This window comes from Variovorax sp. P4_B11, from assembly GCF_056402355.1.
This window is the reverse complement of record NZ_JBFUHO010000028.1, coordinates 1-92,204: the sequence shown is the minus strand read 5'-3', so window position 1 is coordinate 92,204 and position 92,204 is coordinate 1. Positions and strand designations below refer to the sequence as shown.

The following is a 92,204-nucleotide window of genomic DNA, read 5'->3' as shown; positions in this document are numbered from 1 at the left end:
AATAACGTCGTGGAGCAGGACCATCGCGCGATCAAACGTGTCGTGCGTCCCATGCTGGGGTTCAAGTCCTTTCGCTGCGCACGTATCCTGATTGCCGGCATTGAGTTGATGCACATGATCAAGAAGGGCCAACTCCACCGCGCCCAAAGCCAAGCCTCGCCCGCGGCATCGCAGTTTTATTTGCTGGCTTTCTGAGCGACACCGAGAAACCACGCTCGCTCAGGCCGGCGCTGCTATTGCGACAGAGCCACATTGAGCAGATGTGCGACTCCGTCGGTGCGATCGACGGCTCAACCCCTCGCGGCAGGAGCTGGCCGAGATCGAGCCGCTGGCGGTCGATGACGGCGTCAACCTGTGGGGGTCGTCGAGTCTCCGAACCCTGACGCGCATCGTATGGCCGCATGATGGTCTTCCACTAACATTGCCGCATGAACCAGGACCTGAACCGCGTTTCGTGGGCCCGCCGCCTGAAGTTGCGGCATTTGGAGATGTTCCTGTTGCTCGAGAGTACCGGCAGCATCACCGTTACGGCAACGCGGATGCACACGACGCAACCGGCGGTGTCCCATTGGCTGGCCGACATCGAAGACGTCGTCGGCAATCCGTTGTTCGTGCGGGGCCGCAAGCTCGAACTGACGCCGGCCGGGGAAATTCTGCGCCGACACGCCGAACGGATTCTGGGCGACGTGCAGCGAGTGGACCACGAACTGGCGGCCTTGCGCGCCGGCCTGGTGGGCCGCCTGCAGGTAGGCTGCGTGCACTCGGCAGCGCTCGATCTGCTGCCGCGCGCGATTTCGGCGCTGCAGATGCAGCACCCCGGCATCACGGTCGACGTCGAGGAGAACACCATGGCGCCCCTCCTCGAAGAACTAAACAAGCGCAGGTTCGATCTGGTCATCGGGATCGTCGATGTGCGGGCCCATCGCTACGGCTTTGCCACCGAGCCCCTGCTCGAAGACGTGGTGCGCATCGTCTGCAACCCCGATCATCCGCTGGCGATCAAGCGCAAGCCAACGTGGGAGCAAGCCGCCGCGTTCCCATGGGTACTGCCCGCGTCGCCCAGTCTGACGCGCATTCGATTCGACGAGGCGTGCGCCGAGCATGGCATGGTGCTGCCAATGCCCCGCATGCAAACTTCGTCCGTCGCCGCCATCCAGGCGCACGTTCGCGCGACCAATTGCTTGGCAGCCCTGTCAGGCCTGGTGGCGGACTTCTACAGATCGCTCAAGCTGCTTTCCGTCGTGCCGCTCGAGCCCGTCATTAAGCTGGGACAACTGGGCCTGATCTGGGCGGACGAGGATCCCAACCCCCTGCTTTCCGAACTGGTCACGGCCTTGCGGGCCCGCATCACGCACCCGACGCCGATGTCGCCTCACCGAAAGGTCCGACGCACACCGCGCTGACAGAGCGAACGACGGCCGGCCCATGACGCTTTTATCATGGCGCCATCGCGATTATTCATTTTCCTTTCATGACAGCGTCTTACACAATCCGGCACGTTCCAAGAACTGCAGGAATGCACAGGCCGCCGCTTCATGAATTCATCATCCGAATTGCCAGAGTCCGACGCCGTCGAGTTTCTACGCGGTGCCACGTCGATCGCAAGCGCATTGGGCGATCCGCAGCAGCCTGACGCGGCATTCATCGCGATCGACCACCTCCTGGCCCGCACCATCGGCCACAAGCTCTTCACCATCCTCGCGATCGACTACGAGGCGAATCTCTACCGGCGCGTGTACAGCAGCGCACCGGGCAGCTATCCCGTCGGTGGCACCAAGCCAATGATTCGGGAAACCCAGTTCTACCGGGACTTGGTCGACGAAGGCCTCCCCCGCGTGTGCCGCGACGAGGCGGACTGCCTCAAAGCCTTCGGTGACCACCCATTGATCCAGGACTTGGGTTGCGGGAGCGCGATCAATTTTCCGGTGCGATGGGACGCCAGGACGCTTGGCGAACTGAATGTGCTGCACGAAGCCCACTGGTACGACACCCGGTCGACGGATGTGTTGCGCTTGTGCGCGTCGCTGGCTATCGCGCCGCTGCTCACCACGGTCTTCTGCTGAACGAATCCAAAGAACCCTGTCCAACCGAACGCCACATAGAACTGCGAAGCGAAGTGTCCCGACGTATCCCTCCCAACAATATCCAAGTCCCGAAGTCGATGGTCGTGGCCCCGCAGCCCGAAGCCGTGGCAGCAGGCGCGAACGTTCTTCGCGCCGGCGGCAACGCACTCGATGCCACCATCGCGTGCGCCCTGACGCAGGGAGTGGTGGACCCCTTGATGTGCGGCATCGGCGGATTCGGCGTGCTCCAGATCTTCGATCCCGCTACGCAGCAACATAGGGTGTACGAAGGCTTCGGCGCCTGCCCGGCGGAAAGCAGGGAAGACCAGTGGGTCGATGCCTGCCTGGGCGAGACCACCGACGGCTTTGGCTTCATCCTCAAGAACTTCGTGAACGAGGCCGGCGCCACGTCGGTCACCGCGCCACCGGTGCTGAGACTGCTGTCCGAAGCGCACGGCCGTTTCGGACAGTCCGCCTGGTCGGACCTGTTCACCGACGCCATCGCCAGCGCCGAAGAGGGCTGGCTGGTCCGACCGCACGTCTACACCGTCTTCACGCAGAACGAGCGCAAATACGGACGGATGAACTACGGTGAAAAGCTCGGTCTGACGAGCGACGGCCGTCGCATCTACCTCGAGGCTGACGGCAGCTACAAGAAGCCCGGCGCCCTGATCAGAAACCCCGATCTCGCCAACACCCTGCGCGCGATTGCAAGGGATGGCGCGGAGAGTTTCTACACCGGCGAGATTGCGCAGCGCATCATTGCGGACGTGCGCGCGAATGGCGGCCTCCTGTCAATGCAAGATCTGGTGTCAGCGCGCGTCGTCGAATCTGCGCCCCTCGAGATCGACTATCGCGGATGGCGCGTCGCGCTGCCCATGCCCCCCGCAGGCGGCCTGCTGGTGGCCCAGATCCTCCGCACGCTGGCGCAGTTCGATCTGGTGTCTCTCGGCCACAACTCTCCCGAGTACATCCGCGTCCTGGGCGAAGCGATGAAGATCGCGTTGCGTGATCGCGAGGCCCTGGTCGGTGACCCCAACTTCAACGACAACCCGGTCGATCGCCTCATCTCTGACGAGTACGTCAAGGCATGTGCCCACGGCATCCGCCGCGGCGAGAAGGCGCGGATCACGCGCCAGGCGCTGCAGGAACCCAGGCACACCACGCACGTGTCGGCCATCGATGCCAACGGCATGGTGGTGTCTCTGACGCATACGCTGGGCAATCCCTCTGGATTCATCGTCAAGGACGCGGGCTTCATGCTCAACGGCGCAATGAGCCAGTTCGATCCCATGCCGGGCCGGCCCAACTCGATCCAACCTGGCAAGCGCCGCGTTTCTTCGATGGCGCCCACGCTGGTGTTCGATGACGAGGGACCCGTTATGACGGTCGGCGCACCGGGCGCGAGTTGGATTGGCCCAGCCGTCGCCCAGGTGCTGGTCAATGTTCTGGAATGGGGGATGGACATGCAGGCCGCGATCAGCGCTCCGCGCGTCGTAGCTACCAGCGACGCAATCGACATCTCCAACAGAATCCCGCGCCAGGTACAGAAGGCATTGGAGGCGCAGGGCTACGAGGTCCGCCGCAGCCACCTGACGTTTGCGTTTGCCGGCGTGCACGGCATCACCAGCTTCGACGGCAAGCTCCAGGGCGGCGCCGATCCGCAGCGCGACGGTTACGCAGCGGGTGTGTGAGCGACCTGTGCGTCCACTTTATTCAACAGAATCCCAGGAGACTCAGAACATGAAATCGAAAGCTCTTTGCATCGGACTTGCGTTCTTCGCAGCCGTTGCCGCGGAAGCCGGCACCACCTTGGACAACGTCAAGAAGAAGGGTTTCGTGCAGTGCGGCGTGTCAACCGGCGTTCCCGGCTTCTCGAACGCCGACAGCAAGGGCGAATGGACCGGCATCGACGTAGACATGTGCCGGGCAGTCGCTGCCATGGTGTTCAACGACGCCAGGAAGTTCAAGGTCACTTCGCTCAATACCCAGCAGCGATTCACGGCCCTGCAGTCCGGCGAAATCGACTTGCTGAGCCGCAACACTACACTGACGCTGACGCGCGAGTTCTCGCTCGGCCTGGTGGCGGCTGGCGTGAACTTCTATAACAGCCAGGGCGTCCTGGTGAAGAAGTCACTGGGCGTGAAGAGCGCCAAGGAACTCAACGGCGCGACGATCTGCGTACAGCCAGGAACGACCACCGAGTTGAACCTGGCGGACTATTTCCGTGCCGAGAAGCTGACGTTCAAACCGGTGGTGATCGACAAGTACGACGAGTCTGTGCGCGCATTCACTGCCGGACGTTGCGACGCCTACACGACCGACAAGTCGGCGCTGGCTGTGACGCGGATCTCACTGGGCGACCCCGAAAACTACGTCATCCTGCCGGAGGAACTGTCCAAGGAGCCGAACGGTCCGATGGTGCGCCAGGGCGACGACCAATGGCTGAACATCGTGCGGTATGCCCTCAATGCCATGCTCGAGGCCGAGGAATACGGCATCACGTCGAAAAACGTGGACGAGCAACTCAAGAGTGCCAATCCGAATGTGCAGCGCATCCTCGGCGTGACGCCGGGCCTGGGGAAGGCCATGGGACTGGATGACCGTTGGGCCTATTCCATCATCAAGCAGGTCGGCAACTACGGCGAGAGTTTCGAGCGCAACCTGGGGGCAGGCAGCGCGGTGAAGTTGCCGCGCGGGCTAAATGCGCAATGGCGTCAAGGTGGCCTGATGTACGGACTGCCGCTGCGCTGACATGGTGTCGCCGAACCGCCGCCCTTGTCCGAAGCGCGGCATGTTATCTCCTGAGAAGATAGCGCCGCAGCCACCCCCTGTGCGCCGCCTGTCCTGGAGCAATGCGCGTGTTCGCGCTGCGGTTTACCAAGCGATCGCGCTGGGACTGGTGGGAGGGGCGGCCTGGTTTCTCGTCGCCAACACGCTGACAAATCTGGCAACCCGCAACATCGCCACAGGGTTCGCGTTCCTGGGCCGAGAGGCTGGCTTCGCCATCGGCGAAACCGTTGTGAAGCAGACGCCGGCGGACAGCTACGCCTGGGTCATCTGGGCCGGAATCCTGAACACCTTGCGCGTAGCGGTGACGGCAATCGTGCTGGCGACCGTCATGGGAACGCTTATTGGCATCGGCCGCCTGTCAACCAACTGGCTGATTGCCAAGCTCACTTCGGCCTATGTCGAGATCATGCGCAACATCCCGCTGCTGCTTCAGTTGTTCTTCTGGTACGCGCTGATTACCGAGAGCATGCCGGGCCCGCGGCAATCCCATCATCCGTTGCCCGGGATCTTTCTCTCCAACCGCGGCCTCATGGTGCCCGGTCTGGAAGGCGCTTCGCTCGACTGGGTGCTGGCCGGTCTGGGGATGGCCATTGTGGCCGCGATGGTCACTGCACATCTGTCGACGCGTCGGCGCGAACGGACCGGTAGGGGTCTTCCCACGGCACCTGCGACGCTGCTCATGCTGGTCGCTTTCCCATGCTTCGGCTGGCTCCTCGGCGGAGCGTCGCTACAATTCGACATGCCCCGCCTCGCAGGCTTCGACTTCGCGGGTGGGTTCGGTCTGTCGCCGGAGTTCACGGCATTGCTGATCGGCCTTGTGAGCTACAACGCGGCGTTCATTGCGGAGGTGGTTCGCTCGGGGATCCAGTCGGTCGGTGCCGGCCAATCGGAAGCGGCCCGCGCGATCGGCTTGCGCGGCGGACTGGTGCTGCGTCTGGTGGTATTGCCGCAGGCACTGCGGGTCATGATCCCATCTCTGACCAACCAGTATCTGAGCCTGATCAAGAACAGTTCGCTGGCGGTCGCGATCGGCTACCCCGACATCGTCGGCGTCCTGAACACGACCATCACCCAAACCGGCCAGGCAATCGAAGGCATCCTGATCGTGATGGCGGTCTACCTCTCGGTGAGCCTGTCCGTCTCCCTGTTCATGAATTGGTACAACAGCCACATGGCGCTGGTGGAGCGTTGACATGAGAGTTCCTCCGTTGCCATCCGCGGCCATTGCCGCAGTGCCGGGCCAAAGTGCGGGCGAGCGAAGCTGGATACGGGCGCATTTGCTGAGCTCGCCGCTGCAGGTACTGTTGACCGCGCTGGTCCTTTGCTTCCTGCTCGCCATCGTGCCGGCGCTACTGCAGTGGGCGCTGCTGCAGGCCAACTTCAGTGCCGACAGCGGACAGGCCTGTCGCCAGACCACAGGCGCATGCTGGGCGTTCATTGCTGAAAAGCATCGCTTGATCCTCTTCGGGACCTATCCCTACGACGAGCAGTGGCGTCCCTTGGCGGCCGCGCTGCTGCTAATCCTGCTGCTCGTCGCCAGCGCAATGCCACGCTTCTGGAGTCTGGCGCTGTTGATCGTCTGGCCGGTAGGGCTGGCGACGGTGATCGTGTTGATGGCCGGCGGCATGCTGGGCCTCGAGCCGGTGGAAACCGGGCGCTGGGGCGGCTTGCCGCTCACGATCATGCTGGCGACGTCCGGCATCGGGGTGGCGTTTCCGATCGGGGTCCTGCTGGCCCTCGGTCGGCGATCCGACATGCCGGCCATCAAGGCCCTATGCGTGATCTACATCGAGCTCATCCGTGGCGTTCCGCTGATCAGCCTGCTTTTTATGTCGTCAGTGATGCTGCCGCTGTTTCTACCGGAGGGCGTGGTCTTCGACAAGCTGCTACGGGCCCAGATCGCGATCATCGTCTTCGTTGCGGCCTACATTGCCGAAGCGGTGCGTGGCGGCCTCCAGGGTCTGCCGAAAGGCCAGAGCGAAGGCGCGGACTCGCTGGGACTCGGCTACTGGCAGAAGAACTTCAAGGTGCTGCTGCCACAGGCGCTCAAGCTCGTCATCGCCTCCCTCACCGGCATCTTCATCGGCCTGCTGAAGGACACCTCTCTGGTGGTCGTGATCGGTATCTTCGACCTCACCTCTGCAGCCAAGGCCGCGCTCTCGGACGGCGCTTGGCGCGGCTTCGGCGTGGAAGCGTATCTTTTCATCGCAGGTGTCTACTTTGTTTTTTGCTACTCGATGTCGAAGTACGGCCAATCGGTCGAGCGGTGCACGCGAACGGACCGCGGGTCCTGAAGGAGAGAGAAAGAATGACATCAGCGATGGTGGAATTGCGCAACGTGAGCAAGTGGTTCGGAGAGTTCCAGGTTTTGCGGAACATCAACCTGAGCGTCGGGGCCGGCGAGCGCATCGTGGTCTGTGGCCCCTCCGGCTCCGGAAAGTCGACCATGATCCGCTGCATCAACAGGCTGGAGCGCTGCGAGCACGGCCAGATCGTGGTCGATGGACTGGTGCTCAGCGAGGACATCCGGCAGATAGAGGCAGTGCGACGCGAGGTTGGCATGGTGTTCCAGCACTTCAACCTCTTCCCGCACATGACCGTGTTGGAGAACCTCGTGCTCGGTCCGATGTGGGTGTTTAAGCAACCGCGCGCGCAGGCCGAAGCGACCGCCATGCGATTCCTGGAGCGTGTGCGCATTCCCGATCAGGCCAAAAAGTTTCCGGGGCAACTGTCCGGGGGCCAGCAGCAGCGGGTCGCCATCGCGCGCTCGCTGTGCATGAACCCGAAGGTCATGCTGTTCGACGAGCCCACCAGCGCGCTGGATCCAGAGATGGTCAAGGAGGTACTAGATGTGATGATCCAACTCGCCGAGGAGTCGGGCGTCACGATGATCTGCGTCACGCACGAAATGAGCTTCGCTCGCCGCGTGGCGAACCGCATCATCTTCATGGACCGCGGCGAGATCATCGAGCAGAACTCACCCGAAGCGTTCTTTGGCGCGCCACAGCACGAACGCACCAGGCAGTTTCTCGACCAGATCCTGCACTGAGGGTTTGGCCGGCGCCGCCAGGCAACCGCCTTGGCGACGCACGCCCTGCGCGAGCAGCAACTCGCGCGAGTAGTTGATGCTGTTGGTCGCGCGGCGCATGTCGTGCGCCACCCGTCGGAGTCCGACGCGCGACCGCCGCCGGCCTCCTTTTTTTCGCCGATCTCGGCGCCCGAGATGCCGATGTTGACGATGCCGCAGTCCGAACTACGCACCTGCAGGAACAGCTCGGTCTCGCTACGTCATTGCTGAAGAACGCCGACGACAGGCCCTGCGGCACGGGGGACGCTCTAGGGATTGGTCGTCTGCTCGCCCGCCAGGTGCACTGACCAAGAGTCCGGCAGTCGCGATTCATGGCATGGCGTCGCTCGGGCCAAATCAGACGTCGAACTTCACGCCCTGCGCCAACGGCAAATCTCGCGAGTAGTTGACCGTGTTCGTAGCGCGCCGCATGTAGTTCCTCCAGGAATCGGAGCCAGATTCGCGCCCTCCCCCAGTCTCCTTTTCGCCGCCGAACGCGCCACCAATTTCGGCACCAGAGGTCCCGATGTTCACATTGGCGATTCCGCAGTCAGAACCACGGGCCGACAGAAAGTGCTCGGTCTCGCGAATGTCGTTGCTGAAGATGGCGGACGACAACCCTTGAGGCACATCGTTCTGAATGCTCAGTGCATTCTCAAAATCGCTATAACACATAACGTACACGATCGGGGCGAACGTTTCCTGCTGAACCGTGACCGTCTGCTTGGGCATTTCGACGATAGCAGGACGGACGTAGTAGGCCGACTGGAATTGCTCTTGGAGCAAGCGGTCACCCCCGGTGACCTGGCCGCCTTCCTCGCGAGCAGATCCGAGCGCCTTCTGCATGCTATCGAAACTCTTGGCATCGATGAGGGGACCCACAAGCGTTCCTTCCTCCAACGGATTGCCAACGGGCAACGCCGAGTAGGCCTTCTTGAGACGAGCCACCAAAGCTTGCTTGACCGTCTCGTGCACGATGATGCGACGCGTTGTCGTGCAGCGTTGGCCGCAGGTTCCCGCTGCGGCGAATACGATGCCCCGCACGGCTAAATCGAGGTCCGCGCTGGGTGTGACGATGACCGCATTGTTGCCACCGAGCTCCAGAAGGGAACGTCCGAAACGCGCTGCAACGCGTGGACCAATCGCCTTCCCCATGCGAGTGCTGCCCGTCGCAGATACCAGGGCGACGCGTTCGTCGTCGACCAGTACTTCGCCCGCCTCAAGTCCACCGATGATCACTTGCGACAAGCTCGCTGGTGCGGGACCAAAACGCTTCATTGCCTTCTCGAATATGGCTTGGCACGCCAGGGCCGTAAGCGGGGTCTTTTCCGACGGTTTCCAGACTACTGCATTGCCGCAGACGATGGCCAGTGCCGTGTTCCATGACCATACGGCTGCCGGAAAATTGAAAGCGCTGATGACACCGACCACACCGAGTGGATGCCACGTTTCCATCATCCGGTGCCCGGGACGTTCCGATGCAATCGTCAAGCCGTACAACTGGCGCGACAGACCGACCGCGAAATCACAGATGTCGATCATCTCCTGCACCTCGCCCCGGCCTTCCGAGAGGATCTTGCCTGTCTCGATCGAGATGAGCTTGCCGAGAGATTCCTTTTCTGCTCGAAGTTCTTCACCTAGGAGGCGCACCAGTTCCCCGCGACGCGGTGCTGGCACGTCTCTCCAGGCCTTGAAGGCCTCCGTGGCCAGCCGAACGGCCTCAGAAACCTCTGCGGGCGTGCGCCCCTTCAGGCGCGCAATTTCTCCGCCGTCGATTGGGGACGAAACCCGAAGTTCGCCGGTGGAATCCTTGCGGTCGATGCCGAAGTGAACAAGAAGTTCTGCAGTGATGGATTGGGTCATTAACAGGCCTTGAGGTTGAGGAGTGAAGATTGAAAAGCGCGAGCGAGTCGTGCAACGCCTTCGCGGATATCTCCGGCGTTTGGCGCAGCGAATGAAAGGCGCATTGCGACGCCGCTCGGTGCAGCAGGGAAAAAAGCCGCGCCTGGCACGAAGAGCACGTTGTTGGCAACGGCAGCACTGAAGAGCCGGTCAGGGTCGACGTGTGCGGCGCACTCCAACCACAGGAACATGCCTCCCGGAGCTCGTTGGAACGACACGTCATCACCCAAAGACGCCTCCAGTTCATCGGCCATCACCGCGGCGCGTGTTTGGTATTCCAGGCGCGCCCTTTCGACGCATGGTGCGTAACGACCGGATCGAAGATAGGCCGCTGCAATCAGCTGAGAAATCGGCGAAGTGCAGAGGTCCACGGTCTGCTTCGCGATAGCGCAGCGCCTGACGATGTCTTGCGAAGCTACCATCCAGCCGATACGAAGCGCCGGCGCGACAGTCTTGGACAGACTCGACAGATAGACGACGGGATTCTCAGCTGACGCTTGGCACTTCGCTGCCAGCTCGTGAATCGTTGGCGGCACTTCGGAAGTAAAGCTAAGCTCGCCGTACGGGTCATCTTCGACGATAAGGAACGCGTGCTGGCGAGCAAGCTCGATCAGCTTGATACGCCGTGCGTGTGAGAGAAGGCTTCCGCGGGGGTTTGAGAACGTGGGCACCGTGTAGAGCATCTTGGGCTTCTCACCCACCGCCAGCCGCTTCAACAACGCCTCGAGGTGATCGGTCTGCAGCCCGTTTTCGTCCATCGGAACTTCAAGGAGGTTTGCACCCGCAAGACGCAGTGCCTGAATCGCAGCCGGATAGGCTGGCGCCTCGAGGAGAACCGTGTCCCCCGGCTGGACAAAGACTCGCACCAAGAGATCAAAGGCTTGCTGCGAGCCGCTGGTCACGAGGAGCTGTTCAAGCGAAGAGTTCACACCGCGCTGCTGCGACATGTGCAGAAGCTCCTTCCTCAATGTCAACATGCCTTCGGTTGGGCCATACTGCAACGCCGCAGCCGGCGCCGAAAAAACTTCTTGCGCAGCCGCCTGGAGCCCTTCGCTATCGAACAGGGAAGGCGACGGATACCCTCCCGCAAACGAAATCATGTTTGGCTTACTCAGGTAGGGAAAAAGCTCTCGGATCGGAGAGCCCGCCGGCGCACGGAACGCGGGCACAAACAGATCGTTGATCACAGCGTAGCCTCCTTCACCTTGTTCGAAGAAGCTGCGACTTCGGCAGGCCCAAACTGGACGGAGCCCGAGATGCGTTCAGGGTCCAGCAATCGCTGGATCTCACCGGAGATCCGTAAAGCGGAGGGAGCCGTGAATCGGTGGTAGTAATGAAGGTTGTGTGGCCCGACGCCGTGCTCGGCACTGAAGCTTCCATCGAAATCGATCACGACGAGCTCGTAGAGCTGGTCCCGCACGTCGGCTACCACAGCCTCGTCGTAGAGCACGCTACTGTCGCGTGGCCAGACAAGGTTGAAGTGAAGGCCGCCATCTCCCACATGTCCGAAGTCGACGACCTTCAGACCCGGAAACTGCCGCTCAACGAGATCGCGGGCGGCGCTTCGGAAGCGCAGGAGGTCCGCGCGTCGAACTGAGACGTCGAAACCGATCACCTTACCGAGCGCTCGCGCTCCGTCGCTTAGGCTGTGGCGCAGTTGCCAGATTTCATGACCCTTGCCGATGACTGCATCCACGACTTCGTGGCCGATTCTTTCTTCCAGGAAGCTCATGAGAAGGCTCTCGAGATCGAGCGCCGATGACACGGGCGCACTGGAAGTGAGTTCGACAAGAATCGAGAAATCAGGCAGCGGGCCCTTGCCGAATGGACTGCGCAGTGAGGGCACGTGGTTCAAGGCAGCCTGGATGGCCGCACCAGACATGCCCTCGAAGGCGCTCAGAAAATCACCGAGGTTTGACTCGAAGGCCTTGAGCAACGTATTCACTGCTCCGTCCGTCGACGGGACCAGGAGCGCAGTCGCGGCCTGCCGTGGCAGCGCTGCAACCTGCAACGTTGCGGCGGTGATCACGCCCACTGCGCCGGATGTACCGACAAAAAGCTGCATGAGGTCAAAGCCGGTGTTGTTCTTCCGCAAGGGCTTGCCGAATCGTGCGATCTCACCTGGCGGATCGAACAGAACCGCTTCAACGCTCAACAGGTTGTGTCGAACATCGCCGTAGCGCAGCAGCCGAGCACCACCCGTGTTGCTCGAAATCATTCCGCCGATGCTCGGGTCCGCTGACAGGTCGATCGGGAAATGCAGGCCGTGGGGCTCCAGCGTCTGGTTCAGCTCATGCAAAAGCACGCCGGCGTCCACTTCGACCGTTCGATCGATGACGTCCACTTCGCACCGATGGCGCAGGCGGCTCAACGACAGAATGATCTGGCCGCCGGAAGTATCGGGTGAGCTTGCGCCGACCAGGCCGGTGTTGGCACCTTGCGCGATCAGCTTGACGCCTTTCGCGGCGCACAGTGCCACCACCTGCGAGACTTGGTCTGTAGACGCCGGTCGCACGACACAAAGAGCCTTCCCTGCCCCATAACGTGCGCCTTGCTCGTATGGCAAGGCATCGTCGTTCAGGAGGAGGCCCTCGGATCCGACGATTGCGCGTAGCAAATCAACAGTGCTGTCGGGGTTCATTTCGTCACTCATGGCGTGTCCGTTGCGTTCCGCGTGCGCTGATCAGATGAACAGCTTGTGCACCGGTCTCGTAACTCAATGAGCGGACACCGCGCCATGGAACGGGAGCGAGCGGCGTCATGGGCAGCGGTAGCTCATCCCGCGCAACCTCGCCCAAGATGACTCTCGCAAGCTCCCGGCCGAATACGGTTCCGGGTGCAATGCCACGGCCATTGAACCCGCTGAATGAGAGGACGTTGTGGTCCAGCTCATGAAACCTCGGCAGAGCGTTGCGCGTCATGCCGATGGTGCCGTACCAGGCATGTTCGAACTGGATGTCCTTGAGCCGAGGGAAGATCTTCGCGACGGCCCGCCTAGCCCAGTCTTGATGGATGCTCTTGCCTGTTCCGCGCAGGGCTCCCACGCTGCCAAAAACCAGACGGCCGGCGGCATCGAAGCGGAACGACGACAGGACCTGGCAGGTGTCCCATGCGCCTTGCCGGTCGGGAAGGATCGCTGCAGCGACGTCGCGAGCCAGCGGAACGGTCGCGACGTTGAAGTATGGCAGTTGAACCTGCTCAGCTTGAATGCCGGACCACAGACCCGCTGCGCCGGTATAGGCATCGGTCGCGACAATGACCCAATTCGCGGACACTGTCTTTCCGCCGCTTGTGGTCAACTGCCAGCGATCGCCCAAGCGCGTTGCAGACACCACGCGAGTCTGCGTATAAATCCGCGCACCGGCCCTGAGGGCAGCAGAGGCGAGGCCGCGCACGTACGCCAGCGGCTGGATCGTGCCGGCCCGGCGGTCGAGCAGCGATGCGGAGTAGGCCTTCGAACCAACGAGTTCAGCGGTTTTCCGGGCATCCAGCACCTCTACCGGTGCACCAAGGGCGGCCCACTGGCGGCCGCGTTCAGCGACCTCCGTTGCGCCTGTCTTCCCGACCGCACAGTGGAGCGTTCCTGCATGCATCGCTTCGCATTCGATGCCGTGGCGAGCCACAAGATCGAAAACGACGGAGGGCCCATGACCCAGCACGTTCAGGAGTCGCGTGCCGTACGGCTCTTCGAGCTGTTCCTTGAGTACGGAAGGCATCACCCACATGCCAGCGTTGACGAGGCCGACGTTCCTCCCCGATGCGCCGAAGCCGATCTCCGCGGCCTCCAGCACAACCGAAGTGGCGCCGCCCTCCGCGAGGTGCAGTGCCGAGGAGCATCCCGTGAAACCACCACCGATGATTGCGACGTCCGCAGTGACGTCCTCTGAAAGCGGCCGTGTCACGGGTCCGGCGGGTGCGGATGCGCCCCACAGGCCATGCGAAAGAGGATCTTGGGTCATTACGCGCCGCCATTCGAATTGATTTGACGGATGAGCAGATCGAGCGAGGCCTTTTGCTCGGCTTCATAGAGTTCAAACTCATCCAGGACGGTGGCGCCCAAGGCGCGCTCGAAGAGCGCCCGAGAGGGTCCTGTGTCGTATGCTTCAGCTTGGTGATCGCCCAAGTTCGACTGGAAGATCCCCGCGGCGCTCACTGGCAGGAAGTCCTCGTAGATGATTGGCAAGGCCGCGACGACACCTGAGGCGATGAGTGAATCCAGATCGAGCTCTGCTCCAACACCCTGTGGAACGGCACCACGGACCTCATAGCGAAAGAACGCCAGGCCCTCGCGACGCAGGGTTTCGTAGTCGTCCGGAAATTCCTTGAAGGCCGCCTCACTGCGACCCGCATCGTTGCGTGCTTTCTCCAGCAAACGGTCGTAGAGCGCCCGCCCCGTTCGGGTGAGCGCGACACCCCGCTGCTCAATTTCGCCGAAACGCGCCGTGTGCGCACCGGCCGAGTTGTCGTCGACAAAGGTCACTGCTTCCTCCAACGCGGTGAAGCTGGTTTGCCGCAGAAGGATGGGCGCCTTGCGGCGCGGAGGACCCTCGATGACCGCCTTCGCCGATATGCCACGCCGGGGCATCTCTCTCTGCGCGGCGTCGATGTCGAGCGTTCGCGGCGTCAGATGGTTGATGTGCGGCCCTTTGAAACACACGACGTCGGCAATCAGACGATGGGATTTGCGCAGGCGATCGTAGGCAGCGCGGGACACAGTGGCTGCGCTGTGCCACCGAAACGTCTCGAGCATCTCCGAGACAAACTCATCAGCATCCTGCTCGGAAAGCCCACCCCCTTGTTCAAACTGTGACGTGAGCGTCAGAGCTCGGGGCGTGAAGATGTTCCGGCGACGAAGCAGTTCGGAGGCCTCTTCACGAAGCTCAGCGTCGGCAATCAATTCGAGCCGCAGCAACGACGTGAACACTCGGAAGGGGTTCGAAGTCAGGGACTCCTCCGTAATGGGGCGAAACGCCGTCGAATGCACGGGAACGCCGGCGGTCGACAGGTCGTAGTAGGAGACCGGAGCCATCGCCATGACGGCAAACATCCGCCGAATTGTGTGCAGTTCCCGGGCGGTGCCCAGGCGGATCGCCCCGTGTCGCTCCACGCTCAGTCGGGCGCATTCGCCCTCCCCTGCAGCTTGCCGGGGATCCCGCTGCTTCGCTGCTGCGTTGATCTCCGCAACCAGGTCCAGCAACACGCCGTACTGCGGAACTTCCTCGCGGTACATCCTCGACATGGCGCTAGAAAAACGCGCGCGAATCTCGTCGGCGCTGACGAATTTCGACGCGGCGGTACCTACGGACAATGCCATTTCTTTTGTTTCAGTCATTCTGTGGATGCATCAACAGGGTTGCGGTGTTTAGATTTTCGGCTTGCCTTCACTAGCAAGCAAACGATAATCTGGTCCAACATCATTCCTTGGCAGAATGCCTGATGGTCACTCTCTCGCGTCGTTTCCTGCCCGCCATGTCGGTACTCGCATCGTTTGAGGCGGCGGCGCGACTTCAGAGCTTCACGGCAGCTGCAACCGAACTGCATCTCACCCAAAGTGCGGTAAGCAGGCAAATTCGAGGGTTGGAGGACCTGCTGGGATCGGAGCTGTTCCTGCGCGAGCGCCAATCTGTGAAGCTCACGCCCGCCGGAGAAACTTACGCGCGGGACATCCGGCGAAACCTTGAACAGATTGCGGCGGCCACCATGGGCATCAAGGCCAATCCGCAGGGTGGAACGCTCAAGCTGGCGATCCTTCCAACCTTCGGAACACGCTGGTTGGCGCCGCGCTTGCCCAGATTCTTGGCAGCTCATCCGGGCATCACCATCAATCTGAGCACGCGATTGGTGCCGTTCGACTTCGAGGTGGATTCGCAAGATGCTGCTATTCACTTCGGTCCACCGGAATGGGCCGGCGCGAGGCTGGATTTGTTGATGAAGGAAAGCGTCGTCCCGGCCTGCAGTCCCGAACTGCAAGAACGCCTGGGGCTGAACAAGCCCGTGGATCTGTTGCAAGCGCCGTTGATTCATCTTGTGAGCCGTCCGGACGCGTGGGAACGGTGGCTGCGCGCCTCGAACGTGGACTTTGATTTCGTTCACGGCATGCTCGTGGATCAGTTCGCGGTCGCGGCGCAGGCAGCGGTTTCAGGACTCGGTGTTGCTCTCCTGCCCACGTTCCTGATCAAGGAAGAACTGGCCCGCAAAGATCTGGTGGTGGCCGCCGGATCGCCGCAGGAGAGTGACGACAGTTACTACTTGGCTTGGTCGGCCAGCCGTGAAACCTATCCACCGTTGCAGGCTTTTCGCGCATGGATCCGGGCAGAGGCGCAGCCAGGCGCCTAGGCCGCTGGGGGGTGGGCTAGACGCCCTGCGCGTACCCATCGCGCTGCGGGTCGGCGCCACCCTGGAGGATGCCGCCAAATCGCGTGATTCCGTGCACGCCCGCGAAAGCATAGGACAGGTGCGTTCTGCGAACTTGGTAGCCCATTTCTTCCAGGTGGCGTTGCGTCTCGAGGGGAATACGGTTGGAAATGTCGATCGCGTTGCTCGTTGACACCATCCGGGGAGCGCTGATAGCTTCCTGGATGCCCATGCCCCAGTCGAGTGTGTTCAGCAGCACCTGGGTGACGGCAGGTCCGATCCAAGAGGCTCCAGGCGCTCCCACCGAGATGACCGGCTTGCCCGCGTCGAACACGATCGTCGGCGACATCGTCGAGTAGCGTCGCTTGCCCGGCTTCATGGAGTTGCGGCGCCCGGGAATCGGGTCATAGGTGCTCATGCCGCCGTTCAGCATGAAACCCGTGTCCTTGACGATGAAGCCCGATGGATTGCCCAGCGTATGGGTAAAGGAAACCACCATGCCCTCTTCATCGATAACCGAGATGTGGGTGGTGTGTTTCGATTCACCGATGGTCCGACGAACGATGTCAGCCTTCCTCCCTTGCCGAATGTCTTCAGCGCACTGTCGTGCGTAGGCTTCCGTCAGTAGCTCCTCAACTGGCTTTTCCATGAAGTCAGGATCGCCGACAAACTCCTCGCGATCACGCAAGGCGATCTTCATCGTCTCGCTGAGGACGCGGATGTATTCGGGCGAGTTGTGGCCCATGGAGACCAGATCGAAGTTCTCCAACGTCTTGAGCATCTGCGCCACCAATGCGCCGCCGAATGGTGGTCGAGGTACTGCGACTTCCCAGCCTCGGTAGCTCGTCTTCAGCGGCTCTGCTTGCACGACGCGAACGCCTTCCAAATCGGCCATCGACAGGATCCCGCCCTGCGAGCGCACGTCGTTGATCATGCGGCGCGCGATCTCTCCGGTGTAGAAGCTCTCCGCCCCTTCAGAAGCGATCGTCCGGAGCGTCCGAGCGAGGTCGGGGTTCAGAACCGTCGAGCCAGGCTTCTTGTAGCTGCCGTCTTCATTGAGGTAGATGCGACGGCCGTCGACGGTCAATGCAAGCTTCTCGCCATAGTTCATGCGCCCGTACTTGCGTTCGTCCTGCGTGAACACCGTGTAGACGTGAGGGCGAACGATCCAGCCGTTCTCGGCTCGCGAGATCGCGTCGGAGAACAGTGCCTCCCAGGGTCTCCTCCCGAATGCAGCGTGGACCTCGGACATCAGCTTGAGGACGGGCGGAGCTGATACGGACATGGCACCGGCTTCGTTGACGAACCCCTTGACGACGTACCCGAAGCCGTCCGTAGTGTCGCCGAGATACGCCTCCGCCCACTGATCCTCCCGCGTCTCGATTGGGCAAGAGCTGAGCCCTTCAAACACCATATGTCGCTGCGTGGCCGGCTCGAAGATGTGCAGCACCCCGAAACCTCCGATGCCGCACATCAAAGGGTCGATCACCCCCTGCGTGAAAGCGCAGGCCAGTGCGGCATCAAGCGCGTTCCCCCCGGCGCGAAGCACGCTCGCCCCTGCCTCGACGGCTTCCGGCTGAGGCGCAACGATCATCGACTTGGCTCGAGGGAGCCTGTTCACTGGAATTCGGTCGGTCATCACAATCGGCTTCGCAAGAATCAATCGTTGGAGATGCCGAGCTTGCGGATGAGCGGACCGAAGCTCTCCGACTCATGCGAGGCCTTCTGCATCACGGTCTCAGGCTTAGAAGGCAGGGGCTCCAGCGACATGCTGACCAGCTTGGCGTTGATCTCAGGGTTGAGCAGGAACTTCTGGGTCTCTGCGTTCAACCGGTCGACGATTGGCTTCGGTGTTCCCGCCGGCGCAACCAACGCGTACCAACCCGGGGCCGGAAAGTCCTTCACACCCAGCTCCGCAACCGTGGGCACGTCGGGCAGCGCAGGCTGCCTCTTTTCGCCAATGACCGCGATAGGTACCACCTTGCCGTTCTTGGCTTGCGGCGCACTGGTGGCGAAGACGTCCGACATCAACTGGGTCTGCCCGGCCAGAACGCTCTGCAGCCCGGGCGCAGAGCCGTTGAACGGAACGTGCGTGATTTGAATATTCAAACGCTGGAAAAGCAGTTCGCTCACCAAATGGGTCACATTGCCTTTCCCCGCAGAAGCGAAGTTCAAGGAGTCCGGCTTGGCCTTGGCGACCCGCACCACATCATCCAAGGTCTTGATTCCTGCTTCGGGATGGGCCACCAGCAGGAACGGCGTGTTCACGAGAAGCGCGACGCCGGTGAAGTCCTTTTGGGGGTTGTACGACAGAGATTTGTACGTGATCGGGTTCAGCGCAAGCTGCGACACGCCTGCGAGCAAGAGCGTGTAGCCGTCAGCGGGCTGTCGTGCGACCAATGTCGACGCAAGGATGCCGTTCGCTCCAGGGCGATTCTCGACGATCACCGGTTGCCCGATCGACTTCGAAAGGAAATCCGAATATAGGCGGGCGATGGTGTCCGACGCACCGCCGGGTGCTTGTGGAACGACCAGCTTGATTGGTTTGCTAGGGAAGATAGCCTGAGCGAAGCCTGGCGCCGACAGGCAAGCCAAGGTAGACAGGGCCATGGCACTCACGCAATTCGACAACTTCATGAAATCCCACCTTGAGCTTGAGTGAATGCTTCAAGTTTCAGGCCGATGACACCATCAACGCAAATGAATAAATTCGCTGAAACCATAAGCAAAAATGCATGTTCTCCTGCTTGCGCCTAGAAAAACATGAGCTGGTGGTTATGGATGGCCCTCGATTTATTCATTTGTGGCATGCGCACATGTCAAACAGAATCGTTGGATGCCGCCGATGCACATCAACGCCTTTGAAGATCTCGAGCGAGTCTACGCACATGCTGTCGGCCACAAGCTCCTGACGGTGCTCACCATCGATGTGCCTCGGTCGCTCAACCGGCGTGTTCATTCAAGCAATCCTGTCGCGTATCCCCGAGGTGGAACGAAGCCTCTCCGAACAGACAGCGAGTTCTATCGCACGATCGTGGTTGGAGGAACGCCGAGGCTTTGCGCTACACCGCAAGCCTGCCGAGACGCTTTTCCCGACTACCCGATTTTCGAGGCACTAGGCTGCGGCAGTGCCGTGAACATCCCCGTGATAGCTGGCGGAATCACAATCGGCTCGATCAATGTTCTGCATGAGGCTGGGTGGTACCACCAAGACATGTTCCCGCTTCTCTTGGAACTGGCGGCGCTCGCGGTGCCGCTGTTGAAGCAGCCTTCCGAATTCGAGGAGTAGTCCGATGACCCTTTTCACCCGTCGTCTTGTCCTTTCGATCTGCAGCCTGTTCGCAGCCGGAGCGGCAACGGGAGCAGCGGCCGCCGAGTACCCGTCGCGTCCGATCACCATCGTCTTCCCCTACGCCGTCGGCAGTGCCTCGGACACACTGGCTCGGCAGGTCGGTGAGATTCTCACCAAGGCGCTGGGACAACCCGTGGTGGTCGATCCAAGGCCAGGAGCTGGCGGATCCACTGCTCTCGAGTACGCGTCCAAGGCTGCACCGGACGGATATACCCTCGTTCTGACCGGCACGGGGACGATGGCGGTGAACCCGCACATATACAACCTCCGGCACCGACCCGTTGACTCGCTGAAGTCGATCACCATCCTGACCGAGATCCCCTTCATCGTCGTCACCAATCGTGACTTGCCGGTAAAAGACCTCAAGGACTTCATCAGCTACGCGAAGGCACGTCCTGGCGAGGTATCCTTCGGAAATGCAGGGATCGGAACGCAGGCACATCTCACACAGATGATGTTTCTCAAGGCGGCCGGTATCACCGCAAATGTAGTCGCCTACAAAGGTGGTCCTCCTGCCACGACGGATCTCTTGGGTGGCCACATCAACGCCATGATCGACAACGCGGCGTCGCAGACGGAGAACGTCAGGGCGCAACGGGTCCGGCCGTTGTTCGTGACGACGCAAGTTCGCAGTCCCTCGATGCCGAACGTGCCGACCGCCGATGAAGCGGGTCTCCCGGGTTTCGTGACCTCAGGTTGGTTCGGCCTCGCCGCGCCGAAGGACACGCCCACCGCAATTGTGGACCGGCTCCAAGCGGCCGTTGCCAAGGGATTCGCTCAGCCTGACATTCGGAAGAGGCTGCTCGAGGCGGGCTGGATCCCGGTGGCGAATCTCCCTGCCGAGGCAGACGCCCGTGCCAGGGCCGATCTGATCCGTTTTGAACGCGTCGCGGCGGATTTGCAGCTCAAACCCAACTGATCAGGAAACCTATGAAAACATCGATGAGCCCACGCGGCATGGTGGTCTGCCCCCAACCTGAAGCGGCGGAGACGGGCGTCGAGATCTTGCGTGCGGGCGGCAACGCAGTGGACGCGGCTGTGGCCTGCGCTCTTGCCCAGACAGTGGTTGATCCGCTCATGTGCGGAATCGCAGGCTTCGGGACAGCTGCTGTGTACATGAAACAGCCTGCGGCCCATGAATACATCGACTTTCACGCCCCTGCCGCGATGAGTGCAAGGTCCGACATGTGGGAGCATCTGCTCGAAGGTGAAGCCCGCGATGGTTTTGGCTTCAGCATCGCGGGGCGCTTGAACGACATTGGGTATCAATCAGTCGCTGTGCCCGGAACCCTCGCAGGCCTGCAGCGCATGCACGATCGCCACGGGAAGCTGCCGTGGAAAGAGGTCGTCGGACCGGCCATCGCATGGGCTCGCGACGGCTTCTTCGTCAGACCCGCGATGCATGCGTTTTGGGCGGACGAACCGCTGCAAGGACGTGCTAGCAACCGGGAGCGCCTGGCCTTTAGCGCGGATGGTCGGGCGCTCTACTGCACACCAGAGGGCCAGCCAAAATCGATCGGCGCGCCTCTTCGCAATCCGGATCTCGCGAACACGCTTGAAACGATCGCCCGTGAGGGGATTACTGCCTTCTATCAGGGGGAGATCGCAAGGGCGATGACGCAGGACATGGCTGCCAACGGCGGGCTCATCTCCATGGCGGATCTGGCCGCCTATCAACCCCGGCACAACGTGCCGCTGGTGGGATCGTATCGAGGGCGACGGATCACCACGAACCAGCCGCCTGGCGGTGGCGCCATGCTGCTACAGATGCTCAACATCCTCGAACGATTCGATCTGGCCGAACTGGGGCACAACAGCCCCGAGTTCATACGCGTGGTCTGCGAGACGATGAAGCGTGCCACCATCGAGAAGGACCGGTCGATCGGTGATCCGCTTTTTGTGGACGTTCCACTTGATCGGATACTGTCCAAGGAACTGGCCGCCGAAGCTGCCGCGTCCATCGCCGCGGGAGAGAAGGCAACTGTGCCTCGGCTGAGCAATGCAGTTTCTGTCCCCCGCGAAACCACACACACTTCAGTAGTGGATGCAGACGGCAACTGCGTCGCCCTAACCCATTCGCTGGGAATGCCCTCGGGGGTCATCACGCCTGGACTTGGCTTCATGTACAACGGTTGCATGGGCGTCTTCGACCCACGACCCGGCCGCGCCGGCAGCATCGAGGCTGGAAAGTCAAGGTTTTCTTCGGCCTGCCCATCTATCGTGTTCAAGGACGACGAGCCAGAGATCGTTTTGGGGGCTCCGGGTGGAACCCAGATCGCGATGGGCGTGCTGCAAACGCTGATAAATGCGATCGATTTCGACATGACGATCCAAGCCGCCGTTTCTGCTCCAAGGTTCTCCTCCACGAGCAACGCCATCGATGTGTCGAACCGCATTCCGCGATCGGTCACCCGTGCGCTGGAGGCGCTGGGCTACCAGGTAGTTCGGAATCCGTTCGGGTACACGATTGCCTGGGTGCATGCCATCAAGAACGTAAGCGGTCGCCTCGAAGGCGGCGCTGATCCGGGCCGCGACGGGGTCGCCTACGAGGCGTAGCGTCGATAGCGCTGACATCCAGAACGTCGTGCGGTCAGGGCATGCGCCATCCATTAACATTCGCTCATGAGACCGGATCTGAGCGAAATTTCGTGGGCACGCCGTCTCAAGTTTCGCCACTTGGAGATGTTTTTAGTGCTCGACCGTACTGGCGGAATCACGTCGGCTGCTGAGCAGATGCATATGACGCAACCGGCGGTGTCCCACTGGCTGGCAGAGATGGAGAGCGTCATCGGCTGTCCGCTCTTTGTTCGCGGGCGCAAGCTCAAGCTGACCGCCGCCGGCGAGATCTTGCGCCGCCATGCGGAGCGAATGCTGGGTGACGTGCAGCGGGTCGACAACGAACTGGCAGCGGTTCGCACCGGCCTGGTGGGTCGGCTCCAGATCGGGTGCATTCATTCGGCCGCACTGATGATGCTTCCCCAAGCCATTTCAGAGATGCAACTTCAGCATCCCAACATCATCGTGTACCTCGAAGAAAACACGATGCCGACATTGCTCGAACGCTTAAGCAAGCGAGAACTCGACTTGGTCGTCGGCACAGTGGACGTCCGTGGCCATCGATATGGCTTCGCGACTGATGTGCTGATGGAAGATGTCGTTCGCATCGTCTGCAGAGAAGACCATCCGTTTGCACGAAAACGCAAGCCGACCTGGAGCCAAGCCGCCGCGTTTCCTTGGGTTTTGCCGCCCTCCGGCAGCCTGACGCGGCTGCGATTCGAGGAGGCCTTTGCCGAGCACAAAGTCGGATTGCCGATCCCGCGTGTCGAAACCGCTTCGGTGGCATCTATCCAGGCCCACCTGCAAGCGTCGGAATGCCTCGCACCTCTTTCAGGCCTCGTCGCGGATTTTTATCGGTCCCTGAAGTTGTTGTCCGTGGTCCCCCTCACCCCGGTTGTCAACTTCGGTCATCTCGGATTGATCTGGTCGGACGACAACCCGAACCCCCTGCTGGGCGAGTTGGTGAATTCCTTGAAACGAACTGTCAACAAGCTTGTGCCGTCGCCGACTGCGCGCGCAGGGCCCAAATGAGCTTCGACACCCAAGCTACCGACCTCGCGACAAATCGGCGTGGCAGTTCATCAACTCCCCCTCGATAAGGGATCCGCGCTCCGTCGCCGAACGCATTCGCAGTTTTGCTGTTTCCTCAAGATCTTTCAAAGTCGCCATCACGGCAGCCGGCGTCTCGTGCCAGACATCGGAATAAGCTATGGAGGTGTCCCGGCTATCGGCATGAGCAATCGCCCGGGAGACTCCTGAAAACAAGTGCTAGTACCGCCAAACTACTCTACAGGTCGGTCCTCGGGATCGTGAAGCATCGGACCCGGTGGAGCGACGATGAAGTCATGTCCTTGCAACGTCAGCACTAGCCGCCATCCTTTAGATTAGGGAACATAGTGCTGGTGGCCCAGATTTCGATGTCCAATGGAACTAACTCGCCCGGTGCAAGCTTTGGGATTTCGTCGTGCGTGTGCCACGACAGGGCTTGCCTTGCTCTGGACAGGTCTTGCGATGCGATGCCCGCAGCTACAAGGACACCTACACTGCCCTGAAGCCCAAGTACGTCCACTGGGTCATTTTCGACGACTGCTTAACCGTTCGATATGACCGGATGACATCCGCGCATCTGGACGGCCGGCCGCGACGGTCAGATGTGGAAAGCGCTCGACGGCTGAAGCAGAACGACATCTCTATGAGCGCTACCAAATACGACAAGACCCTCTTCGCTTCCGTGACTAACGGCAGTCGTAACTGGCAGCGGCCTTGACCGATTCAGGTCCTGCATATGTCGCCTTCTGCGGGTACAGGCACAGCGGCATGGCGATGCTGCCGTCCGCCGAGCTCACGTCGATACGGGCAGGTGCAACGCCTTGCTCCACCCATTTGCGCAAGGCCACGAAGAGTTCGTCGCGGCCGTTGACGTACTGCGGCAGCGGCACCTTGGCGCCATCGAGGTTCGCGTTGGTTGACGGGTTTATCGAAGCGCTCGTCGAGAATGTGCTGTCGTGTGCGAGGCCGGGAATCAGGAACAGTCGATCGAAGGTCTGCACAGCCGCCGTTCCGCCCATCGTTGCTGCAACGCGATAGAAGTAGTTGAGCGAGCCCTGAGGCATGATCTTGTCGTCGGCGAGGCCGTGATAGGTCAGGAGCTTTCCGCCTGCATCCCGCCACGCGCCGAGGTCTGGATTGTCCGTGTTGATCTGGCTGAACGCGCTTTGCAAAGCGACACCTCGTGCTGATGCGGCCGCCAACATTGCATAGTCGAGCGACTTCCACTTGCTGGTTCCGTTGCCGGTCGCATTCGTGAACGTGTTGCCGGCGTAGGCCGGATCCTGGAGCTCCAGCGCAACCTGGTCGGTTGCGATCGCGAACGGGGTCGCGCCGGCCAACGACAGGGCTAGGTTGGTCCCCCGCGTCAGTCCCCACCAGAGCTGGTCGGAGCTGCTTTGCGTGGGGCCAGCGCCGTTGTCGACCGCGGGGTCGGGAAAGGTGCCTGTGACGGTCTGTCCGTACCAGATCTGGTTGATTACGCGCGCTTCGGCGAGGCTGACGCATGACGCACTGGCGCTTGCGCCCGTCACACCGTTACCGGCCACGCCCGCGCACAGCACATTCGCGTCCTTCGTAGGGTCGTAACGGCATTGGAGCGGATCAGCCAGGAAGCCCAGCCCCAGCGTGTCGCACGCCGTGACGGCCGCGCCGCTGACGAGGGCGATCTTTGACGCGGCCATCGGCGTGCCGAATTCGCGCTGCATCGCCACCTGCGGGTAGAGCTCGGCCGTGATGAACTTTGTCCAATTGAAGGCCGGCGCGCCGGCCAGGATGCCGTTGAAGTCGTTCGGATATTTCTGGGCCAGCTTGAAGCCCTGGCGTCCGCCCGTCGAGAAGCCGTCCCAGTAGGCATAGGTTTGCGCTTCGCCATAGTAAGCCTTAGCGAGCGCCTTGGTCTTCACTGCCATCTCGTGCAGGCTGCGCTCGGCGAAGTCCTGCCAGAGCACCGTATTAATGGTGCCGTCGGGATTCATCGCAAAAGAGCCGTTGTTGAGCAGCGCATGGCCGTGATCGGACGCCGAGACGACGTAACCCTTACTGACAGCCGGCAAGAACTGGGCGCGCGACCCGATCTGCGTCGGGTCGGCGTGTGCGCCTCCGGCCCAGCCGCCGCTGCCCATCGCGCGAATGACGCGATTCCACGCCGATGGTGCAGGCAGCCACACCTCGATGCCTATGCCCGCCGAAGTCGACGGTGCACCGGCCGGTCCGGGGTTCCCGGGACCGACAAGCAGTTTGACGAAGCACATGTCCACTCCCGCGACCGGTGGCGTCGGAGACGCCGGCGTGCCGGAGAGCGCAATCCGGTCACCGGCCTTGAATGCATGCACCACGAGCACTGACGTGCTGGCGTCTGGCTTGAAATTGGCGGCGATCGAGTCGTCACAGGTGAGCTTCGTTGCGACCGGCGGCGTTGTAGCCACGGGCGCTGGTGTCGTGGGCGAAACGATCGAGGGAAATCCGGCGCCGTTACTGCCGCCGCCGCCACAGGCCGCGAGGGTTCCCGCGACGGTCACCATCGCCAGCATCCTCCATGCCCTGTGCACGAGTAGCACAACGCGGTTCAGGCCCCATCGGGCCGATGCTTCGTATTTCATTTGTCTCCTTTGTTTGGAATTACCGGGGGTCCGCGGAGTGTTCGCGATCCGCGGACAGGTGACAAATCGAAATTTGAAGCGAGCTATTCGAATTGCCTATAGCTAGTGATTCGGGATTGCGGCCAAGAAGCGAAGCATGCACAAGGTGGAGTCGCGCGAATCGCTGTGCCGCGCGAGCACGCCGAGTCCGGGCATAGGTGGCAAACCAGGCAGCGGCAACTCCGCGATCGCACCAGCGTCCAGTAGGTCGCGCACGAAGCTCCGGGGCACGAAACCCAGCAACCCTTCCTCGTCGAGCAGCCGGCGAATGAGCGTGTGGCTGCGCGTGATGACCGGATGGGTGCTCACGTTCGCCGGCGCTTGTTCGCATAGGCCGTCGAACACCTGCCGCGCGATCGAGCCCGCGGGCGACAGCAACCACCGTTCAYGCCATGCGGACCTCCATGTGACGCGGCGCATCGCCGCCAGACGGTGGCTTGCCGCGCAGATCACGGCCAGCCGGTCGTCCTGCACGGGCGTGAAAGACCAGCCATCAGGAAGCACGGCGGGCCGACGACAGACCACAATGTCGACCTCTCGCCGGGTCACGGCCAGCAGGAGATCGTCGCCTTCGGCCTCGCGGATTTGGATCCTGATCGCCGGAGATGCGCGGCAGAACGCCGGCAGCGCCTTCAACAGAATCCCGTTCATCGCAGAGGTCGACGCCACGACCCGGACGACGCTCGCCCCTTTGTCCTGGCGCGCGAAGACGATCTCCGCGCTTTCCGCGGCGACCTGCATCAACTGGCGCGCGACCGGAAGTATGTCAAGGCAGGCCGGGGTCGGGCGCACACCGCGCGCATGCCGTTCGAACAGCCTTGTCTGCAGGAGGCTTTCGAGGCTTGCGAGGGTTTGCGTTACGCTTGGTTGTGCCAGCCCGATCTGTTCAGCGGCGCGCTGGACGCTGCCCAGCTCCGCCACCTTGAGCAGAATTTGGATGTGGCGGAATTTGCCGCGCGCCAGTATTCGATTGAGAAGAACCGAGGCTGTCTCTCGCATGGAATCGATCAGAGATCAGAAGGTGAATGCAACGCCCCCGATAGTAGGCCAACTGCCTGATAGTCGGCACGGCGGGCCGCGGCGCCGCGCGGCGTTCTTCGCATTGCTGGGCCTTGCCGCGGCGGGCGTGGTGCGGGCGTCCAGCGCCTGGGCGGGCGACACGGGCATTGTGCGCCTCGTCGTCGCCGCGCCACCCGGCGGTTCCTCGGATCTGCTCGCGCGCCGGCTGGCCCGGGGCATGCAGCCGGCCCTCGGGCGGCCAGTGATTGTCGAGAACCGGCCGGGCGCAGGCGGCGCCATTGCCGCCGCATTCGTCGCGCGCGCGGCACCCGACGGGAACACTGTGCTTCTGTCGTCGTCCGGCGACGCCGTCCAGCAAGCGCTGCACCCGGAACGTGCTATCGACATCCGCGCTGACTTCGTCCATGTCACGCAAGTCGCGGCCACCACGAACGTGCTTGTCGTGCATCCCTCGCTGCAGGCACGAAGCCTGGCCGCGCTCGTTGACGAAGCGCACGCGCATCCGGGCCGGCTGGCATACGCCAGTGCGGGTAAAGGATCATCGGGGCATCTCGCCATGGAAATGCTCAAGCAGCGTGCGAAAATCGACATGATCCACGTGCCCTACCAAGGAGGGGCGCCCGCCTTCAACGAGTTGTTGAGCGGCCGCTTGCCCCTGATGTTCACCAATCCCGACCAGGCACTGCCTTGGATAAGGCGGCAACGCGTGTGTGCGCTCGCCGTGAGCAGTCTCCAGCGGATTGCGGTGCTCGATACCGTTCCCACCGTCAGCGAGTGCGGGTTCCCCGGCTTCGAGGCTACTGCATGGGCCGGGCTGTCCGTGCCACGGGGGACGCCCCCATCGCGGGTCGGCACATTGCACGATTCGGCGTGCATAGCCATGAACGGTGCCATGCGCGCGGAGGAAGAAAGTATCGGCATTGAGGTCGTGAGCTCATCTCCCGAGCGCTATGACGCATTCATACGAAGCGAAGTTGGCAAGTGGGCCGAACTAATTCAGATGCCCGGCCTCAATCTGGATTGAGGTCAGCGCCCAACTCATTCTGAACGCCAGAGATGGCATCTATGAGCTTGAGCGGGACACGGTTCCTCATGAAAATGAGCGGCCCGCTTTGCCGAGGCCGACTTTTCGAAGGGGGCGAGCTCGCCGTTTATTTTTTTCGCCAAGGTGGGTACCCAAATTCCAGCACGGACCAAACACGAAAGACATCAGGGAGAACGAATCACCGATTGCTCGGGCGATCATGTTGTGAGGGCAAGATAGGTCAGACCGCAATTGGCAAAGCCCGCACCGCGCGTAGCACCTCGGGTGCGTGTAGGCGATGGAGAAGCCACTCAGCATTGACCTCGGCGATCGGCTGCTCGAGCTTCTCGTCGATGCGGTGACCGCGGGCCTGTGTGCCTTGCGCGTGGCAGCAGCGAGATGTCTGCGGACGGGTGCGATACGCGGCAGCCAACGGGAGGCGGTGCGCCGCGATCACCGATCCCGTGGGCCCAGACGGCAAGCCGATGCACTTTCCGAGTCCGGTGCCATCCGGCTGTACCTCGCTTCCAAGACCGACCGTTTCTTGCCCACCTCGGACCGCGGATGCTTCTCGGTCCTGCAATCCCTGATGTTCTAGGTCGGTGGCGTCGGCCCGATGCTCGGCCAGGTACACCACCTTCGCCTACTCGATCGACAAGATTCCCTATGCCATCGAGAGATACTCCAAAGAGGCTCAGCGTCTCTACTGCGTCATTGAACGCCGCCTGTCTTAGAGCCCGCTTCTTCGCCGGCGAGCGCTATTCGATCGCCGACAATGCGACCTTTACCTGGCTGGCCAGTTGGGAGCGCAAATGCATCGTGCTGAGCGGTTCTCCGAACCTGGTTTGAAACGATCTCAGCGCGCCTGGCGGTGGAGCGCGCGATCAGACTGATGAGCGATCTCCGCAAGCCGCAGCGGGACCCTGCGGAGGGGCAAGTGCTGTTCGGAAAGACGCAGTACATGAAGCGCGGACCGGGTGCGTTGCACTCGGTGCTCGGGCCGACAGCCTCACCGGGGTAGGCATTCTCGACGTCAAGATCAAAGGCACGAGACAATGCCCTGTCACTCCTATGCCTGCAGCCCGACCCCCAGGCGCCTCCCGACTCACTCCACGGACTGCGTCTCTGCCGGGGACTGGAGGAACAGGGGCCGGAACCGTTCGCGAAGCAGGTTCTTCTGCACCTTTCCCATCACATTACGCGGCAGCGCGTCCACCTCGAAACAACGCTTCGGTACCTTGAAGTTGGCGAGCCTGGTCTTGAGCCGCGAAAGGATGTCTGCCTCTTGCAGCTGCGCTCCTGCCCTCATGACGACCACCGCCACGCCGACCTCGCCAAAATCCGGATGCGGCAGGCCGACTACTGCGCTCTCGACAACCTCCGGCAGTTCATCGAGGCAGACCTCGATCTCTGCCGGATAGACGTTATAGCCGCCGCTGATGATCAAGTCCTTGCTCCTTCCGACGATGGAAAGATAGCCCGCGCCATCGATCCTGCCAACGTCTCCGGTCTTGAAGAATCCGTCCTCTGTGAACTCCTCACGCGTCTTCTCCGGCATACGCCAATAGCCACTGAAAACGCTCTGCCCCTTGACTTCGATGCCGCCGATCTCATTCACTGCCGAAGGCCGGCCGTCCTGCGCCACACGCAATTGCACGCCGGGCAGTGCGTGGCCGACAGTTCCCGCCCTCCGGCGGCCTGCTGCGTGATGGTAGGGGTTGGAACTCAGCATGAGGGTCTCGCTCATGCCATAGCGCTCAACGATCTCGTGGCCCGTACGAGCCGACCAGGCGTGGAATGTCTCGACCTGCAACGGCGCCGATCCGGCCAGGAACAAGCGCATGTTGCACACGGCATCGCGATCCAGGCCAGGATCGGCCAGCAGGCGAGTGTAGAGCGTGGGCACGCCCATGAAGACACTGGCTTCGGGCATCCTAAGCAGCACGGACTCCGGCTCGAACTTGTCGAACCAGATCATCCGGCTGCCGCTGATGAGCGCACCGTGGAGGGCCACGAAAAGACCGTGCACATGGAAGATGGGCAGCGCATGGATGAGCACGTCGCCAGGCCGCCAGCCCCAGTAGTCCTTGAGGACCAGCGCGTTGGACAACAGGTTGCCATGACTGAGCATGGCACCCTTGCTGCGTCCGGTCGTGCCGCTCGTATAGATGATCGATGCGAGATCGGTGCCGCGTCGCGCCACGGCCTCATGTGCGGCCGGCATTGCCGCCGAGCGCTCCAGCAAGGAGCCCGTCTGGTTGTCGTCGAGGGTAAAGAGATGCGCTACGCCGGCCTCACGCGCGACATCGTTGACCCACCCGGCATTGCGAGACGCGCAGACCACCACGGCCGGCTCCGCGTTCTCGATGAAGTAGGCGATCTCGGCGCTCTGGTAGGCGATGTTGAGCGGCACGAACACGAGGCCTGCACGCAGCGTTGCAAGATAGAGCAGCATCGCCTCCACTGACTTGTCGACCTGCACCGCGACGCGGGAGCCCGCAGGCAGCGCCAGCGCGTCGAGCAGGTTGGCGATCTGCGCCGTCGCAACGTCGATGTCACGCCACGTGTAGCGGGTCCCGTTGGCGGTATCGATGGCCAATGCACTCAGCTCGGAGGGAAAGGCGGCGCGCAAGGCCGAGAAGAGGCTTTCGTTGACAAAGGGTTCCAATGGCATGGTGGATTCCCGAAAAAGGTGAGATAAGGAAGGGGCAGCAAATGAGCAACTGCCGAGTCCTGCGAAGTGTCAAGGGCGTCTTCGCGCGGGACAATCAGTTTCTGTGCATCGCTCGGATGCGCTGCATGCACCTTTCAGCGCACAGGCGCCCAGAAGCGCGGAAGACAACGCGAGGCAGAACGCCAGCGCCGAAGGCCCCCAAAACGACATCGCCAACGCGACGACCACTGGGCCGACCACTGAGCCCGCCGACCAACTGGCAAGCAGCGCGCTCGACAAGCCGACAGCTCCCTGGCCCTTGCCGACGATCGCGAGCTGCGACGCATGCGTGAGCGACAGTGCATACATGGGCAGTACCGTGCCGCCAAGCAGTGCCGCCAAGGCCGATAATCCTGGCGCCATCGAGGGACCCGGCTGCCATGCGAACAGCCCCAAGGAGGCAGACGCGGAAACGGCAGCACAGGCGCCGATCACGCGCAATCCGCCGTGCCTATCCGCCGCGGCGCCCAGGGGCCACTGCGTCAGAAGACAGCCTGCTTGGGCCGCCGCGGGCAGCAATGCGGCGGTCTTCGCATCGAAGCCCTGCGCCTGGGCGTAAACCGGCATCATTGCGATCAGAMCGCCGCCGACCAGCCCGGCGTGGAGCGCCGCCGCGAGGCCGAGCGGCGATGCCCTCCAGATCTGGCGCATCGGCAGCCACGCCACGCCCGGCGGCGTCAGGGCGACCGCACGCGTCAGCCCGACCGGCACGAGCGAGATCGCGAACAGGAGGCCGATCAGGCCGAATGCCGCGAACGACCCTGCCAGCGTGAGCCATGCCGACGCCAGTTGCCCGCCGATCTGGCTCAGCCTGTTCAGCACGTTGTAGAGGCCGAAGACGTGTCCGCGCAACGCGGGCGCGGTGCGCTCGTTGATCCAGCTTTCGTACACCACCGCGACGCATGCGCCCGCGATGCCCATCAGGAACCGGATGCCGCTCCAGGCGGCCGGACTCGGGGCCAGCCACAGCGCCAGCGTGAGCATCGCCTGCGACACCGCGCAGATCGAGAAGGTCCAGATATGGCCGATCTGCCGAACCAGCCGCACGGCCATGAAGCAGCCGAAGAGGAAGCCGGCGGCAAAGGCCGATGAAACCGCCCCGATCCATACGGTGGCGGATCCCGCCGCGAGCATGTGCAGCGGCAGGTAGAGCTGAAGTGCCCCGTGGGCTGCCTGATTGAACAGGGCCGCGCCGATGATCGCAGCCAGCGAGGCGAGCGCGGACATGGTGCCGGAAGCACTGGTCCCTTCCTTGCCTGCGCCGTGCCCGTTCATTCTTCGCCGCGACGCGCAGCGGAATCAGATGACGCGGTCGCGCTCGAGGGCGTCGATTTCTTCCTCGCCTATGTCGAGTTCGGCCAGCACTTGCCGGTTGTGCTCGCCCAGCCCAGGAGCGGGCCTCTGCGGCGGCCGGGCGCCGTCGCGCATGTGGATAGGAATGTCGATGAACTTCCTGCCCGATCCAATCGGTACCTCGACCACCATGCGTCGATGCTGCACCTGCGGATCCACCAAGGCCTCCTCAACGGAGTTGATGGCGCTCGCGGGAACGTCCGCGGCATCGAACAGTTCCAGCCATTGGGCGCGCGTCTTGAGGGCGAAGACAGCCTTCAGCAGCGGTTCCAGCTCGGCGTGATTGGCCGCGCGCCGCGATCCCGTCGGGAAGCGCTCGTCCGCCAGCAGTTCTTCGAGCTCCATGGCCCTGCACATGCGCACCCACTGCTCGTTCGTGTCGACGCAGACCGCGATCGGGCGATCCAGCGTCGCGAATGCCTGGAATGGCGCGATCAGCGGATGCCGGCTGCCGAGTGCCTTCGGGATATCGTCGTTGTTCAGGTAGCGCGCGACCGCGTTCTCCATCAAGGCCAGCTGGCAGTCGAGCATGGCGATATCGATCGCCTCCGCGCGGCCGGTGCTGCTGCGCTGCTGGAGCGCCGCCAAGATGCCGACAGCCGCGAATAGACTCGCGCCGATGTCACCGATGGACGCACCGACGCGGCACGGCCCACCGCCCGGTTCGCCTGTGATGCTCATCATTCCCGACAGCGCCTGCGCTACGACGTCGAAGGCCGGCTTGTGGCGGTATGGGCCGTCCTGGCCGAAGCCCGAGATGGAGGTGTAGATCAGGCGCGGATTGCTCTTCGCCAGGTCTTCCTTGCCGAGTCCGAGTCGGTCCATGACCCCCGCCCGGTTGTTTTCGACCAGCACGTCGCAGGTAGCCGCAAGCCTCTCGAAAAGCGCCTTGCCGCGCGGTTCCTTGAGGTTGATCGTGACGCTTCGCTTGTTTCGGTTGACGCTCAGGAAATAGATGCTCTCGTCGTCGACCATCGGCTCGATGATCCGGGTAAAGTCGCCGCTCTGGGGCCTTTCGATCTTGATCACGTCGGCGCCCAGCGCACCCAGCAGCCAAGTGCAATAGGGCCCCGCCAGCATGTGCGTCACGTCGAGCACGCGCACGCCGGCGAGCGGGCCCCGCGCGTTCTCCTGTGTTTCTGTCATTCCAGATTCCTTGTGTTGTTTCGGGCTTCGTTCAGGCGCCGGTGAAGACCGGCGCACGTTTCTGCATGAAGGCGGAGATGCCTTCCTCGTAGTCGCTGGAGAGGTAGCACGCGAGCAGCAGGTCGTCGTCCGCGTCCTTGGGCAGCGAGGCATCGCGAAGGCGGCGAAGCGCTTCCTTGGTCGCCCACAGCGTCAACGGCGCGAGCGTGGCCAGATGGTCGCCGATCTCCTGGGCGCGTTGCAGCAGGCGGTCTTCGGCCTGCACCACTTCACGCACTGCTCCGGCAGCCAGCGCAGCCGAAGCGTCCAGCAGCGCGGCGTCGAACACCATGTCCTTTGTGCGTGCGTAGCCGATCATCCCGACCAGCCGCGCATAGTTCTTGATGGACAGACAATTGCCGACCGTTCGTGCGATAGGAAAGCCGAAGCGCAACGACGGCGCCGCGATCCGGATGTCACAGGCTGCGGCCATCAGCGCGCCAACGCCGACGCAGGCACCGGCCATGGCCGAGATAGTGGGCACGCGCAGTTGCTCCAGCGACTCCAGCATGTCTTCGGAGCTGACCTCCATCGCCATCGAGCTCACCGCAGAGTTGGCGTCCCCGAGGTCACCCATGTCCTGGCCCGCCACGAAGGCCGGCTTGCTGCCCGGTGCCCCGGTCAGCACCACGGCACGGACGCCCTGGTCCGCGCCGAGCTCCCGGAAGAGGCCGGTCAAGGCGCTCTCCATCTCGAGGGTCAGCGCATTGCGGGCGGCGGGACGGTTGAAGATGATCCATTCGGTAGCGCCTTGGCGCTTGCGCACGATGGCTTGGTTGGCGGGCAGGTCTTGCAGCATGGGGGCTTTCAGGCTTGGCTGAGGGAGAGCACCTGGCAGTCGTCGACCGGCAGGCAGGCAGTGAGGTCCGCACCGACTTCGGCGCGGACCTGCGGCGGCACGTGGATGCGCAGGACTTGGTCCTGCGCCGTACGCAGCGAGACGTCGCGGTACTCGCCGAGATAGGACGAACGCACGACGGTGCCTCGCAGAAGATTGCAGTCCGGCGCAGCGTCCGGCCCGCCCGCGGCCAACCTGACCTTGGACGGGCGAATGCACAGCGACACCGCGCTGCCGTCTGCCAGTGGCGCGCTGGCGCGGCCCAGCAGCACCTGGTCGCCGATGCCGACGCGGCCCGCGCCGAGATAGCGCCCGCGCAGCTCGTTGTTGCTACCGATGAAGGTGGCAACAAAGGCATTCGCAGGTCGATCGAACAGCTCTTCAGGTGTACCCAGTTGCTCGACGCGCCCGGCGTGCATTACCGCCACGCGGTCGGCGGTGGCCAGCGCGTCGGCCTGGTCGTGGGTGACCAGCACGGTCGTGATGCCCAGCGCCTCGTGGACCCGGCGAATCTCGAAGCGCATTTCCTCGCGCAAGCTGGCGTCGAGGTTCGAGAGCGGTTCGTCGAGCAGCAGGATCCGGGGTTCGACCGCGAGCGCACGGGCGAGGGCCACGCGCTGCTGCTGGCCGCCTGAGAGCTCGGACGGGTAGCGATCGCGCAAGGCGTTCAGCTGTACCGTCTGCAGCACCATCTTGAGCCGCTGCCCGATCTCGGCGGACGAATACTTTTTCAGCTTCAGACCAAAGGCCACGTTCTCGGCCACCGTCTTGTGCGGCCACACGGCGTAGTTCTGGAACACCAGCGAGACGCCGCGTTTCTCGGGGCCCACCACCTGGCGCGCACTGGAGAGCAGCTGATCGTCGGCCCAGATCTCCCCCGCGGTCGGCTGTTCGAACCCGGCTAGCAACTGCAACGTGGTCGACTTGCCGCAGCCGGAAGGGCCCAGCAGCGCGAGCAATGTGCCGTTTTCGATAGCCATGTCAATATCGTGAAGGGCGCGCTGCGCGCCGAAGTCCTTGCGCAACTTCGCGATGCGGATGCTGCTCATGCCATCATCTCCGTGGTCCTGAGCGCATGGCGCGCGGCGCGCCGGGCACCGATGCGTGCGCCGCCGGCCGTGGCCAGCCGCGCGACTGCGACGAGGACGATGGTGCTGACGACCAGCAGCACGCTCATGGCGCAGAGGGTCTCGTAGTTGCCGCCGTCTTTGGCGTTGTAGATGAGCGTTGTCATGACATTGGTCTTGGGAGTGACGAGGAAGACCGCGACCGACAGCTCCCTGATGATGGGAATGAAGACCAGCAGCCACGCCGCGATCAGTCCGTTGCGCAGCAGCGGCGCCGTGATGTGCGCGAATGCCTGTACTTCCGTAGCGCCAAGGCTTCGCGCCACGCGTTCGAGATCGGGCGAAATGCCCTTGATCAGCGCGGAGCCCTGGGTGAACGCGATCGGAAGAAAGGTGGCCGAAAAGGCCGCGATCAGAATCCACGGCGTGCCGTAGAGGCCGAATGGAGCCTTGGCGTAGGCCGCGAAGAAGCCCACCGACAGCACCACGCCCGGGATGACGATGGGCAGGGTGGCCAGCCCCGCCAGCAGCCCCGTGAAGCGCACCGATTTGCGCTCGACCAGGTAGGCGACCACCGTACCCAGCAGCACGCAGACGGAGGCGCCCGCGATCGCGAAGCCGAAGGAATTGAAGATCGCAGTGCGTGTCTCGACGTTGCCGGTCAGCAGCAGCACGTACCAGTCGAACGTGAGGTTGTCGAGGCCGAGGCCCCGGCCCCAGGCCTTGCTGAGCGACACAACCAGCAGCGCCGCATAGGGCAGCACGATGGCCGTCAGCGGCACGAGCAACGCGAGCCCGAAGGCGGGCCAGCGCCATCCCTTCAGCGCAATGCGCTTCGTGCCGCGTGCCTTGCCGGAGATCATCGTGAAGCGGCGGCGTCCGAGGATGCGCCGCCGCACCAGGAAGAGCGCCGAGGTGATCAGCAGCAAGGGAACGCAATAGGCCGCGGCCAGAAACAGCTCCGGCGGAAACTGCTGGTACAGCTCGGCGAGCCGCGTCGTGACCACCTGAACGCCGCTCGGTCCGAGCAGGAAGGCCGGGACGCCGAACAGGGTCAGGCCCTGGATGAACGAGAGGATGAATCCGGCGATGATGGCCGGCATGACCAGCGGGATGGTGACGCTCCACATTGTCCGCCAGGTGCCGCTGCCAAGCGTGGTCGCGGCGTCCTCGAGCTCAACGGCCATCGATTCAAGCGCGCTGCTCACAATGGTGAAGGTGAACGGCACCGTATAGATCGCGCTGACGAAGACCGCGCCCGTCATCGAATAGATGTCGAACAACGCCGCCTCGCTCCCGGTCACGGAGCGCCAGAGGTTGTTGAGCCAGCCCGAGTTCGGCGCGCCGAGCAGGATCCAGGCCGTGGCGCCGACGAAGGACGGCGTCACGAAAGCGGCCAGCGTGAGCGTCCTCACGAGGCCGCGCGCCGGCAGGTCCGTCCTCGACACCAGCCAGGCGACCGGCAAGCCGATCAGCACCGACACGATCGCCACCACGGTGGCCAGCAGCAGCGAATTGAGGATCGGACCGACCAGGTCGCCCTGCGTCAGGATGCGGGCGTAGTTGCCCAGGGTCCACGCCTTGGTCAGATCATCGTGGACGCTGTTGAAGAGGATCCAGCCGAAGGGCTGGACCACCAAGAACCACAGGCAGACCGCCACCACCAGGGTGGCGACGACTTTCGATGGTTGCGCGTTGCGAAGGAATCGTGGCACGGGTGCTTTCCTGTCCATGCTCAGCGCATGATCTCTTTCCACTTCGCGATGCCTTCGGCCACCTCCGCTGCCAGGTTGTCCGGCTTGTTGCGGTACCACTTGATGCTGTCCAAGCTGCGGCCGTCGGCCCATGCGACATCGGTGCGCAGCGTGGGCCAGAAGTTCTTCGAGAGGATCTGCGAAGCCTCCTTCGAGTACAGGAAGCTGTGGTAGAGCTTGGCGGCGTTCGGGTGGGGCGCGTTCTTCAGGATGGCCATCACGCCGAGGTTCAGGATCAGGTCGTCGCTCGGCACCGCCACGTCGATCGGGTTGCCGGCGGCCTTCTGCGCCAGCGTATAGCTGAACGGCGCGGCGGCACCGACCAGGCGCTCGCCCGAGAGGATGTCCGTCACCGTGTCGACGTTCGACTGGCCGATCTTCGGCCGCTGCCGGGCCAACCGGCGCAGGAAGTCGTCGCCGTACTTCGAGCGCATCGCGACCACCCAGCTGGCGACGTCGCCGGAAGCCGCCGGACTGCCGATCGTGATCTTGCCTTGCCATTCGTCGTCCAGCAACGCGAGCCAGCTCGCCGGCGGCTTGCGCACCTTGGAGGACTGGAAATTGATGCTGGTCAGGCTGATCGCGCCCAACGTGAAGGCGGAATCCGGATCGAGCTTGCGCACGCCGGCCGGAACCATGTCGAGGCCGCGCGGCTCGTACGGCAGTAACGCGTTGGCCTTCTTCAGGTCGATGAAATGAAGGATGTTCGTCGTGCCGAGCGAATCGCACTCGGCCACGTCGTTCTGCAGTTCGAGCCGCAGCCGGTTGTAGACCGTCTGCGATCCCTGGCGAAGCAGACTGACCTCGATGCCCGGGTAGCGGGCTTTGAAGGCATCGCGGAATTCCTCCGCCGTCTTCTGTTCGTACGAGCCCCAGTAGAGCGCGAGCTTGCCCTCCTTCTTGGCGGCGGCATAGAGCTCGTCTTCCTGCGCGAAAGCCGGCACGATGCCGAGGCCTGCGATCGCCCCCAGGGCGACACCGGATTGAACGAGACGACGGCGCGAGAGCTTGTCGGACATGATGTTTCCTAGATTGAAGAGCTGAAAGAACGAGCTGAGAAAACTAGTAGTCGCCCGTGGTGGCACCGCCATCCACGACGATGGTCTGGCCCGTGATGAAGCTGGCATCGTCCGAGGCCAGAAAGGCGACCACGGACGCGATTTCCGCAGGCTCGCCGATCCGGCCCAGCGGCGTGCGCTGAACCCACTCCTTGCGCACGGCGTCGGGCACCCCATGCGTGATCGAGGTGTTGACCACGCCTGGAGCCACCGCGTTCACAAGAATGCCCTTCTTGCCGCCTTCCAACGCCGCCGTGTGGGTCAGACCGAGGACTCCCGCCTTCGCTGCCGAATAGTTGGCCTGGCCGAAGGTACCAAAGACGGCGGTCGAGGCAATGTTGACGATGCGGCCCCAGCCGCTCTTGTCGATGGCGGCGAACGCGGCTTGGCAGCCCAGCCAACTGCCGCGCAGGCAGACGTCCATCACCGCGTTCCATTCATCGTCGGACATCTTGCCCAGCGAACGATCGCGCACGATGCCGGCCACGTTGACGAGAATCTGCCAGCCCTGGAAGGCCGGCGCCAGCGAAGCGACGGCGGCATCCCAGCTTGCGCGGCTGGAGACATCCAACTCGACCGCCGTGGCCACATGCCCCTGAGCGACCAATTTTGCGGCGAGTGCCGCTGCGCCGGACGAAGGAAGGTCTGCAACGATGACGGCGGCGCCCTCCTGTGCAAGGCGCCGGCAGACGGCCGCGCCGATACCGCCGCCGCCGCCCGTGACCAGTGCGGTACGGCCTGCGAGTCGATGTTCCTGCGTCATGCCGTCCCCTTCCGGAACAATGCGAACACGTCTTCGCCTTCCTGCACCACCGTGTCATCCTGCTTGCGCAGCGAAATGCCGACCCGCACGATCCCGCGGTCGTCCTTCGACGTACTGTTGCGGGCTTCCAGCACCGTGCCGACGTAGTGCAGGGTATCGCCGGCGAACACCGGGTTTACGAATTTGCGCCGGGTCTCGAGGAAGGCCAGCATCGCCCATTGGTCCACCTCCGAGCGCATGCCGGTGCTCATGGCGTGCGACAGCATGCCGTGGGCGATCCTGCGCCCGAAAGGCGTGTCCTTGGCGGCCTCCGCATCCATGTGGAGCGGATTGAAGTCGCCCGTCAGGCCTGCAAACCAGACAATGTGCGCTTCGGTGATCGTGACGCGGCTTGAGGCGAAAGTCTGTCCCGCTGCAATGTCGTCGAGGTAGATGGTGGGGGTCATGCGGCTGTGGCTGGTTTGAAGAATGGGAGGGTGAGGATGTCGTCCACCTGTTCAAAGTCCACTTGCACAGCCATGCCGATCGCGATCTCGTGTTCCTCGATGCCCTTGAGCGTGCAGAAGAACATCACGCCTTCCTCGAGCTCCACGATGGCGCAGGTGTAGGCGGGACGGCGCGGACCGTTGCCGCGGTGGATAACGGTGAAAGAGAAGAGCGTGCCGCGACCGCTGGCTTCGACCCAGACCGGCCGGTATTCCGGCGCATGGAGGGAGTGCGCGCGCGGGTACCACTGGTATTTGCCCGTGGCCGGGCATTGCTGGATCAGCAGCTTGCGCGACCGGGCCGCCTGCCAGTAGGGCTCGCTGGTTTCGTCGCGCAGGGGGTGGGTTCGTTCTGTCACAGCCGTTCCTAGATGGTCAGGATGGCAGTGGCTGCAGCACAAAAGGTGCCGCCCAGTCCGTGCGCCAGCGCCACTTCCGCATCGGGCACCTGCACGCCGGGTCCCTCACCGCGCAGTTGGCGCGTGCTTTCGATCAGCGTGAAGATGCCGCGCTTGCCAGGGTGGTTCGACGACAGGCCGCCGCCGTCGGTATTGCACGGCAGCCGCCCCCCCAGGGTGAGGTTGCCGTCCTGCACGAAGGGGCCGCTCTCTCCCGGGGCGCAGAAGCCCAGGTCTTCCAGCGCCAGCATCGGCGTGATGGTGAATGCGTCGTAGAGCTGTGCGACATCGACGTCCGACGGCGTCAGCCCCGCCATCGCGAAGGCGCGTGATCCCGACAGGGTCGCCGGCGTACGCAGGTCGGGGTCGATCTGGCTGATCTGCGTGCGGTGGATCGCAGCGCCGAAGCCCGCCACATGCACCGGCCGCCTCCTCAGATCGCGCGCCCTTTCACGGCTGGCGAGCACCACGGCACCGCCGCCGTCGGTCACCACGCAGCAGTCCAGTCGCCGCAGCGGGGAGGCTACCAGCGGCGAGGCGATCACGTCTTCGACGGTGATCGGAGTGCGCATGCGGGCATCCGGGTTTCCCGCCGCATGCTGACGGAAGGTCACCGCGACCTGCGCCAGTTGCTCGCGCGTGGTGCCGTAGCGATGCATGTGGCGCCGGGTGAACAGCGCGTAGGTCGATATCAGCGTCGGGTCGTAGGGAAGTTCGTACTGGCCCGGACCCGCAGGGAACACGAACGGATCGAAAGACGGCGTCTTCAACGGCCACCAGCGCGGGCAGGCGGCATAGCTGATGACCACGACCTCCGCCTGTCCCGTGGCGATCGCGGTGGCGGCGCGGCCCAGGTGGACGATGTAGGAACATCCGCCCACGTCGGTGCCGTCGAAATAGGTGGGGCGTAGGCCCGCGTACTCGGCAAACTCGATCACGCTTTCGACCGCGCCGCCTTCTGCCCAGTCGCCCGAGGCGCAGCACAGGCCGTCGACGTCGGAGAGCGACAGACCCGCGTCTGCCAGAGCCCCGAGCACGCATTCCATCTGCAGCGCGAAGGGATGGACCTGGGGCGCATCCCGCCGGGCGGATTCGTGGATGCCGACGATCGCGGCCTTGCCGGAGACGTTCAAGGACTCACCCCGCGATGGCTTGCACAGAGCGTGTGGTGCATGTTCATCGCCGAATGGTAGAAATGCCCCGTCCTCTCAACAAGCAGTTAACTTGATCGCAATTGGTGCCATAAACGCACCAATAGTCGTTCGTCCGCGAATCACAATGCGACGCTGGACCTCGCGCTTGAAAAGCTCGGCCCGAGGGTCTTGACATACTCAGGAGCAGCGCCCCGATGAAGCAAGCAATCAGTCCTCTGTTGTCCGAAGGCCACGTCGTCAAGCCCGAGTGGATCGACGTCTACGGCCACATGAACATGGCGCGCTATGCCGAGCTTTTCGATGAGGTGGGGTTCGCGCTGCTGGATCGGGTCGGAATCGGCGAGGCCTACACCCGAACGACCCGGCGCGGTGTCTTTACGGTCGACGTGCGCATCCGGTATCTGAAGGAATTGACCGCGGGCGTGCCACTGGCGGTCGGCATGCGGCTCGTCGGTGTGGATCCATTGCGCCTGCACAGCTTCCTGGAACTGACGAATCTGCAGACCGGCCAGCTCGCCGCCACCATGGAACAACTTGCCGTGCACGCGAGCCTCGACAGCCGCTCCGCCCTGCCCTTCGATACGTACCTGCAGGATCACTCGCAATCGGTCGTGAAACAACACTTGAAAGGCCGCGGCCCGGATGCCGACGTCTTGGTCCTGAAGTGTGGCGCGTCGCTCGCCCGCTGATCAGGGTCGACCCGAGGACACGGGCGGCAGATCGAATCGCAGAATAGGCGATTGACGCACTTTGGTGCGTGGAGTGCACCAAATCCGGCCTGGCGTCCGGATTTGGCCACGGCACGGAATTTGCCCGTCTTGTTCAAAAACACCATGCCCAGTCGCCGCCTGCCTCCGCTGATCACCATCCGAGCCTTCGATTCCTACAGCCGCATGGGCAGCGTCAGGGCAGCAGCGGACGACCTTTCCGTGTCGCACACGGTGGTGTCGCGCCACATTCAGAATCTGGAAGAGGCGGTCGGCGTCAAGCTGGTCAGGAAGAGCGGCCGCGGGCTGGCCCTCACGCGCGAGGGAGAGCGCTTCGCCGCCAAGGCCCGGCGTGCATTCGACATCCTGACCGAGGCGACGGCCGAGCTTGCGCATGAGCGCGGCGACGCCATCCACATCTGCTGCATGGCGGGGCTGGCCACGCACAGGCTGCTGACCCGCCTTCCGGCGCTCGAGGCCAGCCTGACGGGCACGGTCGTCATCTTGCAGCCCACCACTTCGCGCCCGGATTTCGGCAAGGACGAAGCCGACGCCGAAATCATCTATCTCGAGAACCCCCAGGTTGCGGACGGGCTGAAGGCCGAACTGCTCATGCGGCCCCGCATCATCCCGGTGGCCAGCCCGGCGCTGCTCAGGCGCTTTCCGAAGGTGGCCACATCAGGACAGTTGCTCCAGTTGCCTCTGCTGCACGAGAAATCGACGGCGCTTTGGGAAAGCTGGCTCGAATCGACGGGGTTGACAGACATTCCGCCGCTGCGAGGCACGCGGCTCTGGCATGGGCACCTCACACTTGAAGCCGCGCGCCTGGGGCAAGGCGTCGCCCTGGTGAGCGACTCGCTGGCGAGCGACCGCATCGCGGCCGGCGAGCTGGTCGAGGTCGTCAATTCTTGCGTGCGACTCGGCGGCTACTACTTCGTCGCGCCCATCAGCAAGTGGAACGACCCCGTGCTGGCCAAGATTCGCGCCTGGCTCAGCACCACGCTGCTACCGCCTCCGGAACGCGAACAGTCGTGATCGCGCTTCGTCGCGGGCAGGAACCCGGCTCAATCCTGACTACACACATACTTGAGTTCCAGATAATCCTCGATGCCATGCCGCGAGCCTTCGCGACCCAGACCCGACTGCTTCACGCCGCCGAACGGTGCGACCTCGTTGGAGATCAGCCCGGTGTTGACGCCCACCATGCCGGTCTCGAGCGCTTCGATGAGGCGCCGGATGCGGCGCCTGTCTTCGGTGAAGACCTAGGCGGCAATTCCGAAGACCGTGGCGTTGGCCATCGCAATGGCGCCGTCCTCAGTCTCAAAGTGGAACAGCGGCGTTTCGGTGTTGACCGCCTGGTACGCACGCTGCCTGGCCAACTCGATGAGGCCTATCACCTCAGCGAACGAGGATTCGATGGGATCTACAGCGACAGACTGGACCATGACCTGATCCGCGGGCGCACAGGCTCTGGTGCAAATCGCGCCTCCGGTGGGCTACGGCCTCTAAATTGAAGGCGTATCGATGGCGAAAAGGCTACAGTACTTGGACTAACTGTTCAAGGACGCCACTTCGAACGCGAGATCATCGTTCTTTGCGTTCGCTGGTAGCCCATCAGCGTGCAAGCGCGCCTACCGCCACGGCAGCGGGAACACGCCGAGCGAAGGCCCGCCGCTTACGAAACATGCGCGGTCGCGCCCCCCTCGAACTCAGGCGCAGCCTGATCGCTCGTGCGTCCTACCGAGTGAGGGAAGTCCTTCGGCAAGAGAAAATGGGCCAGGGCCGGCAGCAGCACAAGTGCGCCGAGCATGTTCCAAATGAACATGAATGCCAGTAGCACGCCCATGTCGGCCTGGAACTTGATGGGGCTTCCCACCCAAGTCACGACGCCCACGGCGAGCGTCAGGCCCGTGAGCATCACTACCTTACCGGTAAAAATTAGCGCGCGGTAGTAGGCCTCGGAAAGAGTCTTGCCTTCGCGAAGCTGCGCGAGCGTCACCGACAGGATGTAGAGCGCGTAGTCGACGCCGATCCCCACACCCAAGGCGATCACTGGAAGCGTGGAGACCTTGACGCCGATGCCCAAGCCGACCATCAAGGCCTCGGCAAGAACCGACGTGAGTATCAGTGGGAGTACAGCCACCACCACGGCCCGCCAGGAACGGAAGGTCCCGAAACACAGCAAGATCACCGCGCCATAGACGAGAAATAGCATCTGACGCCATGCATCCTTCACGACAATATTTGTGGCGGCCTCGATTCCGGCATTTCCTGCCGCAAGGAGAAAGCGCACTTCGGCGGAATCGTTCTGCTCCGCAAACCCTTTAACCTGTTCTCGCACCCGGCTCAGAGTGTCCGCCCGATGGTCCCGAAGAAAGACGTACATCGTAAGCAGGTTGCAAGCGTCGTTGTAGAGCCCACGCGGGGCCCCCGCCGTCACCGTATTGAGCATGTCCTGATTCGGAAGGAATTCGAACCACTTGGGGTTTCCTTCATTCAGGCCAATAAGCACGCGCCGGTTCAGCAAGGCCAATGTGTTCGTGCTCTCCACGCCTGGTAGTTGGCGCAGCTGCCACTCCAAGGCATCGACCTTGTTCAAGGTCGCATACGCTGAGCATTCGCCGTCCGGCGTCTTCACCATTACCGCGAGCACGTCGCTCGAGGCACCGTATGCTTCGTTCATGAACGCGACATCGCGGTTGTAACGGCTGTTGGGTCGCAGTTCTGGAGCCCCCGGGTCCAGATCGCCAATACGGAGCTGACTGCTGACCAACAAGCCCAGCGCGCCGAGCACCATCGCAATCACCACCGCCAACGCGGCAAACCGCCTCTTGGTGAAGAGATCCAGGAATTCCCACAGGCGACTCTTAGTTCCTCCTCCATGCTCGGCACGCAGACTGCGACGCGCCGCCCTCGCGCTCACGCCGGTGTAGCTGAGCAGAACGGGCAACAGGATGAGATTGGTGAAGATCAGGACGCCGACTCCGAGGCTCGCGGCAATCGCCAACTCGCGAATCGCCGGAATGTCGATGACCAGCAACACGGCAAATCCCACCACGTCGGCAAGAAGCGCGGTCAAGCCAGCGAGGAAGAGCCGCCGGAACGTCAGCCTCGCCGCGACCAGCTTGTCGACACCCCGCCCGATGTCTTGCATGATGCCGTTCATCTTCTGCGCGCCATGGCTCATGCCGATGGCGAAGACCAAAAAGGGAACCAGGATCGAATACGGGTCGAGCGAATACCCGAGCAGCGGCAGCAACCCAAGTCCCCAAAGGACAGCCACCAAGGAGGCAAAAAGCACCAGCGTGGTCGATCGCATGCACCGCGTGTACCAGAACACCATAGCCGCGGCGATCAACACCGCGATACCAAAGAACACCAGAACGGATCGCACGCCCTCGATCAAGTCGCCTACGATCTTTGCAAACCCTGTGACGTGGATACTGACCCCCTCGGCCTCGTACTTCTTGCGAAGAGACTCCAGGCGCTCGGCCAGAAGGCCATAGTCCAACGACTGCCCGTTCGCGTCCTTCGCGAGCAGAGGCACGTAGATAACGCTGGAACGGGCATCCAATGCGATCACCTGGCCGATCTCCCCGGAACGGGCGATATTGGCTTGCAGCTGGCGAAGACTGCGGGCCGATCCGTCGTAGCCGTCCGGAATCACGGGGCCGCCTTCAAGGCCATCCTCGGTGACGCCAACCCATCTCGTCGTGGGTGTCCAGAGCGATTTCATCTGATTGCGCGCGACTCCCGGAACCAAGAATACCTCGTCGCTCAGGCGCCGGACCGTGTCGAGGTAAGGCGCCTCGTAGATCGTGCCCTTTGGGTTGGCAACCGCGATCCGCACCGCGTTGCCGAGCCCGCTGAGGTCAGCTTGAAACCGGAGGTAGTTCTGGATAAAGGGATGGTGAACCGGGATGGTCTTTTCGAAACTGGCGTTGAGTTGCAGCTTCGTTGCCTGCCACCCAAGCAGAAGCGTCACAATGACACACAGCCAGACAATCACCCCCCGATGATTGAAGATGCCCCGTTCGAGCAAGGATCCGGTCGCAGGGTCGAATTCGGTGCTCGCGAGAGGAGCTCCGCTTGGCGTAGGGTGCATAGGGAAACTCAGTTCGACTTATCGATGGAGACGAGGTGCGCGCCTTCGACGCTGAGCGCGAGAAGCGCTTCCCCGGACACGGAAATCACGCCCGTCAGCGGCGGCAGCCGCGGGCTCTTGACGAGCGCCAGCACGTCGCCCTTGCCAGTCAACAATTCCCCCGCCTGATTGGCGAGCACATAGCCACCATCCGGGCGCCTGGAAGACCCGGTGATGGCAGACGGTGAAGGTACGGGCAGTTGTTGCCAGCTGCTACCCGCATCGGCAGAGCGCCAGACGTTTCCCCGCATGCCTGCAAGGATGATCTCCTTGGAACCAAGTAACTCGAGCGCGAAAAAGCTGCCTTGGTAAGGGACTGCTACGCGGTGAAAACTCGCTCCCGCATCCTCTGACCACAAAAGCAGACCCTGCTCCCCTGCAATAGCCACCGTCGCACCCCGGCGGCGAACCGCGTAGAGGTGCAAATTTCTGGGGTTGTCGAGGCCTGCCGTGCGTAACGACCAGGTTTTGCCGCTGTCGGTCGTGCTCAGCGCCAAGCCATACGCTCCCACAACGAACACTTCAGAGGTGCTTGACACGATCAGGTCGAGCAATGGCTTGTCAGGCCCTTCCGCGACCATTCGATCTGCGGCCTTCTGCAAGGCGACGTCGGCACTACGCCTCGCGGCCTGCTGAACCAACGGGGCGATGGTGCGTCCGTCGAGTAGACGCGTCCATGTCAAACCGCGATCGTCAGTCGCTAAAACAGTTCCGCCATGCCCGGTCGCGAACCCGTGCCGATCATCGGCGAATGCAACGGCCGTCAGCGTGACACTGACTGGAACCTGCGCTTGCTTCCAGGTATGCCCGTCATCATCCGAAAGTACGACGAGACCTCTCTCCCCGATCGCAACCCAGCGTGTGCCGACGAGCGCCGCACCCAGTAGCACTGCACGAGAAGGAGAAAGGACCGTCACCGCAGGTCGGTCAAGAGCAGAGCCTACAGGAGCGGCCCAAGCTGAACCGAAGCTGGCGAGAGTCGCAAGAAGGGCGCGACGATGCATCGAAGGGAGTCTCCAGTATTGCGCTCTTAGCGCTTCTTTGCGATACGGGCCGTATCGTCCCAAATACTAGTCATCTTTGTTTACAACGTCAACTGAAAATGGGTCGACTTCTTCGGTCATCCCTAGGGGAAACACCAAGCAAACGCCATCAATTCGAGCCGTACAGTTTCGTAACTAACGCTCGACCGCTTGGAGTGAAATTGAAACTCGGAAGATTTTTGGTTCAAGGCCTCGACGGCCCCGCTCATGGCATTTGCATGGGTCTGCCCGATCAGTCGGGCGTCATCGACCGGCGTGCTGTCGAAATGCTCCGCCAGCAGTCTCGCGGCGCCAATGGCGAGGGAGCCCTTCGCTATGCCCGTCTTCCGCGAGAGCCTGTCCGACATGCTCGATGCGCTACAGGCCCATTCGAGGCGACGCTTCGACCGCCTCAAGACGGTGTACGACGACTCGCTTCAGCTTTGCAGATACGAACAGGATCCTGTTCCCGCTCCGCAGCGCTCGGCGTCGCTCTTGCTGAAGACCTATCAATTCCTGGGGTGGCCCATGTGAATTCCTGCGGATATCAAGAAGTGCATTCCTGAACAGTGCGAGGTGCTTGGTCGCACGCACTTGGGCAAGCACCTCCGTGTCCGCTCGCCTTCACGGCGCGAGTACATCAACAGTTCGGAGGCGTTGGGCCAGTGCGGGGCCGGCGTCGCTGAGCGACGACTTTCCTGGCCTTGATAACAAACGACCCCCACCCACGAGGAGACAGACTTGAAAAGAACGCATCGGAAGAGAGTTGCCGTACGGAAGGTCGCATTGGCGACCCTGGCCGCCCTGTCGGGCGTGCACGCTTCAGCTTTTGAGTTCGACACCGGCAACCCTGATCTCAGTGTGCGCTGGGACAACACCTTCAAATACAGCGCCGCACGACGTCTGCATGATCAAGACTCAGTCCTTTTGGGCAAGCCAAACACGGACGACGGCGACCGAAATTTCAACAAGGGATTGATCTCCAATCGCGTAGACGTGCTCACCGAGCTAGACGCCGTTTATGCCAAGCGATACGGCGTGCGCTTCAGCGCCGCTGGCTGGTACGACACGGTCTACAACCGGCGCAACGACAACCCTGGGTTCCAAGGCGGGGCATTCCCAAACCAGGTCACGGTTCCGTACAACGAATTCACGGGTCCAACCCGCCGACTACACGGGCGTGAGGCCGAGGTGCTCGACGCTTTCGCGTTCGGCGGTTTCGATATCGGCAACGCGTCCGGCACTGTTCGCTTGGGACAGCACAGCTTGGTGTGGGGCGAAAGCCTGTTCTTCGGGGGGAACGCCATTGCCGGCGGAATGAATCCGGTGGACGTGATCAAGCTGTCATCCGTGCCAAACACTCAGTTCAAAGAAGCGATCCTGCCGGTTCCGCAGTTTTCCGGGCAGCTGCAGATCACGCCGAGCCTTTCTCTCGGCGCCTACTACCAACTCCAATGGCAGGCCAACCGATTGCCGGCCGTCGGCAGCTATTTCTCCGGCATCGACACCAACCCAGATGGCGGCGAGCGGCTCTTGTTGGCCGGCCCCGGAAGTCCATATGCATTCAACGCACCTCGCTTGGCCGATCAGCGAGCGGAGAACAGCGGGCAGGGAGGCCTTCAGTTGCGGCTGCGGTCAGATGAAACGGACTATGGTCTCTACCTGATCCGCTTCCACGAAAAGACCCAGCAGCAGGTCACTTCTATCGGTCTGGTGCCTTCGACCTTCGGAGGCGTGATCCCAGGCCCCTTCGGATACCGCTTGGTCTATCCTGAAGACATCACAGCGCTTGGTGCCAGTGCCTCGCGCACGTTCGGCGATGTCAACCTAGCGATCGAAGGTTCGATCCGTCACAACATGGATCTGGCGAGCAGTAGCGGCGCGGTGGATGCCTCCTTCTTCGGAGGCCCCCCGACCAACAACAGCGACAACCCTGCCTACGCTGTGGGCAGGACGGCACACGTGAACCTCAACGCCATCTGGACGGTGCCGCGCACGTCGCTCTTTAATGAAGCGACTTTCATGGGCGAAGTTGCTTGGAACCGCGTGTTGTCGATCACGAAGAATGCTGCTGCGGTGGACGCCAACTCGACACGCGACGCGTTCGCGCTGCGCATGCAATTTGAGCCGCAATACCGTCAGGTCGTTTCCGGCCTGGATCTTTCGATACCCGTCGGAGTCGGATATTCACCCAAAGGGTCCCGCTCGCAAGCGTTGGGGATATCCATGCCACCTGACAACGGAGGTGACGTCTCCATCGGCCTGAATGGCGTCTATCTTGGCGTGTGGAAGTTCACCCTCGCCTACACCCACTACTTCGGTCCAAAAGACACTCTGCTGGACGCCAACAACAATTTTTCTTACAGGCAGTACCTCAGTGACCGAGACTTCTTCGCCCTGTCCGTGACCCGTACGTTTTGAGACCCGATTTCAAGGAGACTTCCACATGAATATCAAGATAGTCCCGTACAGCGCTTTCGTGCTCGCCGCGCTTGTTGCTGCCGGAACCGCGCACGCGGGTGTCAGCGCAGCGGAGGCCGCCAAGCTAAAGGGTGGCGAATTGACGCCTCTCGGCGCAGAGAAAGCTGGCAATTCAGCGGGGACCATTCCAGCGTGGAACGGCGGTCTGACCACGCCGACGCCAGGCTTCCAGAACGGGGGCCGCCGGCCTGATCCCTTCGCGTCCGAGAAGCCGACACTTCAGATTACCGCGAAGAACATGGACCAGTACGCCGAAAGGCTGACCGACGGCACGAAGGCCATGCTGAAGAAGTATCCGGACAGCTTCCGCATCGATGTCTATCCGACGCATCGAACCGCAGCCGCGCCGCAGTGGGTGTATGACAATACGTTCCTGAACGCGACGCGTGCGTCCGTACAGGAGACACCCGCCGGGCCGATCACGAAGGGCGCATACGGTGGGATCCCCTTCCCGATTCCCAAGAGCGGGGACGAAGTCATGCTGAACACACAGGTGCGGTGGCGGGGCTCCGCGTGGAACCAGCAGAGCACCGGCTACCAGGTGACTGCGGACGGACGGCCGGTATTGGTGCATCAGGTCAATGTAGACAACGTCGCTCCCTACTACTATCGGGATGGCAAAGCCGAGAATTTCGATGGAGCCTACTGGATGGTCCGAGTCAGCACCTCGGGTCCGGCCATACGCGCCGGTGAAGCGATCCTCGGTCATCTTCTCATTGACGAAAGCAAGACGGCGACCTGGGTGTACCTGACCGGCCAAAGGCGCGTGCGCAAGCTCCCGAACTCGTGCTGCGACACGCCCCACCCCACCTCGGCTGGCATTGTGACCTTCGACGAGATCGAAACATTCGCAACCCGCCTGGAACGCTATGACTGGAAGCTGGTCGGCAAGAAGGAGATGTATATCCCGTACAACTCCAACAGGATTCTTCTTCCAACAAAAGACACGGACGTCCTAGGGCCAAACCATCTTCAGCCGGACCATGTGCGCTGGGAGCTCCATCGCGTCTGGGTCGTGGAAGCTGCGCTGAAGCCGGGTCAACGACATACCTCTGCGAAGAGTCGCTACTACGTGGATGAGGACAGTTGGTGGCCCGTGCTCGCCGACCGCTGGGATGCGAACGGACAGCTCTGGCGCATGCCGTTCTCTATTCCGGTTGCCATGCCGGACCTGCCCGGCGTTGTTGGCACTGCGTGGGGAACCTATGACTTGCTCTCCGGCAGCTACTTTGTCGCCGAGCTGATGAACTCCGCGAAAGAACAGTACCGCCTGCTGCCCGAGGGACTGCCGGAAAAGCACTTTTCGCCAGACGCCCTGGCGGGCGACAGCGTCCGGTAAGGGACGCGGACCGCAGATCTCGACCTGAAGCAATTGAATGGAAATTTGCGTGAGCACCGAATCAGCCATTTGAACGGCAGGTTGAGAGAGCTCAGGCCCACCCTCGCCCAGTCCGGCTCATCGTCACTGCGACAATGCACGGGAAAGCCGGTGCTCGTCTCCGATGGATCCACCCCGATTCACACCACGGACCCCGGCTCTCCTGTGGCTCATGTGGTCTGGGTGTCGGGCGAGGCGACAACGGACGACCCCGAATCGGCAACTGCGGGAAAGGCATTCAGCTCCATTCGAAAGGCGTTTCGCTGCCCCGCGTCGTCGACTTCCCGCCCGACAAGACCTACAACACGAAAGAGCACTTCGTCAATCGGCACCGTCGAAGGCACGATACAGCCTGGTTAACGAACTCGCGGCTGAGCGCCGAGATCGCCCACACTTGGGATAATGGGGGCCGCATTCCACGGGGATTCCTTGCCTACCAAAATTCATCTCCCAGGCGCCAAAGCCAAGGCTGGCTCCCGCCCATGGGCCTCCAAAACAGCACCCCGGCCCACTGAACGACGACAACTTTCGGCTTCCAAAGAACTGGTTCCCTCGAATGCTACCCCTCTCCTTCGCAGCCCCGGCGCCGCCGACTAGCGCGAAAGGGAGCGTCTTTCGTAAGCTGGTCGCCGCATGAAACTCCGCGTCCTCCCAGACATGCACCTCGACGCCGGCAACTTCCGCATGCCAAAGATCAGCATTGACGTCGTGATCGTGGCGGGGGACATCGCTGCGACCGCTGCCAGGACGCTTCACTGGGCGCGGGGCCCGGACACTTCGCCGAGCACACACCGATCATCTTCGCGTTCTAACGCCTGAACTAGTTGAGCGACGCGACGCCCAAGTAACTCGAGATGACAGCGGGGTCCTCCAGCAGGTCGGACGCGAGACCCTCCTTCACCAGACGGCCGTTTTCTAACACGTAGCCGTAAGAAGCACACTGCAACGCAGCTCGGGCGTTCTGCTCAACCAACAACACGCCCACCCCTAGCTTCGTCAAACCTTGGATGATGGCAAAAATCTCGCGCACCACCAGCGGCGCCAGGCCCAAGCTCGGCTCGTCGAGCATCAGCAACGTAGGCTTCGACATTAGTGCGCGACCGATCGCCAGCATCTGCCGCTCACCGCCCGAGAGAGTTCCGGCGAGCTGCAGGCGACGCTCGCGCAACCGCGGAAAAAGCGCGAACACATCGTCCAGAGACTGTTTCCAAGCCCTGTCGCCTGAGCGGTAGCGTAGATAGGCGCCGAGGACCAGATTCTCATCCACGCTCATATTGGAGAAGAGCTCTCGCTTTTCGGGCACGAGAGACATTGAACGGCCGACGCGCTCCTCCGCCGGCTCGACCAGCTTCATGCCCTTCATCCACACAGAGCCCTCGACGTCATCGAGTATGCCCATGATGGCGTTCAACAAAGTCGACTTACCTGCGCCGTTCGGGCCGATGACCGTCACGATGTCGCCAGACTTCACCTCGAGGCTGATATCGCTGAGTGCCTCGACCTTGCCGTAACGTGCCCCGAGCGCTTCGACGCGAAGCAAAGGCTGCGTTCCTCCGAATGAAGGTGCAGTCATGTCGCCGCTCCCAAATAGGCCTTGATGACCGCTGGATCGCGCCGAATCTCTTCCGGGGTCCCTTGCGCGATCTTCGCCCCGAATTCCATCACTACAACCTGATCAGCCAAGCCCATGACGAAATCCATGTCGTGCTCGACCAGCAACACGCTGACGCCCTCACTTCGCAATTGCCGCAAGAGAACCGCCAAGGCCCCTTTCTCCAAGTGACGCAATCCCGCAGCTGGTTCGTCGAGCAACAGCAACACTGGGTCGGAGCACAAGGCGCGAGCAATCTCTACGATTCGCTGCTGCCCAAGCGCCAGACTGCAGGCCTCGTGATGGGCGAACGCTCCGAGACCCACCCTTTCAATTTGCCGCATAGCCTCAGCAGCGAGCGTCGCCTCCTCCACCACGTTGAGACGAACCACGCTTCGCAAAGTACCGGCATGTCCGCGCGTGTAGGCGCCCATCAGGACGCTATCTAGAACGGACATTCCTGGCAGTAGACGTACATGCTGGAACGTGCGCGCCAATCCGCGTCTCGCCACAGCGCGAGCGTTGACTCCTTCTATCTGACCGGGTTCGGCGGCGTCCTCCGGCGTGAAGCTGATTGCGCCAGAACTTAAGTCCAAAGTTCGACTGATCAGGTTGAACGAGGTGCTCTTGCCGGCGCCGTTGGGCCCAATCAACGCCACAATCTGCCCGGCTAACACCTGCAGACTCAGATCGTTGACCGCCACGAGACCTCCGAAGGTACGGCGAATGCTTCGCGCATCGAGCACCACCGAGCCGCGAGTCGGCATGATCCTTTTAGGGAGCTGTTTCGCTGGCGCATCAATCACCGCTGACCGCGGTCGCCTGCGCGAGGGCGCGATGGGCCAGAGCCTGCAAAGCAGCGGCCAAAGCCCTTGAGGTGCGCGCTGGAGCAGCAAGATCAGCAAGGCGCCGAATACAACGATCTCGGCGTTGCCGGCCTGACCCAGAAGAGCTGGAAGATAGCGCTGCAATTGGTCCTTCAACACCGTCAGTGCCACTGCGCCTGCGATTGCTCCCCAGACGTAGCCGGCGCCGCCGATGACTGCCATGAACAAGAACTCGATGCCCGCGTTCAAGTTGAATGGGGTCGGATTGACTCCGCGTTGCAGGTGGGCGTAAAGCCATCCCGCGACTGCTGCGCAAAGGGCCGCAGCAAGGAAGGCCACCATTTTGTAACGGGCCGTGGTGATTCCGCAGGACTCTGCCATGCTCACACCACCGTTCAGCGACCGAATCGCGCGACCGGGCCGTGAATCGAGGAGGTTCAGCATGGCTGCAATGGCCAGAGCCAAACACGCCCAGATGAGAAAGAACATCGACCGAGAAGTGTCGAAGACAAAACCCGGCACAGACAGAGGCGGAACCCCCATGACACCGTCCGATTTTCCGAGTGCTTGGATACTGCCGAACAGATAGTAGAGGGATAGCCCCCAGGCGATCGTCGCCAAAGGAAGGTAGTGGCCGGACAGTCGTAGCGTGATAGCGCCGATCAGGAATGCGGCCACCAGGGTGATTGCAATGGCAGCAATCAGCGCCAGCCATGGGGAGACCTGCCAGTGCACGACGAGGAGCGCCGAGGCGTAGGCGCCTATCCCGACGAACGCCGCCTGCCCGAAAGATGTGAGGCCGGCGACACCGGTCAGAAGCGTCAGGCCCAGGGTCGCCAAGGCGGCGATGCCGATGTAGTTCGCCTGCGTAAACCAGAAGTTCTTCACCGGGAGCGACCCGCCTACGACGATCAGGATCACGAACAGGATGAGGCCAGAATGACGCCGCCCCATCAGGCCGGTCCAAGCGGCCCAAGGTCGCTGCACCGAAGTTTCAGCTCTGATCACGCTTCTTCCTCTGGGTGGCTGCTCAGCGAACGCCAAACCAGCACAGGCACGATCAACGTAAAGACGATGACCTCCTTGTATTCGCTAGCCGCGAAGGAGCCCCAGGCCTCTGCTAAGCCGACAAAGAGTGCGCCCGCAGCTGCGACGGGATAGCTGGCGAGCCCGCCGACGATGGCGCCGACGAAGCCCTTCAATCCAATCAAGAAGCCCGAGTCGTAGTAGACCGTGGTGAGCGGTGCGATGAGCGTGCCCGACAGAGCGCCGATACCTGCAGCCATTGCGAAAGCGAGCTGCCCAGAGCGCATCGGGCTTATGCCTACGAGTCGAGCGCCGAGGCGATTGAATGCGCTGGCGCGCAATGCCTTGCCGTGCATGGTGAAACGAAAGTAGACGGCGAGCAGACACATCAAGGCCGCACAGACACCCATGGCCAGGAGGCTCTGCGCCGAGATACGCAACTCTCCGAACTCCCATTGCGCCTCAAGCAGGGGGGTTGTCCGGACCCCCTCAGGTCCAAACATCACCAAGCCCAAACCCATCAGGCAGAAGTGCAAGGCCACCGCAACGATCAGAAGCGTCAGCACCGACGATCCGGCGATTGGGCCGATCGCGAGCCGATAGAGCCATGGCCCCATTGGCATCACGATGCCGATTGCCAGCATCATCTGGAGCGCGATCGGAGCGGCGGTCCAATTGAACGCTCGGGTGATCAGAAGTAGCAGCGAGGGCACAGCTAGGGTGACAGCTGCCCGCCGTCCCAATAGCCACCAGTTTCGGCGATCCGCAGACGCGCGAAAAAAGACCCAGCAATCGAGAACGAAGACGCTGACGCCCAGGCCGACCAGCAGCCATGCCGCGGCCGGCGTCGTACCTGACTGCAATGCGGCAAGCGTGAATGCGCCGTAGGCAACGAATTCGCCTTGGGGAATCAAAATCACCTTGGTGACCGAGAACACCAGCACGACGGCAAGGGCAAGCAGCGCGTAGATGGCACCGCTGGTCAGGCCGTCCTGCACCAGGATGAGAGCGATGGTGGAGTCCATTGAAACTGAGCCGCGAGGTGGCCGCGGAAAGTTCCGCCGCCAATGACGCGAAAGGACCCTACTTCACGTACTTCCAGCCGCCGTCTGCGATCTGCATCATGACCGCCGCTCGTTGGTCGTAACCCACATGGTCCGTCGGCGACATGTTGATTACTCCTTGCGTTGTGACTAGGCCTCGTACCTGCTCGAGCGAGTCTCGCAAGGCAATTCTGAACGCCTCCGTTCCCGGCTTCGCCTTCGCCAGCGCGGCCGTGAGCCCTGCGCGCAGCAGCAGGTTCGCATCAAAGGCATTCGCGACAAAGACGGACATCGAGTCCTTTCCGTTGGCCGCTTCGTATTGGGTCGTGGCATCGAGCGCAACGGCGCGAATGGGATTCGTCGCGTCGAGTTGCGGCGCAACGAGCACTCCCCCCGCCGCCAAGTAGGCTCCTTCCGCGTCCTTTCCAGCGAGCTTCAGAAAATCGCGATTTGCGATGCCGTAGGTCTGGTAGATGCGGCCCTTGTAGCCCCTCTCGAGAAGTGCCTTTTGCGGCAAGGCACCCGGCGTGCCCGCGCCCGCGATCAGCACCGCATCCGGCTTCGCGGAAACGATCTTGAGGATCTGCGCAGTCACGCTTGTATCCGTCCGCGCATATTTCTCGGTGGCAAGCCATTTGATGCCGGCGGCATCGGCTTGTGCCTTGGCCTCCGCAAGCCAGGAATCTCCGTAGGCGTCAGCGAACCCGATGAAGGCCACCGACTTCACTCCTTGGGCGGCCATGTGCGCGACAGTAGCGGCAACCACAATGTTCTCGTTGGCGATTGCCTTGAAGGTCCACCGCCGGGTTGCATCCTGCGGCTCGACGATTCTGGCGCTCGCGGCAAGGCTGATGAGGGGAATCTTCTTCTCTGCCGCAAGCGGAACAAGCGGCAGGGTCGCGGGACTCACACTCGATCCCATCACCACATCGACGTTGCTCTCGTCAGCCAGCTTCTGCAAGTTGCGGACGCTCGCAGACGGATCCGAAGCGTCGTCCACGATGATGTAGTTGATTTTTTGACCCCCGACTTCCTTCGGGAAAAGCTTGACGGCATTCTGCGTAGGAATACCGAGCGATGCGCCGGGCCCGGTCAGCGATAAGGTCATGCCCACATTGATGTCGGCGATGGCGGTCCCGGCTAGGGAAAACCCCAAGGCAGTAGCCCCGAGAATCTTTATCAAGCTCATTGTTTGTCTCCGTGGTAGTCATCAACTTGGTGGTGACTTGAGGCGAGCTTAGAAGATCACGTACCATGGCTCAACCTCATGCAGAACATGTTGCGAATGAATCCCCCGCATGACTTGCCAGACCTCGACTTGAATCTCCTCGCCGTCTTCGACGCGTTGCTGCGCGTGCGAAGCGTGACGGGCGCGGGAGCGAACCTGGGGCTAACCCAGAGCGCGATGAGTCACTCGTTGAAACGCCTGCGTTCCTTCTTCGACGATCCCTTGTTCGTAAAGACCAACAGGGGGATGGCGCCAACCGCCAAGGCAAGCGAAATGGCGCCGGTGGTCATGGGCATCATGGACTCGATCCGGGGTCAGCTGCTCACGCAAGCGTCATTCGACCCTCTCCAGGTACGGCGCACCTTTAACATCTGCATGACCGACATGGGCGAACTAGTTTTCGCCCCTTCTTTGTTCGCCAAGCTCAAAGTTCTTGCGCCACACTGCAAATTGCATACGCTCCAGGTCACTCCCGACGCCTTGGAGAATGTCCTCAGCACGGGGAAGGCCGACTTGGCGCTGGGCTCCGTCCGCAATGCCTCCGAAGGCCTCTACCAAGAAGAACTGTTCGAACACACGTTTGTCTCGATCGTGAGCATCAAGAACAAATCGGTTGGCGAGGTGCTAACGCAGGAGCAGTTCTCGGCGATGCCTCACATCGCAGTCACGTTGACCGGCCAAAGCGACACGCCGTACGACTCCTCGCTCGAGGATGCTGGCATCAAGCGCAACATCGTGCTGTCCACACCGCACTTTCTGATCATGCCCTTGATGCTGGACCAGCACCCGGAATTCATCGCCACCGTCCCCCGGGCGCTCGGGACGGTTTTCGCACGTCACGGCGTGGTCAGGGTGCTCGAGCCGCCAGTGGTCCTACCCAAGTTCTCGCTTTGCCAATATTGGCATCCCAGGTTTCACTACGACCGCGCCAACAGCTGGTTGCGCGGCGTAATCAAGACCACCTTCGAGGAACTTCCGCCGTCGATGCGGTAAGCGGGGCATGCACGTGATGGATGCACAGCATGTGCGCCATCGGATTGCGCGCAAGGCTGGCGCCAAATATCGTCTCGACTCCAAGAAAAAAAAGGAGACACAATGTTCATCAAGAACTGCTGGTACGTGGCCGGCTGGGCGAGCGAGGTGGGTGAGTCCACATTCCTGGCGCGCACCATTCTCGAGGTGCCGGTCGTCCTTTGGCGCGACAGCCAGGGCAGCGTCATCGCATTCGAAGACCGCTGCTGCCACCGCGGTGCGCCGCTCTCGAAAGGTCGCCGCGAGGACGATTGCGTCCGCTGCATGTACCACGGTCTCAAATTTGATGCGAGCGGCGTCTGCGTCGAGATCCCGGGTCAGGAACGTATCCCACCGACCATGCGGGTGAAGACCTTTCCAGCGGTGCAACGGTCCAAGTGGATCTGGATCTGGATGGGCGAGCCCGACCGAGCAGATCCGGAACTGATTCCGGACACCCACTGGCTCGATGACCCGGGTTGGCGGTCGCTGGAGGGCTACACGCACTACCATACGAACTACCTGTTGATCGCGGACAACCTGCTCGATCTTGCGCATCTGCCATACGTTCACCCTACGACTTTGGGTGGATCGGAAGACTACGCAGCCAACCTTCCGAAGATCGAACTCAAGGAGCGCGGCATTCACGTCACACGTTGGGCGATGAATACCCAGCCGCCGAGTTTTGTCCAGAAGGTGCGTCCATTCCCGGGAAAGGTCGATCGCTGGAACATCTACGACTTTCTGGTGCCAGGCATTTTCATCATGGATTCAGGGATGAATGCGGCGGGCAGCGGCGCCCAAGAGGGCAATCGCTCCGACGCAGCCGAGTTCCACGGCTGCCAGGCGCTCACGCCTGAAACCGAAAGCTCCACCCACTACTTCTACGCGCATCCACACAACTTCGCCATCGACCGCCCTGACGTCACCGCGTCCGTGCACCAGAGCGTGGTGGACGCATTCGAGGAAGACCGCGCCATGATCACTGCACAAGCCGCGAGCTTGGCCTTGAAAGGCGACTTCAAAATGCAGGCAATCCGCGCCGACGAGGCGCTCGGCAAGTTTCGCTGGCTAGTGTCAAAGCTGGTGAAGGAAGAAGATGCGCAGCGGATAGGCGCATCCGAGGTCAAGCCGGCTGCGAGGAACGCCCCCATTTCCCTGCCCAGTACGACGCGCGCAACGCCTTAAGCCACCTGCGCCCATTTGCCCCCGCGAGTAAAAGTAGACCAAGGGGGCGTGAACGTCGATTCGCCGCCATCTGAGGAATCGGATGTCGCCCCGTTTTCGGCAACAAGCATCGATCCCCCCTCGGCGAGGTGTGATGCGCTCAAAGGGACCCAAAGCCCTACGTCAAATGTCCAGGGCCCAGTGGGTCGCGGATTATGTCCAAAGGAACATATGCCACAACTCATCGTGAACGGCGCTCGCCTTTACTACAGATTGGAGGGTGACCCCGAGAATCCGCCTCTGGTTCTGGTGCATCCGGTCGGTTCGGACCTCAGTCTTTGGGACCAGATACTTCCCAGCCTGCTGACAGATTTTCAGGTCCTGCGCTTCGACCTCCGCGGTCACGGCGGGAGCGAGGCGACTTCTGGCGAGTACACGTTAGACCTTCTCGCCCAAGATTTGCTGCAGCTGACAAGCAAGCTGAAATTCCAGCGCTTTGCGGTTTGCGGAGTCTCAATCGGAGGCATGGCCGCCCTGAGGGCTGTGAGCTTAGAACCCGCTCGAGCCACCGCTTTGGTGATATGCAGTACCGCTTCGAGCCTTTCGCCTCCGCCCGGAGGGTGGGAGCTGCGTGCCAAGTCGGCTGTCGAAGCAGGTATGGAACCTCTCGCGACCGCAATGATCCAGCGGATGTTCAGCAGTCAGTTCCTGAGCGAGCGCCATCCCGAGGTCCATTCGGTCCGCAACGTCTTTGCGTCGATGGATCCAAACGGCTACGCGAGCGCATGCGCCGTGCTTCGGGATACCAACCTGGAATCAATCCTGCCGTCGATAGAAACTGCGACGTTGGTTGTGTCCGGCGCGCTAGATGGTCTAGTGCCGCCAGAGGTAGGTCGCGATATCGCGGAGAGGATGCCGCACGGAAGGCACGTTGTCCTACCGGGTGGGCATTTCCCTCCGCTGGAGAAACCCAAGGAGTTTGCCGACCTTCTCACCCGCTTCCTCCACACGCCGGAATCAACGCAGCCCGCTTGACCCTCGAGTTCGATCCCCTGGGGCAACACGAAGGCTAAGTCGCTTGATGTCCACTGGAAGGGAAGAACTTGGGCCCGAGAGCATGAAGATGCTGTGCTGGTGAAGAGCCCTCTCTCCTTCACAACGACATCCGACGCGCCGAGCCTTGAGAACCGGCGAGTTGACAACACCATAGCGGCGACTTCAGACCGCATCCCATATCGATAGATAGGTCCCATGCAGATCGACCACCTCATCGACGGCAAGCCGGTCGCCGGCCGCGACTATTTCCAGACCGTCAACCCCGCCACCCAGGAAGTGCTGGCCGAGGTCGCCTCGGGCGGCGAGGCCGAAGTGAACGCGGCCGTGGCCGCCGCCAAGGAGGCCTTCCCGAAATGGGCCGGCTTGCCCGCGCCCGAGCGCGCCAGGCTGATCCGCAAGCTCGGCGACCTGATCGCGAAGCACGTGCCCGAGATCGCCGAGACCGAGACCAACGACTGCGGCCAGGTCATCGCGCAGACGGGCAAGCAGCTGGTGCCGCGCGCGGCCGACAACTTCTACTACTTCGCCGAGATGTGCACGCGCGTGGACGGCCACACCTACCCGACGTCCACGCACCTGAACTACACGCTGTTCCACCCGGTGGGCGTGTGCGCGCTGATCTCGCCCTGGAACGTGCCCTTCATGACCGCCACCTGGAAGGTCGCGCCCTGCCTGGCCTTCGGCAACACGGCGGTGCTGAAGATGAGCGAGCTGTCGCCGCTGACCGCCGCGCGCCTGGGCGAGCTGGCGCTCGAGGCCGGCATCCCGGCCGGCGTGCTGAACCTGGTGCACCGCTACGGCAAGGAAGCCGGCGAGCCGCTGGTGGCGCACCCCAACGTGCGCGCGATCTCGTTCACCGGGTCGACCGCCACCGGCAACCGCATCGTGAAGAGCGCGGGCCTGAAGAAGTTCAGCATGGAGCTGGGCGGCAAGAGCCCGTTCGTGATCTTCGACGACGCCGATCTCGACCGCGCGCTCGATGCGGCGATCTTCATGATCTTCAGCAACAACGGCGAGCGCTGCACCGCCGGCTCGCGCATCCTGGTGCAGCAGTCGATCTATGCCGACTTCGCGGCAAAGTTCGCCGAGCGGGCCAGGCGCATCACGGTCGGCGACCCGCTGGACGAGAAGACCATCGTCGGCCCGATGATCTCGCAGGCGCACCTGGTCAAGGTGCGCAGCTACATCGAGCTGGGGCCGAAGGAAGGCGCGACGCTGCTGTGCGGCGGCCTCGGTGCGCCCGAGCTTGCCGACCGTGTGAAGAAGGGCAACTACGTGCTGCCCACGGTGTTCGCCGACGTCGACAACCGCATGAAGATCGCGCAGGACGAGATCTTCGGGCCGGTGGCTTGCCTGATTCCGTTCAAGGACGAAGCCGATGCGATCCGCCTGGCCAACGACATCGCCTACGGCCTGTCGAGCTACGTGTGGACCGAGAACATCGGCCGCGCGCACCGCGTCGCGGCGGCGGTCGAGGCCGGCATGTGCTTCGTCAACAGTCAGAACGTGCGCGACCTGCGCCAACCCTTCGGCGGCACCAAGGCCTCGGGCACGGGGCGCGAAGGCGGCACCTGGAGCTACGAGGTCTTCTGCGAGCCGAAGAACGTGGCGGTCTCTCTGGGCTCGCATCACATTCCCCATTGGGGCGTGGCATGAACGCCTCTCGCCGCACGCTGATCCAGGGCGTGGCCGCGCTGGCCGCCCTCCCCTCGCTGGCGCGCGCGCAGCAGGCCTGGCCTTCGCGGCCCCTGCGCATCGTGGTGCCCTTCACGCCCGGCGGCACCACCGACTTCGTCGCCCGGCTGGTCGGCGTCGAACTCGCCAAGCAGCTGGGCCAGCCCGTGGTGGTCGAGAACAAGCCCGACGCCGGCACCGTGATCGGCGTCGACGCGGTCGCCAAGTCGGCGCCCGACGGCTACGGCTTCGTCTGCGTGGCGAACAGCTTCGCGGCCAACCAGACGCTGGTCAGGAAGCTGCCCTACGACACGCTCAAGGACCTGCGCCCGGTGGCGCTGATGGGAATGTCGGAGCATGTGCTCGCAACCCATCCCACGAGCGGGCTCAAGACCCTGGCCGACCTGCGCACGCAGGCCAAGGCCCGGCCCGGCACGCTGAGCTTCGCCTCCTTCGGCAACGGCACCTCGGCCCACCTCTCGGGCGAGATGCTCAAGCTGCAGATGGGCCTGGACATGGTGCACGTGCCCTACAAGGGCCAGGGCCCGGCGCTGTCCGACCTGCTCGGCGGCCAGGTCACGGTGATGTTCGGCAACTGGCCCGAGTTCCGCGGCCAGATCCAGGCCGGCAAGCTGGTCGCGCTGGGCATGGCGACGAAACAGCGCTCGCAGTACGCGCCCGACATTCCCACACTGGCCGAACAGGGCGTGGCGATCGAATCCAATTCATGGAACGGCCTGCTGGCGCCTGCGGGCACGCCCGATGCGGTGGTGCAGCGCATGAACGCCGAGGTCAACCGCGCGCTGGCCGGACCGGCCGCGACCGAGGCCTTCCACAAGGGCGGCATCGCCTCGCTGTCGGGCACGCCCGACCAGTTCGAGGCCTTCATCCGCAGCGAGACCGCGAAGTATGGCGAGGTGATCCGCAAGGCGGGCATCACGGCCGACGCTTGAACGAAAGAGACGCGCCATGAGCCTCTACGCCATGCAGAAATTCCTGTTCGCGCTGAACCGCGAACCCGAGGTGCAGCGCCTGTACGCCGAAGGCGGCAGCGCGCGGGCCGCGTTGCTCGGCGGCTACGAGCTGAACGCCGAAGAGCGCGAGGCCATCGACGCCGGCGACATCGGCAAGCTCTATGTGCTGGGCTGCAACGGGCAACTGCTGATGCACTTCGCGCCGCTGCTGGGCATGCCCTGGGCGGACTACATCGCGGCGATGCGCGAAGGCGTGCGCAAGTACGGGCCGGTGCGCGCCGGCATCTACGCCATGACGACCTCACACGACGAAAAGGTAGCAGGCGTATGAGCCTCGTATTCGCAGGCGTGTGCAGCCACGCCCCCGGCATCACGGGCCGGGCCCACCTGGCCGACGCGGCCGTCAAGGACGAGTTCCACGCGCAGTTCCATCGCATGGGCGAGCAGTTGCGCGCGAGCCGCCCCGACGCCGTGGTCGTGATCGCGGCCGAGCACTTCGCGAACTTCTTCATGAACAACATGCCGGCCTATGCGATCGGCATGGCCGACAGCTACGAGGGACCGATCGAGGACCCCAAGTGGCTCGGCATCGAAAAGACGAAGATCCCGGGCGATGCAGCGCTGTCGCAGCGGCTGATCCGCGAGGTGATGCAGACGGTCGACGTGGCCTATGCCGAAGAGTGGAAGTTCGACCACGGGATCATCGTGCCGCTGAACTTCCTGACGCCGAAGTTCGACACCAAGGTGATCCCGGTCAACATCAATTGCCAGGGGCCGCCGCTGACGCCGCTGCACCGGGCCTGGGCCTTCGGCGAGGCCTTGCGCCGCGCCTGCGACAAGGCGCCCGAGCGCATCGCGATCATCGGCACCGGCGGCATCTCGCACTGGCCTGCCACGCCCGATTCGGGCAAGGTCAACGAGGAATGGGACCGCGTCTTCATGGAACGCTGGTGCGCCAACGACCGCGAGGCGCTGCTCTCCCAGGCCGACTACGGCGACGAGGCCACCTACCGCGAAGCCGGCCAGGGCGGCTTCGAGATCCGCACCTTCCTCACGGTGGCGGCCGCGGCGCGCGGCAAGGGCGCCATCCTTCACATGAAGGCGATTCCGATCTTCGCGGTGACCTGCACGGCGGCCACGATGGCCATCGGGTAGAACGATTTCCTATCTGGGCCGCAAGAGGCGGGCGGACTGGCCATGTCGAGTTTTCGTTTCGGCCGTCCGCCATCATCCGTCCATACCACCGTCGACCCAACACCTTGCATGGGGCGGCATTCAACTTCCGGAGATATGTAATGAAAGCAGCACTGCTCAAATCCTACGGCGGCGTCGATCAATTCTCGATCGAGGAAGTGCCGGTGCCCAGGCCCGGGCCGGGCGAAGTACTTATCAAGATTGCCGCGTCGGCTGTCAATCCGTTCGACCTCATCCTGCGGCAGGGCTTCATGTCCCAGTACATCCCTCTCCGATTGCCCGCCATTCTTGGCGGCGATGCCGCTGGCACCATCGCTGAACTGGGCGCGGGCGTCACCGGATGGGCGGTCGGAGATCCGGTCGTCGCGGACTTCGCGCCAACCGGCAATGGCGCGCATGCCGAGTATGGAGTGGTCCCCGTGAGTTCGATCGCTAAGCTGCCTGCAAGCCTCGGCTTCGAGCAGGGAGCAACCCTCGTAAAGGCGGGACTCACCGGGCGGCAGACCGTCGATGCACTCGGCCTCAAGGCCGGCGATCGCGTGCTGGTCTCCGGCGGCCTCGGCGCCGTAGGACGCGCTGCGATTCAATATCTCCACCAGATCGGGGCCGCGCCGGTGGCGGGAGTACGCCCCGAACGATTGTCCGAGGGGCGTGAACTGGCTGGTGAGGCGCTCGACATCACCATTCCACCCGCAGCGCCCGCGTTCGACTTCGCCATCAGCACCGCGGCACCCGTAGCAGGCCACCTCATCGCTTTTGTCCGCGACGGTGGCCGGGTCGCCAGCATCGTTCCTGTGCCCGAGGGTGCCAACACCGACCGCCGGGTGACCATCCTTGAGATTTATCACCGCACCGACGCCGCCACACTCGACGCAGTGCTGGACGCCGCCACGCAGGGCCTGCTCGTCATCCCGATCGCACGAAGCTTCGCCCTGGAGCAAATCGGCGAAGCTCAGACCGCGGTGGCGATTGGCGTCCAGGGAAAAATTGTCCTCAAACATTGAGACGTTCGATCCGACGGCGATCGGTCGAAACTGGTTTCCACCCAATCTTCGTCCGCCTGCAGACCGCCGTCTTCGATGTAGCGCGATGCAGCGCTTCAGGCTGAGGTCGATCGCCGCGGCAGTGGCCCCATTCGACACCTTCAATCGCTGCCCGGAGCTCACTGCTGCAGGGCATCGGCTACCTCGCGCGACCTCTTTTGCCGTGTCCGCCTTAGCTCGTCAACGGCGGACCCATCCTCAATCTGACAGGCCTCGCGCCGAAGCCATCGATTCCGTCAAGAAATCGAGCATAGCGCGCATCACGGCGCTGTTGTGCCGGCGCTGCGAGTAGGCGGCGTAGAGCCAGTTGTCCTGCCGCATGTGCTCGCGCAGGACCGGCACCAACGCTCCGCGCTCAAGGTGTGACTGCGCCAATGGTTTTGGAACGTAAGCCACGCCGGCTCCCCGCAGGGCCAGTTCGATGAGCGCGATCGGGTCGTTGCTCTCCATGCGGCTGTGTACAGCGACTTCGTATTGCCGGCCCGCGGTCTCGAAAGGCAACTGGGTCGACGGCATGGCCGCGAAGGTCAGCACGTCGTGGCGGGCCAAGTCGTCAGGCTCCCGGGGGATGCCGCGTTTGGCCCAGTAGCCGGGCGAGGCGCAGACCACCATGTCGAACTGCACGAGCCGCCGCACGATGAGGTTTATGTCATCGATGCGTCCGCCGGTGAGGTGTATGTCGATGCCCTGCGCGACCAAGTCGATATCTTCGTTGGTGAACTGCAGGCTCACGTACGCATCGGGATAGCGCTGCATGAAGCCGGCGATCACGTCCGACAACCAACCAGCGATCATGCCGTGTGGCGCGCTCATGCGCAGCCGCCCGCGCGGACTCGCGCCGTGGGCCTGCAAGTCGCTGAGGGTACTTTCGGCAATTTCCACCAGTTGTGCACTGCGCTCCAGCAGCACCTCGCCGGCATCCGTCAGACTGAGCGATCGAGTCGACCGGTTAAGCAAGCGAACGCCAGTGCGCTGCTCCAATTCGGCCACATAGCGGCTAACGGTCGCTTTGGAAAGTCCAAGCGACGTTGCAGCGCGGGAGAAGTTTCGACGAAGTGCTACTTCGCGAAATGTTTTGATGAGATCGAGACCGTCCATAAGTGGGGGAGCATTTTCGCTCCCCCGAGCTCGGTGTGGCCTCGATGTCAGCTAAACACAGGCGCCAGACCGTCCCAGCAAAGGTACTTCACCTCAAGGAATTCCTCGATGCCGTGGTGCGAACCCTCGCGCCCCAGCCCGCTCTGCTTGACGCCGCCGAACGGCGCCACTTCATTCGAGATCAATCCGCAATTGATACCGATCATGCCCGACTCGATCGCGGCCGAGGCACGCCAGATGCGGGCCGCGTCACGGCTGTAGAGATAGGCAGCAAGCCCGAACTCGGTTGCGTTGGCGATCTCAAACGCGTCCTCATCCTTCTCGAAGCGAAACAGAGGCGCCAGAGGACCGAAGGTTTCTTCGCTCGACAGTGCCATCTTGGTCGTGGCCCCGCCAACGACGGTCGGCTCAAAAAATCGGCCGCCCAACGAATGGCGCTTACCACCGTGCAGCAACGTCGCGCCCTGAGCAACGGCGTCTGCAATATGTTCCTCCACTTTCTCGACGGCCGCGTCATCAATCAGCGGGCCGAGTTGCACATCGGATTCGAGCCCATTGCCCACGCGCAATTTCCGGACACGGTCGACTAGCTTGGTGGCGAAAGCTTCGTACACGCCGGCCTGAACGAGCACACGATTGGCGCTGATACAGGCTTGGCCAGTGTTACGAAACTTGGCCGCAACGACGCCGTCTGCAGCTGCGTCCAGGTCGGCATCATCAAAGATGATGAATGGTGCGTTCCCACCCAGTTCCATCGAGCATTTTTTGATGGTGCCCGCCGCTTGCGCCAGCAACACGCGCCCGACCTCCGTTGAGCCGGTGAAGGTAATCTTGCGCACGAGTGGATGCGACGTAAGCTGATTTCCGATGTCGCGCGTGTCGTTTCCGGTCAGCACGTTGAACACGCCGGCGGGCACACCGGCACGCCGCGCCAGTTCCGCCAACGCCAAGGCTGTCAGGGGCGTCTGGCTCGCGGGCTTGACGACCATGGTGCAGCCTGCGGCCAGCGCGGGACCCGCCTTGCGCGTGATCATCGCCGCAGGAAAGTTCCAGGGCGTAATGGCCGCACAGACGCCGATCGGCTCCTTCAATGCGATGATGCGCTGGGTGTCCTTGGGCGCGGGGATCACATCTCCTCGCACCCTCTTGGCTTCCTCGGAGAACCACTGCAGGAACGACGCCGCGTACTGAACCTCGGTCCTGGCTTCGGCGAGCGGCTTGCCTTCTTCCAGCGTGATCAATGTGGCAAGGTCGTCGCCGTGGAGGATCATCAAGTCGTACCAGCGGCGCAGCACTTCGGACCGATGTTTGGCCGTGGTCCGGCGCCAGTCGAGAAAGGCGCGGTGAGCGCCCTCGATGGCCTGCGCTGTTTCCTCCTGCCTCAAGCGAGGCAGTTCGACGAGCGACTCGTTCGTCGCAGGATTGCGCAGGGTGTACTTGCCATGCGGCGTCGCTTCAATCCACTCCCCACCAACGAAAGCGGCGGAGCGGAACAGTTCGGGATCTTTGAGCAGGTTCTTCATGGTTCGCCGCATCAACCGATGCGCTTGGTTTCGAATCGAACGGGAAGGGGCGTCGCAAGCCCAGCTGAACGAGCAAGGTCGAGGATCATGCCGGCGACCACAACGTCCTGGAGCCCGGAGCCGACAGACTTGTACATCGCGATTCCGTCCTTGGCCCGCTCTGCCTTGCCTGTCATTAGCGCATTCAGGCTAACGCACTTTGCATCGGTTTCTATCCCGTCTCGCCGCGCGGCTAACATGTCTCCGGATTCCTCCAAGACCTCCTCCACGTTGTCGCAGACTATGAGTCCGGCGCGCGCAATGACGCTGCTGTCGACTTCTCGCTGATCGGGGAGCGTGGATCCGATGGAAACTACCGTCGCGTGGGGCGCCAGCCAGGCACCCTGCAGAATCGGCTTCTCGCCATAGGAACGGGCCGCTGCCAGCACGATGTCAGCGCCACTAACGGCTTCCGCCGGCGAGTCGACCGCGCGCGATCGGACACCCAGATCGGCCGCCATGCCGTTGGCGAACGCCTCGCGCTTTTCCGGCGTTGGGCTGAAGACTCGGATCTCGCTCAACTCACGGACCGCGGCAATGGCGATCGTATGCATGCGTGCTTCCAGACCGCTTCCTAGGACTGCCAGGCGGGCGGGCCCCTGCGGCGCCAGACGATCAAGAGCGGCGGCGGACGTGGCTGCCGTGCGATACGCGGTGACCAGGTTGCCGTCTACCATGGCGGCGACGGAGCCGGTAGTCGCGTCGAAGAGGACCACTACATACTCAAGCTGGCGACCGGCCGGACCGAACGCCATGCCCATCAGCTTGGCGCCGTAGTAGCGGGAACCGGGTGGCACTGCCGTCATGGTTCGCAGCGAAGCGCGCTCGGCCGTTCCTGCAGCAATGGTGCGGCGCGGAACGGCGTTTGCTCCTAAGGGGCGCGCATAGGTTTCCTGCAGGGCACGTACGGCGGGCAGCCACTGGAACACGGCGGCTGCAGTTTCAGAGGACACGAACACGGGCGTATCGGTCTCGGCGCTCACGGGGGGATTTACGTCGGAGGTCTTCATTCGAATTTCAACTTGGCGTCATGGATGACGCGTTGGTAAAGCTGGGTGTCGTGGCGCACTTGATCTGTCAGCAGGCTGGGCGATCCCGATCGAGGGAGCATGCCGAGGTCGCGAAATCGCGCCTTCAACCCATCGTTCTGGACGGCGACATTCAGCGCTTTGTTCAGCCGCTCGATCACTGCCTGCGGTGTGCCGAGTGGAGCGAACAGCCCGAGCCAAGAGGCTGTCTCCATCCCCTTCAGCCCCGCTTCTGCCACGGTGGGTACCTCCGGTATGCGAGGATCGCGCTCTGTGCCAGAGACGGCCAGGATCCTCACCTTCCCAATCTTGGCGAGCTCGATGGCAGTCGCATCAAAGGTGAGGTCCACCCGGCCCGAGGCCACTTCGGTCAATGCGCTCGAGGTGGATCGATAGGGAACATGGACAAGCTGCGTGCCGGTCAGAGACTGGAACAGTTCGCCACCCAGATGGGCCCCGCTACCCGGACCGGCACTGCCGTAGGTAAGCTTGCCGGGATTCTTTCGGGCGTAGTCGATAAACTGCTGCAGAGTTTTCACCGGCAGTTTCGAACTCACTACCAGGGCGATCGGATAGACCGAAGCAACTCCGACTGGCGCAGCTGCGGTCACGGCGTCGTACTTCACGGAGGAGTCGACCAACGGCAGGATGCCATAGGCGATGTTGGTGAGCAGCAGCGTATTTCCATCCGGCTTCGCCGCCAACACCGCAGACGTTCCGATCCGAGTGCCTCCACCTGGCCGGTTCTCCACGATCACCGATCGTCCCAGAACCTGCCCCAGTTGCTCGCAAATGACCCGGGCCCCTATATCGGTGATGCCGCCCGCTGCATACGGAACGACCACGCGGAGAACTTCGGCCGCCCCAGCAGACGACAGCAGGAAACAGCCGATGCCGCCCAGAAATGCACGTCGTGCAAGTCTCATGGTCTTTCGCCTCAGCAAGGATGGCGCCCGACCATGAACTCGCTGTCGGGGTCAGAAGTCACCGGCAGACCGGACGCTACCAAGCCCTGTCGGAGGGGCTTTAAGAAACGATCTGGGATACGCATGGCCGGCGCTCGCAAGGGGCCGCCGTTGAATCCAGCCAGCCAGTCCTGGTACTTCCACATGGTCCTGTTCAGAACCGAAGTGCCTCCAATGTAGGCCTGCGTGGCCGCACCGTTTGCACTACGAGCAGGATTGACCTTCCAGTACAACTCCATCGCCTTCTCCCATTCGCCCGTCCGGGCTAGTTCGAATGCGCGCGGGTAATAGTTGCTCATCCACTGTGTGTTGCTGGTACCTGAGAACTGCATCTTCATCAGGCTCATGAGGGGGATGGCATCACCCTCGATGGGGCAGCTGATGACCACCTCGTCGCGGAAGTGGTGGTACATCTCGCAGATACCGGCAGGCAGCGGAAAGCCCTGTTCAGACTTGATGGCGACGATGTTCGGGCAGTCCTTGAGCAGCCGCCGGACGAACTCCACCGACATGCCCGCCGGATGGATGCGCTCGAAGCCCCATGCCGGCAACGGGAATAGCATCACGGCAAGTTTGGTGGCGTCGCACAAGCTCTTGGTGTAGTCGTAGACCTCCTGCTCCGTGGTGGGCCAAAACGTTGCCGGATACGAGAGCAGGACCATGGTGGCTCCAGCCGCTTCCGCCAGCTTGACCGCCTCGATGTTTTCCGCAAGCGAGTTGAAAGCTGCGTGGAAGAATAGGCCAAAGTCGGGTCCCGCTGTGTCCGCCGCCCATGCGGTGAACTTGGCGTTCTCTTCCGGAGTGATGGCAACTTCGGCACACAGCAGCGTGTGCTTGAAACCGAACTCCTTGGCCAGGGCGACGTCATGGCGGATCCCCTTTTCGTTCAGGTTCTTGAGGTCGGCCGAATAGCTGGGGATGGTGACGGCCGAGCAGCCGACCAGGTTTTCCCGGGCCCAGGCCCGGGCGTCTGCGCGCTTGTAAGGAAGCATGATGTCTCGCTTGTGAGTGATAGCAGCCGTGTTCGCGAAAGCCGCGCCACGGAACGCAACGAGACTTTAGATTGGTGGCGCTCAATGAGCCACGGGGCACGCGCGATAGCAGCTATGCACTCAGGCGAAACCTCAGGCGTCGGCTTCCGACAAAATTTGGGGCGCCATGGAAAGCAACAGACCTTGGATTTCGCGGGTTGCCAGCGTGTGCGGACGGTGACGTGCGACCGCGAGCACCACTGCACGTTCAAGCACGGGCTCTACGATTCGTAGCGCTACCAAGCGTGCTCGGTCGTGCGGTGCAATCGAAGGAGCAGTGATCGCATAGCCAGCAGCAGAAGCCGCGATCTCGTGCTGCAGCCGGATCGAGTTCGCCTCCGCAGCAATCCGAAGGGTCAAACCGAATTTGCGCGCCAACAGAGCCAGCCTCTCACGCAAGGGGTGGGGCTCGCCAGGGAGTACCAGCGGCAGCTTCGCAACTTCCTCGAAGCTGATTTGCTGTTGGCCAGCAAGGGCATCGCTGCTAGCGACAACGAGGCAGAGGGCGCCTTCCAAAAGGACAGGCTCATCCATGCTGGCCTCCCCACCATCGCGCAGCAGCAGCGAGAGATCCAGCCGTCCTTGGTCCAGCATTTCCTGAAGTTGCGAGCTCGACCCTTCCGTCAGGTGCAGGCGCACCTGCGGAAATTTGCTCAACACCCGTTGATACAGCGGACCCGCGAGTGCCGGCACCGTGGAAGGAAGCAGGCCAAGGCGCACGTCGCCGACGGGCACACCCCGGCTCGCGCGTACCTCGTCGGCAAAACTCTCGGATTCCGCAATCAGTAACTTGATGCGGGGATACAGGTGCTGGCCGAGCTCCGTCAGGACTACGCCGCGTCCCGTCCGGCGGAACAGGCTAGAACCGGCGTCACGCTCGAGGTGAGCGATATGCCGGCTGACGACGGATTGCGGAACGTCTACCGCCACGGCTGCGCGCGAGATCGAGCCCAGCTCCGCGACCTTGACGAAGTGGTGCCAGCCGGCGTCGATGATGGACTTCATGCCCCGATTTTCGCCGCTCCCACGGGAGCACTGTGGCCCGGCGGATGCACCCGGGCCTCTCCCGGCCCGGTTGTCACATGGGCTGGCCCAAGTACTGGTAGGTCTGCAGCAGGAGTGCGGCAGACCTCTGTGGATTCGGCACCGGCTCCTGCTCATACTTGCACAGTTGCAAAGACGCGTTCCATACGGTCGACACACGCTCGAACCGTCGCTCCGAATAGGCAACCAGAGCCTCCTCAAGGTCGAGCCGGTGCTTGACGCATTGTGCGAGGATCACGGCATCCTCGATTGCCATGCCGCCGCCGGAAGTCATCTGCGGGGTTGGCGAATGCGCTGAGTCGCCTAGCAACACGATCCGGCCGCGGTGCCACGGTTTTGGCAAGAGCGTGATGTCGTAGGGGCGGACCAGGACCTGCTGGGGCTTGGTGACCTGTGCCAGTGCGTCCTGAATCACCGGAGCCGTGAAGCCTGCCAGGCGCTCGCGCACGAGGACGTCCAGTTGGTCATCCGGCCAATGCAGGTGCTCTGCGCTGTTCTCGAGGAAGAACAGGTAGCACGTCTCCTTGGAAGTCGGCAGCGCGCCTACGGCGCGCTTGCCGTCGGCGGAGCGGTAAAGACAGAAACCATCGACCTCGGGCGGCCGCGGCGCATTGAAACGCCAGACACTTTGCCCTGCGAACCAAACCCGATGTTCGGGCCCAAAGAATTTGTCCCGCAGCTTCGAGTACGCTCCGTCTGCGGCCACCACCAAATCGTACTCAGCTTCGCGGCCATCAGAGAAAACGACTTCCACATGGCCGCCGCGGTCGAGCACCGAGTCGGCAGTGATGCCGCGCTCCATCCTCGCTCCCGCCTCGCTGGCCGCGGTCTCCAGGATGCGGGCAAGCTCCGGTCGGCGTATGCCAATGCCGGGGGGGGTCGGATTCGACATGAGCAGGTTGCCCGAGGCGTCGTGCTGCTTGAACACCTCGAACTTCAGCCCGCTGTCCAGGCACGGCTCAGCCAGCCCGATCTCCGAAAGTGCGCGCATTGTGTTGTGAAGCAGGCAAATTCCGGAGCCGACGGTTGATCTGGCCGGCTGGATGTCAATGCAATGCGTCTCCACGCCAGCGCGGGCCAACGTGTAGGCGCTCGTCGCGCCGCCAATGCCGCTTCCGACAACAAGCACCCGTTTGGTTTTGTTCATGAGGGATCTCCTATCTCAGTTATTGATCGAAGCAGGGATCGGAGCGCTGGGCGCAACGGGCGCCACGCTGCTTTTCCGAAGCTGCAGGTAGAAGCAGAAGGCAATGGCATCAATGGCCACGGCCGCCCAGCCGATGGCGCCGTAGCCGAAGAACTTGACGAGGGTGCCGCCAAGAACAGGACCGATGGCCGAACCAATCATCAGCATGGCGGGCGTCGCCGAAACGGCCCGACCCGACGGATCCAGCCTCGCCAGCACGCCGAAGGTGAAGATGTGGGTGAAGATCACCGCGGACACAAAGAAAGCACCCGCCGTTGCATAAAGGGCAAAAGTCGTGCTTGAAACCAGCGCCACTGCCAGGGTCGCCTGCGCCAACGCACCACCAAGCACGACCTTTCGAGCATCCAGCTTGTGCTGCAGTAGTGCGGCGACTGCGCCAGGTGCGAGGTTCACGACCCCGACGGCAATGAGCACGAGTTGCAGATTGGAAGGCGTAAACCCCCGGTCGGCGCCCATGCGTTCAAGGAAGCTGAACACCATCGCCTGTGTCACATTCATCAGGCCGATGCCGATCATGGCGCACCACGCAGCCCTGGGTAGCGCGGCCGGTACCAATTCGTGAACGGCGGAATCGCTGCGAGTAGTCTGCACGTTTGGAAAAGCCACCGCCGTGATCACGCACGCCGCGAGCATGATGCCGCCGAAAATGCCAAAGAGCCCTGCCCCTCCGACCGACGCGATGATCTGAGGTGCGGCTGCCATATAGGCAACGCCGAATACTCCTACCCCTACCTGCATGAAGCCGAACATCCGATGCGGGTTGCGCGTGAGAGCGACCGTGCCATGCGTAATGCTCAATCCGGCGCCGGTGGCCAGCCCGCCCAGCGCATGCAGAAATGCGAGCGTTTCGAACTGGCTAGTGCGCATACAGGCCAGGAACGCGGCTCCCGAAACTGCGTAGGCAACGGGGACCATCCAGCGGCGGCCGCGCAAGCGATTGAAGCGCGGTGCCAGGATCAAGCTCGCTACGACGCCACCCGCGAGGAACAATGTCGCGAGTGCGCCCGCTTGCTGGGGGTCAAAGCCGTAGCGCGCGATGAGCGTACCTACCCAAACGGGCAGCGCGACAATGTCCACCATTCCCGCGCAATGCGCGGCCATGAGCGCGATACGGGCGCGCGGTTTATCTGTCGCATTCATATTGCGGTCCTCTCAAGCACTTTGTCCCCAATTGGCGTGTGGTGAGTCGATCCACAGCGCCCCTTCGTCGTCGCGATGCACCACAACAGGCGTTAGCGCTTGCCCCATGCACGGTCCCTTCGTGCAGACGCCTGATTCGATGTCAAACACGGCGCCATGCCCATAGCAAACTATTGAGCTACCGTCGGCGCTCAAGTAAGCATCCTTGCGCCAAGCCAGAGGCGCGCCATCCACATGGGGGCAGCTGTCGAGCCACCCCAGTACCCGACTCCCGCGCCGGACCACAAACATGGCCTTGCTCGAAGTACCAGCAGGAACGAAGCCGCGCGACGTTCCATCGACGAGCTCTTCGAACCTGCACAGGTACGTCCGCATCCCTTGCCCTAGTGGGACTCGCCGGGTGGTGGCGGGCCACCCGGCGCCCACTTCTCGCGGTGCTGGAACAAGAAGATCTGCGATTCGTCGACCTGCATGGGCGCTTCTCGAGCCACCCAGGTTTCATCGTGTAGGTCCATGTCCGCGTCGTACTCCACATGACAGCCCACTGGGGCGTTGAAGTACCAGAACCAGTTGGACCCAAACTTGTGGCGCCCCGGGCCCCAGAAGCTCTGGTAGCCCTTGGCGACGAACCTGGAGCCGCTCTGCAGCACTGCGGTCGGACCCGAGAGGTGGAACGTGAAGTGCTCGACGCCCTTCATAAAAGCCGGCGTCTGGATCAGAAAGAGCGTGTGGTGGTCCAGCGTCCCTGCGGGCTGCAGAAAGCTGCCGGCATCGGTAAACCGGTCGGTGCAACGGAAGCCCAGCCGTTCCACGTAGAACTTGGCGGCCTTGGCTTGGTCAGGCACGAAATACACCACGTGCGAGAGTGTCAGGGGCCGGTGCTCTGCATCCGCGTTCGCACCCAGGACATTCGGCGCACGGGCGGGCTTGCTCCCGGGCGAGTTCGATGCTTCGCCGGGCGCGTCGATCTTGCCCCGCACCGAAATCTGGAATCCGAGCACGAAGCCCATATCGTCACAGGCTTCGATGGAGCCGTCGTGCAAGCGCTTCACTTCCCGGTCGCGGCCAAGCTCCTCGGCGATGGCGTCCAACGTCTGGCGATCCGCGACGCCGTAGATCGTCTTGCGCAGCATAGTTGCAGTCTCCATCGGCGCGGGCAATGAAGCATCGTCCCGGCGCGCGATGACGATGGAAGTGCCGTCGACGGCCTCAAAGCGCCCACCGGAATCACTGACGCCGACCGGCGTCAGTCCGTAGTCCGTGAAGAACTGAATGCAGGCCGGGACGTCATCGACGCCAAAGACCAGAGAGTCAGGTCCGAGGATGTTCATCCTTGCTTCCTTTTCGAGAGTTAGAAGTCTGCCTAGCGGTCAGAGTGTTGAACCGCGAACGCAGCAATACTAGACGCATCGTTTCGATATTGATTAGGGATAAACCCTTGTGAACAGCACCTGGTGCCTCAGCTGTATCGCCCTGTTTCCATTGAAGAAGCGACGCCCCCCGGGATGGCCACGGCATAGGTGGTTTCCCGATAGTTTCAATACGACTCGTCTTGTAATAATCGCAGCCTATCGGGCGCAGATTTGCCAGGACGCTCAAACTTCGGAGACAACCCCATGACGATCTCGAGACGGCAGGTGCTTGGCACTGGCGCCGCGATGCTTATGACAACGCTCGCGGGCCAAGCGGGCGCGCAGGACTACCCTAACAAGCCAGTGCGCATCGTGGTCGCGAACCCGCCCGGGTCGGGCCTAGACGCCGATTCGCGTTTCTGGGCGGCGGGGCTGACATCGCTGCTGGGACAGTCGGTGCTCGTCGACAATCGCCCGGGAGGGGCTACGACCATAGGCACGTCGCTGGTCGCGAAGTCACCCCCTGACGGCTATACCCTGCTCGTCGGCATACCGAGTTCGCTGTGCTACATGTCCGAGCTGTACACGAAGCTTCCATACAACCCCGCCGATTTCGAAGCCATCAGCCAACTCACCACCCTGCGTAGTGTGGTCGTCGCCAATCCAAGCCTGCCAGCCAATAATGCAGCCGAGCTCGTGAAGTTGGCCAAGGCCAAGCCCGGAAGCATTGCTGTTGGAACGGTCGGAATAGGCACTTTCCAGCACTTGCTAGGCGAGTGGTTTGGAGCGATCACGGGAACGAGCTATCAGTTCGTCCCCTACAACACGACCAGTCCATACACGGCGCTGCTCGGAGGCGAGACGCAAGTGATGTTCGACGCACTTGCGGCTTCGATGAGTAACATCCAGGCGGGTAGGTTGAAGGCGTTGGCGGTCACGGGGAAGGGACGCCATCCTCTGCTTCCGAACGTGCCGACATTTGAAGAATTGGGTATCCACGAATACGACGCGGCAACTTGGTTCGGCCTTATGGCCCCCGCAGGAACCCCGAAGCCAATTTTGGACAGGCTGGCAGCAGCTTGCGCCGCGTTGGCACGCAAGCCGGAGGTCATCCAGAGGTATCACGACTACGGTGGCGAGCCCGTCGGGAGCACGCCGGCGGAGTTCTCTGCTTACATCCGCTCAGAGCGGGCCAAGTGGGTTCCGGTGGTTAAGCGCTCCGGAATCAAGCTTGAGTTGACCTGACAACGAGAACGCGTTCGTCCTATGCCTACGCTACGAGTCCTTTGGTTCGTTCCTCCGCCCGTGGTCGATGTTGCCCATGTGTTGAAGGTCGCGACAGACGTAACGCTTCAAGCGGCGCGCAACCCGTCGTCCGATGCGCAGTTCGAGGCCTTGGCGTCCGGCGAGGCGGATGCAGTCGTCACGGCCATAGACAACGTAATGGACTGGAACCTGCGCGAGGGACCCCAGGACTTTCGCGTTGTGGCGCAACTTGAGCGCACGACCCCCTTGACTATCGTCGGACAGCGAGGTCGCACTTCGCTCGAGCATCTGCGTGGCGCCACCATTCTGGTTGATGCGCCGCGCAATGGATTCATTGTGGCCTTGCGCGCCATGCTGGCCGACGCGGGCATTGGTGCTGACAGCTACGCGCTGGAACCCGTCGGTGGGGTAAAGGAAAGACACGACGCCATCATCGCAGGGCGTGGCGATGCCACATTGCTAGGGCCTCCTTTCGACGCGATGGCCGTCGAGGCGGGTCTCACCCGCATCGGGACTGTTCAGCAGTGCTACCCGGCATTTCCGGGTCAGGGCCTCGTCGTGAGCGCGGCTGCGATAGAGCGACTGCGCCCCACACTTTCAGCCTGGCTGCGCAGCCTCGAGAGCGCGCGCCAAAGCATGGAGGAAGTGCCTGAGGCTGCACAGCAAGCGTTGACGCTTGCTGGCTTCTTCGCTCCAGCCGTGGACGCCATGCTTGGCAGTACGCCGGCCTCTCTTTTGCCTGACCGGGTCGGCATCGAGCTGCTCATCGAGCAGCGCCGCCGCGCCGGCCTGCCTGGTGCCGCCACTACCTACGAGCGGCTGGTTGAGAGCTCCCTGCTCGAGCGCTGACGCGCGCGGGTACGCCAGATCGAAACCGTTTTCCCGTGGCCGATTCACTGCTGGACCTGCGCCTTTTCGTTGCCGTTGTCGCCGGCCAGACAACGTTCACTCTGGGGCGTGCGGCCATCTGCAAACAGTTCATCGACAACGGCACCTTGGTACCTCTTGCGGTGCGCGGACGCCCTCGGTCGCCCTTTTACCCGCACGTGCCGACCCTTACCGAACTCGGTGTGGTGGGCTTCCAGAATCCTGTGTGGTGCGGAATGTTCGCCGCCCGTGGAACGCCACCTAATGCCGTCACCGCGATGGCGAATGCCTTGCGTGAATGCGCCACGACCCCGGCGCTGCAGGCACGTTTGCACCAGGCGTTCAACGTCTCTGCGGCAATGGACCAGAAACAGTTCGCTCGCTTGGCACGAGACGCCGCGGACATCGACGGCGTCATGTTTCGCGCCGCGGGCATCCACATGGATGGCTGAATTAAAAGGGCACCCGAAATGTTCGAGCCTTTTCCCGGTAACTACGTCTGGAACCTGTCCATCAATCTCGCACTGATGGCGGGCGGCAACCATGGCGAGTTGGACGAAGCCTGTCGCCCCGCTCGCGAAGCGGCGGGCCGCAACGAAGACGCCAACAGCGCCCTTCTCTTCGACTCGTGGATCGCGGTCGCCAACAAAGTCATCGGGATGGCGGAACGCGACATGGCGAAGGGACGCCGCCTCTCGGCCGGCATCAAGCTCCAGCGAGCTTCGGGGTACCTGCTCGCTGCTGAGCGCATGCAAAGCCGTGACTACGAGCCGCGGCGCAGGGCCTATGACGAAGGCCTGCGATATTTCCGCCTCGGACTGGAACTACAGCAAGACGACACCGAGTTCGTGGAGATCCCATATGAGGGGCGGCAGTTCCCGGCGCTGTTCGTAAAGGCGCCACGCGAGATCGACGGACGCCCAAGGCCCTGCGTTGTCTGTTGCAACGGTCTCGATTCGATGAAGGAGCAGGCCTGGCTGGTCGGCTTGGCTCAAGCGTTCGCGCTCCGCGGAATCTCGACTCTGCTCGTGGACCAACCCGGCTCCGGCGAAGCCCTCCGCAGGTTCAAGCTGCCGGGACGCCATGACTCGGAAGCCTGGGCGGCGCCGGCCTACGACTACCTCCTCACACGAAGCGATGTCGACCACGCCCGTATCGGCATGGTCGGGGGCTCGCTTGGCGGCTATTTCGCCCCGCGTGCCGTAGCAATGGATCCGCGCTACAAACTGTGCGCGGTGCTAGGGGCGAATGGCAACTGGGGCGAGGTACAGAAGCGCCGTCTGGCCCGAGAAGGCGATCGACCCGTTCCTCACTACTGGGAACACGTGATGTGGGCTTTCGGCAAAGCGTCGATCGATGAGTTCATGGCATGGGCGCCCTGTATGAATCTCGCCGGCGTCGTCGAGAAGATCCGCGTTCCCTTCCTCATCACCCACGCCGCCGGAGATCGGCAGATCCCCGTCGATTACGCGCAGCAGTCCTACGACGCGGCGACGAACAGCCCCAAGCGGGAACTTTTCGTCACGACGAAGGACGACCTCGAAGTAGAGCACTTCGGCGCCGACAACGGAACGGTGGCCCGGGACTACATCGCGGACTGGCTCCGCGAGACGTTCGCAGAGATGTGAAGCCAAGCCTGCCAAACAACAACCGGCCAATCGCCAGACAGGAGACAGATTCCATGACAACATCGCCCGATAGCGGAGCGAATCGGCTCCGCACGAGCCCGCGCGACTGGGCGCTTTTTCATTCCCGGCGCTCGATGCTGTTGGCCGCCGCCTGCATGGCTGCAACGGTGGGCCACACGCAGACACGACGGGACGGCACCTATCCGACCCGCCCCATCCACCTGATCGCCCATGATTCCGCCTGGCGGCCCGACGGACTTCGCCGCGCGGGCGCTTGCCAACAGCCTCGCCCGCGAACTCGGGCAACCGATCGTCGTCGAGAACCGCCCTGGCGCGGCCGGAACGCTGGGAACAGCCTTGGTCCAGCAAGCGCCGCCAGATGGCTATTCACTCGTTATGTCAACGCTCTCGACGCAGATCACCGGCCCGCTCCTCGTGCCCAAGCCGCCGTTCGACGGCGTCAAGGACTTCACGGCGATTGGCGGCTTCATGCGCATGACGGTCGTGCTACTGGTGAGCCAAAGTGTTCCCGTGGGCAGCTTCAAGGAGTTTGTGGCGTATGCCCAGCAGCGCCCGGACAAGCTGAACTATGGCACGCCGGGTATCGGAAGCGCTCCCCATCTTGTGACGGAGTTGATCAAGGATCGCACTGGCATTCAGATCACCCACATAGCCTACAAGGGCGGCGCGCCCATGCTGCAGGCACTTGTCAGTGACGAGGTGCAGTTGGCAGTCGGGGACCTGACGACCTCTATGGCCTGGATCAAGGCCGGCAAGGTGAAGCCGCTGGCAGTCCTCTCAGCGCAGAGATCTTCCTTGCTCCCGGTAGTGCCGACGCTTCTTGAAGAAGGCGTACTCGATGCTCCCGCAGATTTCTGGATCGGCCTGGCTGGCCCTGCGGGCATGCCGCCCGCTATCACTTCTCAGCTTCACGCGGCGCTGGGAAAAGTTCTCGACCAACCGGACATGCGCGAGTTTTTCGCCAAAAGCGGCGCCGAACCCTCGGCCACCAGCCCGAGAGAACTGCGGGACCTCTGGGCGATGGAACAGCAGCGATGGGCCGACGTCATCCGTACCAAGCACATCCGCGCAGAATGAGTTGTCGTATTGGAGCGAACGTGCCTACCCTGCGTCGACGTGCACCCAACCCGGCGCTCCAGACTCTGGCGCTAATTTTTAACGCGGCCTAGGCGACCGCTGCCAGAGTGCGGGGCCTGTCAGGCGGGAAGGTCGAAAACCGCGGACGCAGCTTCGCCTCGAAGGCGCAGACATCTCGTCCCCACAGCCCTGTATTCGATTTCAAAGGCCACTGCCTGCCGGGAGGCGCGACGTGAAAGCGCCGCCGCGCGCAGCAGCTCAAGCGAGCTTGCGCTTCTTGGCCGGCACTACAGCAGCGTCAACGTTGGTGGGAGCCAGCATCAGCATGATTGCGGCGCAGTGCTCATCAGCGAACTTCTTGTCCAATGGCAGATGCCGCATGAGCAAGCGAAAATAGATCGGCGCGTAGAGAATGTCCATCTGCAACTCCGAATCCTGATCGCTACGGATTTCGCCACGGCGGCGCGCTTCCTCGAGCACTTCGCGAACAACCGCTCGCCGACCGTACCAAAAGCGTTCGCGGAACTCGCGCAGCACATCGGGGTCGCTCTGCCCCTCGGCCATGATCTGCGAAACGATGCGCCCTGACCAGCCGCCGTACTCTTCAATGAGCAGGTGAACATGGCGCGTGAGAGCCTCTCGCGGGCTCTCGACCCTTGGCATGGGCGTGTGACTCACGTGGGTGTGCAGAAATGCTTCGATGACCACCGCGGCCTTCGAACTCCACCACCTGTAGATGGTCGCCTTGCCAACTCCCGCCTCGCGTGCGATCGACTCGATCGAGATCTGCTGCACGGGCGTCGTCTCAAGAAGCTTCAGCGTGGCCTCCAGGATGGCAGTGCGCGACGCATCGCTGCGCGCACGTCCGGGAGACCGCGCGCGGGGCGCGGAAAGACCCGGTGCGGCGGCCAGTTTCGCTGCGGCGGAGCGGCGACGAGCCGTCGCTGCGGTCCCTTGGGGAGTGGTTTTGGTAGGCACGGAAATCCCGGTGGCTATTTCGTAGGCTTCATTATCTGGGCGCCTTGCCATAGAAGCGTTATCCTGCCATGAAAAATGCCACCTCTCCACTTTGGGTGGGTGATTGTCAACCCTAGAACGCCATCAAGTCGCGAGCAACCCTCACGGGCCCTTGGAAGTGCTTTCGCACGCCTTCGATGAAGATCGAATCTGGCTCCTCACGTCCGGGTATCAGGTGCGTCAGCACGACCTCCTTGACGCCGGCATCCCGAGCCAGTCGGCCAACATCTTCGGCCGTGGTGTGGTCTTGCACCATGTGCTGGTAGAGGCCCTGTGCAAGCACCGGCGGAAGCTCCCGCTGCAACAACTGTTCGATGGATGGCAGGTCCACGACTTCATGGAACAGGATGTCCGCGCCGCGAGCAAACTCTGTCATGGCAGGACACCTGCCGGTGTCGCCACTGAAGACGATCACCCGGTCCGGGGTCTGGAAGCGGAATGCAAATGACTTGTCGTCTCCGCGCTGGCCGCCTGCCGGATCCGGATGGAAGTGACAGTTTTCCACGGCCGTGACGGTGACAACGTCGTCCTTGACAACGAGACCGGAACCTTTGATGTCGTGAGCCTTGAACATGTCCTCAGGTCGACGAAGGCCCTTGGCATCAGCCATGCGGATACGGGCATTTGGGGCAAAGTACTGCAGAAACCCGCCTAGCATGCGTTCAGTACCCGCTGGTCCCCACACGTGAATGTCCGCCCGACGACCGGTGCTCCACGCGAGCCCCATGAGCGTTCCCCAGTCGGCATTGTGATCATCGTGGTTGTGCGTGATGAAGATGTTATCCACCTTCCTCACATCCAATCCCGCGGCTAGCAACTGGCGTCCAACGCCGTTCCCTGCATCCACCAGATACACACGGTCCACGACCACGACAGCGTTGGCGGGCTGAGCGCGTTCCAAAGATAGCACGGGCCCACCGACCGTACCGAGCGTGAAAACGCGCGTCTGTGCAGTCGCAGCAACGCTGGCGAAGGTCAGGATCGTCGCAACGAGGGCCGAGCGCAGTTGTTGTGTTTTCACTTGAAACCGGCTTCGGCGTTGGCATCCAGGTCGAGCAAAACGAAAGCCATCCGGCAGGGCTTGCCGGAGCGGTTCGCCCAGCTGTGGTTGGTCGCGCGCTGGATCAGAATGTCGCCGGCGCGCATGAGCGTCTCGCCTTCATCCATGAGGGCATGGATCTCGCCCTCCAGGACAATTGCATAGTCAAGGGAGTGCGTCTTGTGAAACCAGAAGTGGCGGGCCTCGGCCTTGTCCCGCACCCCATGCTCGTCGAGGAACTGCGCCAGTTTCTCCGGCTTGTAGCTCTCATCGGGCGGGAAATCGACCACGCGAAGCAGAGAGCCCCCCTTGGAATGAAAGGCGAACGTTTGGCCGGCGGGGGCCGGATCAGGACCGGGCGCACTGGCTTCACCGGTCACCCAAAGCACGTGAGCAAGCGGGGTGTGCGGGTTCGTGGTGTGGTTCGGCGCCGGTCCATCCGACACGAAGACGGATTTGCCGCGCTCGTTCTCGCCGGTGACGATGCGACGCACCGGCCGCGGGTGTGCGGTGGCTTGCTCGTGTTGTTTCTCGATCGTAGCTTCAGTATTCACGCCCAGATTCCTTTTATGGCGGTATTTCGGATAGCTTGGTCTAGCGCGAACTGCGCAATCACACTGGCTTGGACACCGGCCTCGGCGTCAAGGGCCCGACGCACAAGTTGCGCTGGCTGCCAAGACCTTCGATGGACGACTCCATTACGTCACCATCCCGAAGGAATCGGTTGTAGTGAGTGCCGTTCCCTGCAGGGGATCCAGTCGCGATGAGGTCACCAGGCCAGAGTTGGACATGCGAGGTGATGTACTCGATCTGCCGCGCCACGTCGAACAGCATGTCGGCGGTGGATTCGTCCTGCATGGTCTTGCCATTCAGCTTCAGTGTGATGCGCAGATCCTGCGCGTTGTGCACGAAGCAGCTAGGTACGAGGACAGGGCCGAACGGCATGAAGGTTGGGGCAGACTTGGACCTCAGCCAATCGGTCCCCAGCATCTTGTAGTCCGTGCGCGCGATAAGGTCGCGCGCAGACACGTCGTTCACGATCGCATAGCCGGCGACGTAGTCCAGCGCCCGCTCTCGGCCCACGTCTCGAGCCGGGCGGCCAATGATGACTGCAAGTTCCAATTCCCAATCGGGCTTGAGGGTGGTTGCAGGAATCACGACGGGATCGAAGGCTCCCGTGATGGCCGAAGGCAACTTTGGGAAGACGTAGGGCTCGCCGTGTGCCGCCCGCTCGTCCATCATGTCTTCGGCCCATTTGCGCAGCGCCGGCCCCTCGAGCCCCGGCGGTCCCACGCCCATGTCCAGCGTGAGGTCGACCACATGCTTGCGGTAGTTGGCGCCAGTGCAAAGCACCTGCCGGGGCAGATCCACCGGGGGATGAACCCGCAGTTCCGACATGGGCAGCTCGCAAGGATGCTGCGCGGGCAAACCCTCCCTCAGCGCGCGCAGCGCAACCAGGTTGGGGTCCCAGTCCTGGAGCAGTTCCAGCACCGCAGCCTTCGCAGACCATTTGGCTCCGCAACCGACTGCCGCCTCATGCAGCGCATGCAAGGGCAGCACGCGATTGTCGATGCACATGGCGGCAAAGCGTTCGCCGCCAGCGCTCGAAAAGGTCCCGAGGGAGAATGTCATCATGGGCTGCTTACATGAAGGGCTTGCGCGGTGTCGGCCACCAGGTGTCTTGCTCGCGAGTGCCCATGCGATTGCGCAGCACGCCCACGCCTGCGACCTCCAGTTCAACGACGTCGCCGGGGTTGAGGCTGCGGCCGAGCTCGAGCGCCGAGCCATTTCCCATCGTCCCTGAACCGATCACATCGCCCGGCTGCACATGGTCGCCCAGCGACACGTAGGCGATCAGTTCTTCGACGCTCCAGAGCATCTCAGAGCTGTCGCCCTCGCCCCATGTCTCGCCATTCACTCGAACGGACATACGGATGCGGTTGAGGTCAGGGAATTCATCGATCGTCGTGATCCACGGGCCGATGCCATAAGCAAAGTCCTTGCTCTTGGTAGGGCCCATCCCAATCGCGAACTCGTTGGCCTGCAGATCGCGAGCCGAGAAGTCATTGAAGATCGTTACGCCGAACAGGTGCGAGCGTGCGGTGTCGGGGGTGATATTGTGGGCGGTACGGCCCATGACCCACCCAATCTCCAGTTCGTAGTCCATCTTGTCGGCACGGGCCGGCCACGGCACCTCGGCTTCGTGGCCGATCACCGTCCAGGGTGAGCCCTTGAAGTACCCAGGCACCTGCAGCAACGCCGGCGCAGGCGTCAGCTTCATTCGCTCATGAAACTGCCGAATGTGCTTCACGAAGGTCAGACCGTCCCGCACGACGGAGGGATCGCAAGCGGCAGCCCACTTCAGACCTTCCATTGGCGTTGAGGCATCGTCCCCGTGCCGGATCGTAGCTTCGTGGGCCGTCTCAAGGAATTCCTCTCCAAGAGCAATCGCTGCGGACATGCTTTGGGGGAAAACGGCTGAAGCGAACCGCAGGGCGGCCTCGCGACTCGCTCCGCGCGACTGCTGCCTCAAGATCTCCGCAGCGCGCAGGTCGATCACGCGAGATTGCTCCGGCTGCACCAAACAGATACGTTGAACCGGGCCATCGAGCCCCTGCAACACAAATCTTCCGAGTTTCACTTCGACTCCTAGGGGTAAACAATTGCGATACTGTACGTCTCGTTTCTACGCGTTCAGTTCGGTGTTTACCCTATGAAGACGGAGCACGATTCGCGGGCTCCAACAATTGACTTGCTTGCGGATGCGCCTTATAGTTTATTCGATACGCCTCGTATCACATATACCGGGTATGCGCAGTCCTCTGCTGCTCTGGCCCACCCCCCACTTCTCAACCTCTGGCAGTCATCACATGAGCAAGCGTCTTCCCGTCATCATCTCCTGCGCCTTGACCGGCGCCGCAGACACCCGGGCGAAGAATCCCGCCGTTCCCGCGTCGCCTCAGGAAATTGCGGACCAGGCCATCGACGCCGCGCACGCCGGTGCATCCATCGTCCACATCCACGTGAGGGACCCAGCGACGGGCAACGCATCCACCAAGTTCGGCTACTACGAGGAAGTTGTCCAGCGCATTCGCGCCTCCCGCTGCGATGTACTGATCAACCTTACGACCGGGCCAGGAACGATGCTGACGGTACCCACCGATGCACCGTTTCGAGTGGAGCCAATCCCCAACGCCGAATTGATGACGCCGAGCGAACGGGTTGCGCACGTCGTCAGCCTCAAGCCGGACATCTGCAGTTTGGACGTCGCCACCATGAGCTTTGGCGATGCGGTTTTCGTCAATCCACCCAACCACCTGCGCGAAATGGCGGCGGACATTCACGCATCCGGTGTCACCATGGAGCTAGAGGTGTTCGACTTCGGCCATGCCCGTCTGGCAAGTCACCTCATCGCAACCGGCGCTATTCCGAAGAGCGCCTACTTCCAGCTGTGTATGTCTGTCCCCTGGGGCGCACCTGCCACGCCAACGGTCTTGGCCGAGATGCAGCGGCTACTACCGCCAGGCGCTCATTGGAGCGCCTTTGGCGTCGGCCCAGACCAGTTTCCAATGGTCGCGCTGGCCTCCATCCTCGGAGGCCACGTACGGGTGGGCCTCGAGGACAACCTGTACGTATCTCCGGGAAAACTCGCGCGCGACAACGCGGAGCTCGTTGCCAAGGCTTCTCGGATCATCGAAGACCTCGGGTACCAAGTCGCCACACCCGACAACGCACGTACGACCCTGTTGGGTTAAATCAGGATTGCAGCGCGATGTCGGATACCAATTTGGCTTTAGACAATCCCACCCGTGCCTTCATGGCAGACGCGACGGCAGCGGGAGGTAGGAACGTTTCGCTGGACATCAATCCCGCACTGGCCAGTATGTCGGCCCTGCTGGTAGAAAGTGAAGGTGGCGAACTCGTCTTCAGATTCACTGCTCCGCAAGGCTCCACTCAGGGCAATGGCGTGGTGGGCGGGGGAACCTTGGCCAACATGCTGGACTTGGCGATGGCCATGGCAGTGCTGGCCCGACTGAAACCGGGCCACACATGCTCGACCATCAGCTTGACGGTGAACATGCAGAGCGCGGGCCAGCAGGGTCATTTTTTCGCCGTCGCGCGAGTCGACAGGGTGGGGCGGCAAATTGCCTTCGCAGAGGCCCGGCTTTTTGACGCTGAGCGCTCGCGCCTCATCGCGAATGCGACCTCCTCGCTTGCTGTGGTTCCCATGCGGCCGTGAGAGACGCGGCGCACCCCAGCGGCAAATAATCAAGAGTCATCTGGGCCAGTGGTCGGGGTAATCTTCAAAAGTTCGCTTCACCAGTTCCCGAATCCAAACAACGGCAGGATCATGGTGAAAGCGAGGATGCCAATGCTGATTGAGGGCGTATGGCGCCAGCTCCACGGGTGCCTGAACGACACGCACCGTGCCGTAGCGTTGAAAGACGTTGGCCAACTCGAGGGGGACGGTGGCGATCAGATCTGGCTCCTGCTCCAACAGCAACGGCACGGTCAAAAAGTGAGGCGTCGCCAGGAATATCGTGCGCTTGATGCCCTGCTCCTCGAGCGCGTTGTCGTAGGGATCGCCAGGCCTTCCGGCGAGCGATACGACCACATGTGGCATCTGCTCGAATTGCTGCAACGTCAGCCGTTGCCCAACGCTTCTGTTGCGGGCACTCACGATCGTCACCAACGAGTGCATGAACAAGCGCTGCCGATAAAGACCTTCGGGCGCGGTTCGGATCGAGCCGAGCGCGAGATCTGCCTCTCCGGAGGAAAGCAGTCCTTCAATTTGCTCGGACGGAACCTGCAAGGTCCGAACTCGACAGTCAGGAGCGAGAACTCGGAACTGGTTCAGCAACGGGGGCAGGAATACAAGCTCGCCCATGTCCGTCATGCAAAGCGTAAACGTTCTGCGCGAGGTGGCCGGATCGAAGGCCGCCTCAGACAGGATACGCTGCCTGATGGCCGCGACGACGTCTACGACCGCGGCTTTCAACGCTTCCGCCTTTCGGGTAGGAACCATGCCCTCGGGCGCCTTAACAAACAGCGGGTCGTCGAAAAATTCCCGCAGCCTGTTCAAGGCGTGACTGATGGCGCTTTGAGTGACCCCCACCCCCTCGGCGGCACGTGTAACGCTCTGCTCGCGCAACAACGCGTCAAAGATCGTCAGGAGATTGAGGTCCAGGTGCTTGAAGCGGGCATCGTTTGTCGACATGGAGGCAGTTAAGGTTCAGGGTGCGCAAAGAATGAACACTGTTCATTTTCGATATGAGCGCCATGAGGTTGACTCATTTCGAGCCCAATCGTATCGTTATTGCTCGCCCGCGCAAGTCGGGCTTCACAGGAGACAAGCAATGTTTATAAAGAACACTTGGTACGTCGCGGCATGGGACAACGAAGTCCAGCCGGACGGGCTCTTCGCGCGCACGATCATCGGCGTCCCTATCCTGATGTACCGTACCTCCGACGGCAAGCTGGTTGCCATGGAAGATCGTTGCTGCCATCGAGGAGCACCGCTCTCTGTGGGCAAGCGCGAGGGCGATTGCGTCCGTTGCATGTACCACGGCCTTAAATTCGATTCGACCGGCCGATGCATCGAGGCGCCTGCGCAGGCTCGAATCCCTCCTCAAGCCAAGGTTCGAACTTTTCCTGTCGTCCAGCAGCACCGTTGGGTCTGGATATGGATGGGGGACCCTTCAAAGGCCGATCCCAAGCTGATTCCTGAGACGCCGTGGCTTGACCATCCGGACTGGCGGGGACTGGATGGCTACATCCACTACGACGTCAACTATCTCCTCATCTGCGACAACCTACTGGATTTCTCCCATCTCCCGTTCGTGCATCCGACTACTCTCGGCGGCGGCGTGGACTACGCCGAGCATCCTCCCAAGGTCGAACGGCTTGAAAACGGTGTCCGTATCACGCGTTGGGCGTTGAATACCGAACCGCCCCCCTTCGTGAAAGCCGTGAAAGACTGGACAGGAAAAGTAGACCGCTGGAACATCTACAACTTTACGATCCCCGCCGTCCTCCTCATGGACTCAGGTAATGCCCCAGCCGGCACTGGCGCGCCGGAGGGCCGCCGAATCGATGCAGTCGAGTTCCGGGGGTGCCAAGCGATCACGCCCGAAACTGAGAACTCTACGCACTATTTCTTCTCGCATCCGCACAACTTCGCCATCGACAAGCCGGAAGTGACGAAGTCGATTCACCAGAACGTAGTGACCGCCTTCGAAGAAGACAGAGCAATCATCACAGGCCAACAGAAGAACCTCGCTCTGGACCCTGAGTTCAAGATGATGCCCTTCGCCATGGATGCGGCTCTGTCCCAGTTTCGGTGGGTGGTGGCACGTCGCCTCGAGCAGGAGGCCGCCGAAACCTCTGCAGCGGCGGGCACCGTGCAACCCATCACACTGCATCGCCAGCCCTCCTGATCATGCTCAATGTAGTTGTCAAACGCCTCACTCATGAGGCGGACGGGGTGCTGGGCATTGAATTGCATGCCGCCGCCGGCGGCCCTCTTCCCCCCTTCGCTGCAGGCTCCCATGTAGATGTGCATCTACCAGGGGAACTGTGCCGACAGTACTCCCTCACCAATGGTCCCCACGAACCAGAGAGATACTGCCTCGGGGTAGGCTTGGCGCACGATTCTCGTGGCGGTTCCAGGCACGTGCACGAACGTCTTCGCGCGGGTGACGAGCTACAGATCAGTCCGCCGCGGTCCCTGTTCGGGCTTCACCCCCAAGCCGAGGAGCATGTCTTCATCGCTGGCGGCATCGGCATAACACCGATCATGAGCATGATCGAAGAATGCAAGGCCGCCGGTCAGCGCTGGCGGCTTCTCTACTGCACACGCACGCGCTCCCGAGCAGCCTACCTCTGGCGCTTGGCGCCGCACTACGACCAGGTGCACTTGCACGTCGACGAGGAGCAGGGACGGCCTGCCGATCTCGCCCTCTTCTTGCGATCCGTACCGCATGCCGCGCATATCTATTGTTGCGGCCCTGCCCCGCTGATGGATGCGGTAGGACTCGCAGCCGCAGACCGTCCTTCAAACTCCGTGCATTTCGAGAGATTCACGGCCGGTGGCGCTCCAGCCAACGCAGCTGCGGACGGTTCGTTCCGAGTGAAGCTAAGCCGCCAAGGAACCACCCTGACGGTGCCGCCTGGCTGCTCGATTCTTCAGACGCTCGAAGACCACGGGATTGAGTTGCCCTGCTCGTGCCGAGAAGGCCTATGCCGCACCTGTGAGACCCCGTTGTTGGCCGGCAAGGCCGATCATCGCGACTTCGTATTGAGCGACGAAGAACGCAAGGCGAACAAGTCCATCATCCTTTGCGTCTCTCGCGCGTTAGACGACGAGTTGGTGTTGGATCTCTAATTTACGTCCAGAAAAACGAGGACAGAATTTCGACCGTGAGCCTGCCGCATGCGCATGCAGGCGCTCTTCCTTCAATAGGGCTTCGCTGAACCGGATCGCCTGCTCCACTTCCAGCGACGAGTCCCCCTTCTCACGACCGCCGCCACCGCGGACTGGAGGCAAAGATCCTCACTCAACGCCACGCTCCGAGCAGTTCGAACCCCCGTAGTCCCGATGAACATCCTTACACGATCATGAACAAAGTCTTTGCCTCCCACGCTGACCTGGAAGAGAAACCTGTCAGCTTCACAAAACTTTCCGACAACGCCTACGCCTACACGGCCGAGGGCGACCCCAACACTGGCATCATCATTGGTGACGACGCGGTAATGGTCATTGACACCCAGGCCACCCCCGTGATGGCGCAGGACGTGATCCGCCGCATCCGTGACGTGACCGACAAGCCGATCAAGTACGTGGTGCTCAGCCACTACCACGCAGTGCGCGTGCTAGCAGGGTGCTGAAATACCTCTGCCACCGGTCGACGCGTGACAGCCTCAAACGTTAGAAGTTGATCCCCCGACAGTTGCAAATCAAGACCCAGACGATGCGCGGAGCCGATACCTTCACCGAGAGCTTGTTCACGATGCGCCGCCTGGAGGACTTCGTACCCGCCAATCATCCGCTGCGCCCCATCCGCGCGTTGGTCAATGAAGCGCTGCTCAAGATGGATAACCTGTTCGCCGGCATGTACGAGGCCGACATCAAGGGCGGGCGCCCCAGCATCGCTCCAGAGAAGCTGCTGCGCGCGATGCTGCTGCAGATCTTCTTCAGCGTTCGCTCGGAGCGCCAGCTCATGGAGCAGACCCAATACAACCTGCTGTATCGCTGGTTCATCGGCCTGGCCATGGACGATGCGGTCTGGGTTCCCAGCGTCTTCACCAAGAACCGCGAACGCCTGATCGAGCAGGACGCCATCATCGAACTGTTCAACCACATCGTCGAAGCAGCTGGTCGCAAAGGCTGGCTGTCGGGCGAACACTTCAGCTTCGATGGCACCCTCATCCAGGCGTGGGCCAGCCACAGGAGCTTCGTGCGCAAGGACGGCGGCGGCGACGATGATGATGCGGGCAACAACTCGACCGGTAGCACCAGCTTCAAAGGTCAGACCCGCAGCAACGACACCCACGCCTCGCGCACCGATGGCGATGCGCGGCTGTACCGCAAGGGCAAGACCGCCAGTGAGCTGCGCTACATGGGCCATACCCTTTCGGACAATCGCCACGGCCTGATTGCCAACGCGATGGTCACACAAGCCGACGGCTTTGCCGAACGCGAAGCGGCCAAGGTGATGATCAGGGATGCCCGCCAGGCCACCGCGAGTCCGGATGCCGAGGTCACGCTCGGTGCGGACAAGGGCTACGACGCGCAGGAGTTCGTCCAGGCATGCCAGGACATGGGCGTGATACCGCACGTGGCCCAGAACACTTCCGGGCGGCGCTCAGCAGTGCCCGATGCCATCGCTGCGAGCGAGGGCTATGCGCTGTCACAGCGCAAGCGCAAGCTCATCGAGCAGGGCTTTGGCTGGGCCAAGACGGTGGGCGGAATTCGTCAGGTGATGGTGCGTGGACTCAAGCGCGTGGACCACCTGTTCGTGCTGACGATGACGGCCTACAACTTGACGCGCATGCGTTCGTTGGGACAAATCCGTCCGCAGGGGCTCTGAGGCAATCAGAGGATCGCAAAACACCCTCAAATCAGCGAAAACGGCTCCCGAAATCGCCGCTTACTCCACCATGTGAAAAGCGAGTCTTCGCCGAAGAAGATGACACGCTTTGGAGGGGAGTATTTCCGCATCCTGCTAGGCGCCTCGGGGTACCAGCCTGAGCACATCGTCGCCAGCCGCGACACCTATGACTTGATAGTCGATCGAGGCGAGCAGGACAAGGCGAGCGAGATCGGTCGCTTTCCTCGATTGTTCCAGTCCGTTGAATCCGTTCCACCGGGCCTCACCTGGCCGACGATGACATTCGAGGGACGGATGTCGATCTGGCTGGGCAAGCTGGAAGTGCAGCTTATCCAACTGGGACGGGGGCACACCAAGGGCGACACGGTTGCTTGGTTGCCGCAGCAGAAGATCCTGTTCTCCGGCGATCTGGTGGAGTTCGACGCCACCCCATACGCCGGCGACGCCTATTTTGAAGATTGGCCCCACACGCTAGACAACATCTCCGCACTGAAGCCAGTCGCGCTGGTGCCCGGTCGCGGTGCGGCCCTCACCACGCCCGATCAAGTGATGCAGGGCTTGGCCGGCACGAGGAGCTTCATCTCAGACTTGCACACAGCGGTGAAGGCCGGCGTGGCAGCGGGCAAGAACTTGAACGCCATATACAAAGACACCTACGCGGCGCTTAAGCCCAGTTACGGGCACTGGGTCATCTTCGACCACTGCCTACCTTTCGACGTGACGCGCGCCTTCGACGAAGTTACGCAGCACCGGGACCCGCGCATTTGGACTGCCGAGCGTGACCGCGAAATGTGGGCTGCGCTTGAGGGCTGAACCGGCAGAGACAACTCCATGACCACTACCAACTACCAAGAATCCGTCTTCGCCTACCGTCGGAGCGCCGACCAGGATGCACCTCTGCCCGTGCGATATCCTGTGGTAGTGGTCGGTGCCGGCCCGATCGGCCTCTCGCTGGCAATAGACTTAGCGCAGCAAGGCGTGGCTGTCGTCCTTCTCGACAAAAAGATCTCAGTGCCACTATCGCTTCTGCGGCGGAAGCGACGAATCAAACGGGGATTCAAGCCGCCGGCAAGCTGGCGCTCGCGGAATCGCAGTCCGAGGAATCCGACACGTCGTCAGCCGGACGCAGAGGGCCGCGTTGTTCGATTGGTTTCGACAAGTCGACGTGCCCTCGAAGGCTGAGGTGCGTGGCGAGTCACGCGACCAGTATTTCGCGGTCCCGATTGCCGCCGCAAGGGGCTGAACCTCTCCAGAGCTGGAGAGGAATGCTGCACTCCGCTGATGTAGTCGTGTACGGACAATCGAAAATTGTCCGAGCTGGGTTGCTGTCTGAAGTACGCAGCCCAAAAATGAAGGTTCTGTCGCGCTAAGCCGAGGTTGGTAAGCTGAGGCGGAACTGTTGACTGGACGAAAACGTGATCGAGGCTTTGCGCAAGGTGATCAAGCGGATGCATTACCCGCTGGAGGTGATGCTGGTGTGCGTGCGATGGTACGCGGCCTATCCGCTGAGCCTGCGGCACATTGAAGAGATGATGGCCGAGCGCGGCGTATCTGTCGATCACGCCACGGTCCATCGCTGGGCGATCAAGATACTGCCC

Annotated in this window: 79 protein-coding genes and 6 pseudogenes; 41 read left to right on the top strand and 44 right to left on the bottom strand. The window is 62.4% G+C overall.

Annotated features, from left to right (window positions below; translation table 11 throughout):
- The 8 genes from AC1DYD_RS23300 to AC1DYD_RS23265 form a co-directional block, all read left to right on the top strand.
- On the top strand, window positions 1–195 hold a 195-nt coding region (locus AC1DYD_RS23300; RefSeq protein WP_478175120.1), incomplete at its 5' end, for a DDE-type integrase/transposase/recombinase.
- 233 nt (window positions 196–428) lie between these two features.
- Entirely contained in the window at window positions 429–1,403 is a 975-nt protein-coding gene (locus AC1DYD_RS23295; protein ID WP_478175119.1) for a LysR family transcriptional regulator, read from the top strand.
- Between the two features lie 150 nt (window positions 1,404–1,553).
- Window positions 1,554–2,063, top strand: coding sequence for a GAF domain-containing protein (locus tag AC1DYD_RS23290; RefSeq protein WP_478175118.1), 510 nt, complete (start codon window positions 1,554–1,556; stop codon window positions 2,061–2,063).
- Between the two features lie 104 nt (window positions 2,064–2,167).
- A complete protein-coding gene (locus tag AC1DYD_RS23285; protein WP_478175117.1) occupies window positions 2,168–3,757 on the top strand; it encodes a gamma-glutamyltransferase family protein in 1,590 nt (529 codons plus the stop codon).
- 49 nt (window positions 3,758–3,806) lie between these two features.
- On the top strand, window positions 3,807–4,817 hold the full coding sequence (locus AC1DYD_RS23280) for an amino acid ABC transporter substrate-binding protein (protein WP_478175124.1): 1,011 nt from the start codon (window positions 3,807–3,809) through the stop codon (window positions 4,815–4,817).
- A 40-nt stretch (window positions 4,818–4,857) separates the two neighbouring features.
- Window positions 4,858–6,048, top strand: coding sequence for an amino acid ABC transporter permease (locus AC1DYD_RS23275; RefSeq protein ID WP_478175116.1), 1,191 nt, complete (start codon window positions 4,858–4,860; stop codon window positions 6,046–6,048).
- A gap of 1 nt (window position 6,049) precedes the next feature.
- Window positions 6,050–7,150 (top strand): amino acid ABC transporter permease, encoded by a 1,101-nt coding sequence (locus AC1DYD_RS23270; protein WP_478175115.1) that lies wholly within the window; start codon window positions 6,050–6,052, stop codon window positions 7,148–7,150.
- A 14-nt stretch (window positions 7,151–7,164) separates the two neighbouring features.
- Entirely contained in the window at window positions 7,165–7,905 is a 741-nt protein-coding gene (locus tag AC1DYD_RS23265; RefSeq protein ID WP_478175114.1) for an amino acid ABC transporter ATP-binding protein, read from the top strand.
- A gap of 36 nt (window positions 7,906–7,941) precedes the next feature.
- On the opposite strand, the pseudogene AC1DYD_RS23260 reads toward AC1DYD_RS23265, so the two are convergent.
- From AC1DYD_RS23260 to hglS, 6 genes and pseudogenes are all read right to left on the bottom strand, one after another.
- Window positions 7,942–8,182: pseudogene (locus AC1DYD_RS23260) on the bottom strand (aldehyde dehydrogenase family protein); the annotation flags it as partial.
- Between the two features lie 98 nt (window positions 8,183–8,280).
- The gene (gene amaB, locus AC1DYD_RS23255; protein WP_478175113.1) at window positions 8,281–9,786 is read right to left on the bottom strand and encodes an L-piperidine-6-carboxylate dehydrogenase; all 1,506 of its coding nucleotides are present in this window, start codon (window positions 9,784–9,786) and stop codon (window positions 8,281–8,283) included.
- Window positions 9,786–11,012 (bottom strand): aminotransferase-like domain-containing protein, encoded by a 1,227-nt coding sequence (locus AC1DYD_RS23250; RefSeq protein WP_478175112.1) that lies wholly within the window; start codon window positions 11,010–11,012, stop codon window positions 9,786–9,788. Before AC1DYD_RS23250 ends, amaB begins: the two co-directional genes overlap by 1 nt.
- On the bottom strand, window positions 11,009–12,478 hold the full coding sequence (locus AC1DYD_RS23245; RefSeq protein ID WP_478175111.1) for an FAD-binding oxidoreductase: 1,470 nt from the start codon (window positions 12,476–12,478) through the stop codon (window positions 11,009–11,011). Before AC1DYD_RS23245 ends, AC1DYD_RS23250 begins: the two co-directional genes overlap by 4 nt.
- Window positions 12,471–13,784 (bottom strand): NAD(P)/FAD-dependent oxidoreductase, encoded by a 1,314-nt coding sequence (locus tag AC1DYD_RS23240; protein WP_478175110.1) that lies wholly within the window; start codon window positions 13,782–13,784, stop codon window positions 12,471–12,473. The genes AC1DYD_RS23245 and AC1DYD_RS23240 overlap by 8 nt, the downstream gene beginning before the upstream one ends.
- Window positions 13,784–15,157 (bottom strand): 2-oxoadipate dioxygenase/decarboxylase HglS, encoded by a 1,374-nt coding sequence (hglS, locus tag AC1DYD_RS23235; protein WP_478175109.1) that lies wholly within the window; start codon window positions 15,155–15,157, stop codon window positions 13,784–13,786. Before hglS ends, AC1DYD_RS23240 begins: the two co-directional genes overlap by 1 nt.
- Before the next feature lie 104 nt (window positions 15,158–15,261).
- Here hglS and AC1DYD_RS23230 point away from each other — a divergent pair, with 104 nt between their 5' ends.
- Window positions 15,262–16,161 (top strand): LysR substrate-binding domain-containing protein, encoded by a 900-nt coding sequence (locus tag AC1DYD_RS23230; protein ID WP_478175108.1) that lies wholly within the window; start codon window positions 15,262–15,264, stop codon window positions 16,159–16,161.
- A gap of 16 nt (window positions 16,162–16,177) precedes the next feature.
- On the opposite strand, the gene ggt (AC1DYD_RS23225) is transcribed toward AC1DYD_RS23230, so the two are convergent.
- A complete protein-coding gene (gene ggt, locus AC1DYD_RS23225) occupies window positions 16,178–17,818 on the bottom strand; it encodes a gamma-glutamyltransferase (protein ID WP_478175107.1) in 1,641 nt (546 codons plus the stop codon).
- A 20-nt stretch (window positions 17,819–17,838) separates the two neighbouring features.
- Window positions 17,839–18,816, bottom strand: a complete 978-nt coding sequence (locus tag AC1DYD_RS23220; RefSeq protein WP_478175106.1) for a Bug family tripartite tricarboxylate transporter substrate binding protein — start codon at window positions 18,814–18,816, stop codon at window positions 17,839–17,841.
- Between the two features lie 208 nt (window positions 18,817–19,024).
- On the opposite strand from AC1DYD_RS23220, the gene AC1DYD_RS23215 reads away from it, so the two are divergent.
- From AC1DYD_RS23215 to AC1DYD_RS23200, 4 genes are all read left to right on the top strand, one after another.
- A complete protein-coding gene (locus AC1DYD_RS23215) occupies window positions 19,025–19,468 on the top strand; it encodes a GAF domain-containing protein (RefSeq protein ID WP_478175105.1) in 444 nt (147 codons plus the stop codon).
- A gap of 4 nt (window positions 19,469–19,472) precedes the next feature.
- Entirely contained in the window at window positions 19,473–20,450 is a 978-nt protein-coding gene (locus AC1DYD_RS23210; RefSeq protein WP_478175104.1) for a Bug family tripartite tricarboxylate transporter substrate binding protein, read from the top strand.
- Window positions 20,451–20,473: 23 nt separating this feature from the next.
- Window positions 20,474–22,087: a gamma-glutamyltransferase gene (gene ggt / locus AC1DYD_RS23205; protein ID WP_478175123.1), complete on the top strand. Its 1,614-nt coding sequence runs from the start codon at window positions 20,474–20,476 to the stop codon at window positions 22,085–22,087.
- A 66-nt stretch (window positions 22,088–22,153) separates the two neighbouring features.
- The gene (locus AC1DYD_RS23200; protein ID WP_478175103.1) at window positions 22,154–23,119 is read left to right on the top strand and encodes a LysR family transcriptional regulator; all 966 of its coding nucleotides are present in this window, start codon (window positions 22,154–22,156) and stop codon (window positions 23,117–23,119) included.
- A 704-nt stretch (window positions 23,120–23,823) separates the two neighbouring features.
- On the opposite strand, the gene AC1DYD_RS23195 is transcribed toward AC1DYD_RS23200, so the two are convergent.
- Window positions 23,824–25,737, bottom strand: a complete 1,914-nt coding sequence (locus tag AC1DYD_RS23195; RefSeq protein ID WP_478175102.1) for a tannase/feruloyl esterase family alpha/beta hydrolase — start codon at window positions 25,735–25,737, stop codon at window positions 23,824–23,826.
- Between the two features lie 102 nt (window positions 25,738–25,839).
- Entirely contained in the window at window positions 25,840–26,775 is a 936-nt protein-coding gene (locus AC1DYD_RS23190) for a LysR family transcriptional regulator (RefSeq protein WP_478175101.1), read from the bottom strand.
- On the opposite strand from AC1DYD_RS23190, the gene AC1DYD_RS23185 reads away from it, so the two are divergent.
- The gene (locus AC1DYD_RS23185; protein ID WP_478175100.1) at window positions 26,774–27,820 is read left to right on the top strand and encodes a Bug family tripartite tricarboxylate transporter substrate binding protein; all 1,047 of its coding nucleotides are present in this window, start codon (window positions 26,774–26,776) and stop codon (window positions 27,818–27,820) included. The two genes, AC1DYD_RS23190 and AC1DYD_RS23185, sit on opposite strands and share 2 nt — an antisense overlap.
- A 1,105-nt stretch (window positions 27,821–28,925) precedes the next feature.
- On the opposite strand, the gene AC1DYD_RS23180 is transcribed toward AC1DYD_RS23185, so the two are convergent.
- The 11 genes from AC1DYD_RS23180 to AC1DYD_RS23130 all read right to left on the bottom strand — a co-directional run bounded on the left by AC1DYD_RS23180 (window position 28,926) and on the right by AC1DYD_RS23130 (window position 40,567).
- A complete protein-coding gene (locus tag AC1DYD_RS23180; RefSeq protein ID WP_478175099.1) occupies window positions 28,926–30,494 on the bottom strand; it encodes a malonate--CoA ligase in 1,569 nt (522 codons plus the stop codon).
- Between the two features lie 69 nt (window positions 30,495–30,563).
- Window positions 30,564–31,808, bottom strand: a complete 1,245-nt coding sequence (locus AC1DYD_RS23175; RefSeq protein WP_478175098.1) for an MFS transporter — start codon at window positions 31,806–31,808, stop codon at window positions 30,564–30,566.
- A gap of 24 nt (window positions 31,809–31,832) precedes the next feature.
- Window positions 31,833–33,032, bottom strand: a complete 1,200-nt coding sequence (locus tag AC1DYD_RS23170) for a CaiB/BaiF CoA transferase family protein (RefSeq protein ID WP_478175097.1) — start codon at window positions 33,030–33,032, stop codon at window positions 31,833–31,835.
- 31 nt (window positions 33,033–33,063) lie between these two features.
- Window positions 33,064–33,870 (bottom strand): enoyl-CoA hydratase, encoded by an 807-nt coding sequence (locus AC1DYD_RS23165; protein ID WP_478175096.1) that lies wholly within the window; start codon window positions 33,868–33,870, stop codon window positions 33,064–33,066.
- Between the two features lie 8 nt (window positions 33,871–33,878).
- Window positions 33,879–34,958: an ABC transporter ATP-binding protein gene (locus AC1DYD_RS23160; RefSeq protein ID WP_478175095.1), complete on the bottom strand. Its 1,080-nt coding sequence runs from the start codon at window positions 34,956–34,958 to the stop codon at window positions 33,879–33,881.
- Complete coding sequence (locus AC1DYD_RS23155) at window positions 34,955–36,691, bottom strand: ABC transporter permease (protein WP_478175094.1); 1,737 nt, start codon at window positions 36,689–36,691, stop codon at window positions 34,955–34,957. The genes AC1DYD_RS23160 and AC1DYD_RS23155 overlap by 4 nt, the downstream gene beginning before the upstream one ends.
- 20 nt (window positions 36,692–36,711) lie before the next feature.
- Window positions 36,712–37,749: an ABC transporter substrate-binding protein gene (locus AC1DYD_RS23150; RefSeq protein ID WP_478175093.1), complete on the bottom strand. Its 1,038-nt coding sequence runs from the start codon at window positions 37,747–37,749 to the stop codon at window positions 36,712–36,714.
- A 43-nt stretch (window positions 37,750–37,792) separates the two neighbouring features.
- Entirely contained in the window at window positions 37,793–38,551 is a 759-nt protein-coding gene (gene fabG / locus AC1DYD_RS23145; protein ID WP_478175092.1) for a 3-oxoacyl-ACP reductase FabG, read from the bottom strand.
- Window positions 38,548–38,997, bottom strand: coding sequence for a MaoC family dehydratase (locus tag AC1DYD_RS23140; RefSeq protein WP_478175091.1), 450 nt, complete (start codon window positions 38,995–38,997; stop codon window positions 38,548–38,550). The genes fabG and AC1DYD_RS23140 overlap by 4 nt, the downstream gene beginning before the upstream one ends.
- Complete coding sequence (locus tag AC1DYD_RS23135; protein WP_478175090.1) at window positions 38,994–39,395, bottom strand: Zn-ribbon domain-containing OB-fold protein; 402 nt, start codon at window positions 39,393–39,395, stop codon at window positions 38,994–38,996. The genes AC1DYD_RS23140 and AC1DYD_RS23135 overlap by 4 nt, the downstream gene beginning before the upstream one ends.
- Window positions 39,396–39,403: 8 nt before the next feature.
- Window positions 39,404–40,567: an acetyl-CoA acetyltransferase gene (locus AC1DYD_RS23130; RefSeq protein ID WP_478175089.1), complete on the bottom strand. Its 1,164-nt coding sequence runs from the start codon at window positions 40,565–40,567 to the stop codon at window positions 39,404–39,406.
- A 215-nt stretch (window positions 40,568–40,782) separates the two neighbouring features.
- Here AC1DYD_RS23130 and AC1DYD_RS23125 point away from each other — a divergent pair, with 215 nt between their 5' ends.
- On the top strand, window positions 40,783–41,277 hold the full coding sequence (locus AC1DYD_RS23125; protein WP_478175088.1) for a thioesterase family protein: 495 nt from the start codon (window positions 40,783–40,785) through the stop codon (window positions 41,275–41,277).
- Window positions 41,278–41,421: 144 nt separating this feature from the next.
- Window positions 41,422–42,330, top strand: a complete 909-nt coding sequence (locus AC1DYD_RS23120) for a LysR family transcriptional regulator (RefSeq protein WP_478175087.1) — start codon at window positions 41,422–41,424, stop codon at window positions 42,328–42,330.
- A gap of 29 nt (window positions 42,331–42,359) precedes the next feature.
- Here AC1DYD_RS23120 and AC1DYD_RS23115 read toward each other — a convergent pair.
- The 3 genes and pseudogenes from AC1DYD_RS23115 to AC1DYD_RS23105 all read right to left on the bottom strand — a co-directional run.
- A pseudogene (locus tag AC1DYD_RS23115) lies at window positions 42,360–42,632 on the bottom strand (aldehyde dehydrogenase family protein); the annotation flags it as partial.
- A gap of 338 nt (window positions 42,633–42,970) precedes the next feature.
- Window positions 42,971–45,400, bottom strand: a complete 2,430-nt coding sequence (locus AC1DYD_RS23110; RefSeq protein WP_478175086.1) for an efflux RND transporter permease subunit — start codon at window positions 45,398–45,400, stop codon at window positions 42,971–42,973.
- Window positions 45,401–45,408: 8 nt separating this feature from the next.
- Window positions 45,409–46,443 (bottom strand): WD40/YVTN/BNR-like repeat-containing protein, encoded by a 1,035-nt coding sequence (locus AC1DYD_RS23105; RefSeq protein WP_478175085.1) that lies wholly within the window; start codon window positions 46,441–46,443, stop codon window positions 45,409–45,411.
- A gap of 354 nt (window positions 46,444–46,797) precedes the next feature.
- Between AC1DYD_RS23105 and AC1DYD_RS23100 the strand changes: the two genes are divergently transcribed.
- From AC1DYD_RS23100 to AC1DYD_RS23090, 3 genes are all read left to right on the top strand, one after another.
- On the top strand, window positions 46,798–46,995 hold the full coding sequence (locus tag AC1DYD_RS23100) for a hypothetical protein (protein ID WP_478175084.1): 198 nt from the start codon (window positions 46,798–46,800) through the stop codon (window positions 46,993–46,995).
- A 207-nt stretch (window positions 46,996–47,202) separates the two neighbouring features.
- The gene (locus AC1DYD_RS23095) at window positions 47,203–48,882 is read left to right on the top strand and encodes a DUF1302 domain-containing protein (RefSeq protein ID WP_478175083.1); all 1,680 of its coding nucleotides are present in this window, start codon (window positions 47,203–47,205) and stop codon (window positions 48,880–48,882) included.
- A 25-nt stretch (window positions 48,883–48,907) separates the two neighbouring features.
- Window positions 48,908–50,281, top strand: coding sequence for a DUF1329 domain-containing protein (locus AC1DYD_RS23090; RefSeq protein WP_478175082.1), 1,374 nt, complete (start codon window positions 48,908–48,910; stop codon window positions 50,279–50,281).
- A gap of 859 nt (window positions 50,282–51,140) precedes the next feature.
- On the opposite strand, the gene AC1DYD_RS23085 is transcribed toward AC1DYD_RS23090, so the two are convergent.
- From AC1DYD_RS23085 to AC1DYD_RS23070, 4 genes are read right to left on the bottom strand one after another with little or no spacing between them, the layout of a single operon-like run.
- On the bottom strand, window positions 51,141–51,893 hold the full coding sequence (locus AC1DYD_RS23085) for an ABC transporter ATP-binding protein (RefSeq protein ID WP_478175081.1): 753 nt from the start codon (window positions 51,891–51,893) through the stop codon (window positions 51,141–51,143).
- A complete protein-coding gene (locus AC1DYD_RS23080; RefSeq protein WP_478175122.1) occupies window positions 51,890–53,692 on the bottom strand; it encodes a branched-chain amino acid ABC transporter ATP-binding protein/permease in 1,803 nt (600 codons plus the stop codon). Before AC1DYD_RS23080 ends, AC1DYD_RS23085 begins: the two co-directional genes overlap by 4 nt.
- 50 nt (window positions 53,693–53,742) lie before the next feature.
- The gene (locus AC1DYD_RS23075) at window positions 53,743–54,789 is read right to left on the bottom strand and encodes a branched-chain amino acid ABC transporter permease (RefSeq protein ID WP_478175080.1); all 1,047 of its coding nucleotides are present in this window, start codon (window positions 54,787–54,789) and stop codon (window positions 53,743–53,745) included.
- A gap of 58 nt (window positions 54,790–54,847) precedes the next feature.
- The gene (locus AC1DYD_RS23070) at window positions 54,848–55,996 is read right to left on the bottom strand and encodes an ABC transporter substrate-binding protein (protein ID WP_478175079.1); all 1,149 of its coding nucleotides are present in this window, start codon (window positions 55,994–55,996) and stop codon (window positions 54,848–54,850) included.
- Between the two features lie 78 nt (window positions 55,997–56,074).
- Between AC1DYD_RS23070 and AC1DYD_RS23065 the strand changes: the two genes are divergently transcribed.
- The 8 genes from AC1DYD_RS23065 to AC1DYD_RS23030 all read left to right on the top strand — a co-directional run bounded on the left by AC1DYD_RS23065 (window position 56,075) and on the right by AC1DYD_RS23030 (window position 64,115).
- On the top strand, window positions 56,075–57,028 hold the full coding sequence (locus AC1DYD_RS23065) for a LysR family transcriptional regulator (protein ID WP_478175078.1): 954 nt from the start codon (window positions 56,075–56,077) through the stop codon (window positions 57,026–57,028).
- A 102-nt stretch (window positions 57,029–57,130) separates the two neighbouring features.
- Complete coding sequence (locus tag AC1DYD_RS23060) at window positions 57,131–58,234, top strand: aromatic ring-hydroxylating dioxygenase subunit alpha (RefSeq protein ID WP_478175077.1); 1,104 nt, start codon at window positions 57,131–57,133, stop codon at window positions 58,232–58,234.
- 210 nt (window positions 58,235–58,444) lie between these two features.
- A complete protein-coding gene (locus AC1DYD_RS23055; protein ID WP_478175076.1) occupies window positions 58,445–59,248 on the top strand; it encodes an alpha/beta fold hydrolase in 804 nt (267 codons plus the stop codon).
- Window positions 59,249–59,464: 216 nt separating this feature from the next.
- Window positions 59,465–60,925 carry a 5-carboxymethyl-2-hydroxymuconate semialdehyde dehydrogenase gene (gene hpaE, locus AC1DYD_RS23050; protein WP_478175075.1) on the top strand — a complete coding sequence of 487 codons (1,461 nt, stop codon included), beginning with the start codon at window positions 59,465–59,467 and terminating at the stop codon, window positions 60,923–60,925.
- Window positions 60,922–61,896: a tripartite tricarboxylate transporter substrate binding protein gene (locus AC1DYD_RS23045; RefSeq protein WP_478175074.1), complete on the top strand. Its 975-nt coding sequence runs from the start codon at window positions 60,922–60,924 to the stop codon at window positions 61,894–61,896. Before hpaE ends, AC1DYD_RS23045 begins: the two co-directional genes overlap by 4 nt.
- A gap of 16 nt (window positions 61,897–61,912) precedes the next feature.
- Window positions 61,913–62,248: an aromatic ring-opening dioxygenase subunit LigA gene (locus tag AC1DYD_RS23040; RefSeq protein WP_478175073.1), complete on the top strand. Its 336-nt coding sequence runs from the start codon at window positions 61,913–61,915 to the stop codon at window positions 62,246–62,248.
- Window positions 62,245–63,072, top strand: a complete 828-nt coding sequence (locus AC1DYD_RS23035) for a DODA-type extradiol aromatic ring-opening family dioxygenase (protein ID WP_478175072.1) — start codon at window positions 62,245–62,247, stop codon at window positions 63,070–63,072. Before AC1DYD_RS23040 ends, AC1DYD_RS23035 begins: the two co-directional genes overlap by 4 nt.
- Before the next feature lie 140 nt (window positions 63,073–63,212).
- Entirely contained in the window at window positions 63,213–64,115 is a 903-nt protein-coding gene (locus AC1DYD_RS23030; RefSeq protein WP_478175071.1) for an NADP-dependent oxidoreductase, read from the top strand.
- Window positions 64,116–64,352: 237 nt separating this feature from the next.
- On the opposite strand, the gene AC1DYD_RS23025 is transcribed toward AC1DYD_RS23030, so the two are convergent.
- The 10 genes from AC1DYD_RS23025 to AC1DYD_RS22980 form a co-directional block, all read right to left on the bottom strand.
- Entirely contained in the window at window positions 64,353–65,252 is a 900-nt protein-coding gene (locus AC1DYD_RS23025; RefSeq protein ID WP_478175070.1) for a LysR family transcriptional regulator, read from the bottom strand.
- A gap of 47 nt (window positions 65,253–65,299) precedes the next feature.
- Window positions 65,300–66,775, bottom strand: a complete 1,476-nt coding sequence (locus AC1DYD_RS23020) for an NAD-dependent succinate-semialdehyde dehydrogenase (protein WP_478175069.1) — start codon at window positions 66,773–66,775, stop codon at window positions 65,300–65,302.
- Window positions 66,776–66,786: 11 nt separating this feature from the next.
- The gene (locus tag AC1DYD_RS23015; protein WP_478175068.1) at window positions 66,787–67,824 is read right to left on the bottom strand and encodes an ornithine cyclodeaminase family protein; all 1,038 of its coding nucleotides are present in this window, start codon (window positions 67,822–67,824) and stop codon (window positions 66,787–66,789) included.
- Window positions 67,821–68,768, bottom strand: a complete 948-nt coding sequence (locus tag AC1DYD_RS23010) for a Bug family tripartite tricarboxylate transporter substrate binding protein (protein ID WP_478175067.1) — start codon at window positions 68,766–68,768, stop codon at window positions 67,821–67,823. The genes AC1DYD_RS23015 and AC1DYD_RS23010 overlap by 4 nt, the downstream gene beginning before the upstream one ends.
- 11 nt (window positions 68,769–68,779) lie before the next feature.
- Entirely contained in the window at window positions 68,780–69,799 is a 1,020-nt protein-coding gene (locus AC1DYD_RS23005) for a dihydrodipicolinate synthase family protein (protein ID WP_478175066.1), read from the bottom strand.
- 132 nt (window positions 69,800–69,931) lie between these two features.
- On the bottom strand, window positions 69,932–70,843 hold the full coding sequence (locus AC1DYD_RS23000) for a LysR family transcriptional regulator (protein ID WP_478175065.1): 912 nt from the start codon (window positions 70,841–70,843) through the stop codon (window positions 69,932–69,934).
- Window positions 70,844–70,916: 73 nt separating this feature from the next.
- On the bottom strand, window positions 70,917–72,029 hold the full coding sequence (locus AC1DYD_RS22995) for an FAD-dependent monooxygenase (protein WP_478175064.1): 1,113 nt from the start codon (window positions 72,027–72,029) through the stop codon (window positions 70,917–70,919).
- Between the two features lie 15 nt (window positions 72,030–72,044).
- Complete coding sequence (locus AC1DYD_RS22990; RefSeq protein ID WP_478175063.1) at window positions 72,045–73,229, bottom strand: MFS transporter; 1,185 nt, start codon at window positions 73,227–73,229, stop codon at window positions 72,045–72,047.
- A gap of 12 nt (window positions 73,230–73,241) precedes the next feature.
- A complete protein-coding gene (locus tag AC1DYD_RS22985; RefSeq protein ID WP_478175062.1) occupies window positions 73,242–73,604 on the bottom strand; it encodes a Rieske (2Fe-2S) protein in 363 nt (120 codons plus the stop codon).
- Between the two features lie 8 nt (window positions 73,605–73,612).
- A complete protein-coding gene (locus AC1DYD_RS22980; protein ID WP_478175061.1) occupies window positions 73,613–74,560 on the bottom strand; it encodes a VOC family protein in 948 nt (315 codons plus the stop codon).
- Between the two features lie 285 nt (window positions 74,561–74,845).
- On the opposite strand from AC1DYD_RS22980, the gene AC1DYD_RS22975 reads away from it, so the two are divergent.
- From AC1DYD_RS22975 to AC1DYD_RS22955, 5 genes are all read left to right on the top strand, one after another.
- Window positions 74,846–75,826, top strand: coding sequence for a Bug family tripartite tricarboxylate transporter substrate binding protein (locus tag AC1DYD_RS22975; RefSeq protein WP_478175060.1), 981 nt, complete (start codon window positions 74,846–74,848; stop codon window positions 75,824–75,826).
- A 21-nt stretch (window positions 75,827–75,847) separates the two neighbouring features.
- Window positions 75,848–76,696, top strand: a complete 849-nt coding sequence (locus AC1DYD_RS22970; protein WP_478175059.1) for an ABC transporter substrate-binding protein — start codon at window positions 75,848–75,850, stop codon at window positions 76,694–76,696.
- 35 nt (window positions 76,697–76,731) lie between these two features.
- Window positions 76,732–77,166 (top strand): tripartite tricarboxylate transporter substrate-binding protein, encoded by a 435-nt coding sequence (locus tag AC1DYD_RS22965; RefSeq protein ID WP_478175058.1) that lies wholly within the window; start codon window positions 76,732–76,734, stop codon window positions 77,164–77,166.
- Between the two features lie 18 nt (window positions 77,167–77,184).
- The gene (locus AC1DYD_RS22960; RefSeq protein ID WP_478175057.1) at window positions 77,185–78,342 is read left to right on the top strand and encodes an alpha/beta hydrolase family protein; all 1,158 of its coding nucleotides are present in this window, start codon (window positions 77,185–77,187) and stop codon (window positions 78,340–78,342) included.
- Between the two features lie 231 nt (window positions 78,343–78,573).
- Entirely contained in the window at window positions 78,574–79,440 is an 867-nt protein-coding gene (locus AC1DYD_RS22955) for a Bug family tripartite tricarboxylate transporter substrate binding protein (RefSeq protein WP_478175056.1), read from the top strand.
- Window positions 79,441–79,698: 258 nt separating this feature from the next.
- Here AC1DYD_RS22955 and AC1DYD_RS22950 read toward each other — a convergent pair whose 3' ends face one another.
- The 5 genes from AC1DYD_RS22950 to AC1DYD_RS22930 all read right to left on the bottom strand — a co-directional run bounded on the left by AC1DYD_RS22950 (window position 79,699) and on the right by AC1DYD_RS22930 (window position 84,137).
- Window positions 79,699–80,469 carry a TetR/AcrR family transcriptional regulator gene (locus AC1DYD_RS22950; RefSeq protein WP_478175055.1) on the bottom strand — a complete coding sequence of 257 codons (771 nt, stop codon included), beginning with the start codon at window positions 80,467–80,469 and terminating at the stop codon, window positions 79,699–79,701.
- 61 nt (window positions 80,470–80,530) lie between these two features.
- Window positions 80,531–81,478 carry an MBL fold metallo-hydrolase gene (locus tag AC1DYD_RS22945; RefSeq protein ID WP_478175054.1) on the bottom strand — a complete coding sequence of 316 codons (948 nt, stop codon included), beginning with the start codon at window positions 81,476–81,478 and terminating at the stop codon, window positions 80,531–80,533.
- On the bottom strand, window positions 81,475–82,050 hold the full coding sequence (locus tag AC1DYD_RS22940; protein WP_478175053.1) for a cupin domain-containing protein: 576 nt from the start codon (window positions 82,048–82,050) through the stop codon (window positions 81,475–81,477). Before AC1DYD_RS22940 ends, AC1DYD_RS22945 begins: the two co-directional genes overlap by 4 nt.
- 58 nt (window positions 82,051–82,108) lie before the next feature.
- On the bottom strand, window positions 82,109–83,128 hold the full coding sequence (locus tag AC1DYD_RS22935) for a fumarylacetoacetate hydrolase family protein (protein ID WP_478175052.1): 1,020 nt from the start codon (window positions 83,126–83,128) through the stop codon (window positions 82,109–82,111).
- A 10-nt stretch (window positions 83,129–83,138) separates the two neighbouring features.
- A complete protein-coding gene (locus tag AC1DYD_RS22930) occupies window positions 83,139–84,137 on the bottom strand; it encodes a fumarylacetoacetate hydrolase family protein (RefSeq protein ID WP_478175051.1) in 999 nt (332 codons plus the stop codon).
- A 229-nt stretch (window positions 84,138–84,366) separates the two neighbouring features.
- Between AC1DYD_RS22930 and AC1DYD_RS22925 the strand changes: the two genes are divergently transcribed.
- Both AC1DYD_RS22925 and AC1DYD_RS22920 read left to right on the top strand, forming a co-directional pair.
- On the top strand, window positions 84,367–85,251 hold the full coding sequence (locus AC1DYD_RS22925; RefSeq protein WP_478175050.1) for a beta-keto acid cleavage family enzyme: 885 nt from the start codon (window positions 84,367–84,369) through the stop codon (window positions 85,249–85,251).
- A gap of 17 nt (window positions 85,252–85,268) precedes the next feature.
- Window positions 85,269–85,736 carry a PaaI family thioesterase gene (locus AC1DYD_RS22920; RefSeq protein WP_478175049.1) on the top strand — a complete coding sequence of 156 codons (468 nt, stop codon included), beginning with the start codon at window positions 85,269–85,271 and terminating at the stop codon, window positions 85,734–85,736.
- Window positions 85,737–85,772: 36 nt separating this feature from the next.
- On the opposite strand, the gene AC1DYD_RS22915 is transcribed toward AC1DYD_RS22920, so the two are convergent.
- The gene (locus AC1DYD_RS22915) at window positions 85,773–86,714 is read right to left on the bottom strand and encodes a LysR family transcriptional regulator (protein WP_478175048.1); all 942 of its coding nucleotides are present in this window, start codon (window positions 86,712–86,714) and stop codon (window positions 85,773–85,775) included.
- Between the two features lie 139 nt (window positions 86,715–86,853).
- Between AC1DYD_RS22915 and AC1DYD_RS22910 the strand changes: the two genes are divergently transcribed.
- The 7 genes and pseudogenes from AC1DYD_RS22910 to AC1DYD_RS22880 form a co-directional block, all read left to right on the top strand.
- On the top strand, window positions 86,854–87,933 hold the full coding sequence (locus AC1DYD_RS22910; RefSeq protein ID WP_478175047.1) for an aromatic ring-hydroxylating dioxygenase subunit alpha: 1,080 nt from the start codon (window positions 86,854–86,856) through the stop codon (window positions 87,931–87,933).
- Window positions 87,934–87,935: 2 nt separating this feature from the next.
- Window positions 87,936–88,880: a PDR/VanB family oxidoreductase gene (locus AC1DYD_RS22905; RefSeq protein WP_478175046.1), complete on the top strand. Its 945-nt coding sequence runs from the start codon at window positions 87,936–87,938 to the stop codon at window positions 88,878–88,880.
- Window positions 88,881–89,113: 233 nt separating this feature from the next.
- Window positions 89,114–89,368 (top strand): annotated as a pseudogene (locus AC1DYD_RS22900) (MBL fold metallo-hydrolase); the annotation flags it as partial.
- Window positions 89,369–89,466: 98 nt separating this feature from the next.
- Complete coding sequence (locus tag AC1DYD_RS22895) at window positions 89,467–90,585, top strand: IS5 family transposase (protein ID WP_478175121.1); 1,119 nt, start codon at window positions 89,467–89,469, stop codon at window positions 90,583–90,585.
- Window positions 90,586–90,717: 132 nt separating this feature from the next.
- Window positions 90,718–91,419 (top strand): annotated as a pseudogene (locus tag AC1DYD_RS22890) (MBL fold metallo-hydrolase); the annotation flags it as partial.
- A gap of 18 nt (window positions 91,420–91,437) precedes the next feature.
- A pseudogene (locus AC1DYD_RS22885) lies at window positions 91,438–91,605 on the top strand (FAD-dependent monooxygenase); the annotation flags it as partial.
- Window positions 91,606–92,054: 449 nt separating this feature from the next.
- Window positions 92,055–92,204, top strand: a pseudogene (locus AC1DYD_RS22880) (IS6 family transposase); the annotation flags it as partial.

What these genes read in the sequence shown, in the direction of transcription:
- AC1DYD_RS23295 (WP_478175119.1), top strand. Translation starts at nt 429, where the DNA reads ATGAACCAGGACCTGAACCGCGTTTCGTGGGCCCGCCGCCTGAAGTTG.
- AC1DYD_RS23280 (WP_478175124.1), top strand. Translation starts at nt 3,807, where the DNA reads ATGAAATCGAAAGCTCTTTGCATCGGACTTGCGTTCTTCGCAGCCGTT.
- AC1DYD_RS23275 (WP_478175116.1), top strand. Translation starts at nt 4,858, where the DNA reads ATGTTATCTCCTGAGAAGATAGCGCCGCAGCCACCCCCTGTGCGCCGC.
- AC1DYD_RS23270 (WP_478175115.1), top strand. Translation starts at nt 6,050, where the DNA reads ATGAGAGTTCCTCCGTTGCCATCCGCGGCCATTGCCGCAGTGCCGGGC.
- AC1DYD_RS23265 (WP_478175114.1), top strand. Translation starts at nt 7,165, where the DNA reads ATGACATCAGCGATGGTGGAATTGCGCAACGTGAGCAAGTGGTTCGGA.
- amaB (WP_478175113.1), bottom strand. Translation starts at nt 9,786, where the DNA reads ATGACCCAATCCATCACTGCAGAACTTCTTGTTCACTTCGGCATCGAC.
- AC1DYD_RS23245 (WP_478175111.1), bottom strand. Translation starts at nt 12,478, where the DNA reads ATGAGTGACGAAATGAACCCCGACAGCACTGTTGATTTGCTACGCGCA.
- AC1DYD_RS23240 (WP_478175110.1), bottom strand. Translation starts at nt 13,784, where the DNA reads ATGACCCAAGATCCTCTTTCGCATGGCCTGTGGGGCGCATCCGCACCC.
- hglS (WP_478175109.1), bottom strand. Translation starts at nt 15,157, where the DNA reads ATGACTGAAACAAAAGAAATGGCATTGTCCGTAGGTACCGCCGCGTCG.
- AC1DYD_RS23230 (WP_478175108.1), top strand. Translation starts at nt 15,262, where the DNA reads ATGGTCACTCTCTCGCGTCGTTTCCTGCCCGCCATGTCGGTACTCGCA.
- ggt (WP_478175107.1), bottom strand. Translation starts at nt 17,818, where the DNA reads ATGACCGACCGAATTCCAGTGAACAGGCTCCCTCGAGCCAAGTCGATG.
- AC1DYD_RS23220 (WP_478175106.1), bottom strand. Translation starts at nt 18,816, where the DNA reads ATGAAGTTGTCGAATTGCGTGAGTGCCATGGCCCTGTCTACCTTGGCT.
- AC1DYD_RS23215 (WP_478175105.1), top strand. Translation starts at nt 19,025, where the DNA reads ATGCACATCAACGCCTTTGAAGATCTCGAGCGAGTCTACGCACATGCT.
- AC1DYD_RS23210 (WP_478175104.1), top strand. Translation starts at nt 19,473, where the DNA reads ATGACCCTTTTCACCCGTCGTCTTGTCCTTTCGATCTGCAGCCTGTTC.
- ggt (WP_478175123.1), top strand. Translation starts at nt 20,474, where the DNA reads ATGAGCCCACGCGGCATGGTGGTCTGCCCCCAACCTGAAGCGGCGGAG.
- AC1DYD_RS23200 (WP_478175103.1), top strand. Translation starts at nt 22,154, where the DNA reads ATGAGACCGGATCTGAGCGAAATTTCGTGGGCACGCCGTCTCAAGTTT.
- AC1DYD_RS23195 (WP_478175102.1), bottom strand. Translation starts at nt 25,737, where the DNA reads ATGAAATACGAAGCATCGGCCCGATGGGGCCTGAACCGCGTTGTGCTA.
- AC1DYD_RS23185 (WP_478175100.1), top strand. Translation starts at nt 26,774, where the DNA reads ATGGAATCGATCAGAGATCAGAAGGTGAATGCAACGCCCCCGATAGTA.
- AC1DYD_RS23180 (WP_478175099.1), bottom strand. Translation starts at nt 30,494, where the DNA reads ATGCCATTGGAACCCTTTGTCAACGAAAGCCTCTTCTCGGCCTTGCGC.
- AC1DYD_RS23170 (WP_478175097.1), bottom strand. Translation starts at nt 33,032, where the DNA reads ATGACAGAAACACAGGAGAACGCGCGGGGCCCGCTCGCCGGCGTGCGC.
- AC1DYD_RS23165 (WP_478175096.1), bottom strand. Translation starts at nt 33,870, where the DNA reads ATGCTGCAAGACCTGCCCGCCAACCAAGCCATCGTGCGCAAGCGCCAA.
- AC1DYD_RS23160 (WP_478175095.1), bottom strand. Translation starts at nt 34,958, where the DNA reads ATGAGCAGCATCCGCATCGCGAAGTTGCGCAAGGACTTCGGCGCGCAG.
- AC1DYD_RS23150 (WP_478175093.1), bottom strand. Translation starts at nt 37,749, where the DNA reads ATGTCCGACAAGCTCTCGCGCCGTCGTCTCGTTCAATCCGGTGTCGCC.
- fabG (WP_478175092.1), bottom strand. Translation starts at nt 38,551, where the DNA reads ATGACGCAGGAACATCGACTCGCAGGCCGTACCGCACTGGTCACGGGC.
- AC1DYD_RS23140 (WP_478175091.1), bottom strand. Translation starts at nt 38,997, where the DNA reads ATGACCCCCACCATCTACCTCGACGACATTGCAGCGGGACAGACTTTC.
- AC1DYD_RS23125 (WP_478175088.1), top strand. Translation starts at nt 40,783, where the DNA reads ATGAAGCAAGCAATCAGTCCTCTGTTGTCCGAAGGCCACGTCGTCAAG.
- AC1DYD_RS23120 (WP_478175087.1), top strand. Translation starts at nt 41,422, where the DNA reads ATGCCCAGTCGCCGCCTGCCTCCGCTGATCACCATCCGAGCCTTCGAT.
- AC1DYD_RS23110 (WP_478175086.1), bottom strand. Translation starts at nt 45,400, where the DNA reads ATGCACCCTACGCCAAGCGGAGCTCCTCTCGCGAGCACCGAATTCGAC.
- AC1DYD_RS23105 (WP_478175085.1), bottom strand. Translation starts at nt 46,443, where the DNA reads ATGCATCGTCGCGCCCTTCTTGCGACTCTCGCCAGCTTCGGTTCAGCT.
- AC1DYD_RS23100 (WP_478175084.1), top strand. Translation starts at nt 46,798, where the DNA reads ATGCCCGTCTTCCGCGAGAGCCTGTCCGACATGCTCGATGCGCTACAG.
- AC1DYD_RS23090 (WP_478175082.1), top strand. Translation starts at nt 48,908, where the DNA reads ATGAATATCAAGATAGTCCCGTACAGCGCTTTCGTGCTCGCCGCGCTT.
- AC1DYD_RS23085 (WP_478175081.1), bottom strand. Translation starts at nt 51,893, where the DNA reads ATGACTGCACCTTCATTCGGAGGAACGCAGCCTTTGCTTCGCGTCGAA.
- AC1DYD_RS23080 (WP_478175122.1), bottom strand. Translation starts at nt 53,692, where the DNA reads ATGGGGCGGCGTCATTCTGGCCTCATCCTGTTCGTGATCCTGATCGTC.
- AC1DYD_RS23075 (WP_478175080.1), bottom strand. Translation starts at nt 54,789, where the DNA reads ATGGACTCCACCATCGCTCTCATCCTGGTGCAGGACGGCCTGACCAGC.
- AC1DYD_RS23070 (WP_478175079.1), bottom strand. Translation starts at nt 55,996, where the DNA reads ATGAGCTTGATAAAGATTCTCGGGGCTACTGCCTTGGGGTTTTCCCTA.
- AC1DYD_RS23065 (WP_478175078.1), top strand. Translation starts at nt 56,075, where the DNA reads ATGCAGAACATGTTGCGAATGAATCCCCCGCATGACTTGCCAGACCTC.
- AC1DYD_RS23060 (WP_478175077.1), top strand. Translation starts at nt 57,131, where the DNA reads ATGTTCATCAAGAACTGCTGGTACGTGGCCGGCTGGGCGAGCGAGGTG.
- AC1DYD_RS23055 (WP_478175076.1), top strand. Translation starts at nt 58,445, where the DNA reads ATGCCACAACTCATCGTGAACGGCGCTCGCCTTTACTACAGATTGGAG.
- hpaE (WP_478175075.1), top strand. Translation starts at nt 59,465, where the DNA reads ATGCAGATCGACCACCTCATCGACGGCAAGCCGGTCGCCGGCCGCGAC.
- AC1DYD_RS23045 (WP_478175074.1), top strand. Translation starts at nt 60,922, where the DNA reads ATGAACGCCTCTCGCCGCACGCTGATCCAGGGCGTGGCCGCGCTGGCC.
- AC1DYD_RS23040 (WP_478175073.1), top strand. Translation starts at nt 61,913, where the DNA reads ATGAGCCTCTACGCCATGCAGAAATTCCTGTTCGCGCTGAACCGCGAA.
- AC1DYD_RS23035 (WP_478175072.1), top strand. Translation starts at nt 62,245, where the DNA reads ATGAGCCTCGTATTCGCAGGCGTGTGCAGCCACGCCCCCGGCATCACG.
- AC1DYD_RS23030 (WP_478175071.1), top strand. Translation starts at nt 63,213, where the DNA reads ATGAAAGCAGCACTGCTCAAATCCTACGGCGGCGTCGATCAATTCTCG.
- AC1DYD_RS23025 (WP_478175070.1), bottom strand. Translation starts at nt 65,252, where the DNA reads ATGGACGGTCTCGATCTCATCAAAACATTTCGCGAAGTAGCACTTCGT.
- AC1DYD_RS23020 (WP_478175069.1), bottom strand. Translation starts at nt 66,775, where the DNA reads ATGAAGAACCTGCTCAAAGATCCCGAACTGTTCCGCTCCGCCGCTTTC.
- AC1DYD_RS23015 (WP_478175068.1), bottom strand. Translation starts at nt 67,824, where the DNA reads ATGAAGACCTCCGACGTAAATCCCCCCGTGAGCGCCGAGACCGATACG.
- AC1DYD_RS23010 (WP_478175067.1), bottom strand. Translation starts at nt 68,768, where the DNA reads ATGAGACTTGCACGACGTGCATTTCTGGGCGGCATCGGCTGTTTCCTG.
- AC1DYD_RS23005 (WP_478175066.1), bottom strand. Translation starts at nt 69,799, where the DNA reads ATGCTTCCTTACAAGCGCGCAGACGCCCGGGCCTGGGCCCGGGAAAAC.
- AC1DYD_RS23000 (WP_478175065.1), bottom strand. Translation starts at nt 70,843, where the DNA reads ATGAAGTCCATCATCGACGCCGGCTGGCACCACTTCGTCAAGGTCGCG.
- AC1DYD_RS22995 (WP_478175064.1), bottom strand. Translation starts at nt 72,029, where the DNA reads ATGAACAAAACCAAACGGGTGCTTGTTGTCGGAAGCGGCATTGGCGGC.
- AC1DYD_RS22990 (WP_478175063.1), bottom strand. Translation starts at nt 73,229, where the DNA reads ATGAATGCGACAGATAAACCGCGCGCCCGTATCGCGCTCATGGCCGCG.
- AC1DYD_RS22985 (WP_478175062.1), bottom strand. Translation starts at nt 73,604, where the DNA reads ATGCGGACGTACCTGTGCAGGTTCGAAGAGCTCGTCGATGGAACGTCG.
- AC1DYD_RS22980 (WP_478175061.1), bottom strand. Translation starts at nt 74,560, where the DNA reads ATGAACATCCTCGGACCTGACTCTCTGGTCTTTGGCGTCGATGACGTC.
- AC1DYD_RS22975 (WP_478175060.1), top strand. Translation starts at nt 74,846, where the DNA reads ATGACGATCTCGAGACGGCAGGTGCTTGGCACTGGCGCCGCGATGCTT.
- AC1DYD_RS22970 (WP_478175059.1), top strand. Translation starts at nt 75,848, where the DNA reads ATGCCTACGCTACGAGTCCTTTGGTTCGTTCCTCCGCCCGTGGTCGAT.
- AC1DYD_RS22960 (WP_478175057.1), top strand. Translation starts at nt 77,185, where the DNA reads ATGTTCGAGCCTTTTCCCGGTAACTACGTCTGGAACCTGTCCATCAAT.
- AC1DYD_RS22955 (WP_478175056.1), top strand. Translation starts at nt 78,574, where the DNA reads ATGATTCCGCCTGGCGGCCCGACGGACTTCGCCGCGCGGGCGCTTGCC.
- AC1DYD_RS22950 (WP_478175055.1), bottom strand. Translation starts at nt 80,469, where the DNA reads ATGGCAAGGCGCCCAGATAATGAAGCCTACGAAATAGCCACCGGGATT.
- AC1DYD_RS22935 (WP_478175052.1), bottom strand. Translation starts at nt 83,128, where the DNA reads ATGACATTCTCCCTCGGGACCTTTTCGAGCGCTGGCGGCGAACGCTTT.
- AC1DYD_RS22925 (WP_478175050.1), top strand. Translation starts at nt 84,367, where the DNA reads ATGAGCAAGCGTCTTCCCGTCATCATCTCCTGCGCCTTGACCGGCGCC.
- AC1DYD_RS22920 (WP_478175049.1), top strand. Translation starts at nt 85,269, where the DNA reads ATGTCGGATACCAATTTGGCTTTAGACAATCCCACCCGTGCCTTCATG.
- AC1DYD_RS22915 (WP_478175048.1), bottom strand. Translation starts at nt 86,714, where the DNA reads ATGTCGACAAACGATGCCCGCTTCAAGCACCTGGACCTCAATCTCCTG.
- AC1DYD_RS22910 (WP_478175047.1), top strand. Translation starts at nt 86,854, where the DNA reads ATGTTTATAAAGAACACTTGGTACGTCGCGGCATGGGACAACGAAGTC.
- AC1DYD_RS22905 (WP_478175046.1), top strand. Translation starts at nt 87,936, where the DNA reads ATGCTCAATGTAGTTGTCAAACGCCTCACTCATGAGGCGGACGGGGTG.
- AC1DYD_RS22895 (WP_478175121.1), top strand. Translation starts at nt 89,467, where the DNA reads ATGCGCGGAGCCGATACCTTCACCGAGAGCTTGTTCACGATGCGCCGC.